This is a genomic window from Amycolatopsis alkalitolerans (assembly GCF_006152065.1).
GTDB classification, from domain to species: Bacteria; Actinomycetota; Actinomycetes; order Mycobacteriales; family Pseudonocardiaceae; genus Amycolatopsis_E; species Amycolatopsis_E alkalitolerans.
In genome coordinates, this window is the sequence record NZ_VDFW01000015.1 from 57,672 (window position 1) to 155,587 (window position 97,916).

At 69.8% G+C, this 97,916-nt stretch carries 105 protein-coding genes, 2 tRNA genes, 1 pseudogene and 1 riboswitch (1 of these 109 only partly in view); of the genes and pseudogenes, 62 read left to right on the top strand and 46 right to left on the bottom strand.

Translation table 11 applies throughout. The annotated features are described in order from the left end of the window. A protein-coding gene (locus FG385_RS18045; protein ID WP_139097928.1) for a hypothetical protein crosses the window boundary here: on the bottom strand, window positions 1-604 show its 5' portion. Its footprint begins 176 nt before the window's first position; 604 of the gene's 780 nt are visible here — the first part of the coding sequence; its start codon is at window positions 602-604; the stop codon falls past the left edge of the window. A 99-nt stretch (window positions 605-703) separates the two neighbouring features. Between FG385_RS18045 and FG385_RS18050 the strand changes: the two genes are divergently transcribed. Both FG385_RS18050 and FG385_RS18055 read left to right on the top strand, forming a co-directional pair. Beyond that, on the top strand, window positions 704-1,573 hold the full coding sequence (locus FG385_RS18050; RefSeq protein WP_139097929.1) for a TIGR03619 family F420-dependent LLM class oxidoreductase: 870 nt from the start codon (window positions 704-706) through the stop codon (window positions 1,571-1,573). Between the two features lie 5 nt (window positions 1,574-1,578). Continuing rightward, a complete protein-coding gene (locus FG385_RS18055) occupies window positions 1,579-2,022 on the top strand; it encodes a nuclear transport factor 2 family protein (RefSeq protein ID WP_139097930.1) in 444 nt (147 codons plus the stop codon). A gap of 294 nt (window positions 2,023-2,316) precedes the next feature. On the opposite strand, the gene FG385_RS18060 is transcribed toward FG385_RS18055, so the two are convergent. The 3 genes from FG385_RS18060 to FG385_RS18070 form a co-directional block, all read right to left on the bottom strand. Further along, window positions 2,317-2,796: a VOC family protein gene (locus FG385_RS18060; protein WP_139097931.1), complete on the bottom strand. Its 480-nt coding sequence runs from the start codon at window positions 2,794-2,796 to the stop codon at window positions 2,317-2,319. 54 nt (window positions 2,797-2,850) lie between these two features. Then, entirely contained in the window at window positions 2,851-3,327 is a 477-nt protein-coding gene (locus tag FG385_RS18065; RefSeq protein WP_139097932.1) for a GNAT family N-acetyltransferase, read from the bottom strand. 67 nt (window positions 3,328-3,394) lie between these two features. After that, window positions 3,395-3,468: transfer RNA gene (locus FG385_RS18070), tRNA-Gly, on the bottom strand. 80 nt (window positions 3,469-3,548) lie between these two features. On the opposite strand from FG385_RS18070, the gene FG385_RS18075 reads away from it, so the two are divergent. After that, window positions 3,549-3,622, top strand: a tRNA-Pro gene (locus tag FG385_RS18075). Between the two features lie 88 nt (window positions 3,623-3,710). On the opposite strand, the gene FG385_RS18080 is transcribed toward FG385_RS18075, so the two are convergent. Both FG385_RS18080 and FG385_RS18085 read right to left on the bottom strand, forming a co-directional pair. Next, window positions 3,711-3,980, bottom strand: a complete 270-nt coding sequence (locus FG385_RS18080; protein WP_139097933.1) for a hypothetical protein — start codon at window positions 3,978-3,980, stop codon at window positions 3,711-3,713. Beyond that, window positions 3,961-4,245 (bottom strand): winged helix-turn-helix domain-containing protein, encoded by a 285-nt coding sequence (locus FG385_RS18085; protein WP_139097934.1) that lies wholly within the window; start codon window positions 4,243-4,245, stop codon window positions 3,961-3,963. The genes FG385_RS18080 and FG385_RS18085 overlap by 20 nt, the downstream gene beginning before the upstream one ends. Before the next feature lie 150 nt (window positions 4,246-4,395). Between FG385_RS18085 and FG385_RS18090 the strand changes: the two genes are divergently transcribed. Together FG385_RS18090 and FG385_RS18095 are read left to right on the top strand one after the other, a co-directional pair. Continuing rightward, window positions 4,396-4,575, top strand: coding sequence for a helix-turn-helix domain-containing protein (locus tag FG385_RS18090; RefSeq protein WP_139097935.1), 180 nt, complete (start codon window positions 4,396-4,398; stop codon window positions 4,573-4,575). Window positions 4,576-4,614: 39 nt separating this feature from the next. Beyond that, window positions 4,615-4,794: a hypothetical protein gene (locus tag FG385_RS18095; RefSeq protein ID WP_139097936.1), complete on the top strand. Its 180-nt coding sequence runs from the start codon at window positions 4,615-4,617 to the stop codon at window positions 4,792-4,794. A gap of 7 nt (window positions 4,795-4,801) precedes the next feature. On the opposite strand, the gene FG385_RS18100 is transcribed toward FG385_RS18095, so the two are convergent. The 12 genes from FG385_RS18100 to FG385_RS18155 form a co-directional block, all read right to left on the bottom strand. After that, window positions 4,802-5,770 carry a hypothetical protein gene (locus tag FG385_RS18100; RefSeq protein ID WP_139097937.1) on the bottom strand — a complete coding sequence of 323 codons (969 nt, stop codon included), beginning with the start codon at window positions 5,768-5,770 and terminating at the stop codon, window positions 4,802-4,804. A gap of 187 nt (window positions 5,771-5,957) precedes the next feature. Continuing rightward, a complete protein-coding gene (gene fahA, locus FG385_RS18105) occupies window positions 5,958-7,142 on the bottom strand; it encodes a fumarylacetoacetase (RefSeq protein ID WP_139097938.1) in 1,185 nt (394 codons plus the stop codon). Further along, window positions 7,139-7,960, bottom strand: a complete 822-nt coding sequence (locus FG385_RS18110) for a hypothetical protein (RefSeq protein ID WP_200834521.1) — start codon at window positions 7,958-7,960, stop codon at window positions 7,139-7,141. The genes fahA and FG385_RS18110 overlap by 4 nt, the downstream gene beginning before the upstream one ends. Before the next feature lie 33 nt (window positions 7,961-7,993). Then, window positions 7,994-8,515 (bottom strand): MarR family winged helix-turn-helix transcriptional regulator, encoded by a 522-nt coding sequence (locus FG385_RS18115; RefSeq protein ID WP_139097940.1) that lies wholly within the window; start codon window positions 8,513-8,515, stop codon window positions 7,994-7,996. A gap of 60 nt (window positions 8,516-8,575) precedes the next feature. Then, window positions 8,576-9,187: a GTP-binding protein gene (locus tag FG385_RS18120; protein ID WP_139097941.1), complete on the bottom strand. Its 612-nt coding sequence runs from the start codon at window positions 9,185-9,187 to the stop codon at window positions 8,576-8,578. Continuing rightward, a complete protein-coding gene (locus FG385_RS18125; protein ID WP_139097942.1) occupies window positions 9,168-9,515 on the bottom strand; it encodes a DUF742 domain-containing protein in 348 nt (115 codons plus the stop codon). Before FG385_RS18125 ends, FG385_RS18120 begins: the two co-directional genes overlap by 20 nt. Window positions 9,516-9,520: 5 nt before the next feature. Continuing rightward, window positions 9,521-9,952 (bottom strand): roadblock/LC7 domain-containing protein, encoded by a 432-nt coding sequence (locus tag FG385_RS18130; RefSeq protein ID WP_139097943.1) that lies wholly within the window; start codon window positions 9,950-9,952, stop codon window positions 9,521-9,523. Between the two features lie 12 nt (window positions 9,953-9,964). Further along, a complete protein-coding gene (locus tag FG385_RS18135; RefSeq protein WP_139097944.1) occupies window positions 9,965-12,307 on the bottom strand; it encodes a sensor histidine kinase in 2,343 nt (780 codons plus the stop codon). Window positions 12,308-12,622: 315 nt separating this feature from the next. Then, window positions 12,623-13,210: a response regulator transcription factor gene (locus FG385_RS18140; RefSeq protein ID WP_235022637.1), complete on the bottom strand. Its 588-nt coding sequence runs from the start codon at window positions 13,208-13,210 to the stop codon at window positions 12,623-12,625. Between the two features lie 84 nt (window positions 13,211-13,294). Next, complete coding sequence (locus FG385_RS18145; RefSeq protein ID WP_139097946.1) at window positions 13,295-13,537, bottom strand: DUF2630 family protein; 243 nt, start codon at window positions 13,535-13,537, stop codon at window positions 13,295-13,297. A 26-nt stretch (window positions 13,538-13,563) separates the two neighbouring features. Beyond that, entirely contained in the window at window positions 13,564-14,244 is a 681-nt protein-coding gene (locus FG385_RS18150; RefSeq protein ID WP_139097947.1) for a hypothetical protein, read from the bottom strand. Between the two features lie 104 nt (window positions 14,245-14,348). Beyond that, the gene (locus FG385_RS18155; RefSeq protein ID WP_139097948.1) at window positions 14,349-15,410 is read right to left on the bottom strand and encodes a LacI family DNA-binding transcriptional regulator; all 1,062 of its coding nucleotides are present in this window, start codon (window positions 15,408-15,410) and stop codon (window positions 14,349-14,351) included. Window positions 15,411-15,506: 96 nt separating this feature from the next. On the opposite strand from FG385_RS18155, the gene FG385_RS18160 reads away from it, so the two are divergent. Genes FG385_RS18160 through FG385_RS18175 form a run of 4 tightly spaced genes read left to right on the top strand, consistent with a single transcriptional unit; the run spans window position 15,507 to window position 19,987 of the window. Further along, window positions 15,507-16,793, top strand: coding sequence for an ABC transporter substrate-binding protein (locus FG385_RS18160; protein ID WP_139097949.1), 1,287 nt, complete (start codon window positions 15,507-15,509; stop codon window positions 16,791-16,793). A gap of 19 nt (window positions 16,794-16,812) precedes the next feature. Next, on the top strand, window positions 16,813-17,784 hold the full coding sequence (locus FG385_RS18165; RefSeq protein WP_139097950.1) for a carbohydrate ABC transporter permease: 972 nt from the start codon (window positions 16,813-16,815) through the stop codon (window positions 17,782-17,784). Beyond that, window positions 17,781-18,608: a carbohydrate ABC transporter permease gene (locus tag FG385_RS18170; RefSeq protein WP_139097951.1), complete on the top strand. Its 828-nt coding sequence runs from the start codon at window positions 17,781-17,783 to the stop codon at window positions 18,606-18,608. The genes FG385_RS18165 and FG385_RS18170 overlap by 4 nt, the downstream gene beginning before the upstream one ends. A 2-nt stretch (window positions 18,609-18,610) precedes the next feature. Then, on the top strand, window positions 18,611-19,987 hold the full coding sequence (locus FG385_RS18175) for a GH1 family beta-glucosidase (RefSeq protein ID WP_139097952.1): 1,377 nt from the start codon (window positions 18,611-18,613) through the stop codon (window positions 19,985-19,987). Between the two features lie 67 nt (window positions 19,988-20,054). Here FG385_RS18175 and FG385_RS18180 read toward each other — a convergent pair whose 3' ends face one another. The 3 genes from FG385_RS18180 to FG385_RS18190 all read right to left on the bottom strand — a co-directional run bounded on the left by FG385_RS18180 (window position 20,055) and on the right by FG385_RS18190 (window position 24,232). Beyond that, the gene (locus tag FG385_RS18180; RefSeq protein WP_139097953.1) at window positions 20,055-20,792 is read right to left on the bottom strand and encodes a PP2C family protein-serine/threonine phosphatase; all 738 of its coding nucleotides are present in this window, start codon (window positions 20,790-20,792) and stop codon (window positions 20,055-20,057) included. Between the two features lie 78 nt (window positions 20,793-20,870). Next, window positions 20,871-22,736, bottom strand: coding sequence for an ArnT family glycosyltransferase (locus FG385_RS18185; protein ID WP_139097954.1), 1,866 nt, complete (start codon window positions 22,734-22,736; stop codon window positions 20,871-20,873). Beyond that, window positions 22,733-24,232 carry a HAMP domain-containing sensor histidine kinase gene (locus tag FG385_RS18190; protein WP_235022638.1) on the bottom strand — a complete coding sequence of 500 codons (1,500 nt, stop codon included), beginning with the start codon at window positions 24,230-24,232 and terminating at the stop codon, window positions 22,733-22,735. The genes FG385_RS18185 and FG385_RS18190 overlap by 4 nt, the downstream gene beginning before the upstream one ends. A 151-nt stretch (window positions 24,233-24,383) precedes the next feature. Between FG385_RS18190 and FG385_RS18195 the strand changes: the two genes are divergently transcribed. The 5 genes from FG385_RS18195 to FG385_RS35630 are packed head-to-tail and all read left to right on the top strand — an operon-like array spanning window position 24,384 to window position 27,577. Next, entirely contained in the window at window positions 24,384-24,638 is a 255-nt protein-coding gene (locus FG385_RS18195; protein ID WP_139097956.1) for a hypothetical protein, read from the top strand. Next, window positions 24,638-25,651 carry an FAD:protein FMN transferase gene (locus FG385_RS18200; RefSeq protein WP_139097957.1) on the top strand — a complete coding sequence of 338 codons (1,014 nt, stop codon included), beginning with the start codon at window positions 24,638-24,640 and terminating at the stop codon, window positions 25,649-25,651. Before FG385_RS18195 ends, FG385_RS18200 begins: the two co-directional genes overlap by 1 nt. Further along, the gene (locus FG385_RS18205; protein WP_200834512.1) at window positions 25,648-26,196 is read left to right on the top strand and encodes a ferric reductase-like transmembrane domain-containing protein; all 549 of its coding nucleotides are present in this window, start codon (window positions 25,648-25,650) and stop codon (window positions 26,194-26,196) included. The genes FG385_RS18200 and FG385_RS18205 overlap by 4 nt, the downstream gene beginning before the upstream one ends. Continuing rightward, window positions 26,193-27,377 carry an NADH-ubiquinone oxidoreductase-F iron-sulfur binding region domain-containing protein gene (locus FG385_RS18210; protein WP_139097958.1) on the top strand — a complete coding sequence of 395 codons (1,185 nt, stop codon included), beginning with the start codon at window positions 26,193-26,195 and terminating at the stop codon, window positions 27,375-27,377. The genes FG385_RS18205 and FG385_RS18210 overlap by 4 nt, the downstream gene beginning before the upstream one ends. Continuing rightward, window positions 27,374-27,577: a ferredoxin gene (locus tag FG385_RS35630; protein ID WP_139097959.1), complete on the top strand. Its 204-nt coding sequence runs from the start codon at window positions 27,374-27,376 to the stop codon at window positions 27,575-27,577. Before FG385_RS18210 ends, FG385_RS35630 begins: the two co-directional genes overlap by 4 nt. Here FG385_RS35630 and FG385_RS18220 read toward each other — a convergent pair. Beyond that, entirely contained in the window at window positions 27,485-29,128 is a 1,644-nt protein-coding gene (locus FG385_RS18220; protein WP_235022639.1) for an FAD-binding oxidoreductase, read from the bottom strand. The genes FG385_RS35630 and FG385_RS18220 overlap by 93 nt on opposite strands. Before the next feature lie 193 nt (window positions 29,129-29,321). On the opposite strand from FG385_RS18220, the gene tig reads away from it, so the two are divergent. From tig to FG385_RS33975, 6 genes are all read left to right on the top strand, one after another. Further along, window positions 29,322-30,728 carry a trigger factor gene (gene tig, locus FG385_RS18225; protein ID WP_139097960.1) on the top strand — a complete coding sequence of 469 codons (1,407 nt, stop codon included), beginning with the start codon at window positions 29,322-29,324 and terminating at the stop codon, window positions 30,726-30,728. Window positions 30,729-30,868: 140 nt separating this feature from the next. Continuing rightward, window positions 30,869-31,483: a ClpP family protease gene (locus FG385_RS18230; protein ID WP_139097961.1), complete on the top strand. Its 615-nt coding sequence runs from the start codon at window positions 30,869-30,871 to the stop codon at window positions 31,481-31,483. Between the two features lie 27 nt (window positions 31,484-31,510). After that, window positions 31,511-32,137: an ATP-dependent Clp protease proteolytic subunit gene (locus FG385_RS18235; protein ID WP_139097962.1), complete on the top strand. Its 627-nt coding sequence runs from the start codon at window positions 31,511-31,513 to the stop codon at window positions 32,135-32,137. A 189-nt stretch (window positions 32,138-32,326) separates the two neighbouring features. Continuing rightward, on the top strand, window positions 32,327-33,622 hold the full coding sequence (gene clpX, locus FG385_RS18240) for an ATP-dependent Clp protease ATP-binding subunit ClpX (protein ID WP_139097963.1): 1,296 nt from the start codon (window positions 32,327-32,329) through the stop codon (window positions 33,620-33,622). 65 nt (window positions 33,623-33,687) lie between these two features. Continuing rightward, the gene (locus tag FG385_RS18245) at window positions 33,688-34,083 is read left to right on the top strand and encodes a hypothetical protein (RefSeq protein WP_139097964.1); all 396 of its coding nucleotides are present in this window, start codon (window positions 33,688-33,690) and stop codon (window positions 34,081-34,083) included. A gap of 62 nt (window positions 34,084-34,145) precedes the next feature. Further along, on the top strand, window positions 34,146-34,283 hold the full coding sequence (locus FG385_RS33975; RefSeq protein ID WP_160148839.1) for a hypothetical protein: 138 nt from the start codon (window positions 34,146-34,148) through the stop codon (window positions 34,281-34,283). Here the strand turns inward: FG385_RS33975 and FG385_RS18250 are convergent. Together FG385_RS18250 and fdhD are read right to left on the bottom strand one after the other, a co-directional pair. Next, window positions 34,280-35,125 (bottom strand): alpha/beta hydrolase, encoded by an 846-nt coding sequence (locus FG385_RS18250; RefSeq protein WP_139097965.1) that lies wholly within the window; start codon window positions 35,123-35,125, stop codon window positions 34,280-34,282. The two genes, FG385_RS33975 and FG385_RS18250, sit on opposite strands and share 4 nt — an antisense overlap. 25 nt (window positions 35,126-35,150) lie before the next feature. After that, on the bottom strand, window positions 35,151-35,987 hold the full coding sequence (gene fdhD / locus FG385_RS18255; RefSeq protein WP_139097966.1) for a formate dehydrogenase accessory sulfurtransferase FdhD: 837 nt from the start codon (window positions 35,985-35,987) through the stop codon (window positions 35,151-35,153). A gap of 109 nt (window positions 35,988-36,096) precedes the next feature. On the opposite strand from fdhD, the gene FG385_RS18260 reads away from it, so the two are divergent. Together FG385_RS18260 and FG385_RS35805 are read left to right on the top strand one after the other, a co-directional pair. Further along, a complete protein-coding gene (locus tag FG385_RS18260) occupies window positions 36,097-37,464 on the top strand; it encodes an L-lactate MFS transporter (protein WP_139097967.1) in 1,368 nt (455 codons plus the stop codon). After that, entirely contained in the window at window positions 37,461-37,577 is a 117-nt protein-coding gene (locus FG385_RS35805; RefSeq protein WP_456061879.1) for an MFS transporter small subunit, read from the top strand. The genes FG385_RS18260 and FG385_RS35805 overlap by 4 nt, the downstream gene beginning before the upstream one ends. Here the strand turns inward: FG385_RS35805 and FG385_RS18265 are convergent. Continuing rightward, window positions 37,559-38,218 (bottom strand): GntR family transcriptional regulator, encoded by a 660-nt coding sequence (locus FG385_RS18265; protein WP_139097968.1) that lies wholly within the window; start codon window positions 38,216-38,218, stop codon window positions 37,559-37,561. The genes FG385_RS35805 and FG385_RS18265 overlap by 19 nt on opposite strands. Window positions 38,219-38,286: 68 nt before the next feature. Here FG385_RS18265 and FG385_RS18270 point away from each other — a divergent pair, with 68 nt between their 5' ends. Together FG385_RS18270 and FG385_RS18275 are read left to right on the top strand one after the other, a co-directional pair. After that, window positions 38,287-38,706, top strand: coding sequence for a VOC family protein (locus tag FG385_RS18270; protein ID WP_139097969.1), 420 nt, complete (start codon window positions 38,287-38,289; stop codon window positions 38,704-38,706). Window positions 38,707-38,750: 44 nt separating this feature from the next. Then, the gene (locus tag FG385_RS18275) at window positions 38,751-39,536 is read left to right on the top strand and encodes an SDR family NAD(P)-dependent oxidoreductase (RefSeq protein ID WP_235022640.1); all 786 of its coding nucleotides are present in this window, start codon (window positions 38,751-38,753) and stop codon (window positions 39,534-39,536) included. A 4-nt stretch (window positions 39,537-39,540) separates the two neighbouring features. Here FG385_RS18275 and FG385_RS18280 read toward each other — a convergent pair whose 3' ends face one another. From FG385_RS18280 to FG385_RS18310, 7 genes are all read right to left on the bottom strand, one after another. Then, window positions 39,541-41,844, bottom strand: coding sequence for an FdhF/YdeP family oxidoreductase (locus FG385_RS18280; RefSeq protein ID WP_139097971.1), 2,304 nt, complete (start codon window positions 41,842-41,844; stop codon window positions 39,541-39,543). Between the two features lie 4 nt (window positions 41,845-41,848). After that, on the bottom strand, window positions 41,849-43,180 hold the full coding sequence (locus FG385_RS18285) for an MFS transporter (protein WP_139098031.1): 1,332 nt from the start codon (window positions 43,178-43,180) through the stop codon (window positions 41,849-41,851). Window positions 43,181-43,239: 59 nt separating this feature from the next. Then, window positions 43,240-43,683, bottom strand: coding sequence for a MarR family winged helix-turn-helix transcriptional regulator (locus FG385_RS18290; RefSeq protein WP_139097972.1), 444 nt, complete (start codon window positions 43,681-43,683; stop codon window positions 43,240-43,242). Window positions 43,684-43,721: 38 nt separating this feature from the next. Next, window positions 43,722-44,654: a hypothetical protein gene (locus FG385_RS18295; RefSeq protein WP_139097973.1), complete on the bottom strand. Its 933-nt coding sequence runs from the start codon at window positions 44,652-44,654 to the stop codon at window positions 43,722-43,724. A 190-nt stretch (window positions 44,655-44,844) separates the two neighbouring features. Next, window positions 44,845-45,714, bottom strand: coding sequence for an SGNH/GDSL hydrolase family protein (locus tag FG385_RS18300; RefSeq protein WP_139097974.1), 870 nt, complete (start codon window positions 45,712-45,714; stop codon window positions 44,845-44,847). Between the two features lie 62 nt (window positions 45,715-45,776). After that, window positions 45,777-46,901, bottom strand: coding sequence for an amidase (locus tag FG385_RS18305; protein WP_139097975.1), 1,125 nt, complete (start codon window positions 46,899-46,901; stop codon window positions 45,777-45,779). Next, the gene (locus FG385_RS18310; protein ID WP_139097976.1) at window positions 46,898-47,506 is read right to left on the bottom strand and encodes a class I SAM-dependent methyltransferase; all 609 of its coding nucleotides are present in this window, start codon (window positions 47,504-47,506) and stop codon (window positions 46,898-46,900) included. The genes FG385_RS18305 and FG385_RS18310 overlap by 4 nt, the downstream gene beginning before the upstream one ends. 73 nt (window positions 47,507-47,579) lie before the next feature. Here FG385_RS18310 and folC point away from each other — a divergent pair, with 73 nt between their 5' ends. Together folC and FG385_RS18320 are read left to right on the top strand one after the other, a co-directional pair. Continuing rightward, the gene (gene folC / locus FG385_RS18315; RefSeq protein WP_407645506.1) at window positions 47,580-49,040 is read left to right on the top strand and encodes a bifunctional tetrahydrofolate synthase/dihydrofolate synthase; all 1,461 of its coding nucleotides are present in this window, start codon (window positions 47,580-47,582) and stop codon (window positions 49,038-49,040) included. Then, complete coding sequence (locus tag FG385_RS18320; protein WP_139097978.1) at window positions 49,037-49,435, top strand: DUF4233 domain-containing protein; 399 nt, start codon at window positions 49,037-49,039, stop codon at window positions 49,433-49,435. Before folC ends, FG385_RS18320 begins: the two co-directional genes overlap by 4 nt. A 3-nt stretch (window positions 49,436-49,438) precedes the next feature. Here FG385_RS18320 and FG385_RS18325 read toward each other — a convergent pair whose 3' ends face one another. Then, window positions 49,439-50,905: an FAD-dependent monooxygenase gene (locus tag FG385_RS18325; protein WP_139097979.1), complete on the bottom strand. Its 1,467-nt coding sequence runs from the start codon at window positions 50,903-50,905 to the stop codon at window positions 49,439-49,441. Then, complete coding sequence (locus FG385_RS18330; protein WP_139097980.1) at window positions 50,902-51,492, bottom strand: acyl-CoA-like ligand-binding transcription factor; 591 nt, start codon at window positions 51,490-51,492, stop codon at window positions 50,902-50,904. Before FG385_RS18330 ends, FG385_RS18325 begins: the two co-directional genes overlap by 4 nt. 146 nt (window positions 51,493-51,638) lie before the next feature. Between FG385_RS18330 and FG385_RS18335 the strand changes: the two genes are divergently transcribed. The 7 genes and pseudogenes from FG385_RS18335 (at window position 51,639) to FG385_RS18365 (ending at window position 56,079) form a co-directional block, all read left to right on the top strand. Beyond that, on the top strand, window positions 51,639-52,028 hold the full coding sequence (locus FG385_RS18335) for a DUF4260 family protein (protein ID WP_139097981.1): 390 nt from the start codon (window positions 51,639-51,641) through the stop codon (window positions 52,026-52,028). Further along, window positions 52,009-52,203: pseudogene (locus tag FG385_RS18340) on the top strand (hypothetical protein); the annotation flags it as partial. The gene FG385_RS18335 and the pseudogene FG385_RS18340, both read left to right, overlap by 20 nt. Window positions 52,204-52,256: 53 nt before the next feature. Further along, window positions 52,257-52,667 (top strand): nucleoside-diphosphate kinase, encoded by a 411-nt coding sequence (gene ndk / locus FG385_RS18345; RefSeq protein ID WP_139097983.1) that lies wholly within the window; start codon window positions 52,257-52,259, stop codon window positions 52,665-52,667. 63 nt (window positions 52,668-52,730) lie between these two features. After that, window positions 52,731-53,483 (top strand): IclR family transcriptional regulator, encoded by a 753-nt coding sequence (locus FG385_RS18350; RefSeq protein WP_139097984.1) that lies wholly within the window; start codon window positions 52,731-52,733, stop codon window positions 53,481-53,483. 60 nt (window positions 53,484-53,543) lie between these two features. Continuing rightward, window positions 53,544-54,455 (top strand): ABC transporter ATP-binding protein, encoded by a 912-nt coding sequence (locus tag FG385_RS18355; protein WP_139098032.1) that lies wholly within the window; start codon window positions 53,544-53,546, stop codon window positions 54,453-54,455. Beyond that, on the top strand, window positions 54,455-55,255 hold the full coding sequence (locus FG385_RS18360) for an ABC transporter permease (RefSeq protein WP_200834514.1): 801 nt from the start codon (window positions 54,455-54,457) through the stop codon (window positions 55,253-55,255). Before FG385_RS18355 ends, FG385_RS18360 begins: the two co-directional genes overlap by 1 nt. Further along, a complete protein-coding gene (locus FG385_RS18365; protein WP_139097986.1) occupies window positions 55,255-56,079 on the top strand; it encodes an ABC transporter permease in 825 nt (274 codons plus the stop codon). Before FG385_RS18360 ends, FG385_RS18365 begins: the two co-directional genes overlap by 1 nt. On the opposite strand, the gene FG385_RS18370 is transcribed toward FG385_RS18365, so the two are convergent. Then, window positions 56,057-57,421, bottom strand: a complete 1,365-nt coding sequence (locus FG385_RS18370) for a S8 family peptidase (protein WP_139097987.1) — start codon at window positions 57,419-57,421, stop codon at window positions 56,057-56,059. The two genes, FG385_RS18365 and FG385_RS18370, sit on opposite strands and share 23 nt — an antisense overlap. A 462-nt stretch (window positions 57,422-57,883) precedes the next feature. On the opposite strand from FG385_RS18370, the gene FG385_RS18375 reads away from it, so the two are divergent. The 5 genes from FG385_RS18375 to proB all read left to right on the top strand — a co-directional run bounded on the left by FG385_RS18375 (window position 57,884) and on the right by proB (window position 64,345). Then, complete coding sequence (locus FG385_RS18375) at window positions 57,884-60,940, top strand: translation initiation factor IF-2 N-terminal domain-containing protein (protein ID WP_139097988.1); 3,057 nt, start codon at window positions 57,884-57,886, stop codon at window positions 60,938-60,940. A 152-nt stretch (window positions 60,941-61,092) separates the two neighbouring features. Then, complete coding sequence (rplU, locus tag FG385_RS18380) at window positions 61,093-61,407, top strand: 50S ribosomal protein L21 (protein WP_139097989.1); 315 nt, start codon at window positions 61,093-61,095, stop codon at window positions 61,405-61,407. 14 nt (window positions 61,408-61,421) lie between these two features. Further along, window positions 61,422-61,679 (top strand): 50S ribosomal protein L27, encoded by a 258-nt coding sequence (rpmA, locus tag FG385_RS18385; protein ID WP_139097990.1) that lies wholly within the window; start codon window positions 61,422-61,424, stop codon window positions 61,677-61,679. A 111-nt stretch (window positions 61,680-61,790) separates the two neighbouring features. Then, entirely contained in the window at window positions 61,791-63,239 is a 1,449-nt protein-coding gene (gene obgE / locus FG385_RS18390) for a GTPase ObgE (RefSeq protein ID WP_139097991.1), read from the top strand. After that, window positions 63,236-64,345 carry a glutamate 5-kinase gene (proB, locus tag FG385_RS18395; protein WP_139097992.1) on the top strand — a complete coding sequence of 370 codons (1,110 nt, stop codon included), beginning with the start codon at window positions 63,236-63,238 and terminating at the stop codon, window positions 64,343-64,345. Before obgE ends, proB begins: the two co-directional genes overlap by 4 nt. A 4-nt stretch (window positions 64,346-64,349) precedes the next feature. Here proB and FG385_RS18400 read toward each other — a convergent pair whose 3' ends face one another. Together FG385_RS18400 and FG385_RS18405 are read right to left on the bottom strand one after the other, a co-directional pair. Next, complete coding sequence (locus FG385_RS18400; RefSeq protein ID WP_139097993.1) at window positions 64,350-65,639, bottom strand: MFS transporter; 1,290 nt, start codon at window positions 65,637-65,639, stop codon at window positions 64,350-64,352. A 124-nt stretch (window positions 65,640-65,763) separates the two neighbouring features. Then, window positions 65,764-67,869 carry a RecQ family ATP-dependent DNA helicase gene (locus tag FG385_RS18405; RefSeq protein WP_139097994.1) on the bottom strand — a complete coding sequence of 702 codons (2,106 nt, stop codon included), beginning with the start codon at window positions 67,867-67,869 and terminating at the stop codon, window positions 65,764-65,766. Window positions 67,870-68,099: 230 nt separating this feature from the next. Here FG385_RS18405 and nadD point away from each other — a divergent pair, with 230 nt between their 5' ends. The 7 genes from nadD to FG385_RS18440 all read left to right on the top strand — a co-directional run bounded on the left by nadD (window position 68,100) and on the right by FG385_RS18440 (window position 74,648). After that, window positions 68,100-68,693 carry a nicotinate-nucleotide adenylyltransferase gene (gene nadD / locus FG385_RS18410; RefSeq protein ID WP_139097995.1) on the top strand — a complete coding sequence of 198 codons (594 nt, stop codon included), beginning with the start codon at window positions 68,100-68,102 and terminating at the stop codon, window positions 68,691-68,693. A 132-nt stretch (window positions 68,694-68,825) separates the two neighbouring features. Beyond that, window positions 68,826-69,206: a ribosome silencing factor gene (rsfS, locus tag FG385_RS18415; protein ID WP_139097996.1), complete on the top strand. Its 381-nt coding sequence runs from the start codon at window positions 68,826-68,828 to the stop codon at window positions 69,204-69,206. Continuing rightward, window positions 69,203-69,814 carry a histidine phosphatase family protein gene (locus FG385_RS18420; RefSeq protein ID WP_139097997.1) on the top strand — a complete coding sequence of 204 codons (612 nt, stop codon included), beginning with the start codon at window positions 69,203-69,205 and terminating at the stop codon, window positions 69,812-69,814. The genes rsfS and FG385_RS18420 overlap by 4 nt, the downstream gene beginning before the upstream one ends. 2 nt (window positions 69,815-69,816) lie before the next feature. Continuing rightward, window positions 69,817-70,551: a diglucosylglycerate octanoyltransferase gene (gene octT, locus FG385_RS18425; protein WP_139097998.1), complete on the top strand. Its 735-nt coding sequence runs from the start codon at window positions 69,817-69,819 to the stop codon at window positions 70,549-70,551. Between the two features lie 9 nt (window positions 70,552-70,560). Then, window positions 70,561-71,430, top strand: a complete 870-nt coding sequence (locus tag FG385_RS18430) for a DegV family protein (RefSeq protein WP_139097999.1) — start codon at window positions 70,561-70,563, stop codon at window positions 71,428-71,430. Window positions 71,431-71,550: 120 nt separating this feature from the next. Next, window positions 71,551-72,285: a ComEA family DNA-binding protein gene (locus FG385_RS18435; protein WP_139098000.1), complete on the top strand. Its 735-nt coding sequence runs from the start codon at window positions 71,551-71,553 to the stop codon at window positions 72,283-72,285. After that, window positions 72,285-74,648, top strand: coding sequence for a ComEC/Rec2 family competence protein (locus FG385_RS18440; protein ID WP_139098001.1), 2,364 nt, complete (start codon window positions 72,285-72,287; stop codon window positions 74,646-74,648). The genes FG385_RS18435 and FG385_RS18440 overlap by 1 nt, the downstream gene beginning before the upstream one ends. A gap of 2 nt (window positions 74,649-74,650) precedes the next feature. On the opposite strand, the gene thrC is transcribed toward FG385_RS18440, so the two are convergent. Beyond that, the gene (gene thrC / locus FG385_RS18445) at window positions 74,651-75,910 is read right to left on the bottom strand and encodes a threonine synthase (RefSeq protein ID WP_139098002.1); all 1,260 of its coding nucleotides are present in this window, start codon (window positions 75,908-75,910) and stop codon (window positions 74,651-74,653) included. 12 nt (window positions 75,911-75,922) lie between these two features. Continuing rightward, a riboswitch (SAM riboswitch) is annotated at window positions 75,923-76,055 on the bottom strand. A gap of 115 nt (window positions 76,056-76,170) precedes the next feature. Between thrC and holA the strand changes: the two genes are divergently transcribed. Continuing rightward, entirely contained in the window at window positions 76,171-77,151 is a 981-nt protein-coding gene (gene holA / locus FG385_RS18450; protein ID WP_139098003.1) for a DNA polymerase III subunit delta, read from the top strand. 557 nt (window positions 77,152-77,708) lie between these two features. Here holA and rpsT read toward each other — a convergent pair. Then, window positions 77,709-77,969, bottom strand: a complete 261-nt coding sequence (gene rpsT, locus FG385_RS18455; RefSeq protein ID WP_139098004.1) for a 30S ribosomal protein S20 — start codon at window positions 77,967-77,969, stop codon at window positions 77,709-77,711. Window positions 77,970-78,275: 306 nt separating this feature from the next. Here rpsT and FG385_RS18460 point away from each other — a divergent pair, with 306 nt between their 5' ends. Together FG385_RS18460 and FG385_RS18465 are read left to right on the top strand one after the other, a co-directional pair. Then, entirely contained in the window at window positions 78,276-79,136 is an 861-nt protein-coding gene (locus FG385_RS18460) for an EamA family transporter (protein WP_139098005.1), read from the top strand. A 21-nt stretch (window positions 79,137-79,157) separates the two neighbouring features. Further along, the gene (locus tag FG385_RS18465) at window positions 79,158-79,544 is read left to right on the top strand and encodes a VOC family protein (protein ID WP_139098006.1); all 387 of its coding nucleotides are present in this window, start codon (window positions 79,158-79,160) and stop codon (window positions 79,542-79,544) included. Here the strand turns inward: FG385_RS18465 and FG385_RS18470 are convergent. Beyond that, window positions 79,541-80,116 (bottom strand): class I SAM-dependent methyltransferase, encoded by a 576-nt coding sequence (locus FG385_RS18470; RefSeq protein WP_139098007.1) that lies wholly within the window; start codon window positions 80,114-80,116, stop codon window positions 79,541-79,543. The genes FG385_RS18465 and FG385_RS18470 overlap by 4 nt on opposite strands. A 41-nt stretch (window positions 80,117-80,157) precedes the next feature. On the opposite strand from FG385_RS18470, the gene lepA reads away from it, so the two are divergent. Next, on the top strand, window positions 80,158-82,074 hold the full coding sequence (gene lepA / locus FG385_RS18475) for a translation elongation factor 4 (RefSeq protein WP_235022641.1): 1,917 nt from the start codon (window positions 80,158-80,160) through the stop codon (window positions 82,072-82,074). A 3-nt stretch (window positions 82,075-82,077) separates the two neighbouring features. On the opposite strand, the gene FG385_RS18480 is transcribed toward lepA, so the two are convergent. After that, window positions 82,078-82,521, bottom strand: a complete 444-nt coding sequence (locus FG385_RS18480; protein ID WP_139098009.1) for a pyridoxamine 5'-phosphate oxidase family protein — start codon at window positions 82,519-82,521, stop codon at window positions 82,078-82,080. Window positions 82,522-82,554: 33 nt separating this feature from the next. On the opposite strand from FG385_RS18480, the gene FG385_RS18485 reads away from it, so the two are divergent. Further along, window positions 82,555-83,598: a nitronate monooxygenase gene (locus tag FG385_RS18485; RefSeq protein ID WP_139098010.1), complete on the top strand. Its 1,044-nt coding sequence runs from the start codon at window positions 82,555-82,557 to the stop codon at window positions 83,596-83,598. Here FG385_RS18485 and FG385_RS18490 read toward each other — a convergent pair. After that, on the bottom strand, window positions 83,595-84,557 hold the full coding sequence (locus FG385_RS18490; protein ID WP_139098011.1) for an alpha/beta fold hydrolase: 963 nt from the start codon (window positions 84,555-84,557) through the stop codon (window positions 83,595-83,597). The two genes, FG385_RS18485 and FG385_RS18490, sit on opposite strands and share 4 nt — an antisense overlap. 114 nt (window positions 84,558-84,671) lie before the next feature. Further along, complete coding sequence (locus tag FG385_RS18495) at window positions 84,672-85,637, bottom strand: quinone oxidoreductase family protein (RefSeq protein ID WP_139098012.1); 966 nt, start codon at window positions 85,635-85,637, stop codon at window positions 84,672-84,674. A gap of 43 nt (window positions 85,638-85,680) precedes the next feature. Between FG385_RS18495 and FG385_RS18500 the strand changes: the two genes are divergently transcribed. From FG385_RS18500 to FG385_RS18510, 3 genes are read left to right on the top strand one after another with little or no spacing between them, the layout of a single operon-like run. Then, on the top strand, window positions 85,681-85,881 hold the full coding sequence (locus tag FG385_RS18500) for a hypothetical protein (protein ID WP_139098013.1): 201 nt from the start codon (window positions 85,681-85,683) through the stop codon (window positions 85,879-85,881). Window positions 85,882-85,891: 10 nt separating this feature from the next. Beyond that, on the top strand, window positions 85,892-86,278 hold the full coding sequence (locus tag FG385_RS18505) for a ribonuclease domain-containing protein (protein ID WP_139098014.1): 387 nt from the start codon (window positions 85,892-85,894) through the stop codon (window positions 86,276-86,278). A 13-nt stretch (window positions 86,279-86,291) separates the two neighbouring features. Then, on the top strand, window positions 86,292-86,654 hold the full coding sequence (locus tag FG385_RS18510; RefSeq protein ID WP_139098015.1) for a barstar family protein: 363 nt from the start codon (window positions 86,292-86,294) through the stop codon (window positions 86,652-86,654). A gap of 25 nt (window positions 86,655-86,679) precedes the next feature. On the opposite strand, the gene FG385_RS18515 is transcribed toward FG385_RS18510, so the two are convergent. Together FG385_RS18515 and FG385_RS18520 are read right to left on the bottom strand one after the other, a co-directional pair. Beyond that, window positions 86,680-87,453, bottom strand: coding sequence for an enoyl-CoA hydratase family protein (locus FG385_RS18515; RefSeq protein WP_139098016.1), 774 nt, complete (start codon window positions 87,451-87,453; stop codon window positions 86,680-86,682). A gap of 10 nt (window positions 87,454-87,463) precedes the next feature. Then, complete coding sequence (locus FG385_RS18520) at window positions 87,464-88,543, bottom strand: substrate-binding domain-containing protein (protein WP_139098017.1); 1,080 nt, start codon at window positions 88,541-88,543, stop codon at window positions 87,464-87,466. Window positions 88,544-88,623: 80 nt separating this feature from the next. On the opposite strand from FG385_RS18520, the gene FG385_RS18525 reads away from it, so the two are divergent. The 9 genes from FG385_RS18525 (at window position 88,624) to FG385_RS18565 (ending at window position 97,220) form a co-directional block, all read left to right on the top strand. Then, window positions 88,624-89,058: a MarR family winged helix-turn-helix transcriptional regulator gene (locus tag FG385_RS18525; RefSeq protein WP_139098018.1), complete on the top strand. Its 435-nt coding sequence runs from the start codon at window positions 88,624-88,626 to the stop codon at window positions 89,056-89,058. A gap of 181 nt (window positions 89,059-89,239) precedes the next feature. Beyond that, on the top strand, window positions 89,240-90,832 hold the full coding sequence (locus tag FG385_RS18530; protein ID WP_235022642.1) for an ABC transporter substrate-binding protein: 1,593 nt from the start codon (window positions 89,240-89,242) through the stop codon (window positions 90,830-90,832). Beyond that, the gene (locus tag FG385_RS18535) at window positions 90,820-91,782 is read left to right on the top strand and encodes an ABC transporter permease (RefSeq protein WP_200834516.1); all 963 of its coding nucleotides are present in this window, start codon (window positions 90,820-90,822) and stop codon (window positions 91,780-91,782) included. Before FG385_RS18530 ends, FG385_RS18535 begins: the two co-directional genes overlap by 13 nt. Beyond that, window positions 91,782-92,681 carry an ABC transporter permease gene (locus FG385_RS18540; protein ID WP_139098019.1) on the top strand — a complete coding sequence of 300 codons (900 nt, stop codon included), beginning with the start codon at window positions 91,782-91,784 and terminating at the stop codon, window positions 92,679-92,681. Before FG385_RS18535 ends, FG385_RS18540 begins: the two co-directional genes overlap by 1 nt. Then, window positions 92,678-93,493, top strand: a complete 816-nt coding sequence (locus FG385_RS18545; RefSeq protein ID WP_139098020.1) for an ABC transporter ATP-binding protein — start codon at window positions 92,678-92,680, stop codon at window positions 93,491-93,493. The genes FG385_RS18540 and FG385_RS18545 overlap by 4 nt, the downstream gene beginning before the upstream one ends. Further along, window positions 93,480-94,277, top strand: coding sequence for an ATP-binding cassette domain-containing protein (locus FG385_RS18550; RefSeq protein WP_200834517.1), 798 nt, complete (start codon window positions 93,480-93,482; stop codon window positions 94,275-94,277). Before FG385_RS18545 ends, FG385_RS18550 begins: the two co-directional genes overlap by 14 nt. Next, window positions 94,274-95,632 (top strand): amidase, encoded by a 1,359-nt coding sequence (locus FG385_RS18555; protein WP_139098021.1) that lies wholly within the window; start codon window positions 94,274-94,276, stop codon window positions 95,630-95,632. Before FG385_RS18550 ends, FG385_RS18555 begins: the two co-directional genes overlap by 4 nt. An 11-nt stretch (window positions 95,633-95,643) precedes the next feature. Further along, on the top strand, window positions 95,644-95,832 hold the full coding sequence (locus FG385_RS18560) for a hypothetical protein (RefSeq protein WP_139098022.1): 189 nt from the start codon (window positions 95,644-95,646) through the stop codon (window positions 95,830-95,832). 2 nt (window positions 95,833-95,834) lie between these two features. Beyond that, window positions 95,835-97,220: an amidase gene (locus FG385_RS18565; protein ID WP_139098023.1), complete on the top strand. Its 1,386-nt coding sequence runs from the start codon at window positions 95,835-95,837 to the stop codon at window positions 97,218-97,220. A 6-nt stretch (window positions 97,221-97,226) separates the two neighbouring features. On the opposite strand, the gene FG385_RS18570 is transcribed toward FG385_RS18565, so the two are convergent. Beyond that, on the bottom strand, window positions 97,227-97,820 hold the full coding sequence (locus FG385_RS18570) for a Uma2 family endonuclease (RefSeq protein WP_139098024.1): 594 nt from the start codon (window positions 97,818-97,820) through the stop codon (window positions 97,227-97,229). Window positions 97,821-97,916: the final 96 nt, after the last annotated feature.

Genomic DNA, 97,916 nt, shown 5'->3' on the forward strand with positions numbered 1-97,916 from the left:
CGCTCATCCCGGAGAACATCGTGCTGAACAGCAGCATCGAGCCCAGCCCCCAGGCACCGGCGACCAGCGCCGGCTTCCACCACGGCTCGCTGTACCAGCCCTGCGGGACCGGCCTGCCCGCGACGCGGCCGCCGGGGTAGTAGTACGGCGTGTTCGAGCCCGGGTCGGGGGAGGCCTCGTAGCTATGGCCCTCGACGTCGACCGTGCGGTGCTCGGTGACCTTGCCGGCGCGCTCGCGCTCCAGTTCCTCCGGCAGCTTCGGGCCCGGGTCGATGCCCATGGCCGTCCTCGCCGCGCGGACGTAGTAGAGGCCCTCGAGCGCGGTCTCCTTCACCAGCTTCGCCTGCTCGGCCGTGCGCGCCTGCTCTATCTGCGAGCCGGCCGCGTTGTAGCGCTCGGCCGCGTCCGCCAGCGCCTGCTGGGACGCGGTGTCGGTGCCGGTCAGGTTCAGGACCTGTCCGCCGAGCCGTTCGACGAGGCGGCGCGCGTCCGCCTTGGCGTCGTCCAGTTCCCGCTGCCGCCTGGCCGCCTGTGACCTGGCGAAATACGCCACGGCGGCGATGATGATCAGGAGGAGCACGATCAACGTGACCGCGGTGCCCATCGGTTACTCCCGGAGGTTCGGTGTCTTGAACCGGACAACGCGGACACTACGCCGAGAGTTCCCTCGACGAAAACTAGAACACGTTATAGTCTCGCGGGTATGAAGTTCAGCCTCTCGGTCGCGATGAACCCCCTGGACCAGTTCGCGGAACTCGCTCGCACGGCCGAGGAGTGCGGCTTCTCCTCGATCGTGCTGCCGGACTCGCTGTTCTATTCGGAGTCCGTCTCGGCGGAGTACCCGTACACCCCCGACGGCAGCCGCTTCTGGAACGCCGAAACCCCGTGGGCGGATCCTCTCGTCGCCGTCGCCTCGATGGGCGCGGTGACCAGCGGAATCGAGTTCTACACGTCGGTGATCAAACTCGGCTCGCGTAACCCGGTCCTGCTCGCGCGGCAGGTCGGTTCGGTCGCGGTACTGACCGGCAACCGGTTCGGGCTCGGCCTCGGCGTCGGCTGGTCGCCCGAGGAGTTCGAGTGGTGCGGCGCGCCGTACGCGAACCGCGGCAAGCGCGTCGACGAGGCGATCGATGTGCTGCGGCTGATCCTCGACGGCGGGATGGTCGAGTATCACGGCAAGTTCTTCGATTTCGACAAGCTGCAGATGAGCCCGGCGCCGTCGAAACGGGTGCCGTTCTACATCGGCGGGCACACGGAGGTCGCCCTGCGCCGGGCCGCGCGGGCCGCGGACGGCTGGTCGAGCGCGATGATGAAACTCGACGACCTCCGTACCACGATCGACCGGCTGGCGACGTTGCGCGCGGAGTACGGGCGGGCCGACGTGCCGTTCGAGATCCAGGCGGTGTGCATCGACAGCTTCGGGGTAGACGGGTATCGCCGCCAGGGTGAGATCGGGGTGACCGACATCGTGACCCAGCCCTGGGTGTTCGACGGGATCGGGTTCGGGGCCCCGGTCGGGCCGAAGAAGGACGCGATCAGGAAGTTCGCCGACGAGATCATCGCGAAGGTGTGATAGCCGTGAGCGTCGAGGTTTGCTGGGACACCGAAGCGGAGCAGCCGCCGGCGCGGCTGGCGGCGTGGCGGTCGATGAACGCCGTGGTCCGGGGTGAGAAGGAGGAATGGCTGGGCCTGTTCGCATCCGACGGCGTCATCGAGGATCCGGTGGGGCCCTCGATGTTCGATCCCGATGGCAAGGGACACCACGGGCGTGCGGGCATCAGCGCGTTCTGGGAGTTGACGATCGGGAAGGTCGAGCGGTTCGAGTTCACGATCCGGGACTCGTTCGTGGCGGGCAGCGAGGTCGCCAACTACGGCACGATCACGACGTTCCTGCCGGGCGGGTACCGGGTCGACACGGAAGGCGTTTACGTCTACCGGGTGAACGAGGCCGGGCTGGTGACCTCGATGCGGGCATTCTGGGAGACCGAGCGCGCGATGGCGACCGCTCGTCAGGTCGGGTAAACATCGCGCGCTCGTTCGTAAGCGGTGTGTTACCACCGGAGCGTCTCGGGGATGCGAGGCGGTGCGCGGCCGGACCATGCCGCGCATGCATGGTGATCTCCTCGCGTGCTGGGGATGGCTACCCGACAGCGACGCGGCGGCGACGCACTGGGTGCCGCCGGCGCGCGACTACCACCCGCGCGTCGGGTTGCGGTCGCGCTGCGGCCGGCGGTGCATCCCGTCGGAGCCCACGCACCACTGGCGGAAGCTGCCGCGGTGCGCGGACTGCGTGGGAGCGCTCCATCGGCCGCGGGCTCAGCCGGCGTGAGCTTTCTCGATCGCGGCGATGTCGAGTTTCTTCATGGCGTACATGGCCTCGGTCGCGCGCGCGGCCTTGACGGTGTCGGCGTCGCCGATCAGTTCGATGACGCGGTTGGGGACGACCTGCCAGGACAGGCCGAACTTGTCCTTGAGCCAGCCACAGGGGCCTTCCTCGCCACCGTCGGCGGTGAGTTTCGCCCAGTAGTAGTCGACTTCTTCCTGGTTCTCGCACGGGATCTGGAACGAGACGGCCTCGTTGAACTTGAACTGCGGGCCGCCGTTGAGGGCGATGAACTTCTGCCCGTTGAGTTCGAACTCGACCACCATGACCGCGCCGGGCGTGCCGTGTTCCCCTTCGACGTACCGCCCGATCCGGCCGATCTTGGCGTCGTCGAAGACGCTCGCGTAGAAGTTCGCGGCCTCCTCCCCGTTGCCGTCGAACCAGAGGCAGGTGGTGAGCGCCTTGTCGGTCATTGTTCCTCCTTCGAGATGGGTGATCTCAGTGCTGACCGGGCGGGGCGCGAAAACTCATCGGTGGGTCGCGGCGAGGGCGGCGACATAGATGGCGGCGGGGTTGCCCGGCGGCCAGCCCGGCAGGGGATCGATCGTGTCGAGGTGGACGAAGCCGCGTCGTTCCCAGAACGCCCGCGTGGCGACGTAGGGCTCGTAGCCGGCGCTGGCGTCCTGGGTTTTGACCTCCACGACCTGAACCCCGCTCTCGGCAAGGTCGCGGAAGACGTGTTCGAGTAGCAGCGTGCCGACGCCACCGCCCCGCCGCGAGGCGGTGACGGCCATCCACAGGACCTCCGCGCCCCGCGCCGCCCGGCGGTCCACGATCGCGAACCCGGCGAGGTCGTCATCGGTCGTGGCCACCCACGCCGGATGGATTTCCAGGTCCGCGCCGACCTTCCCGGGCACATCACTGGTGAAGAAGTCAGGCGAGTCCCGCACGATCGCCACACACCCACTGACATCGGCGGGCGTCGCCCTGCGGATGACAAGCATGCCGTGATGCTCGCAGCTGTTGGCCGGCGTCACCAACTCGTTTACCGGCGGGCTGGTGGTTTCGTACTGGAGCGGGCGACGGGAATCGAACCCGCGTAGCCAGTTTGGAAGACTGGGGCTCTACCATTGAGCTACGCCCGCACGCGGCCGGTTGAGGCTGGGGCCGCGCGTCCAGTTTAGCGGGTCGGGTTAGAGTGATCGCAGCGCCCCGCCGGGGCGACCGGGATGTGGCGCAGCTTGGTAGCGCATCCGCTTTGGGAGCGGAGGGTCGCAGGTTCAAATCCTGTCATCCCGACCGGCTGGACCTTTTTGACCGATGGAAGCGCGGAGGGCGGCGCCCTCCGCGTCCCAGTCTCTAGTGGCGGTGCCGTTTCCGGCGTGGTCTAGTCCGGCCGCTTCGGCGTTCCCACAAGCCTGAGAGTGGCGCCGGTCAGCCGGGTGTCGACGTCGTCGACCTTGCCATGGAGGAGATCGAGCAGCACGGCCCCATGATGGCGAGGACAGGTGTCCCAAGCTGTGCCGAGCAGATCAACGGCGTAGAGGCTCGCCGGCACGCCGCAGCGGACGCACTCTCTCCCGTCCGGGTGCTCCGGATCGACGAGCCCGCTGCCGAGTTCCCGCAGCAGCGCGGGTTCAACGGGGTCCTCGGGCATGGGCGATCTCCTCGCGTGCCGGCCGCTCGGCGACGTACGTGCCTTTCGACCGGACAGTAACGACCAGCCCGCGATACCGCAGGAGCCGGGTCGCGTGGCGCGCCGAGCCGAGCGACACACCGTACTCGTGGGCGAGCCGCCGCTCGGATGGCAACGGCTCGTCCGGCTTCAGCTCACCGGTCTCGATACGGGCCGCGATGTGCTGCGCCACCGCCTCGTAGACCAGTTCGGTGGGTTTCGGTTGGAAGTCAGGATGCATGCTCATATGCCCCTCCACCGGCTCGATCCTGGACTCAAACGCGACATTTGGCGACAAGAGTATATGAGCGCGTCTGATCGCGATAAGCCGCTCTGTTTGCGGTGAATCGCGTCACCCGGGTGGACTAACGCGACATTCGCAGGCAACAGTACGTAAGTGCCCAGCGATCTTGTTCCCACCGCTGACGCGGCGAAGGCCATCGGTGTGGACCGCCGCACCCTGCAGCGGTGGGTCAAAGAGGGCCGAGTGAAGCCCACGCTGACTACTGCGGGTGGTCATCACCGCTGGGACGTCGAGGACCTCAAACGTCAGCTCCGCGAGATGAAGCGCCGGTAGGGCGAGGCGTGGCCACGTGACGTCCCCTACCATGACCCGATGACCCGTTACCGGTTCCTCGACGGCATGGGCGACGTCATGGACGAGCGTGACTTTCCCGACAACGCCGCGGCCCTGTCTTGGGCTCAGGACGAGGAGGAACTCGACGACGAGGTGCAACGCGTGGAGTACCTGGGGCCCGAGGGCGACTGGCGCTGGGCCGGCGCCCTCGAAGGCTGACGCAGGCTCACGCCGGCCAGGCGACACCCTCGCAATCGTCGATGCCATGCAGTGCGTAGTCGTGCCCGCCGCACAGTTTGAAGCCCAGCGTCGCCGAAGAATGCATGAGGTGCGAGAACTGCAGGCTCGCCTCGAATTCCTTGATCTTGAAGCCGACGCTGTACTTCTTGATATCTTCCTGTTCGTAGGTGTACTCGTACTCCGAAATCGCTCCAGGTGAATCTCCGGCCAGCGAGTACGTTTCCTTGAGGGCGCCGATGTGAGGGCTGTAATCGGAGTCGAGAAGGAGTGAACCCGGCGCGGAATAGTGAAGGCCGCGGGTGGAGGGGTCTACCCGGTAACCGCGCCCGATCTCGCGCCCGCCTTCCGTGATCCTTACTCTTTCGATGCCGACGGTCACTGGCAGAAAGATGAGCTTGTTCTCGCCGTTACTCGCCGAAAACGACGAGGTCACCGTGGCCATGACGGCGCGCCCCCCGCCGATGCCGCTGCCCAGAATCTTCACCTCCCACTCGACCTTGCGGGCCCGCTGTTCCGCGATCTTCACGGACGCTGCGCACGTCTCGATCTTGGGTGCCGACAGCACGAACAGCGGTATGCGGACAGCGACGTCCTGCCTCGCCTCGACGAGAATCTTGCGGGCATCCCACCAGTCGCGCAACCGTTGCCCGAACGTGACCGCTGCGGCGCCGCCGCTCACGTGCCCGCCCACAGAATCGGCGTAATCGATATGCGAAAACCTCGTTGGCGACGAGAATTCCTTCAAATCCTTTTCGGCCTCGTCGCGAAGCCGCAGCCCTTGTCTCACCACGCCGTGGTCGAGTCCCAGCAGCCGCAAGTCTTTCGCGAACTTGGCGCGATCGTCGAGCGCGGTCCTTACCCAATCCTGACTCGACAGGTCCGCCGAGTGCCCCTCCAGGCTTTCTTCCTCGCCCCGCACCCACTCGAGCCCGGAAATCACGACCGAGTTCCCCATCTCGTCCTCCAGGTGATGCGATTGATCCCGCAGGCTTCCAGGGCAACTCGCCGCGGACCAAACGCACAGAGGCGATAGTCACCAGTGCGCGGGCCGATCTGCTCGCGCCCGGCATCGCGACCTGCGCTGATCATCCCCGCGTGACCGGGGGCAGGTCGTGCAGGACTCGCTGTTCGGGGTCGGCGAACTATTCGCCTTCGTGAGCTGAGGGCCGGACACGGCCCCGTACCTCACCGAAGCCGAGGCGGGTGCGGTCGGCCGCGGGTGCCGTCGCGGTGATCACGACTTCGTCGCCGTCGAGGAGGAAGCTGCGGGGCTCGCCGTTGACTTCGACCGGATCCTGGCCACCCCAGGTCAGTTCGATGAACGCGCCCCGCTGGTCCTTCGCCGGGCCGGAGATGGTGCCCGAGGCGTACAGGTCGCCGGTGCGGCTCGTCGCGCCGTTGACCGTCATATGCGCCAGCATCTGCGCCGGCGACCAGTACATCTCGCGGTAGGGCGGCCGAGTCACCTCCTGGCCGTTCCACGAGACGGCCAAGTCGATGTCCAGCCCCCACGGTTCGCTCTCCCGCAGGTACGGCAGCGGCGCCGGATCCTGGACCGGGGTCGGCACGCGTGCTGCTTCCAGCGCGGCCAGCGGCACGACCCACGGGGAGATCGAGGTCGCGAAGCTCTTGCCGAGGAACGGGCCCAGCGGCACGTACTCCCACGCCTGGATGTCACGCGCGGACCAGTCGTTGACCAGCACGGCACCGAAGACGTGGTGCCGGAAGTCCGAAGTGGACACTCCTGCGCCGAGGCGGGAACCGGCGCCGACGATGAATCCCAGCTCCGCCTCGATGTCCAGCCGCCGGCACGCACCGAACGTCGGCGCGGGCTCGTCCGGTGCCTTCCGCTGACCGCATGGGCGCACGATGTCCGTGCCCGAGACCACGACCGTGCCCGCGCGCCCGTGATACCCGATCGGCAGATGCTTCCAGTTCGGCGTGAGTGGTTGCGGAGCGTCCGGCCGGAACAGCCTGCCGAGGTTCGCCGCATGGTGTTCCGAGGCGTAGAAATCGACGTAGTCGGCGACTTCGACCGGCAGGTGCAGGGTCACCGCGTCGATCGCGTGCACCGCCTCGCCGGGCACCTCGCCGGACACCAGGTCGGTCACCTGCCGCCGCACCTGCGCCCAGCGCTCGTATCCCTGCGCCATGAACGGGTTCAGGCTCGGCTGGGCGAACACCTCGTCGTCGAGCGCGCGGGCGAGGTCGACGACGGAGTCACCGAGGCGGACCCCGGCCCGTGGCGGGGTGCCGGGTGCCGAGAACACGCCGTAGGGCAAGTTCGCGAGACCGAACAGGGATCCTTCGGGGATCTCGATCCTCACGCGGTTACTCCTTCCGGGACCAGGCCCAGTGCCACTAGTTCGGTCAGTGGCTCGAGGATGCTGCAGGTGCCGAACGAGCGGAACGCCGATCGTACCGTGGTGTCCAAAGTGGATACCCGGGCGGTCAGCGCGCCGGGATCGCGCAGCGCCAGCAGGTCCGCCAGTTCGCGCGGCCCGGCCCCGCCCATCGCGGCACCGGCCGCGGCGAGCAGGTTGAGGTAGCCGTGCTGTTCGAAGCCGGTGGCCGGATCGGTGTTGCGGACCGCGTGATGCAGCCCGGCGGTGGCCTTGAACGGCACTCCCGCGTCGACGACGCGACGGACCGCGTGGGCCAGTTCGGCCTCGTCCGGATACCGGTCCGCGGTCACGCCGCCGGTGCGGAATTTCGCCGCGCGCCCGGTCTTCGCGCAGATCGCGATGACTTCCGCGCGGCGCTCGTCCCGCGGGATCTCGACGAAGACGGGCACGTCCACCGGTTCGAGCGCGGTGAAGAACTCGGCGGGCTTCATCGCCGCCGGGATCGCGACGTCCAGTGCGGTGAGCCGGTTTCCCGCCAGGGCGAGCACGCCGGGCACCTGCGCGGGCCCGCCCGGCGCGGTCACGGCGAGCGCCACGTCGGCGTCCCCGAGTTCGGCCAGCATGGGAGCGGCGAGCACGAAGGGTCCGACGATGTCCGCGTACGGCGCGGCGAGATGCCGCGCGTGCGCGGGCACAGCGTCGGCCAGTGGCATCGAACCCGGCGGGAAGACCGCGGCGTCGTCGAGCAGTCCCTTGAACAGTGCCGGGATCACGCGTCCGCCTCCTCGCCTCGCTTTAATCAATGTATTGACTAAATCGGCCGGGCACAAGGGTCAGTTCCGGCCGCGCACCTCGAACCGCTTGTTGGTGATCAGCTTGTCCAGCAGCAGCACGAGGATCCGCTGCTCGGCCTCGGTGAGCACGCTCACCCATTCGTACTCGCGCTCGTTCTGCGCGCGGAAGACCTCGACCATCTCGCGCTGCCCCGCTTCGGTGAGCGACAGCAGGACGGAACGGCCGTCGTGCTCGCCCGGCGTGCGCGCGAGCAACCCGTCCGCGACGAGGGTCTTGGTCAGGTTCGACACCGCGGCGCGGCTCATCCCGGTCAGCTCGGCGGCCTTCTTCGCTTCGAGCGGGCCGGCGAGCCAGGTGACGAACAGCAGCCGGAACCCCGACCACGACCGCCCGCGCGGCCGGTGCACGCTCGCCTCGAGGTCGTAGGTGACGATGCTCGAGGCGCGGTTGAGCCGCAGCAGCACCTGGGTGGCCAGCTGGTGGGAGAAGCCGAACTCGCCGGAGAGGCGCTTGTTGGCCAGCTCGACGAAAGACCAGAAATCGAGCTCCTCGGCCGCCATACCCGCCCTTCGCGTAGAACTGGTCAACTTGTGAACTAATTCTACGCCCGGTATCCGGTATCAGCGCACGCCCGGCTGGTACCCCGCCCACTGCCGGTCGCCGAGTCGCATCAGGTATTCGAGCAAGGTCGCGAGCACCTTCTTGCCCAGCTCGCGGCGGCGGGCGTCGCACAGCACCACGGGGGTATCGGGGTCCAGGTCGAGGGCGTCACGCACTTCTTCGGCGCGGTAGACCGGCGCCTGGTCGAAGCAGTTGACGCCCACCACGAACGGCACTCCTCGGCGTTCGAAGAAGTCCACGGCGGCGAAGCTGCCGTCGAGGCGCCGGGTGTCGGCCAGCACGACCGCGCCGAGCGAGCCGCGGGCCAGTTCGTCCCACATGAACCAGAACCGTTGCTGGCCCGGGGTGCCGAACAGGTACAGCACCAGATCGGGACTGATCGTGATGCGGCCGAAGTCGATCGCGACGGTCGTGGTGGTCTTGGCGTCGAGACCGGACACGTCATCCACCCCGACCCCGGCGTCGCTCAGGACCTCTTCGGTGCGCAGCGGCCGGATCTCGCTGACCGCGCCGACCATCGTCGTCTTGCCGACCCCGAACCCGCCGGCCACGAGGATCTTCACCGCCGTGGCCAGCGACGGGGTGGTGCGCTCAGAGCCTTCGGATGCCATCAAGGACCGCCTGGAGTAGTTCTTGGCTCGGGATCTCGGTGGCCGGCGGGGACCGGTGGATCAGGTACCCGCGGTCGATCAGGTCGCTCAGCAGCACCTTCACCACCATCAACGGCAGGTTGGTCAGCGCCGAGACCTCCGCGACCGAGCACGGCCGCGCGCAGATGCGCACGATCTCCGCGTGTTCGGGACTGACCCGTTCGCGGATCTCGTCGGTCACCGAAACCACCAACGTGATCATCTCCAGGTCGGCGCGCGCGGGGCGGCTGCGGCCGCCGGCCAGAAAGTACGGCCGGACCATCGGCCCGTCGTATCCGGTGCCTTCCATCGAACTCACCGCCGGTCATCGAGCCTGCCGTTCGCGGCCTCCACCGGACGCGGCGGCGCGGACATGCTCACACCGACTCGCGCGACGAGGCGGTTCATTTCGTAAGCGACGAGCCCCAGGTCGGCGTCGCGGGCGGCGAGGGTGGCCAGGCACGCTCCCCGTCCCGCCGCCATCACGAACAGGAAGGCGTTGTCCATCTCGACCATCGTTTGCCGCACGCCGCCGCCGTCGAAATGTCGTGCGGCGCCGCGGGAAAGGCTCTGGAACGCCGACGCCATCGCGGACAGGTGTTCACCGTCCTCTTCGGACAATCCGCGCGACCGGCCCATGAGCAGCCCGTCGGCGGATAGCAGAACCGCCCTGTCGACGGTCACCACCCGCTCGACGAAATCCTCGAGCAGCCAGTTCAGGTCCGTTTTCCGTGTTGTGTGTTCCACAGGATCCTCGTCTCAGCCGTGCCATGTCTCGTCTTCGGCACGGCCACGGCGCGTACCGTCCTGGAAGGCCGCCATCAGATTCCGCGCTCCCATGGCGGTCGCCTCCTCGTCGGCCGCGGCGGGGGCGGGCGCCGCCGCTTCGGGCATCTCGTGCAGGCCGGGCGCGAGGCTCGCCTGGCGCCGTCGTTTCGGCAGCCGCGGCCGGTCATCCGTCGGAGAGGGTGCCGGCCACGCCGGGGTGGCCTCGGGCAGCATCATCACCGTGGCTCGGTGCTTGTTCGCCTTCCCGTTGGCAGGCGGGCTTTCCGGCGCCGGACCGGTCTGCGCGGGCACGGCGTTGAACCAGTCCGTGTGGTCCGGGTCTGCGGGTTCGATGCGCTTGGCCGCCACGAGCGCGTCGTTGGGAATGACCACCACGGCGCGGATGCCACCATAGGACGATTCCAAAAGGGACACCCGGATACCTTGGTGGCGCGCCAGCCTCGCCACGACGAAGAAACCGATCCGCGAGTCACCGGTCAGGGCCAGCACGCCGGAGTCGGCCGGATCCTCGAACATGGCATTGACCCGCTCGCGCTCCTCGTCCGGCATGCCGAGACCCTGGTCTTCGATTTCGATCACCGCACCCCTGCCGACGGGGTTGCCGCGCACCTCGATGCGGGATTCCGGTGGGGAGAAGGCGATCGCGTTGTCGACCAGTTCGGCGAGCAGGTGCATCAGGTCGGCCACCGCGCGCTCGGTGACCTGCACCTGCGGGATGCGCCCGAAGGTGACCCGGTTGTACTGCTCGGTTTCGGCGACCGCGCTGCGGACGATGTCGAGCAGGTTCACCGGGGCCCGCCACTGGCGGGTCAGCCGCCCGCCGCCGAGCACGATCAGGTTCTCCGCGTTGCGGCGTTCGCGGGTGCTCAGGTGGTCCAGCTGGTAGAGCAGGTCGACCTGGTCCGGATCGTCGGCCGAGCGCTCGGCGCGGTCGAGCACCTGCAGCTGCCGGTGCACGACGGCCTGGCTGCGCCGGGCGATGTTGAGGAACACGGTGTTCATGCCCTCGCGAAGCTCGGCCTCCTGCACCGCCGCGGCGACGGCCGCCTGCTGTGCCTTGGAAAACGCGTCGGCCACTTCGCCGATTTCGTCGCTTCCGTAGTCCAGCGCGGGTACTTCGCGGCCGACGTCGACCCGCTCACCCTGCCGGACGCGGTTTACCACGTCGGGCAGCCGCTGATCGGCTTCAAGGGTGTCGGCCCGCAGCCGGTGCAGGCGGCGGACCAGATCGTTGCCCATGCGCAGCGCCAGAAACAGGACGATGACGGCCAGTACGAGGCTCGCGGCCGCGATGATGATCGAGCGGCTCAGGGTGTCGTCGGCGGACTGTTTCTCCGCCGCGGCCGCCGCACTGCCCAGATCGCCGAGGCCCAGGCTGCTGATCGTGCCCGAAACCTGTCGCACGGCGTCCTGCCACTGCTGTACCGTGACCGGCAGGGACGGCACGGCGCCGCGGGAGAGCGGGCGCGGGTCGTAACCCTGGCGCACCACGGCGTCCTCCACCGTGCCGAGCAGGTTCCAGTCCGGAGAGGACTCGAGCTGGTCGATTTTCTGTTGCTGGGCCGAGGGAAGCTGTGGCTGGAGACCTGTCAGGTCGGCCCGGTAGGCACGGGCCAGCGAGTCGAAGGCGGCCAGTTCGTCGCCGGTCAGCCCGCCGTTCTGGTAGGCGGCGAGCGCGAGCGCGTTGCCGCGGTCGACCCAGTCCGACACGCGCATGAGGTCCGCGGCCCGGGAACGCAGCAGTGCCACGTCCTTGTCGGTGGAGTCACGTCCGATGGCGCCGGCCGCGACGATCATCGCGTCGGCGATCGAGTTGTAGGTGTCGTAGACGGCGAGGGGGCGGGCCTGGCCGTTGTCGATCTGCTGGCGAATGCCCGGCAGCTGCCCCATCGACTGGACGAAGTGGTTGATCGCGGCGCGGGAGTCGGGCGGCATCGCGGCGGCTACCTGCCCCGAAACGGCGCCGAACTCGCCGAGCAGCTGGTTGAACCCGGCGCGGGCCTGCTCGAGGTCCGCCTTGTTGGCCGGTGACGGATCGGCGGCGACCGCGATGCTCGCACGGCGTTCTTGCGTCATCGCCGGCATGAACGGCACTGCCAGGCCGTAGCCCCGGGTCAGCAGGACCGCGGTGTCGCGTTTCTGGACCGCGGCCGTGATCAAGTACGTGTTGATCCCCACCCCGGCCGCGAGCAGCACGGAACTCGGAATCAGGGCGATCGCGAGCACGCGGGTGCGCAGCGAAATCTTCGAACCGCGCGGCGCGTGGTTCGAAGATCCTGTTGGCGTAACTGTTTTTCTGAGTAGCTTGGGCACTTGTTGCCTTCCGACAAGAGCGCTATCCGCGGTGGTGCTCTCGTGCGATCGGAGGGGTACGACGACTGGACGGGTACACAATTAACCCAAGAAGGTGCCCGCGTCTAGACCGTTCCGATGTTTCAGGCAACTACGTTGAGCGACCGGGACTCAGCCGTTCGGAGTATTCCCGGCTAGGCGGATCTGCCCTAGATTTCACCTGCCGCCAGCCGACCACCGAGCCACGGTGGATCTTGCGACCGGGCGGGGACCAGGAGATGTGGTGTCTGAAATCGGTCGGACGATCGAATCGAGCGAGTGGCCCGGAAATCGCCCTTACCGGGCGTCGTTTCGTGGAACGCGCAGCTGGTACCCGATCCCGCGTACCGTGCGTAGCAGGCGCGGTTCGGTCGTGTCGATCTTGCGCCGGAGGTAGGACACGTAGGACTCGAGCACGCTGTCGCGCCCGCCGAAGTCGCACTCCCACACGTCCTCGAGCAGCCGCTTCTTCGACAGCACACGACCGGCGTTGAGCAGGAAATACCGCAGCAGCCGGAATTCCGTCGGCGACAGATCGACAATGCGGCCCGCCTTGAACACCTCGTGCGTGCTTTCGTCGAGTTCGATATCCGCGACCGACAGCCTGCCCCGGCGCAGCGTCACGTCGATCTCGCTGACCAGGGCATCCAGTGTGCACGGCGCGCCGACGGCGAGGACGGGCACATGCAGCCCGCCGGCGCGCAGCCGCCGCGCCAGACCGGGCATCGAGCCGCCGAGCACGACCAGATCCGGCCGGCGCACCCGGGCGCCCGTCACGGCTGACGCGGATTCCGCCGTGCTCACGTCGAACCCGGCGAAGCGCAGGCTGCCCGCGAGAAGCTCGACCGTGCCCGGCTCGTCACCGACGACCAGCAACCGCACCACGTTCCGGCTCCTTCCGTTCGGCACCGTAAGCGTGAACGGGGAAGGTCACAACCGGATGAGCGCGAGCTGTGAGCTGGCTGTGAACTACTGCTGGTAGTGCTCGACCTCGCTGGTGGGGCGGACCTCGGCCGCGCCCTCGTCCTCGCCGAACTCCCGGCGGGCGCGGCGCTGGCGCAGCAGGTCCCAGCACTGGTCGAGCTGCTCTTCGAGCTGGCGGATCCGGGTGCGGTCGGGCTCCTCGAGGCCGGCACCGGTGGCCTTCTCACGCAGCTTGTGCTCCTCGGCGATGAGCTCGTCGATGCTGCCGATGATGTCCTTGTCGGTCACCGCAACACCGTACCTCGCACCCCGGATCACGGCCGGAAACACCCGCCGCCGTCGTAGAGCGGGCCGGGGGCGACGGGCAGCCAGGGCGGGGGAGACACCAGGTAGGAGCGCGTCCCCTGCGCGCCGAGCCGCGCTTCACACGTCCGGATGCCGTCGTCGAGCGCCGAGCCCGTCCACAGCTCGATATGCGTGCCGCCGCACGAGGCGCACAGATCCTCGAGCACGAAGTAACGCCGCAGATCCGGTACGTAGATCCGGGTGCCGGGAGCGAACGCGCCCGGCGCCGCCGCGAAGGTCACCGGATCGTCGTAGGTGCCGCTGCCGCCCGCGAGCCCGTGCAGGATCGTCGGGAACGCGATCAGCAGGGTGCCCAGCGGGCTCTTGTCGACCGACGAGTAGAAGCTGACCGTGCCGGACATCTGTTCCGGCGCGGCAGGCGCCGACGTGGCCGGCGGCGCGGTCGTGCCGCCCGGCGGCGGGCTCACCGGTGCCGCGGTGACCGTCCTGGTCGTGACCGGGCGGCGCACGGTGATGGTCTTCGTCGGCGGGGGTGTCGTCGGCGGCCGGCTCGGCAGCACGTACCGGACGGTCGGCGGCGTCTCGGGGGTCAGTGCCACCACCGGCAGCACCCCGCCGCCGCTCGCACCACAGGCGGTCAGCAGGACGCCCGGAAGCAGCGCGAACACCACCCAGAATCGCGATCTCATCCTCGCCTTTCTCCGCCCGGCCGGAAAGGTAGCCGAACCGGGGAGCGAAGGCAAAGGGTGAACACTTGTTTTCCGGCGGCGCGTTATCCCGTCAGGAAATCATTTCACGCGGATTCACGGATCCGGAGAGAAACCGGCAGCACCCGCCTTCGCGGCCGGACGGCCTGCCCGGCCAGCAGGGCGGTCAGGGTCGCGACCATCTGCTGGACCTGCGCCGCCGGATCCTGGTGCACCGTCGTCAACGGCGGGTGCATCGCGGTGGCGAGCGCGGGATGGTCGTCGAACCCGATCACCGCCACGTCCTCGGGAACCCGGCGGCCCGCTTCGTGCAGGGCGCGCAGCGCGCCCGCGGCCATCAGGTCGCTCGCGACGAACACTCCGTCGAGATCGGGTGCCCGTTCCAGCAACCGGGCCATCGCGGCGTGGCCACCGTCCAAAGTGAAATCGGCCTCTTCGGACAGTCCCGTCGGGTCGAGCCCGGCACCGGTGACCCGCTGCCGCCAGCCGGACAGGCGGTGCACCGCCGCGGTCTGGTCCTGCGGGCCCGCGACCGTGGCTATCCGCCGCCTTCCCTTGGCCAGCAGGTGTTCCACGGCCTGCCGCGCGCCGTCGGAATTGTCGAAGTCCACGACGTGCACCCCGCGCGCGAGGTTACCGGCCTGCCCGCCGAACACGACGGGCAGCCGCAGCAGCCGCAGCGCCCGGGGGAGCGGGTCGGCCCGGTGCGGGGCGAACACGAGCGCACCGTCGACGTGCCCGCCGTCGAGGAAGTGAAGCGTGCGCGCGTGATCCTCCCGGCCGTCGTTGAACATCAACACCATCTGGCTGCCCGACGAGGCAAGCTCCCGGTATCCCGCGCGCATGACAGCGGTACGGTACGGATCGGCCAGCACGACCTCTTCAGGCTCCGAGAGCACGACGGCGACGGCCCCGGTGCGCCGGGTGACGAGTGAGCGCGCGGCCTGGTTGGGGGAGTAGCCGAGATCGCGCGCGGCCGCCAGGACGGCGTCTTTAGCCCGGTTGCTGACGTTCGCGTCGCCGTTGAGGGCGCGCGAGGCCGTCGAGCGGGACACCCCGGCGAAGGCCGCGACGTCCTCCAGAGTCGGCCTGTCGTCGTGGCTGTGGGTCACGGGAGGTGTCCTTCCTGTGGGAGCGCTCTCAACCATAACGCATCTTGACACCAACCGTGGCAAGGAACACACTCCTGTCATGTTCTGGGAGCGCTCCCAGTTTGGAACCCAGAACCCAGACAAGGGGTTGACGTGCGACACCTTCACAAGGGCGTGAGCTTCGCGATCGGACTGGCGGTGCTGGGCGCGAGCCTGGCGGCGTGTGGCGGTGGGGGCTCCTCGGGCGGGTCAGGTGGGCAGATCGAGCTCACCATCGGCACGTTCACCGAGTTCGGCTACGAGTCCCTGCTGCCCGAGTACGAGAAGCTGCACCCCGACATCAAGATCACTCATCACAAGACCGGAGAGGGCGGTCCGTACCACCAGAACCTCATCACCAAGCTCGCGGCGGGCTCCGGGCTCGAGGACGTCGTCGCGGTCGAGGAAGGCCACTTCTCCGACATCGTCGACAAGGGCGGCAAGTTCAACGACCTGACCGAGATCGGGCCGAAGGACGTCACGCCTGAGCGCTGGCTGAAGTGGAAGTACGACGCCGGAAAGGACTCCGACGGGCGCCTGATCGGCTACGGCACGGACATCGGTCCGCTCGCCATGTGCTACCGCAGGGACCTGCTGCAGCAGGCGGGCCTGCCCTCGGATCCCGAGGGCGTCAAGGCGTTGTTCTCGAGCTGGGACAGCTACTTCGCGGCCGGCCAGAGCTACACGCGGAAGACCGGCAAGCCCTGGTTCGACGCGTCTTCGCAGCTGTACAACTCGATGATCAACCAGTTGGACGTGGGCTACTTCGACCACGACAACAAGCTGACGGTCGAATCGAATCCAGGTGTCAAGGCGGCCTGGGACCGGGTGACCACCGCGATCGGCCAGGGGCAGTCGGCCAAGCTCGTCGCGTTCGGCAACGAGTGGAAGACCGGATTCGCCCAGGGTGCGTTCGCCACGACCGTGTGCCCGTCGTGGATGCTCGGGGTGATCAAGGAGGACGCCGGTCCCGGCAACGCGGGGAAGTGGGTGGTCAGCGACACCTTCCCGAACGGCGGCGGCAACTGGGGCGGTTCCTACCTGACGGTGCCCAAGCAGAGCCAGCACCCGAAGGAGGCCGCCGAACTGGCCGCCTGGCTCACGGCGCCCGAGCAGCAGCTGAAAGCGTTCCAGGCCAAGGGGAACTTCCCGAGCCAGACGCAGGCGCTGACCTCGCCGGAACTGCTGAACCAGACCGACCCGTACTTCGGGGACGTCAAGATCGGCCAGCTGTACGCGGAGCAGGCCCGCAAGGTGACCAAGGCGCAGTACAAGGGCCCGGGTGACGGCCAGATCCAGGAGAACGTCACGAGCCCGGCGCTGCAGGCCGTCGAACAGGGCAAGTCGCCGGCCGAGGCCTGGCAGCAGGTCGTTGACGGCGCCAAGAAGATCGCGAAGTAGGAGCAGGGGGAACAGGTCGATGACGACGACTACCGCGCGCCAACCGCGCCAGCGGTCTCCGCGCGGGCAACCGGTCAGGCCGACGCTGCGCGAACGGATCGCGAAGTGGGACGTGAAGGCGTCGCCCTATCTGTACATCGCGCCGTTCTTCGTGGTGTTCGGCATCGCCGGCCTGTTCCCCTTGCTGTACACGGCCTATGTGTCGTTGTTCGACTGGGAGGTCGGTGACGACCACCCGAAGTTCCTGGGGCTGAAGAACTACGTCGAACTCTTCGGCGACGGGCAGTTCTGGAACGCGCTGGTGAACACGTTGTCGATCTTCGTGCTCTCCAGCGGCCCCCAGATCGTGATCGCCGTGCTGCTCGCCGCGCTGCTCAACACGAGGCTGCGCGGGCCGACGGGCTGGCACGTCGGCGTCCTGCTGCCCTACGCCGCCAGCCTGGTGGCGATCGGGATCATCTTCTCGAACCTGTTCGGCCCCAACTACGGCCTGGTCAATTCGGTTTTCGAGACCCTCGGGCTCGACCGGATCAACTGGCAGGCCAACCGGTTCGCCAGCCATCTCGCGATCGCGGCGATGGTCAACTGGCGCTGGACGGGCTACAACGCGCTGATCGTGCTCGCGGCGATGCAGGCGTTGCCGAAGGACGTGATCGAGGCGGCGATCGTCGACGGGGCCGGGGCGGTGCGCCGGTTCGTCAGCGTCACGCTGCCCATGCTGCGGCCCACGCTGATATTCGTGGTGATCACCTCGACGATCGGCGGGCTGCAGATCTTCACCGAGCCCAAGCTGTTCGACGCGATGCCGGGGTCGAACAACGGCGGTTCCACCCACCAGTTCCAGACGGTGACGCTGTACCTGTACCAATCCGGGTTCGAAGGGTTCGACCTCGGCTACGCCTCGGCGATCGCCTGGGTGCTGTTCGTGCTCATCGTGCTCATCGCGGTGCTCAACTTCCTGCTCACCCGCCGGATGGGACGGGTCCGATGAACTCTCGCCTCGGCCGCCCGAACGTGTTCGTCTACGCGACGCTGATCGTGTTCGTGGTGGTGTCCTTCTTCCCGTTCTACTGGCAGTTCCTGGTGGCCAGCCGGGATTCGTCGATGCTGGCGGAGCACATCCCGCCGCTGTTGCCGGGCGGGAACTTCTTCCGCAACGCGGTGCGCGTGTTCGACGTGGTCGCGTTCTGGAAGGCGCTCGGCAACAGCGTCATCGTGTCCAGCACGGTCACGCTGACCACGGTGCTGTTCTCCTCGCTCGCCGGTTTCGCGTTCGCGAAGCTGCGGTTCCGCGGCAGCAACCCGCTGTTCCTGTTCATCGTGGTGACGCTCGCGGTACCCACCCAGCTCGGCATCATCCCGCTGTTCATCGCGATGGCGAAGTTCGGCTGGGCCGGGCACCTGCAGGCGGTGATCGTGCCGAACCTGGTGACGGCGTTCGGCGTGTTCTGGATGCGGCAGTACATTGTGGACGCGGTACCGTACGAGCTGATCGAGGCCGCCAGGGTGGACGGCTGCAGCGTGTTCCGCATCTTCCTCAACGTGTGCATGCCCGCCGTGCGGCCGGCGGCGGCGGTGCTCGCGATGTTCACGTTCATGATGTCCTGGAACGACTTCCTGTGGCCGCTGATCGTGCTCAACGCGGACAATCCGACCGTCCAGCTCGCGCTGGAGCGGCTGCAGAGCGGGTATTACGTCGACTATTCGCTGGTGCTGGCCGGCACGACACTGGCCACCATTCCCATTCTGATCGTCTTCCTGCTGCTCGGCCGCCAGATCGTGGCCGGGATCATGCAGGGCGCAGTGAAAGGCTGAGCATGTCCGTACTCGGTGAAGAGGTCGCCGCGGGGCTGGAATTCCCCACCGGTTTCCTGTGGGGAGCGAGCACCGCCGCATTCCAGATCGAGGGAGCGACCACAGTGGACGGTCGCGCCGATTCGATCTGGGACGCGTTCTGCCGGCGGCCCGGCGCGGTCGCCGGCGGGGACACCGGCGAACCCGCGGCCGATCACTACCACCGGTTTCGCGAGGATGTGGCGATCATGCGCGACCTCGGCTTCGGGGCCTACCGCTTCTCGATCGCCTGGTCACGCGTGCGTCCCGGCGGCGGCGCGGCGAATCCGGGCGGCCTGGACTTCTACGACCGGCTCGTCGACGAGTTGCTGGAGAACCGGATCCGGCCCTGGGCGACGCTGTACCATTTCGACCTGCCACAGGCGCTGGAGGAAAAGGGCGGCTGGGCGAACCGCGACACCGCGTACCGGTTCGCCGAATTCGCCGCGACGGCAGCGGAAGGGCTCGGTGACCGCATCCCTTTCTGGTCCACTTTGAACGAGCCGTGGTGCTCGGCCTTTCTCGGCTACGCCTCGGGGATCCACGCGCCGGGCCGGCAGGATCCGGTCGCCGCGGCGGCGGCCGCGCACCACCTGTTGCTGGCACACGGGCTCGCGATGCCGGAGTTGCGCCGGTTCGCGCCGTCGGCGCAGTCGGGCATCACGCTCAACCTGTATCCGGTGGAGGGGCCCGATCCCGAGGCGGTGCGCAAGATCGACGGCCTGCAGAACCGGCTGTTCCTGGATCCGGTGCTGCTCGGGCGGTACCCGGAGGACGTGCTCGAGGATCTGGCGCCGTTCGGGTTCCCGGTGCGCGATGGCGATCTGGAGGTCATCTCGGCCCCGATCGATCTGCTGGGGATCAACTACTACCGTGGTTATGTCGTGACCCGCTCGCCCTCGGTGGACGCCGAACCGGCCGGGCCCGAGTGGATCGGTGCCCGGGAGGTCCGGTTCGTCCCCGACCCGCACGCGGCGCGGACGGCGTCCGGCTGGCAGGTGGAACCGGAGAAGCTGACCGGGATGCTGCTGCGGGTACACGGAGAGTACCCGCATATCCCGTTGTATGTCACGGAAAACGGGGCCGCCTATCCGGATCCGGTGACCGCGGACGGGGCGATCGTCGACGGTGACCGGATCGAGTTCTTGGCCGCGCACCTGCGCGCGGCCCACGCGGCGCTGGCCCGGGGCGCGGACCTGCGGGGCTTCTTCTACTGGTCCCTTTTGGACAACTTCGAATGGGCCGAAGGCTACGCGAAACGCTTCGGCCTGGTCCACGTCGACTACGAGACCCAGCGCCGCACCCCCAAACACTCCGCCCACTGGTACGCCAAAGTCATCGCCTCCAACACCGTCCCCTAATCCCCACCTCCGCCCCCCACGAGATCTACGTTGAGGACGGTGAGTTGGGCTTTCGGCGAGGCCACAACTACAGGAAAGGGACCAAACCGGACCCGAGCGTCGAATTCGGTGTCTGGAAGGTAGCTCTCGGGGGTGTGGGGGTGAATTCGACGAAGGTGGCGGTGGCGTTGTCGGCGCCGCCTGCGGCGATGGCGGCTTCGGTGAGCGCGACGGCCGAGTTCACCGGGTGCCGCAGCAACTCCGCCATCGCGGCCATGGTCAGCACCTTGTGCACGCCGTCGCTGGTGAGCAGGAGACCGGCGGCGGAGCGGACCTCGGCGTGCCCGAACTCGGTCGCGCCGGCGGTGCGCACGCTCGTGGTCACCATGTGCTCCATATGGGGTCTGGGCGTGGCACCGTGGTCGCGGAAGTATTGAGCGAGCGTGTGGTCCGTGGTGAGCTGGGCCAGGCGATCGCCGCTCCAGGCGTAGGCACGCGCGTCGCCGACCCAGCCGACGCGGTAGCCGTCGCCGGACGGCATCGCCACGACGAGGACGCAGTCACCGGCCGTGGGCTCGGCGGCGACGGCGTCCTGCGCGGCCAGCAGCGCCCCGACCGTGCCTTCGCCGGCCGGGGCGCGCACCGCGGCCGCCGCCGCGAGCCGGGCCGCGTGGGCGGCGCTGGGGGTGTCGCCCACGCCGTCCGCCAGCGCGAACACGGCCTGCCCCGTGCCGGGGTCGCGATAGGCGTCCGTCGCGTCGGCGTTGACCGTGCGAGGACCCTGTGCGCTGGCGGTCTGCCAGACTGGAGTCAGCGTGGGGGTCACCGTTTCCCCTCCTTTGCCAGGTGCACTCCAGTCTGGCCCGTCCGGCTGTGATCCGGCTGAGGAACGGGTGAAACAGCGCTAAGCAGTCAGGTCGTAGACGGTCGTGCCGTCCACCGTGGTCGCGGTGAAGTGCTGCGCGACCCAGTCGGCGATCTGCTGCGCGTCGTCGCTGCCCGACGTGCCGCGCATCGACGAGCCGGTGCCGATGAAGTAGTGGATCTTCCCGCTCCGCACGTACGCCTGGAACTGGGCCAGCGTCGGCGCGGGGTCGGTGCCGTTGAATCCGCCGACAGCCATCACCGGCACGTCCGCCGCCAGCTGGTAGCTCGCCGCCGGGTTCGAGCCGACTGTCGCCACTGCCCAGGTATAGGCGTCACTGTCCGTTCGGAGCATGGAGACCAGGTCCTGACCGGGAGCAGAGGTGCCGAGCAGGCCGCCGATCCCACCGCGCATCCCGCCGCCGCCCGGGACGGTACCGCGCGGCATCCCGCCGCCGAAAGCGCTTCCCCGAGGCCCGGCCGACGGGATCGCCCCGGAATGCGGTGTCGCCGCGGTGGCCACCGTGTACGCGCCCGTCCCGATCATCGACGCGACCAGCGCGAGCGCCGCCACGCCACGCGCCGCGGGCCGGGGCAGCTGGTCGCCCACCAGCAGCAGAGCCGCCGCGCAAAGGCCCGACACGAGGACGACGTACTTGAGCCACGGCTGCCAGCTCGATTCCTGCTGCAGCACGAAGAACGCGGTCAGGGCGGTTAGCGCGACGCCGCTGGAGAGCAGCCCTGCCGCGACGGGATCGGCGCGCAGCCGCCACAGCCGGCTCGCGCCCATCCCCACCAGCGCGGCCACCGCGGGCGCCAGCGCGATCGTGTAGTACGGGTGGATGATCCCGCTCATGTAGCTGAACACGGCGCCCGTGACGAGCAGCCAGCCGCCCCACACGATCGCGGCCGCCCGCGTGCGGTCCGTGCGCGGCGCGCGCCAGGTCAGCCAGATCAGCGCGCCCAGCGCGAGCACGGCCGCGGGCAGCAGCCACGCGATCCCGCCGGCCATCTCGCTGCCGAACAGCCGCGCCCAGCTCCCGCTGCTCTGCGCCCCGCCGAGACTGCCCACCTCGTCGCCGGTGATACGGCCGAAACCGTTGTAGCCGAAGGCGAGTTCGAGGACGCTGTTGGTCTGCGAACCACCGATGTACGGGCGGCTGCTCGCCGGCCACAGTTGCACCACGGCGACGTACCAGCCGGCCGAGACGACCACCGCGGCGAGCGCGCCGAGCAGGTGGAGAAAGCGCTTCCCGAGCGACGTGGGCGCGGCGACCAGATAGGCGAGCGCGAATGCCGGCAGCACCAGGAACGCCTGCAACATCTTCGCCAGGAACCCGAATCCGATCGCGACACCGGCGAGTGCGATCCACAGTGGACTCGCTTTCTCCACCGCGCGGATGGTGCCGTAGGCACCGGCGATCAGCAGCAGCACCAGCAGCGCGTCCGGGTTGTTGAAGCGGAACATCAGCGCGGCAACCGGGGTCAGCGCGAGCGCCGCGCCGGCGAGCAGTCCGGCGCCGGGCCCGCTGACCCGCCGCACGGTGACGTACAGCAGCGCGACGGACCCGATACCGAGCAGCGCCTCCGGCACCAGGACGCTCCACGAGCTCAGCCCGAAGATCCGCACCGACAGGCTCATCAGCCACAGCGCGGCCGGCGTCTTGTCGACGGTGATCGCGTTCGCCGGATCACTCGAGCCGAAGAACAGGGCCTTCCAGCTCTCACCGCCCGCCTGCGCGGCGGCGGAGTAGAACGCGTTCGCCCAGCCGGACGCGCTCAGACCCCACAGGTAGAGCACCGCCGTCACGGCGAGGAGCCCGGCGAGCCCGGGCTTGACCCAACGCGGGTCACCGGAGCGGCGATCGGACCTGGGCACGCTGGCGGGCACGGCGGTGATCGTCATGAATTCACCTTCTCGGCCCGACCTTGGTCATTGTTGTGCCGTTCCTGTGAGAACCCTGTGCGCGGCAGGCGGACCTCGAACTCGGTCCGCCCCGGCCGGCTCCGGACGTCGACCTGCCCGTGGTGGGCGCTCACGACGGCGGCGACGATCGCCATGCCGAGTCCCGTGCTGCCGGCCGCGCGCGAACGCGACGAATCCCCGCGGGCGAAGCGCTCGAACACGTGGGGCACCAACTCGGGCGCCACGCCGGGACCGTTGTCGGCGACGGTCACCATCGCGTAGCCGCCGGACACGCCGAGCCGCGCGGTCACGGTGGTACCTGGGGGCGTGTGGGTGCGGCCGTTGGCCAGGAGGTTCGCGAGGACCTGGTGCAGCCGCTGCGCGTCGCCGGTCACGACGACCGGCTGGTCGGGGAGTTCGAGCCGCCACCGGTGCAGCGGGCCCGCGATATGCGCGTCGCCGACGGCGTCCGCGACCAGCCTGCTCAGGTCCACTTCGGACTGTTCGAGCGGGCGGCCCGCGTCGAGCCGCGCCAGCAGCAGGAGATCGTCGACGAGCGTGCCCATCCTGGCCGCCTCGGCCTCGACGCGGCTCATCGCGTGTGCGATGTCGGGGGGCACGCGCCCGCCGGAGCGCCGGGTCAATTCGGCGTATCCCCGGATCGCGGCCAGCGGCGTGCGCAGTTCGTGGCTCGCGTCCGCGACGAACCGGCGAACCCGCATCTCGCTCGCCTGGCGCGCGTCGAGCGCCTTGTCGATGTGGACGAGCATCTGGTTGAGCGCGTGCCCGACCTGCCCCACCTCGGTGGACGGATCGGTGTCGGGCATCGGAACACGTACGGACAGCGCGACGTCGCCGCGGTCCAGCGGCAGTTCGGTGACCTTCGAGGCCGCCGCCGCGACCCGGTCGAGCGGGCGCAGCGTGCGCCGCACGACGAGCGCGCCCACGATGCCCGCGCCGAGCACGGCGGCCGCCGCGACCCCACCGAGGATGAGCCCGACGGTCAGCAGTGTCGCGTTCGCCTGCGCCATGGGCAGCCCGAAGACTTCGACACCGTCGCCGGTGGTCACCGCGAGCACGCGGTACGAGCCGTACGACAGAGACACGGTCTCCGCAGCACCGGTGACCGGCACGGTCGCGAGCACGTCCAGGTCCCCGGCACTGAGCGGCTGGGGGACCGGCACATGCGAACCGGGCCCGGTGGCCAGGATCTCGCCATGCGGGTCCGCACCGGTGACCCACCCGTGCACCGTCCCGGTGGTGGTTCCCGAAGCCTCGAGCGGATCGCGAACGTCCCCACGGGAGAACATCTGCGAGCGCGTCGTGGTGTCGTGCAGTTGCTCGTCGACCTGCCGGGTCAGGAAGGCGCCGAGCGCCAGCTCGCTGATCACGCCGATCACCAGGCACACCACCGCGAGCAGGGCGACCAGCGCCGCGATCAGCTTGGTCCGCAGCGGGCGGACGCGGGGCCCGCGGACGGACTTCGGCAGGTTCACACCTCGACCATCGTCGCTATACGTGTGGCGTGCTTGTGTGCGTCCTGTGAAGCTGCTGTGCGATCCGGTTACCACAGCAAGACCCCATGCCTTCCACAGGAATCCCACAGCATGCGGTTGAAAACTGAACCGTACGACGAACGAAACCCTGATGGAAGGCAGCTGGGACATGGGCATCCGCGAAACGGGCCTGCGGCGGGTCACGCTGGTGACCACGGGCATCGCCGTGGCCGGAGTGGCGGGCGCGACGATCGTCGCCTACACCGTCACGGACACGGTGCAGACCACCACTGACAGTAGTAACATTCAATCGTCTACTTCGGACAATGCGACGGTGCCGGATTACAGCGGCGGCGGGCTGTTCCCCGGTGGGGGGCAGGCGCACGGCCACTCAGGAGGCTCCTGATGACCGCCTTGCTCACGGGTGACACCGTCGCGCAGTGGCCCGTGTGGAGCACGACGGCGCGCGTCGTGGTCACCGACCCGGTGGCGCTGGCCGACGCGCGAGCGCTCGTCGAGGCCGAGCTGGCTGCGGTGGACGCGGCGTGCAGCCGCTTCCGGCCGGATTCGGAGCTGGGCCGCGTCGAAGGTGCCGGCACGGTCGGGGTCAGCGAGCTCCTGGCCGGGCTGGTGGACGCCGCGCTCGTCGCCGCCCGCCGGACGGACGGCGACGTCGATCCGACGCTGGGCGACGCGCTCGCCCGGCTCGGCTACGACCGTGACCTGCCCCAGGTCACGCTCGACGGGCCCGCGATCCCCGTGCAGGTCCGGCCGGCGCCCGGCTGGTGGCGGGTCACCCTCGACGGCCGGCGGCTGACCGTGCCACCCGGCGTCCACCTGGACCTCGGCGCGACCGCGAAGGCGTGGACGGCCGACCGCTGCGCGCGGCGCGCCGCCGGTGCACTGGGCACAGGTGTGCTCGTCGAGCTGGGCGGTGACCTCGCGACGGCGGGCGCGGGGCCGGCCGGTGGCTGGCAGGTGCTCGTGGCCGATCAGCCGGGCGATCCCGCGTGCGTGGTCGCCGTGCCGAGCGGTACGGCGATGGCGACGTCGAGCACGAACAGCCGCACCTGGCGTCGTGGCGACCGGTTGCTCCACCACGTCCTCGACCCGCGCAGCTGCCAGCCCGTGCCGCGAGTGTGGCGCAGCGTCACGGTGGTCGCGGACCGGTGCGTCGACGCCAACACGCTCACGACGGCGTCTCTGGTGCGCGGCGAGGACGCGCTGCCGTGGCTGGCCGAGCGCGGCGTACCCGCCCGGCTGGTCGACTCGTCCGGCCGCGTGCACGCGCTCGGCGGCTGGCCGGAGGACTTACTGATCCGACCAGAAGTAGGCAGACCTCGAGCACTACGTAACCGTTGCTACACAAGCCGGACAGCCGTGGCTGTGGTCGGATCAGTAACGAACGGCACAGTGTGAGCACCGCGCTGTGGGACTTCGGTCGCGGCAGTGGCGTTGTCGCGCTTGTGCTGCTCACCGTGTCGACGGTGCTCGGCGTCGCGACACGGTCGGGCCGCCCGGCGCCGTGGCTACCGCGGTTCGCGGTCACCGAGGTGCATCGCAACGTCAGCCTGCTGGCCACCGTTTTCCTTGCCCTGCATGTGGGCCTGCTGCTGTTCGACCCGCACGCGATGCTGCGGCTGTTCGACCTGGTGGTGCCGTTCGTGGGCGACTACCGGCCGTTCTGGCAGGGCCTTGGCACCGTCGCGCTCGACCTGCTCCTCGCGCTCGTCGCGACGAGCCTGCTGCGACACCGCATCGGCCGGCGGAGCTGGCGCGCGATCCATTGGGCCGCCTACGGTCTCTGGCCGGTCGCACTGTTCCACGCGCTCGGCACCGGCACCGACAGCTTCACCCCCTGGTTCCTGACGCTTGCCGTGGTCTGCGCCGTGAGCGTGTGCGGCGCGCTGTGCTGGCGCCTGTCCGCCCGCTTCGCCCAGCCGCGCCTGGAGGCTCGCGTATGACCGCCACCGTCGACAAGGTCACCGGGCTGCTCGACGCGGCCGCCCCGGATCTGGCCACCCACCTCGCGCGCAACGGCCGGGTGCCGTGGCGCCGCCAGGCGGGAGCGCTCATCACCGACCTCCGTGCCGCCGGGCTCACCGGCCGTGGCGGTGCTGGATTTCCGGTCTGGCGCAAGCTCGCGACGGTCGCCGAAGGACGCTGGGCGGTCGTGATCGGTAACGGAGCCGAGGGGGAGCCCGCGAGCAGCAAGGACCACACGCTGCTGGTCCGCGCGCCACACCTCGTGCTCGACGGGTTGCAGCTAGCCGCCGAGACCGTGTGTGCCGCCGAGGCGTACTTGTACGTACCCGCCGGTGCCGCGGCCGATGCCGTCCGCGCCGCGCTCGCCGAACGCGCGGGATGGGACGCCCTGCCGGTGACCGTCGTGACCGCGCCCGGCTACTTCGTCGCGGGCCAGGAATCGGCCGTCGTCGCCGCGGTCGAAGGCCGTCCTGCCCTTCCGGCAGACCGGCTGGAGCTGACCGCGCGGGCCGGTGTGCACGGCCGCCCGACGCTCGTGCAGAACGTCGAAACCCTGGCGCATATCGCGCAGATCGCCCGGTACGGCCCCGGCTGGTTCCGGCAGCGCGGCACCGCTGGCGAGCCGGGCACCTTCCTCGCCACGGTCAGCGGCGCCGTGGGCGCGGGCGGCGTGCACGAGGTGCCGATCGGCGTCCCGCTCACCGAACTGCTCGATAAGGCGGGCCGCGTGCGGGAGCTGCGTGCGGTGCTGATCGGCGGCTATCACGGCACCTGGGTGTCGGACCTGTCGGTTCCCCTGTCCCGCAAGGGACTAGCGCCCGTAGGCGGTTCGGTCGGCGCGGGTGTCGTGATCGCGCTTGACACGGTCCACTGTGGATTGAAGACCGCCGCCGAGGTGATGAGGTACCTGGCCGGCCAGAGCGCGCGCCAGTGCGGGCCGTGCCTGAACGGCCTGCCCGCGATGGCGGCCGCGATGACCGCGATCGCCGGGACCGCGCCGCCGGAGGAGGCGTGGCAGCTGGTGAGCCTCGTCGAACGCCGTGGTGCCTGCAACCACCCGGACGGCGCGGCCCGGTTCGTGCGCAGCAGCCTCGCCATGTTCGAAGACGAGATCGCGCGGCACCGGCACGGCCGCTGTGTGGCAGGGAGGGCGCGATGAAACTGCACATCGACTGGACGGCGTGCCAGCGGCGTGGCCTGTGCACGGAGCTGGTGCCGGAGGTGCTCGACAGTGACCCGTGGGGCTTCCCGCTCGCCCGCGACGGCTCACGCGAACCGGCGATCCGTCCCGAACTGAAGGCGCATGCCGAACGCGCCGTCCGGCTCTGCCCAACGCTCGCCCTCCGGCTGCGGGGGTAGGTCGCAGAACCGCTCGCTGAGAATCCCGTCAGCGGGCACGCCGTGGTCGGCCAGCTGGGCGCGCACCAGGCCCGCGATGTCCACCGGCGCGCAGACGAGCCATTCGTCGATTTTCGCCGGATGCAGCCGGCAGTCCAACAGCGACCGGAGCCGCGCGGCGTCGAGGGGGCCGGAGTGATAGCGCTCGTCCGAGATCGCCAGCGCCGACGCGATGCGGTCGAACGGTGCGCGGCCCTGCCGCAGCTCGGGATCGCGTTCGTCGGTGCGGAAGTGCTCGACCCGCAGTCGCCCTTCGAACCGCCGCACCAGTGCGCTGAGCTCGCCGGCGTAGATCGTGTCGGCGCCGCTTCGGTTGACGTACAACAACGTCGCGCGAGCGCGAGGTGAGGTCGCGAGCGCATGGGAAAGCATCGGCAGCACGGGCGCGATCCCGACCCCGGCGGCAATCGCGACCACCGTCCGCGCCGGGCCCAGCGTGAACTGTCCCGAAGGCGGCAGCACGTCGAGCCGGTCGCTCGCGCGCACCCGCGTCGTCAAGAACGTCGACATCCGCCCGCCCGGTACCTGCTTGACCGCCACGCGAAGCTCCCCAGAGCAGGAGCTGACCGCGTACGCGCGCTGGACCTGTTCACCGTCGATCACCGCCCGCAGCACGACATGCTGTCCGGGCGTGAACTCGAACTCCTCGCGCAAATGCTCCGGCACGGCGAAGCCGACTTCGACGGCGTCGCCGGTCAGCGGTCGTAGGCGGGCGACAGGCAGCGAGTGGAACACGTCCGGCGAAGCCGGCGGGGACGCGCTGACGGGGCACGCCGAACGGTCGGCGCGACGGGCCTCCGTGTACCGGTAGAACGGCAGGCTCGGATACCGGCTGTGCACGCCGTGATAACTGAACGCGTCCTCGGGCAGATGCCGCGGGAACCAGTCGAACCACCACGCGCTCAGCGCGAGCATGAGCCGTTGCGGCAGCAGGTAGACGACGACCAGTTCCCAGCCGTGGCCCGTCGCGATCACCGCGGCGAGCGTGCCCGGCACGAGCACGAGCATGCCCAGCGCCTCGGCCACCTCCGCCTGCGGCCGCTCAGCGGTGCGCTTCAGGTACGTCCCGACGTGCCAGAGATCGTTGAACACCCAGCGCAGCGGGAGCTGCCAGGCAGGCCGTCGCAGGTTCCGCGGCGTCAGGTGGCTTTCGCCGGCGCGCCGATGCTGTTCCAGATGCAGGTAGCGTCCGGCGGGAAACGCGCACAACGCCGTCAGGAACGGGGTCGCGAGCCGGCCGAGCACGTCGTTGAACCAGGTCACCCGCCCCGCGGCGTGATGGCCGCAGTCATGCGCCACGACGAACATGCCGAACATCGCCGCGACGTGCAACGGGATCGTCACCAGTGGTGAGGCGAGGCGATCGAGCGCCAGCCAGGTGGCGAACCCGCCGAGCGCGAGCGAAGCGGCGAACAGCACGAGCGTCGGCACCACCACGGCCGGCACCCGTACCCGGAGCCTGGGCAGGACCGGCGACGCCGCGGGAGCCCGCACCGCCTGTACTCCAGCCACGACCGGCTCCTCGCCGAAAGGGGACCTGCTGCAGCAAGAAGGTAGACAAAACCAGTCTGAATGTAAACTTCGAGCCTGGTGAGCAGGCCCAGGACCGGCGTGTCAAGACGCTGGCCTAGACTCGGACATCGGGTATGCGCGCCCTGGTGGCGTGTGCCCGTCATCCACCCCTGTACGGCTCGAGGAGAACACGTTGAAGAGCACCGTCGAGCAGCTCAGCCCGACGCGAGTCAAGATCAATGTCGAGGTGCCGTTCGACGAACTCAAACCGAACTTCGACCGCGCCTACCGCAAGATCGCCCAGCAGGTGCGCATCCCGGGCTTCCGGCCCGGCAAGGCGCCCGCTCGCGTCCTGGAAAGCCGGATCGGCCGCGCGCCGGTGCTCGATGAGGTCGTCAACGAGGCCATCCCGGCCAAGTACCTGGAGGCGGTGCGCACCGGCGACGTGCGCACGCTCGGCCAGCCGGACTTCGAGGTCACCAAGCTCGAGGACCGCGAGGTGCTGGAGTTCACCGCCGAGGTGGACATCCGCCCGGAGATCGCGCTGCCCGAGCTGGACGGCCTGACGGTGAGCGTCGACGACGTCGAGGTGACCGACGAGGAGGTCACGACCGAACTCGACCAGCTGCGTGCCCGCTTCGGCACGCTCACCGGCGTCGAGCGGCCGGCCAAGGACGGCGACTTCGTGTCGATCGACCTGTCGGCCGCCGTCGACGGTGAGGAGGTCGAGGAGGCCTCCACCACGGGGCTGTCCTACGAGATCGGCTCCGGTCAGCTCGTCGACGGCATCGACGAAGCGATCATCGGCGCGAACGCGGGCGAGACCAAGACGTTCACCACGCAGCTGGTGGCCGGCGAGTACGCCGGGCGCGAAGCCGAGGTCTCGGTCACCCTGGAGAGCGTCAAGGAGCGTGAGCTGCCCGAGGCCGACGACGAGTTCGCCCAGCTGGCGAGCGAGTTCGACACCATCGAGGAGCTCGAGGCCGATCTGCGCGAGCGGCTCGGCAGGATGAAGAAGGTCCAGCAGGGTGTGCAGGCCAGGGACAAGATCCTGGACGAGCTGCTGGAGACCGTCGAGGTGCCGCTGCCGGAGAAGGTCGTCGAGGCCGAGGTGGAAAGCCGCAAGCACGACGCGGTCCACGACCTCGACCACAACGAAGAGGCGCTCGCGAAGGTGCTGGAGTCCCAGGGCACGACGCTCGAGGAGTTCAACACCGAGCTGCGGACCGACGCGGAGAAGGCGGTGCGCACCCAGCTGCTGCTGGACACCATCGCCGACGCGGAGCAGACCAGCGTCAGCGACGCGGAGCTCACCGAGCGGATCATCTACCAGGCGCAGCGGTTCGGGGTCAGCCCGGACGAGTACGTGCAGCGCGCCCAGCAGTCCGGCCAGCTCACGGCCATCTACGCGGACGTGCGCCGCGGCAAGGCGCTGGCTTCGGTCGTGCGCCGCGCGACGGTGACCGACGAGTCCGGCGCGGCCGTCGATCTGGACGAGCTGTTCGGTCCGGAGCAGGCCGAGGAGGCTCCGGCGGTGGTCGAGGCCGAGGCGACTGAGACCGAGGTCACCGAGGCGGCGGGCGCTTCCGGCGAAAAGTAAAGCTCTCAGCGAACTCGGGCGGTGTCAGGACTTCTGCGCCGCCCGCGTTCGTTAGGCTCGATTGCAAGATCTCAATCTTTTACGAGTCCACAGTGGATCTTCAGGGCAGGAGGTCCACGGCGGCGAAAAGGCAGGCAGACGTGACGCAGCACAAGCCCGAGGCGCGGACCACCACCGCGGGGCTCAACCTGACCGACTCGGTGTACGAGCGGCTGCTCCAGGAGCGCATCGTCGTGCTCGGTTCCGAGGTCAACGACGAGGTCGCGAACCGGATCACCGCGCAGCTGTTGCTGCTGGCCGCGGAGGACTCCGAGTCCGACATCCGCTTCTACATCAACTCGCCCGGCGGCTCGGTGACCTCGGGCTTCGCCATCTACGACACGATGCAGCTCATCGAGCCGGACGTGGCGACGTACGCGATGGGCCTGGCGGCCTCGATGGGGCAGTTCCTGCTGTCGTCGGGCACCCCGGGCAAGCGGTACGCGCTGCCGCACGCGCGGATCCTGATGCACCAGCCCTCCGCGGGCGTCGGGGGCACCGCGTCGGATATCGCGATCCAGGCCGAGGTGTTCGGCAAGTGGAAGCAGGAGCTGGCGCGGATCACCGCCGACCAGACCGGGCAGAGCATCGAGCAGATCATCGCCGACGGTGACCGGGACCGCTGGTTCACCGCCGAGGAAGCCCGTGAGTACGGCTTCGTCGACCACGTCCTCAGCCGGGAGAACCAGCTTCCCTCGCCCAACGGCAGCCGCTGACCGGGCGTGGACAAGGAGACAAGGACAATGAGCGAATTCCACCTTCCGCAGTCCCGGTACATCCTGCCCTCGTACGTCGAGCGCACGAGCTACGGGGTCAAGGAATCAAACCCGTACAACAAGCTCTACGAAGAGCGGCAGATCATGCTCGGCGTCCAGGTGGACGACGCGTCGGCGAACGACGTGATGGCGCAGCTGCTGCACCTCGAGCACGAGGACCCGGACCGCGACATCACGATCTACATCAACTCCCCGGGTGGCTCGTTCACCGCGCTGATGGCGATCTACGACACGATGCAGTTCGTCCGTCCCGAGATCCAGACCGTCGTGCTGGGCCAGGCCGCCTCCGCGGCGGCGGTCCTGCTCGCGGCCGGCACCAAGGGCAAGCGTCTCGCGCTCCCCAACGCCCGCGTGCTGATCCACCAGCCGGCCACCGAGGGCACCTACGGCCAGGTGTCGGACCTGGAGATCCAGGCGAACGAGATCCAGCGTGTCCGCCGCCTGATGGAGTCCACCCTGGCCAAGCACACCGGCAAGAGCGAGGAGGAGGTCCGCCGCGACGTCGAGCGCGACAAGATCCTCACCGCCGAGCAGGCCAAGGACTACGGGATCATCGACGAGGTGCTGCCGTACCGCAAGGGCTCCGGCAACTGAGACCCGGCCGGACCGGCGCGTGTCGGGCTGACGCGCGCCGGTCCAGCCGCACTACAGTCCGTTGGGCGTGCCTTGGTGGCCAAGGGTCCTCCCGCCGGGAGCCTGAGGCGGGTACCGTCAGGGGCGAGGTAGAGCAGGCTAGTCGGACAGGGCGCCAGCCGGCGTTCCGGAGGGGACAGGTCAACGGTCATGGCACGGATCGGCGACGGCGGGGACCTGCTGAAGTGCTCTTTCTGCGGGAAGAGCCAGAAACAGGTGAAGAAGCTCATTGCCGGCCCCGGCGTGTACATCTGCGATGAGTGCATCGACCTGTGCAACGAGATCATCGAAGAGGAGCTGGCCGAAGCCGGCGACGTGAAGCTCGACGAGCTGCCGAAGCCGTACGACATCCACGAGTTCCTCGACCAGTACGTCATCGGCCAGGGCGACGCCAAGCGCACGCTGGCCGTGGCCGTGTACAACCACTACAAGCGCATCCAGTCCGACGACAAGACCGGCCCCAAGGACGCGAAGGACGAGCCGGTCGAGCTCGCCAAGTCCAATATCCTGCTGCTCGGGCCCACCGGCTGCGGCAAGACCTACCTCGCGCAGACACTCGCGAAGATGCTGAACGTGCCGTTCGCCATCGCCGACGCGACGGCGCTGACCGAGGCCGGGTATGTCGGCGAGGACGTCGAGAACATCCTGCTCAAGCTGATCCAGGCCGCCGACTACGACGTCAAGCGCGCCGAGACGGGCATCATCTACATCGACGAGGTCGACAAGATCGCCCGCAAGTCGGAGAACCCGTCGATCACCCGTGACGTGTCCGGCGAGGGCGTGCAGCAGGCGTTGCTGAAGATCCTCGAGGGCACCACGGCGAGCGTGCCGCCGCAGGGCGGCCGCAAGCACCCGCACCAGGAGTTCATCCAGATCGACACGACGAACGTGCTGTTCATCGTGGCGGGCGCGTTCGCCGGCCTGGAGAAGATCATCAACGATCGGATCGGCAAGCGCGGGATCGGCTTCGGCTCGGACATCCGCACCCGCACCGAGATCGAGGAGAGCGACGTCTTCTCGGACACGATGCCGGAGGACCTGATCAAGTTCGGGCTGATCCCGGAGTTCATCGGCCGGCTCCCGATCGTCGCGAACGTGACCCATCTCGACAAGGACTCGCTCGTGCAGATCCTGACCGAGCCGCGGAACGCGCTGGTCAAGCAGTACAAGAAGCTGTTCGAGATGGACAACGTGGAGCTCGAGTTCACCAAGACCGCGCTCGAGGCCATCGCCGACCAGGCGGTGCTGCGCGGGACCGGTGCCCGTGGGCTGCGCGCCATCATGGAAGAGGTCCTGCAGCCGGTGATGTACGACATCCCGAGCCGCAACGACGTCGCCAAGGTGGTCATCACCGAGCAAACCGTGCGTGAGAACGTCAACCCCACGATCGTGTCGCGCCAGCCGTCCCGTCGCCGCAGCACCGAGCGGGGCGAAAAGACGGCTTGATTACGAGTTGGGCATGACGGCCCGTTGCCCGAAAGGGTTACGGCCGGGGTCGATAAGCTGTGCCCATGAGCGTCGAGGGGGCGGGCCCCGGTCAGGGTGCCGAAACCGCCACGGCCGCCACCGCGGACACGGTGGTTCCGGAAGGCCGCGGGGATGTGCGGGGGATCAGTGATCTCACCTACCGGATCCTCACGCCGTACCTGAGTCACACACTGGTGCACCGCGTCATGCGGATCGTGCTGATCACGCTCACCGTGATCTGTCTCGTCGCGACCGGCGTGCGCCTTTCGCCGCTGCCGCTGCTCCCGATCCCGCTGTTCGGGTTCGGCTACTACTGCCTGCGCCGCGTCCGCGCCGCGGGCGACGACGACCGCACCCTGCTCGTCTGGTTCTCGCTGCTGATGGCGGGCCTGCTGGTGGGGTTCTGGATCCTCTCCGTGGCGGGGAACCACGTCGGCTGACCAGCCTGTCGCTTTCCGTTAGCCGGTGGTTGCGGAGAGTGGCGACTTCGACATCTCGCACAATGCGAACCGGCCAGGGGCCACGCGCGATCCGGCCCAGGAGGTCTTCCACGCAGCGGCAGTACCACTTCTACGCCGCCCTCCTCGTCGCCGGGCTGATCGGTGGCCTGCTGCTGATCTGGCTGCTCGCCGCCCGCTAGACGTTCCGGCCCAGGAAGCCGATCACGCTCGGCACCACGGTCCGGTTGAACGAGTCCCCGTGCTTCCCGTGCGCGGTGTAGGCCACCGCCGGATGCGTCGCGGCCACGAACCGCTGCACACCACGGATGAACGGATCCTCGGTGCCGCACCAGACACCGGTCGGCACAGCCTCCGTCGCGGAGAGGTGCTTCAGCGGGTCCTGCGAGGCCCAGTCGGCCGCGTCGCGGAAAGCGTGCCGTGTCGCCATTTCTCCCCACGAAAGCATCAGCGCCGGTGCCAGCAGCGCCAGCGCGCGTACCGGCTGCCGCCGTTCGCCCCGCCGTCGCGCGTAGAGCAGCCCGCCGAACCCGCCCATCGACATCCCCAGCACCCCGAACGGCGGCTCACCGAGCCCGCGCTGCCGCAGCCACCGCGGCACCTCCTCCAGGAGCATCGCCATCGGGTTGTCACCGGGATGGGCCTCGTGCCAGTAGTTGTCGCCACCGTCGACCGCGACCAGCCCGAACGGCGGCACCGCGCGACGCGCTGTCTGGCGGGCCAGTTCGGCGAGCGTGCCGGTGGGCACGGCGGCCCGGGCACGGCCGTGCAACCCGTGCAGTACCAGCACCATCGGCAGGTTCGGGGCCGGTGAGGCCTCCGGCAGCAGAGTCACGAAATCGACCTGCCGGTTGCGCGCGGCCGACCACACCCGTTCGATGCTCGCGACACCGCGGTTGGCCACCCGGGTGACCCCAAGCGTATGCCGTGCTTCGGCCACCGCGCCCACGGCGAAAGCAGCCACGCTCAGCCCGGATGCGCCGGCGACGAGCATCGACCGGCGGCTGACACGGGGCCTGTTCATCGCCGTTCCCAGGCGGTCTCCGGGCTCAGACCGCGACGGGCTCGAGCACCCGCTGCTCTCCGGTGTAGAGGTTCATGCTCGCGCCCCGCAGGAACCCGACGAGCGTCATCCCGTTCTCTTCGGCCAGTTCGACCGCGAGCGAGGACGGCGCGGAAACCGCTGCCAGCAACGGGATCCCGGCCATCGCGGCCTTCTGGACGAGCTCGAACGACGCCCTCCCGGACACCAGCAGCCCGACGTCGCTCAGCGGCACCCGGCCCTCCAGCAGCGCCCAGCCGAGCACCTTGTCCACGGCGTTGTGCCGCCCGACGTCCTCCCGCACGGCCAGCAGCGTGCCGTCGGCGCGGAACAGGCCTGCCGCGTGCAGGCCGCCCGTGCTCGCGAACACCTTCTGCTTCTGCCGCAAGGTGTCCGGCAGCCCGGAAAGCACCTCGGGGGTGACCGAGAACCTCGACTGGCCGGGCGCGAACCGGGTCTTGAGTTTCACCGCGTCGAGCGCCGCCTTGCCGCACACCCCGCACGACGAAGTGGTGTAGAAGTTGCGTTCCACGCCGGTCTCCGGCGGCGCCACTCCTTCGGCGAGCGTCACGTCGAGCACGTTGTAGGTATTGCGGCCCTGATCGTCGACGCCGTCGCAGTAACGAGCGCCGTAGACGTCGGCCGCGGAGCCCACCACCCCTTCCGACAGCAGGAACCCGTGCGCGAGTTCGACGTCGTGCCCCGGGGTGCGCATCGTCACCACCAGCGCCTTCCCGCCGACCCGGATCTCCAGCGGTTCCTCGGCGGCGAGTGAGTCCGGGCGCCGCCGCTGCCCGCTCTCGGACAGCATCCGCACCGGTCGCCGCACGGTCACTCGGCCCATGATCCGCTCTCCCACCAACTCTGTCAGAAAGTTCCAAGGTTGGGTAATGCGCCGACAAACTTTCAGTAGTAGATTGCGCTCTCAACAACCAGCCTAGGGGAGCGCCACCGTGGCCGTCACCTTTCTCGACCGTTCCCGTACGGTCGCACCCGCGAACTGGAGCCGCTGGCTCATCCCACCTGCCGCACTGTCGGTGCACCTCGCCATCGGTCAAGTCTACGCGTGGAGCGTGTTCAAACCGCCGCTGGAAAAGGCGCTGCACCTGTCGGGCACGCTCAGCGCCCTGCCGTTCCAGCTCGGCATCGTGATGCTGGGCCTGTCCGCGGCGTTCGGCGGCACCCTGGTCGAGAAGAACGGCCCCCGCTGGGCGATGTTCGTCTCGATGAGCTGCTTCTCGGTCGGGTTCCTGGTCTCCGCGCTCGGCGCGACGACCTCGCAGTACTGGCTCGTCGTCCTCGGTTACGGCGTCATCGGCGGGGTCGGGCTCGGGATCGGGTACATCTCGCCGGTCTCGACGCTCATCAAGTGGTTCCCGGACCGGCCGGGGATGGCGACCGGTATCGCGATCATGGGCTTCGGCGGTGGCGCGCTCATCGCCTCGCCGTGGTCGAGCCAGATGCTGCAGTCCTTCGGCGCCACCCCGGGCGGGATCGGCGCGTCGTTCCTGATCCACGGCCTGGCCTATGCCGCGTTCATGTCGCTGGGCGTGCTCCTGATCCGGGTGCCCGCCGACGGCTGGCGCCCCAAGGGCTGGGAACCGCCGGCCGCGGGCGGCAACTCGATGATCACCGCCGCGCAGGTCTCGGCCGCGAACGCGCTGAAGACCCCGCAGTTCTGGTGCCTGTGGATCGTGCTGTGCTTCAACGTCACCGCGGGTATCGGCATCCTGGAGAAGGCTTCGCCGATGATCACGGACTTCTTCCGGAACACCGCGGTGCCGGTCGGCGCGGCGGCGGCCGCCGGGTTCGTGGGATTGCTGTCGCTGACGAACATGCTCGGCCGGTTCGTCTGGTCGTCCACTTCGGACTTCGTGGGGCGCAAGAACATCTACCGCGGCTACCTCGGTATCGGGGCGGTCCTGTACCTCGTCATCGCGCTCACCGGCAACTCGTCGAAGCTCGTCTTCATCCTCTGCGCGATGGTCATCCTTTCCTTCTACGGCGCGGGTTTCGCGACGCTGCCGGCGTACCTGAAGGACCTGTTCGGCACCTACCAGGTAGGCGCGATCCACGGCCGCCTGCTCACCGCGTGGTCCGCCGCCGGCGTGGCCGGCCCGCTGATCGTCAACGCGATCGCCGACAGCCAGAAGCAGGCGGGGAAGCAGGGCCCGGACCCGTACACGACGTCGTTCTACATCATGATCGCGTTGCTGCTCCTCGGCTTCATCGCCAACGAGTTCGTGCGCCCGGTCAAGGCGAAACACCATGAACCGGCCACCTCCCGGACCGGGGTGGCGGCCCGGAAGGAAGCGGCATGAACACCGGTCGGCGTCCCTGGCTGTTGACACTGGCCTGGCTGTGGGTCGGGCTGCCGTTCGCTTACGGCGTGTACGAACTGATCCTCAAGGTGATTCAGCTCTTCGGCGGCTGAGCGAGCCCTTCGAGCAGGGCCCGCCGCGCGGAGTGCACATGCTCTTCGGCGGCGGCCCCGAGCCGATCGGTCTCGCCGGCGCGGATGAGTGTGGCCAGCTCGTGGTGCTCGCCCCAGGCGCGCGCCCGGTAACGTTCGCGGCCGACGCGGATGCGGTGCGACTGGAAGAGCCGCACCTGGGACCGCACGGCGTACCAGGCGTCGAGCAGGCGCCGGTTGCCGGCCGCGCGGTAGATGGCCTCGTGGAACTCCAGATCCAGCGCGAGTACCCGCGTCCCGTCGGTCTCCTTGGCCATCCGGTCGACCAGGTGATCCAGTTCGTCGAGCTGGCCGGCGGACGCGCGTGCCGCCGCGCTTGTGGCGGCGAGCCGGTCGAGCGCGCCGCGGACGGCGTAGACCTCGTCGATGTCGGACTCGGTGAGCCCGATGACGTGCGTGCCCCGGTGCCACACGCTCTGCACGAGCCCTTCGCGTTCCAGCACCGCCAGCCCTTCGCGCACCGAGCCGCGGCTGACCTGCAGGGAGGCGGCGAGTTCGGCCTCGCGCAGCGCGCTGCCCGGGGCGAACCGCCCGGCGAAGATCTCGTCCCGGATCCGGTCGGCCGCTTCGTCGGCGAGGCCACGACGCTGCGCTGGCTGCATGTCCGAATGTTGACATTCGGAGGTTACGAAGGTCAAGCTTGGAAACGATGACCTCGAAGGAGTTGCCGATGACCCGCCCCGGTTTCCATCTCGCCATCCCGGTGGACGATCTGTCCCGTGCCCGCGAGTTCTACGGAGGAGTTCTCGGGTTGCCGGAGGGCCGGTCGGACACCCGCTGGGTCGACTGGAACTTCCACGGGCACCAGGTGGTGACGCATGTGGTTCCGGGTGCGCGCACCGAGTCCGGCCGCAACCCCGTTGACGGGCATGACGTGCCCGTCCCGCACTTCGGCCTGATCCTGTCCATTGAGGACTTCCACGAGCTGGCCGGGAAGCTGCGCGCCGCCGGGACGGAGTTCGTCATCGAGCCATACCAGCGGTTCGCGGGCGGGCCGGGGGAGCAGTGGACGATGTTCCTGCACGATCCCGCCGGAAACGCCCTGGAGTTCAAGGCTTTCCGCGACGAGTCGCAGCTGTTCGCCAAATGAGCCACGGGGAGGCCCCGCGCGGCGGGCGTGACGGGGGAGGGTTTGTGCGGCAGGACCGAGCGGATGCGGGTGTCTCGCGAAGGCGCGGCGTTCTCGTCACCGGTGCGGCGTCCGGGCTGGGGCGAGCGGTCGCGCTCGCGTTCGCCGAGTGGGGCGACCGCGTGGCGGTGCACTACAACTCGAACCGAACCGAGGCCGAGGCGACGTTGAAGTCCTTGCCGGGCAACGGGCATGCCCTCATCCAGGGTGACATCACCGTGGCCGCGCGCGAGATCGCGGACACGGCCGAACAGGTGCTCGGCGGCGTGGACGTGCTGGTGAACAACGCGGCGGTGGTGACCACGACCGCCACCGCGCACCCGCTCGCCGAGACGTCCTTCGAGCACTGGCAACAGATGTGGCGCGATTCGGTCGAGGTCAACCTGCTCGGTGCCGCCGACCTGACCTACTGGGTGGCGCGGCACATGATCGAGCGCGGCGCCGCGGGGCACGTCGTCAACGTCGGTTCGCGCGGGGCGTTCCGCGGTGAACCGGATCACCCGGCGTACGGCGCGACCAAGGCGGCGCTGCACTCGATGGGCCAGTCGCTCGCGGTTTCCCTCGCGCCGTACGGGATCTCGGTCGCCTCGGTGGCGCCGGGATTCATCGCCACCGAACGCGTGGCCGACTGGCTCACCGGCGAGCGCGGAGCGGAACTCAGGGCGCAGAGCCCGTTCGGCCGGGTGGCCGAACCCCGCGAGATCGCCGCCGCCATCGTGCATCTCGCGGGCTCGCAATGGGCTTCCGGCGCCATCCTCGACCTGAACGGCGCCTCGTACCTGAGGACCTGACCGCTCAGTCGCGGCGTGCCAGCCGCACGACGATCGCTTTGGACACCGGGGTGTTGGACTTCTTCGCCACGGAGTCCAGCGGTACCAAGGCGTTCGCCTCGGGGAAGTACGCCGCCGCGCAGCCGCGCGCCGTCGGGTACGCCACGATGCGGAAGCTCTCCGCGCGCCGGTCGCCGTCCTCCCACTCCGAGACCAGATCGACGATCTCGCCATCGGTGAAGCCGAGTTCGGCGATGTCCTTGGCGTGCACCAGAACCACGCGCCGCGCGTCCTCGATCCCGCGGTAGCGGTCGGAAAGGCCGTAGATCGTGGTGTTGTACTGGTCGTGGCTGCGCAGCGTCTGCAACAGCAGGCGCCCCGGGGGCACCTCCGGGAACTCCAGTTCGCTGGTGGTGAAGTTCGCCTTGCCCGTGCCGGTCTGGAACTCCCGCGAGTCACGCGGCGGGTGGGGAAGCACGAACCCGTCCGGCTGCCGCACCCGGGCGTTGTAGTCCTCGCATCCTGGCACCACGCGGGCGATCCGGTCGCGGATCAGGTCGTAGTTCCGCTCGAACTCCGCCCACGGCACCGCGTGCTCGTCGCCGAGCACCGCCCGGGCCAGGCGGCAGATGATCGCGACCTCCGAGAGCAGGTGCCGGCTCGCGGGCTGCAGCCGGCCGTGCGAAGAGTGTACGGAGGACATCGAATCCTCGACCGTGACGAACTGGTGCCCGCTCGCCTGCGTGTCGCGTTCCGTGCGGCCGAGGGTGGGCAGGATCAGCGCGGTCCTGCCGTGTACCACGTGCGAGCGGTTGAGCTTCGTGGACACGTGGACGGTCAGCTCACACGCGGACAGCGCGCGTTCGGTCAGTTCCGAATCGGGGCTGGCGGCGGCGAAGTTCCCGCCCATTCCGAGGAAGGCCTTGCCCTTGCCGGCCCGCATCGCGCGGATCGCGTCGACGGTGTCGAGCCCGTGCTTGCGCGGTACCGGGATGCCGAACTCCGACTCGAGGCGCGCCAGGAAGTCCTCGGGCATCTTTTCCCAGACGCCCATCGTCCGGTCGCCTTGCACGTTCGAGTGGCCGCGGACCGGGCACAGACCCGCGCCCGGCTTGCCGATCATGCCGCGCAGCAGCGCGACGTTGGTGATCTCCTGGATCGTGGCGACCGCGTGCCGGTGCTGGGTCACGCCCATCGCCCAGCAGTACACGGTGCGCTGCGAATCGCAGATCATCCGCGCGATCCGGACGATCTGCCGCCGCTCGAGTCCGGTCGCCTTGTCGATCGCGGCCCAGTCGATCTCGCGCAGGTTCTTCGCGAACTCCTCGAAACCGTGCGAGGAACCGTCGATGAAGTCATGGTCGAGCACGGTGCCCGGCGCGGCGTCCTCCCAGGACAGCAGCAGGTGCCCGATCGCCTGGAACAGCGCGAGGTCGCCGCCGAGGCGGACCTGGGCGAACTCGTCGGCCAGTGAGGTGCCCTTGCCGACCACGCCGCGCGGGGACTGCGGGTTCTTGAACCGCATCAACCCGGCCTCCGGCAACGGGTTCACGGCGATGATCTTGGCGCCGCCCGCCTTGGCCTCTTCGAGCGCGGAGAGCATGCGGGGATGATTCGTACCGGGGTTCTGCCCGACGACCACGATCAGATCGGCGTGGTGGACGTCGGCCAGGCTCACCGAACCCTTGCCGATGCCCGTCGCTTCCGACAGCGCGGCGCCGGAGGACTCGTGACACATGTTGGAACAGTCCGGCAGGTTGTTGGTGCCGAACGAGCGGACCAGCAACTGGTACAGGAATGCGGCCTCGTTGCTGGTGCGGCCCGAGGTGTAGAACACGGCTTCGTCCGGTGAGGACAGTGCGCCCAGCTTCTCGGCGACGAGGGAGAACGCGCCGTCCCAGCTGATCGGCTCGTAGTGGCTCGCGCCTTCGCGCAGCACCATCGGCTCGGTCAGCCGGCCCTGCTGGCCGAGCCAGTAGTCCGATTTGGCCGCAAGATCCGAAACCGGGTGCGCCGCGAAGAACTCCGGGCCCACGCGGCGTTTCGTGGCCTCCTCGGCGACCGCCTTCGCGCCGTTCTCGCAGAACTCCGCGAGTTTGCGGTGTTCACCGTCGGCCTGCTGCGGCTCCGGCCAGGCGCAGCCGGGACAGTCGAATCCTTGCTGCTGGTTCACCATCCGCAGCGCGCGGACGGTGCGGCCGGTGCCCATCTGCTCGACGCTTCGCAGCAGCGACACGGCAACGCCGGGCACTCCGGCGGCCCACTGCTTCGGTTTGTGGATCTCAAGCTTGGCCTCGTCGATGTCGGCCTTCGGCGCGTTACGTGTCACCTCGTCATTTTCCGGCCTCGAGCGGTTGCTGACGAACGTGGTCGCGTTTGAGGACCCGATCGGTGACCGTCAGGACGAACAGAATCGCCCCGACACCGAGCAGCGCCCACGCGAGGTGGTGCAGACCAGTGGACGTCGTCCGCTCGCCGAAACACAGCGCTATCAGGGTGGATGAGACGATCGCGCCGAGGTACTGGGCAGTACGGAACAGTCCGCTGGCGGTGCCCATCTGGTCCGCGGGGGCCTGGCCGTAAAGCGCTGTTTGATTGGTCACACTGGTCAGTCCCTGGCCGAGACCGAACACCGCGGCCATCGCGACGAGGGCGACGAGCCAGGTGTTCGAGCTCACGAAAGTCAGCAGCGCGGACCCGGCGAGCAGCGCGAGCGAGTTCGTGATCAGGCGGGCGCGCAGGCCGCTCGGCTTGGCGGAGGCGGCCGAGGCGACGACCGCCACCGCCGACATCGGCAACAGCAGCAAGCCCGCGTCCTCCTCGCTCAGCCCTCGTGCCGTTTCGAGCCACTGGACGTAACCGAACATGATCGAATACACGACGAGGAAGGCCAGCGCCTGGCGCAGGTAGGTGCGCACCAGCGGACCGTTGCCCGCGAGCATGCGCAGGTCGATGAACGGGCGCCGGGCGCGCAGTTCGAACCAGGTGAACCCGGCGCCCAGCACGGCGGCGACCCCGAGCAGGTACAGGTCGTCGAGCGCCGGTTCCATCACGAACAGCAGCACCGCGAGCAGGGTGACCGCGAACAGCGCGATGCCCGCGTAGTCGATGCGCTCGCGGGTGAGCGCCGCCGGATCGTCGCGCGGGACCCAGAACAGCGCCAGCAGCAGGGACGCGGCGCCGAGCGGGATGTTCACCGCGAAGATCGCCGGCCAGCCGAACAGCGCGATCAGCACGCCGCCGAGCGTCGGGCCGATCACCATGACCGTCTGGGAGGACATCGCGAGCACGGACAGGACTCGGCTCGGCACGCCCTGTCCCGCCGCGTCGGCGCGCTTTCGCAACACGGCCATCGCCGCCGGGAACCCCGCGCAGGTGCCGACCCCGAGCACCGCGCGGACCGCGATCAGCCAGTCGAGCGAGAAGGCCAGCAGCCCGCCGATCCCGGCGAGCATCACGATCAGGGCGCCGACCAGCAGCACCCGCCGCGCGCCGAACCGGTCGACGAACAGGCCGATGACCGGCTGCCCGACCGCGGTGGCCAGGTACAGCGAAGTGATGAGCCACGCGGTCTGTTCCGGCCGGGCGCCGAACGCCTGCCCGATGGGCACCAGCGCGACCGCGATGAGGGTGGAGTTGATCGGGTTGAGCACGGCGCTCGCGATCAGCGGGCTGACCAGTTTCGGGGTGAAGACGGACCGGGTCGCGGTCTGCGTACTCGTAGTCACCACTCCCCGCTCTGCGCGACCCGCTCGAGGAGCGGGAGTGCCTGCTCGATTCGCTCGCGTTCGGCGGGGGTGAACCGGGAAAGTGCCGTGGCGAGCCACTCCTCGCGGTGCTGGTGCACGCCCTGCACCGTCTTGCTGCCCAGACCGGACAGGGAGATCACGACGCGCCTGCCGTCGCGGGGGTCACGCGCGCGCTCGATATAGCCCAGTTCGTCCAGCGCGCCCAGGGTCGCCCCCATGGACTGCTGGCGGACGTGTTCGGCCGCCGCGAGCTGGGCCTGAGTCGCCGGACCTTTCCGGTGCAGCCGGGCGAGCACCGCGGACTGCGACGGGGTCAGCACGCCGGCGTTGTCCACCTGGCGCAACCGCCGGTGCAGGTGCCCGACCACCCCGCGCAGCGCGCCGGCCAGCCGAGCGGCTTCGTTCGGAACGCGAGTCATATGCACAGTCTAGACTGTGCAGTCCAGACTGTGCGACTTCAGTGGCAGTTGTCTCCGGTCGGCATGGGTTTGGCCGGGTCGAACCGGCCTGGTTCGGCGGAGAGCGACGCGGCGGTGACGTTCGTCTCACTGAACTCCGGTGCGACGAGGCCGTTCTTGCTGGCCGCGCACGCGACGTCGGTGTTGTAGAAGTCGAGGTTGTCCAGCCAGAGGCCGCGGCTGGTGCTCCTCCATCCCGATCCCGAACGCAGCACGTAGTCCGCCTGGACCCGGATGAAGGGTTCGAGGTCGGCCGGTCCGGTGATCAGGTGGCTGCCGGGGTCGAACGCGTAGGCGACGATGTAGTCCGCGTGGATGTCGAGTTCGCCCGCCTTCCCGGGGTGCACGGTGAGGCTGCCGTTCATCCGTGGTGGCACGGGAAGCAGGTGATAGCCGTCCGCGAAGCGCACCACGTAGCCGTCCGGGTGGGCATGCGCATCCGGTTGCTGGTCCGGAGCGAGTACGGCGACGTACTTGGCGGTGTCGTGCCGCTCGAGCACGTCGAGGTCCAGCGAGGAGAGCGCGATGGCCTGCTTGACCTGGTCCAGGGCGGAGCGCGTCTCCGCTGTCGCGGCCGATGGGAGGCGCAGGCCCGCGATGCCCTCGGCCCAGTTCTGGGCGGGAGTGTTGTCGAACGGGCGGGACAGGTCGACACGCGCGACGTCCGGCAGGTCCGTGGGTGCGGTCGTGGTCGGTGGGGCCGCATTCGCCGAGTCAGGCGCGTACTGCTCGGAGGCCGCCTTCCCCCATCGATACAGCCCGACGACGGCCGCGACGACCAGCACGGCGGCCACCCCGAAGAACGACAGCCGCCTGCGTCTGCTCGCCCGGCGCCGGTCGCGGCGGAAGTCGACCCAGGCCTCCTTCTCGGCGTGCCGCTGCCAGTCCGGATCCATCAGATCCGGATGGTTCTCGATCCCGTCGTCGTCCACCGTGTACCGCCTTGTCCGTTGATCTTGCATCCGGAGGTCGGCGGCTCCGGCAAGGCGTTACGGCGAAACCACATCCGCAACCAATTCGAGATGTGAGACGTGCGGGCAGCGGCCGCCGGGGATCTCGACCGCCTCGACCCCGCGCTCGCGCCGCCGCAACTCGCCGGTCAGCCTCCGGTCAGCGTGCGCCTCAGCGCAACTCCGCGTAGACGATTCTCGCCAGGCCCGTCTCTCCGGCGAGGTTCGGGTGGTAGGGCGCGGCGGTGAGCTTGACGTCCTTGCCGTTGATCCACGCGTCGTGCCCGGCGCACGCGTCGTGCCCGAGCGACGGCGTGAAGGTGTCCACATAGGACGTATCGCCGTCGGCGGCCGCGGCACCGGCGATCGCGCCGTTGAGCGCCTCCTCGACGCTGTTGAGCCACGCGTAGTCACCGTCGGCGAACGGCAGGATGTCCGGGCAGGTCCCGGTCGGGGGCGCGATCCGCGGGTAGCCGATGGCGAGCACCTTCGCCTTCGGTGCTCGCTCGTGGATTTCCGCGAGCACGGCGGTGATGTTGGCTTGCGTCCGCGTCAGTTGCTGCTTGATCACGTCGACGCCGTCGACGGTGAAATGCCGCTGGCACGGGTTCCCGGTCGGATCCGAGTCGCGCAGGCCGGGGCAGGTGCCGGTGAGCGTGCCGAACACGCCGTAGTCGTTGCCGCCGATACCGATCGTGACCAGGTCGGTGTTGTGCCGCAGCGCGTCGAGTTGCGGCGGGTTCGAACCGAGCGGCACCGCCTGCGCGCTCGTCATGTCGGTGGTGTCGGCGCCGCTGCAGCTCACGTCGACGTACGACTTCGGCAGCAGCCGCAGTGCCAGTTGCGCCGGGTAGTTCGAGGTCGACCGGAAGCAGCCGACCGGATCGAGCCGCTGCAGCGGGATCAGCGGCCCCGCGGTGTAGGAGTCACCGAGCGCCACATACCGCTCGTACCACCGCTCGCCGGCCGAGGCGGAGAACCCCGATACCAGCAGGGTGCAGACGGCGACCACGGCGATGATCAGACCCCGGCGAGCGCGCATGCTTCTTTCCTAGCTCGCGTCGCCCGGATGTGGCGCCGCCGTTCGGGTGGTGTCCGCGCAGTTCACCCGGTCTGGTGGAGCGCTTCACCCAATGAGCAGAGCAACGCCTCCTGGCCGCGCCGGGCGATGAGCTGGGCCCCGGCCGGCAACCCGGCCGCGGTGAGTCCGGCCGGGACGGTCAGGGCGGGATGCCCGCTGACCGCGGCGAGCGCGGTGAGCCGGTAGTAGGCGGTCTCGATCTGTTCGGTGCGCCCACCGACCTCGACGGTGTCTTCGTCTTGCCGGGCCGCGGTGACCGGCACGGTCGGCAGCAGCAGCGCGTCGACCGTTTCGAGTGTCGCGTCGACCTCGTCGCGGATCTTCCCGCTGAGCTCCAGCGCGCGCTCGTAGTCCGATGTGGACACTTCCGACCCGGCGCGCAGCTGGCCGATGGCGCGCCCGGAAAGCCCGTCCGGATGCCGCAGGTACTCGGCCCACCACTGCCGGGCGGACTCGAAGAGCATGATCGTGTACCCGGTTCCGCGCGCGTGGCGCTGGGACAGGGGCAGTTCCACGTCGACGATCCCGGCACCTGCGGCGCGGAGTGTCCCGGCCGCCTTTTCGACCAGCCCGAGCACTTGCGCGTCGATCCGGTCGCCCCAGAGCCCGCGCGGCCAGCCCAGGCGCAGACCCGGGACCGGCCTGATCTCGGCGGTCTGCCCGGTGAGCAAGCCGTGGATGGCCAGGCATTCCCGTGGCGTGCGCGTGATCGGGCCGACGGTGTCCATCGACGGGGCGATCGGGGTGATCCCGTCCATCGGCACCGAACCGTGCGTCGGGCGCAGGCCCACGACGCCGCACAGCGCGGCCGGAATCCGGATCGAGCCGCCGGTGTCCGTGCCGAGCGCGACCGGGGCCGCGCCGGTCGCGACCGCGACGGCCGAACCGCCGCTCGACCCGCCGGCGTCGCGTGCCGGGTCGTACGGGTTTCCGCAGCCGGGAGTGCGGACCGACCACGCCAGTTCGGGCACCGTCGTGCGTCCGGTCACGACGTAGCCGGCGGCGCGCAGCCGCGCCACGACCGTGGCGTCCTTCGCCGCGACGCGGTGCCCGAGCCCGGGCGTGCCGTTACGCACGGTCTGGCCCGCGACGTCGATGAGGTCCTTGACCGCGAGGCCCGGGTATGTCTCCACGAATGCGCCCGTCATGTCCTGTTCATAGCAGGCCCGCGGTAGAGGAGCAGGTATCGCCAGAACAACAGCGGGCGGACGGTGCTCCCCGGCAGCAGCCGGGCCGATTCGCGGCGGACCTCGGTCATCGTCATCGTTTCGCCGCGCACGCGCGGGGCGATCGTCTGATCCGGACCACCGTTGAGGCGTTCGCCCGCGGCGATGATCGCCCGGGCGGCGAGGTTCACCGGCGGTCCGAGCACGAGCCATTTGCCGAGGTCGGCGGCCGAACGGGGCTTTCCGAGGCCGAGCACGGCGAGCACCCCGCCCGGCGCGAGCGCCTGCCGGAGCTTGGTCACCGTGGCGAACGGGACGTGGTGGAGCGAGGCGAGGCAGGAGATGAAGTCGTAGTGCCCTTCGCGCAGGTCGGCGGTCGTGACGTCCGCCTGCCGGTAGCCGACGCCGCCGCCGAGCGCACGAGCGGCGGAGATGACCGCCGGATCCGGGTCGATACCGTCCACGGCCAGCCCGGTCGCCGCGAGGTGCCGGGCGAACCTGCCGGTACCGCAGCCGACGTCCAGCGCGGTGCGCGCGCCGCCGGGCACCTGGCGCAGGAGCAGGGGGTGGTAGTGGTTGAAGGGCATGAAGCCAAACCGCCAGCCCCTCTCCCGACCACCGCCCCCAGCGGAGCGCTTCGCGCCCAATATATTGGACTGTGTGGAAGAGGAGTATCCCGCCGAGCTGTCGACCGGCGACAACTTCGTGGCCGGGCCTCTGCCCGACGATCCCGAGGACGTCGAGCAGGTCGACGTCGCGGAGGTCGAGCGCCGGGCGCGCCAGGAACTGCTGAAGGTCGAGGCCGAGCTCAACACACGCTGGCCCGAGACGAAGATCGAGCCGTCGCTCGGCCGGATCGCCGCGCTGGTCAACGTCCTCGGCGAGCCGCAGAAGTCGTATCCGGTGATCCAGGTCGCGGGGACGAACGGCAAGGGCTCGACGGCCCGCATGATCGACGCCCTGCTGACCCGGATGGGCCTGCGCACCGGCCGCTACACGAGCCCTCACCTGCAGATCGTCACCGAGCGCATCGCGCTGGACGGCGTGCCGATCCCCGCGTCGAAGTACGTGGAGGTCTACCGCGACATCCGCCCGTACGTGGAGATGGTCGACAGCGCGGGCGGGCCGCCGATGAGCAAGTTCGAGGTGCTGACCGGGATGGCGTTCGCGGCGTTCGCGGACGCGCCGGTCGAGGTCGCGGTGGTCGAGGTCGGCCTCGGCGGCACCTGGGACGCGACGAACGTGGCGGACGCGCAGGTCGCCGTGGTCGCGCCGGTCGGGATCGACCACGTCGAGTTCCTCGGCGGGGATCTGGCGGGGATCGCGCGGGAGAAGGCCGGGATCATCAAGCCCGGGAGCGTCGCGGTGCTCGCCGAGCAGGATCCGGTCGCGCAGCGGGCGCTGCTGGAGCGCGCGGTGGAGGTCGACGCGACCGTGGCGCGCGCGGGCAGTGAGTTCGCGGTGCTGCGGCGCGAGGTCGCGGTCGGCGGGCAGTTGCTCACGCTGCAGGGGCTCGGCGGCGTGTACGACGAGATCTTCCTGCCCCTGCACGGTGCGCATCAGGCCGCGAACGCGGCACTCGCGCTGGCGGCGGTCGAGGCGTTCTTCGGCGCGGGCAAGGACAGGCAACTGGTGGTCGAGGCCGTGCGGGAGGCGTTCGCCGAGGTACAGACGCCCGGACGGCTCGAACGCGTGCGCGCGGCGCCGGTCGTCCTGCTCGACGCGGCGCACAACCCGCTCGGTGCCCGCGCCCTCGCCTCGGCGATCAACGAGGAGTTCGCGTTCCGGCGGCTCGTCGCGGTCGTCGGCGTGCTGGGGGACAAGGATTCGCGCGGCATTCTGGAGGAGCTGGAGCCGGTGGTTTCGGAGATCGTGGTGACGCGCAACAGTTCCCCGCGCGCGATGCCGCTGGACGAGCTGAACGATCTGGCGCTGTCGATCTTCGGTGAGGACAGGGTGGTGGCCGAGCCGAGCCTGGACGCCGCGATCGAGACCGCGGTCGCGCTCGCCGAGGAGAGTGACGAGCCGGGGGAGCCGCTGTCCGGCGGTGGCGTGCTGGTGACCGGCTCGGTCGTGACGGCCGGTGAGGCGCGCGCGCTGTTCGGGAAGGAGCCGGTATGAGTTCGCCCGAGCAGCCCGCCGTCAAGCCCCCGGCGAAGGATCCGATGAAGTCGTTCCGCGGTGTGATGGCGGGCGCGCTGATCCTGGAGGCGATCACCGTCGCGCTCGCGTTGCCGGTGATCGCGCGGCTCGGCGGGGGTGTGGGCTCCAGCAAGGGCTGGACGGTGATCGCCGTCGCGGTCGCACTCGTGCTGTGCTGCGGGGTGCTGCGGCGGTCGTGGACCGTGCCGGTGATCCTCGCGCTGCAGGTCGTGCTGATCGCGTTCCTGTTCTGGATCACCGCGATCGGCGTGATCGGCGTGCTGTTCCTGGCGTTCTGGCTGTGGGCGCTGTGGCTGCGCCGCGATGTCGCCCGCCGGATGGCCGCGGGCACGTTGCCGAGCCAGCAGCAGTAGCGCTCAGGCGGCCCACTTTCGCAGTGCCTCGTCGAGACCGCGGCCCCCGGCCCAGGCGACGTAACCGTCGGGCCGGATGAGCACGGCGGGCGCGGGCGGCTCGGGAGTCGTGGCGCGGACCGGCTCGTACTCGGGCGGGACCTCGCCGGTGAAGTCCACCAGCACCGGACGGCCCGCGCGCGTCAGTTCCCCTACTCGCGTGCCGGGTCGCAAGGGCAGGTCCGGCATCCACCGGCCCAGCAGTGGCCGCGGCTCGGCGGGCGCCATGTCGTAACGCACGTCGGCGCCGGCGAGCAGATCCGCGATCCGGCGCCGCACCGCGTCCTCGTCGAGCAAGCTGCCGAACAGTTCGCGCAGCGGGCCGACGTCCTCACCGGGGGAGAGCAGCGTGACCTGCGCGCGGGTATGCGACAGCACGCGCCGCCCCACCGGGTGCCGTTCGCTCTCGTAGGTGTCCAGCAGGCCTTCGGAAGCGCGGCCCTGGATCGTGGCGGCGAGCTTCCAGCCGAGGTTGGCCGCGTCCTGCAATCCCAGGTTGAGCCCCGGGCCGCCGAACGACGGGTGCACATGCGCGGCGTCACCCAGCAGCAGCACCCGGCCTTCGCGGTAGCGGTCGGCCTGCCGCGCGTTGGTGCCGATGTTCCGCCGTCCGGCGAAGTCGGGCGCGGCGTCCATCGGTACGTCTCGACCGGCCACCCGGCGAACGGCCGCGCGCAGTTCGTCCAGCGTCAACGGCTCCTCACCGGTGCCAGGCTGATCCCATTCGGCGGTGCTGAGCAGGAACGGCCCGGGCCCGAACCGCGCGAAGGCGATCACGCCGCGCGGTGTGCGGTTCCACCTGAACGGCCGCAGCCTGCCCTCACCGGGCACGTCGATCTCGCCGGTGCCGGGCACGAACGCCGGGTCCGGGATGAGGACACGCCCGGAGCGGGTCAGGAACCGGTTGTCGGTGGTGCCGGGGAACCCGATCCCGGCCTGCTTGCGCACGATGCTGTGCGCGCCGTCCGCGCCCACCAGGTACCCGGTGCGGATGCGCTGCCTGCCTTGTGCCCCTTCGACTTCCAGCGTGACCCCGGCTTCGTCCCGGTCGACCGAGACGACTTCGGACCCGCGCCGGATCTCGATGCCCAGTTCGAGGGCGTACTCGGTGAGCCGCGCCTCCAGGACCCGCTGGGGCAGCGGCAGCGTGTACAGCGGATGCTCGCCCACTCCGCGCAGATCGAGCCCGAACCCGGCGAACTGGTACGCCGGTGCCGGCCGCGGGGCGCCGTCGAGCCCGGAGAGCCGGTGGTAGAGGCCGCGATAGTCGAGCAACTGGACGACGCGGCCGACAAGCCCGTTCGCCTTCGGCTGCGTCGCCGGTTCCGGAAGCCGTTCCAGGACAAGGGGTTTCACCCCGGTGCGGCGAAGCTCACAAGCGAGGAACAAGCCGTTGGGACCGGCTCCGGCGATGACGACTTCGGGGTTCATGAAGGCTCCTCGGTCAGGCCGCGGCGAAGCTCGGCGAGCGCGCGGCGCAGATGCGTTTCGATGGGCAGCGGCGGATCGGCGCGCAGCCAGTGCTCGGTCGCCACCCGCTGCGCGAGACCAACCGCCCCGGCGACCAGACGCGGGAGCATCTCGTGCTCGCCGGCCCCGGTGCGTTCGGCGACGGCGGCGGCCAGCTCGAGCTCTGCGGAGTGGTGGCTCTTGAGTACTTCTCCTTGGAGCGCCGGGTTCTTCAGCAGTTGCCGAACACCGGCCAGCCAGGGTTCGCTCGGCGCTCCGGCGTCGAGGTAGGGCGCCAGGACGGCGTTGGTCATGGCCTCCCACAACGGTTCACCGGCCGGGCGAGCGCGCAGCCGGTCCGCGGCGCCCGCCGTCCGCTGGGCCGTGCGCCAGACGATCGCCTCCTGCTTGCTGGAGAAGTAGTTGTTGAAGGTGCGCGGCGAGACGTCGGCAGCCGCCGCGATGTCCTCCACCAGCACGTGCTCCAGCCCGCGGTCGACCGCCAGGCGCAGCGCCGCGTCGCTCAGCGCCTGGCGGGTCTGGTCCTTCTTCCGTTCGCGCAACCCCATGTCCGCGAGCGTACCCAAAGTTTGCGTAACGCGCAGTTTTTCTTCCTCTGCAATATGCGAGCACTGCTCTTGACAATGGGCACCGATCGATGGAAGCTGTAGTCACAAAAGAGAGCACTGCTCTCGACGTAGATCGGAGACGAGAAATGCGCGCCGCGACCCGGACCGCCAACGGCATCCTCGGCCTGTTCCTGCTGGCCTTCGCGATCTTCGAGGCGGTCAAGCACGGCGGCTGGGCCGTCCCGATGCTGCTCGCCGGGCTGATCGGGCCGGACCTGACCTTCCTGATCGGCATCGGCGCCCAGGCCGGGCACGGCGTCCTGCCCCGGCGGGTGGTGCCGTTCTACAACGTCGCGCACCTGTGGCCGTTGCCGGTGCTCGCCCTCGTCTTCTTCACCCTGCTGGTCGGCTCCGTCCCTGGCTTCACGCTCGGTCTCGCCTGGCTGGCCCACATCTGCCTCGATCGCGCGCTCGGCTACGGCCTCCGCGCCCGGGACGGCACCCAGCGCGCTGCGCGGCGTGCCCGTGGGGCGTGAGGCCGAACTCACCGTGGCCCATCACTATTCGCCGGATCGAGCCGCATTCCGCGATTTCGCGCAGTTCCGGGAATTCGTCACCGGCCCGCTGCATGCCGGTGCGCTCACCGTGGATCTGCGCGGCGGGAAGGGGGTTTCGCTCTGGTCGACGACCCTGCGGCCCGAGCGCCGGTGAGCCAAGTATTCTGCGCACACCGTCACTTGTTCATTTAGAGGAGTAACAGAGTCGTGACTGAACGCACGCTGGTTCTGGTGAAGCCCGATGGTGTGCAGCGCGGACTGATCGGCGAAGTCATTTCGCGGATCGAGCGCAAGGGCCTGAAGCTGATCGCACTGGAACTGCGCACGGTCCAGAACGTGGTCGCCGAGGAACACTACGCTGAGCACAAGGAAAAGCCGTTCTTCGGTGATCTGCTGGAGTTCATCACCTCCGGCCCGGTCGTGGCGATCGCGGTCGAGGGGCCGCGGGCGATCACGGCCTTCCGGCAGCTCGCGGGTGGTACCGACCCGGTCGAGAAGGCCACTCCGGGCACCCTGCGCGGCGACTTCGCGCTGGAGACCCAGTTCAACCTGGTGCACGGTTCGGACTCGCCCGAGTCCGCCGAGCGCGAGCTGAAGCTGTGGTTCCCGGACCTGTGAGCTGAGCACCCGGCCCGGGACGGATCTTGCGCCCCGGGCCGGTTCCGGTACACGATCAACCCCATGACAGCCGGTGTGGGCGAGGTGCCGAAATCCGTGCTGGCGCGTGGGCTGATGCTCCTCGACGCCTTCGCCACCGCCGACTCCGAACTCACGCTCGCCGAACTGGCGCACCGCACGGGGCTGCCCAAGGCGACCGCGCACCGGCTGGTCGCGGAACTGGTCCGCTGGGGCGGGCTGGAGCGCAGCGGGCACGCCTACCGGCTCGGCATCAAGCTCTTCGAGCTCGGGCAGCGGGCCCCGCGTCGGCGTGACCTGCGGGAAGCCGCCCTTCCGTACCTGCAGGACCTGTACGAGTCGACGCACGAGAACATCCATCTCGCCGTGCCGGACGGGGTCAGCACCCTGTTTCTGGAGAAGGTCACCGGTCACCGCTCGACGCCGATCCTGTCGCGGGTCGGCTCGCGGATGCCGATGCACTGCACGGCGACGGGCAAGATCTTCCTCGCACTGGGGCCGCCCGGGTACTTCCACCAGATCGCCGCGGCCGGTCTCGCCCGCCGGACCGCGCGCACGATCGTCGCGCCCGGCCTCCTCCGCAAGGAACTCGACCGCGCATTCGAGCAGGGCTACGGCGTGAACCGCGAGGAGTCCGAAGTCGGCGTGGCCGCGGTCGCCGCACCGGTCTACGACGCGCGGAAAAGGCTGCTCGCGGCGATCTCGATCACCGGCAGCGCGGAGCGGCTCGACCTCGCCCGGCTTGCGCCCGCGGTGCGCACGGCGGCTTTCGCGCTGTCGCGGTCGCTGGCGCGGTAAAGCGGTCGAAAACTGTCGGTGCCTCGTCCTAGTGTTCATGACGTGGACGACGAACCGACCATGGTCCAGGCCAAAGCGCTCACGAAGCGGTTCGGCGAGTTCGAGGCCGTCCGGGGGATCGACGTCGAGGTCCGCCGCGGTGAGGCTTTCGGCTTCCTCGGCCCCAACGGCGCCGGGAAGTCCTCGACCATGCGCATGATCGCGTGCGTCTCCCCGCGCACCGACGGCGATCTGAAGGTGCTGGGGCTGGATCCGGACAAGCAAGGCCCGCGCATCCGGGCGCGGCTGGGCGTGGTGCCCCAGCAGGACAACCTGGACAACGAGCTGACCGTCCGGCAGAACCTGCAGGTCTACGGCCGGTACTTCGGGCTGTCGCGGGCGCAGGTCCGGCGCAGGGCGGGGGAGTTGCTGGAGTTCGCGCAGCTGTCCGACCGCGCGGACGCCGAAGTGGAACCGCTGTCCGGCGGCATGAAACGCCGCCTGACGATCGCCCGCTCGCTGGTCAACGACCCGGAGCTGCTGCTGCTGGACGAACCGACCACGGGGCTCGATCCGCAGGCGCGGCATCTGTTGTGGGACAGGCTGTTCCGGCTCAAGGCCCAGGGCGTCACGCTGATCGTCACCACGCACTACATGGACGAGGCGGAGCAGCTGTGCGACAGGCTCGTGGTCATGGACGGCGGCCGCATCGTGGCGGAGGGCTCGCCGGCGGAGCTGATCACGCGCTACTCCACGCGGGAGGTGCTGGAGCTGCGATTCCCGCCGGGGCAGGTGATCCCGGCCGAACGGCTCGCCGATCTGGCCGAGCGGACAGAGGTGCTGCCGGACCGGATCCTGCTGTACGCGGGCGCGGGTGAGGCGGCGCTGGAACAGGTGCACGCGCGCGGGCTGCGGCCGCTGTCGAGCCTGGTCCGGCGCAGCACGCTGGAGGACGTGTTCCTCCGGCTGACCGGGCGGACGCTGGTGGACTGATGGTCGTTTCCACGGGACGGGTGGTCGGTTCCTGGCGCGCGGCCTGGTTGCGGGTCGAGGGCAGCTGGGCCTGGTACCGGCGGTACTGGAAATCCAATCTGTACTCCTCGGGCCTGCAACCCCTGCTGTTCCTCGTCGCGATGGGGCTGGGGTTCGGCTCCCAGGTCAAGGCGGGGCCGGCGACGGGCGGGTTGCCGTATCTGGAGTACATCGCGCCCGCGCTGCTGGTGTCGGCTTCGATGCAGAGCGCGGTGAGCGAGTCGACCTATCCGGTGCTGTCGGGATTCAAATGGCAGAAGGACTATCTCGCGGTGACGGCCACCCCGGTCACGCCGGGACAGTTGCTGGGCGGGCATTTCCTGTGGGTCTCCCTGCGGCTGCTGCTGTCCGGCGTGGTGTACGCCCTGATCGCACTGGCCTTCGGTGCCTGGCTCAACGCCGGGGCGATCCTGGTGGTGCTCGCGGCCGTGCTCACCGGGGTCGCGTGCGCCGCGCCGGTGACGGCGTTCGCGGCGACGACATATGACGAGGGCACCCGGTTCAACGGGCTGTTCCGGTTCGGGGTGATCCCGATGACCCTGTTCGCGGGTACGTTCTTCCCGATCGAGCAGATCCCGCTCGCGTTGCGGTGGCTGGCCTGGATCTCCCCGCTGTGGCACGGGAACCAGCTTGCGCGCGGGGTCACGCTCGGCGGGGTGAGCCCGCTCGCGATGCTCGGGCACCTCGGCGTTCTGGTGGCCTTGTTCGCGGTAGGGGTCTTCTTCGCCCGCAAGTACTTCTACCGGCGGCTGGTGATCTGATGGCGACGGTTCTCGATCGGCGGCCCGGGCTGCTGCTGCGCATCCTGCCCCCGGGGCTGTACGCGGGCCGGGCGAGCAAGCTCATCGAGCGCTCGATGCTCGCCTACTCCCGGATGTGGCTCGTGTTCCTCTCGGGCGCGTTCGAGCCGCTGTTCTACCTCCTCGCGTTCCAGGTCGGTTTCGGCAAGCTCGTCAGCGAGGTCGCCGGCCCCGGCGGCCGCCCGATGAGCTACGTCGCGTTCGTCGCGCCCGCGCTGCTGGCCTCGTCCGCGATGAACGGCGCGATCTTCGACAGCACGTTCAACGTGTTCTTCAAGTTCCGCTACGCCAAGACCTACGACGCGATGCTCGCCACCCCGATCGGCCCGCTGGACGTCGCGATCGGGGAGATCTCGTGGGCCGTGCTGCGCGGCGGCCTGTACTCCGTCGCGTTCTTCGGCGTGATGCTCGCGATGGGCCTGGTCGCCTCGCCGTGGGCGGTCCTGCTGATCCCGGTCGCGCTGCTCGTGGCGTTCGCGTTCGCCGCCATCGGCATGGCGTGCTCGACCTTCCTGCGGTCCCCGTCACAGTTCGACTTCATCCAGCTCGCCGTGATGCCGATGTTCCTGTTCTCCACGACGTTCTACCCGCTGTCGGTGTACCCGGACGCGCTGCGGATCGTGGTGCAGTGCTTCCCGCTGTACCACGGTGTCGAGCTGATGCGGGAGCTGTCCGTCGGCGCGCTGAACTGGGGCATGCTCGGCCACCTCGGGTATTTGGCCGCGCTCGCGGTCGTCGGGGTCTGGGGCGCCGCGCGGCGGCTCACGCACCTGCTGCTGCGGTGAGCGCGCCGTCGGCGTCCACCATGCCGTGGCCGTAGAAGCCGTTGTACCCGGTGTATCCGGCGCAGAACGCGTCCTGATGCCCGTCGCCGTCGAGGTCGTAGTCGTCTGGGCAGGGCATCGGCCGGGCGCCCTGGTAGAGCGCGGCTCGCAGCCCTCGAACGGAAATCCCCGGGTGCGCCGAGACGACCAGCGCGGCGACACCCGCAACATGCGACGCCGCCATCGAGGTCCCGCACATCGGCGCGTAGCCGCCCGGCACCGTCGAAACCACGCAGTCGCCCCGGTCGCCGCCCGGCGCGGCGAGGTCCACGACCCCGAGCCCGTAGGAGCTGTAGCCGGCCTTGACCTGGTCGGGCCCGACAGCGGACACCGTCACCGCGTCCCGTAGCGCCGCGGGCAGCTCCTCACAATCCGAGGAGCCCGGCGACACGCCCGAACGCGGCGAGGGAGTCAGATTCACCGCTTCGTTGGTCGCCGCGGCGACATCGAGCGTGCCGTGCGAGGTCGCATACTCGACGGCGCGGGCGATCGCCTCGTGCACGACCGCGTAACCCTCGCGCGGGGCGCACGACCCACCCCACGGGTTGACGTCGAAACTGGTGTTGACCACCGGCAGGTGCCGCGCCGCCGCCCACATCAGCCCACATACGGCGGCCTCGGGGGCCACATAGCCGTCGTCGTCGATGACCTTGACCGACGCCACCCGCACACCGGGCGCGACCCCGGTGGTCCCCTCGCCGTCGTCGGCCGCGGCGATGATTCCCGCCACATGCGTGCCATGGGCGGAGGCGGTGGCCCCCCACGCGTCCGCCGACCGGTCCGGTGCGCCGGTCAGGCAGCCCGCGGAATCCCTCGCGTCGATCGCTCCGGCCAGGTCCGGATGGGTGGCGTCGATCCCGGAGTCCAGCACTCCGACCACGACGCCGGCATCGCCGTGGAAGCCGCCCGCGCCGACCGCGTTCAGGCCCCACTGCTCACCGGCGAGGTTCGCGCCCGAAATCTGGTGCGCGGTGAGCCGCGCCGCGGGCAGCCGCGTCTTCCCGCGGCGAAGCTCTTGCGCGCTGAACGTGCGGCCGGGACCGAACTCCTCCGCGAAGTCGGGATCGGTCGAGGTCACGACGCCTACACTGAGCTGTGGGTAGTAGATGGCGGTCTGCCCGCATGCGGCGGTGACCTGGCCGTCGGCCTCCTGCTCGGGCGTACCCCGGTCGAGCACCACGAGGTAGCGCACGGTCCGCCCGTTGTCGCCGCAGCCCTGGTCGGCGTACGCGGCAGGGGCCGGCGCGGCGGCCAGCACCAGGGCACATGCGCCGAGTGCGAGTGACCGTCCGAGCCCGGACAATGCGGGAACCTCCAGGGGACCAGCGATACAGGCGAACGCTAGGACACGGCCGGACGCGCGACAAGCCGAGCGCCCAAGTTCGCCCGGGAGGGCAGTGCCGGACGGTGAGCGCGCGGCCGTCGGCGGCTCGTGTGGGATACTCGGGGTGGCCGCCGAGCCGGGACGCCCGTCAAGCGCGGTGCGAACCGGCGCCGATGGCCCGGTGACGTGCGGGAAGAGCGCCAGGTCGTCGCCGCCCGGAGCGGGTGGCTCGGACGATGTGGGAGGCGGTGCGGGAAGCCGCCGGCCCAGCCGGCACGTGATCGTGCGGACCTGCCGTCGACGGCTGCGCCGTCACGGTGAAGAGGCACAGGATTCCCGCTCGCGGTGACCACCGCGGCGGAACAGACAGGAAGGGGCCCCTGCGCGGCCGCGTCCTTCCGGCAGACAGCCGGCAGACGCGCCCGGGGGCGGAGGAGACAGATGACGAACGCGGAAACACCCGCCGAGAACACCGGCGGGGGCACCGCCGCACCCACCAGTCCGCTGGGCGAACTGCCGGACCGGGTCCGGGTGCACGCGTTGGCGAAGCTGCTCGGCTCGAACAGCAAGGACGTGCTCGCGAAGCTGACCGAGCTTGGTGAGGCGGCCCGCAGCCCGCAGTCGAGCGTGCCGCGGGAAGTGGCGATCAAGGTGGCCGAGGCTCTCGCGGGTCCGGCCGAATCCGCCGCGACCGAGGTCGCGGCGGTGCCCGAGCCTGAACCTGAACCCGAACCCGTGCGGCCGAGCGCCCACGTGCCGGTGTTCTCGGCTCCCTCACCGGTGTTCCTGCCGCCGGAGCCGGCGCCCAAGGCGCAGGAGGAGCCCGCCGAGCGTGAGCCGGAACCGGTCGCCCAGGCGCCCGAGCGTGACACGGATGAGGAAGGCGACGAGCTCGGCGGCCGGCGCCGCCGCCGTCGTGGCCGTCGTGGCCGTGGCCGGGGCAAGGGCGGCGACGAGGGCGCCGCCGACGAGAACGCCGAACAGGCCGACGAGGCCAAAGCGGAAGACGAGCGCAAAGCCGAAGCCGAGCCCGACGAGGACGACTCGGACGAGAGCGAAGGCGCCAGCCGTCGCCGCCGTCGCCGTCGCCGTCGCAAGGGCGGGGACGAGGAGCCGGGCGAGACGTCCACGGGCGACGACCCGCCGAACACCGTGGTGCACGTCCGCGAAGCCAAGGCCGAGGAGAAGAACGGCAAGGAAGCCAAGCCCGACAAGGGTGACGGGGTGCGCAGCGTGCGCGGCTCCACCCGGCTGGAGGCCAAGCGCCAGCGCCGCCGTGACGGCCGGGAAGCCGGCCGCCGCCGCGCCCCGATCCTGTCCGAGGCCGAGTTCCTGGCCCGCCGCGAAGCGGTCGAGCGCACCATGGTCGTGGCCGAGCGCGGTGACCACACGCAGATCGGCGTCCTCGAGGACGGTGTGCTGGTCGAGCACTTCGTGACCTCGGCGGGCACGGGCTCGATCGTCGGCAACGTCTACCTCGGCCGCGTGCAGAACGTGCTGCCCTCGATGGAGGCCGCGTTCGTCGACATCGGCCGCGGCCGCAACGCGGTGCTCTACGCCGGTGAGGTCGACTGGGACGCCGCCGGCCTGGAGGGCAAGTCCCGCAAGATCGAGCAGGCCCTGTCCACCGGCGACAACGTGCTCGTCCAGGTCACCAAGGACCCGGTCGGTCACAAGGGCGCCCGGCTGACCACGCAGATCTCGCTGCCCGGCCGGTTCCTGGTGTACGTGCCGGCCGGTGGCGCGACCGGGATCTCGCGCAAGCTGCCGGAGAACGAGCGCCGCCGGCTCAAGGACATCCTCAAGCGGATCGTGCCGGAGGACGCGGGCGTCATCATCCGCACCGCTTCGGAGGGCATCAGCGAGGAGGAGCTCGAGCGCGACGTCCGCCGCCTGAAGGCCCAATGGGAGGTCATCAAGGAGAAGGCGGGCACGGCGGCCGGCGGCAAGAAGTCCTCCGCGCCGACCATGCTGTACGAGGAGCCGGACCTGCTGGTGAAGGTCGTTCGCGACCTGTTCACCGAGGACTTCGCGAAGCTCGAGGTCCAGGGCGGCACCGCCTGGGAGACGATCAACGCCTACGTCGGGCACGTCGCGCCGGATCTCGCCGCCCGGCTCAAGCGCTACGTCGGCAACAGCGACGTGTTCACCGACTACCGCATCGACGAGCAGATCACCAAGGCGCTCGACCGGAAGGTGTGGCTGCCCTCGGGCGGGTACCTGGTCATCGACCGCACCGAGGCGATGACGGTCATCGACGTCAACACCGGCAAGTTCACCGGCTCCGGGGGCAACCTCGAGGAGACGGTGACCCGCAACAACCTCGAGTCCGCCGAGGAGATCGTGCGCCAGCTGCGGCTGCGCGACGTCGGCGGCATCATCGTGATCGACTTCATCGACATGGTGCTGGAGTCCAACCGCGAGCTGGTCCTGCGGCGGCTCACCGAATGCCTCGGGCGTGACCGCACCCGGCATCAGGTCGCCGAGGTGACCTCGCTGGGCCTGGTGCAGATGACCAGGAAGAAGGTCGGCACCGGTCTCCTGGAGGCGTTCTCCACGCCGTGCGAGCACTGCAAGGGCCGCGGGGTGGTCGTCTCGACCGAGCTGCCGAAGGCCTCGAACGGCTCGGGCTCCGGCTCCGCCAGCAACGGCGGGGGTTCCCGCCGGCGCGGGCGCGGCAAGGCGGAGGAGCCGCAGGAGTCCGGGCGCACGCCTGAGCAGCGCGAATCGGTGGTTTCGGCCGTCCAGGCGATGGCGAACGCCGCGAAGGTGGCTTCCTCAGGCAAGCCCGAGGCGGAGGCCGGGAAGCCCGCCGAGGCGGCGGCGCTCGAGGGCAGCCACAGGCCGGACACTCCGGCGGAGGGCGCCCCCGAGACCGCACCGGAGGCCGCTGCCGCGGTGGAGGCTGAGATCGCGCCGCCGACCGGGGCGTCGGAGTCCGCTGACGAAGCCTCGCGGGCCGCGCAGTCCTCGGCCGAGGCGCTGGAGACCGCTGGGGAAGCAGCCGCGTCTGGGCGGCTCGCCGCCGAGGCGCCGGAGTCTGGTAGGGACACTGCGCCGGCCGAGCCGGCCTCCCTCGACGCGCCGGAGACCGCTGGGGATGCCGCCGCACCCGCCGGGCAGCTCTCGGCTGAGGCGTCGGAGTCCGCCGCGGAAGCCGCACGCGCCGGGCAGCCGTCCGCCTACGCGGCAGAGCGCCTGGAGGAAGCCGCCTCGGCAGGGCACACGTCCGCCGGGCCCGCCTCCACCAGCACGTGGGCGGCCCAGCCCGAGCCCGCGGAGAGTAAGACCGAGCCCTCGCCCGCCGAGGCGCCGGTGGCGTCCGGCGGCGCGGAGCAGGCCCCGGCCGAGCCCGCCGCGGCGGCGCAGCAGGCTCCCGCAGAGCGCGAGAGCGGCGTCGACGTGCCGACCCCGGCCGTGCGCACCGCCCGGCGGCGACCCCGTCGCGCGGCGTCGCGGCCCGCGGGTCCGCCGGTGCACGCCTCGGACCAGAGCTGAGCAGCCAAGAGCACCCCGGTGTGCACCAGCACCGGGATGCCACGTAACCTATAGGACGGCCCGCGGGTGCGCGGGCCATGGCGCGACCCTCGGATCGCCCGGCGGTCCGGGTCGCAAGCCCTCACCCATTGTCGAGTAAGCAGGAGACTTCCGTGTCGGCGTACGCGATCGTCAAGACCGGCGGCAAGCAGTACAAGGTGGCTGTCGGCGACGTCGTCGAGGTCGAGAAGCTCGAGGGAGAGCCGGGCACCGAGCACACCTTCCCCGCCGTGCTGTACGTCGACGGCGGCGAGGTCACCACGGACGCCGACGCGTTGGCGAAGATCTCGGTCACCGGCAAGGTCGTCGAGCAGACCAAGGGTCCCAAGATCCAAATCCACAAGTTCAAGAACAAGACTGGCTACCACAAGCGCCAGGGTCACCGGCAGAAGCTGACCCGCGTCGAGGTCACCGGTATCAGCAAGTAAGGAGCTGAGCACTTATGGCACACAAGAAGGGTGCTTCCAGCTCCCGCAACGGGCGTGACTCGAACCCCCAGTACCTCGGCGTGAAGCGCTACGGCGGCCAGGTCGTCAAGGCGGGCGAGATCCTCATCCGCCAGCGGGGCACCAAGTTCCACCCCGGCGTCAACGTCGGCCGCGGCGGTGACGACACGCTGTTCGCGCTCGCCGCCGGTGCGGTCGAGTTCGGCGTCAAGCGTGGCCGCAAGACGGTCAACATCGTCCCGCGTGAGGCCTGAGAGGCCCGGCGAGACACGCAGCACCTCCGACGAGGGGCGGGCCCGGAACAGATCTGGGTCCGCCCCTCGTTTTCTTGTTCAGGTTGTCCTGAGTAGACAGAAAGGCCCGTCATGGCGTCCCGGTTCGTCGACCGCGCGGTGATCCAGGTGGCCGCCGGCAACGGCGGGAACGGCTGCGCCTCGGTCCATCGCGAGAAGTTCAAGCCCCTCGGCGGCCCCGACGGGGGCAACGGCGGCGACGGCGGCGACGTGCTGCTGGTCGTCGACCAGAACGTGCACACGCTGCTCGACTTCCACTTCCGTCCCCACGCGACCGCGGGCAACGGTAAGCAGGGCCAGGGGAGTCATCGCGCCGGCGCGGCGGGGGAGACGCTTGAGCTCAAGGTCCCGGCCGGCACCGTCGTGCTGGACGAGGACGGCGACGTGGTGGCCGATCTGACCGGCCCCGGCACAGCCTTCGTCGCCGCCCAAGGCGGCCGGGGCGGTCTCGGCAACGCGGCGCTCGCCTCGCGGGTGCGTAAGGCGCCCGGCTTCGCCTTGTTCGGGGAGCCGGGGGAGGCCCGCTCGCTTGTGCTGGAGCTTCGCTCGGTGGCGGATGTCGGGCTGGTCGGGTTCCCCTCGGCGGGCAAGTCCTCCCTGATCTCGGTGCTGTCGGCGGCGAAACCGAAGATCGCGGACTACCCGTTCACCACGCTCGTGCCGAATCTCGGCGTGGTGACCGCCGGGGAGACGGTGTTCACGATGGCCGACGTACCCGGCCTCATCCCGGGTGCCAGCGAGGGCAAGGGGCTGGGCCTGGACTTCCTGCGCCACATCGAACGGTGCGCCGTGCTGGTGCACGTCGTCGACTGCGCCACGTTCGAGCCCGGCCGCGACCCGGTGTCCGATGTGGACGCGCTGGAAGCGGAGCTCGCCCGCTACACGCCGGCGCTGGGCGGTGAACTCGCGGACCGGCCGCGGGTGATCGTGCTGAACAAGATCGACGTGCCCGACGCCGCCGAGCTCGCCGAGATGATCCGTCCGGAGTTCGAGGCGCGCGGGCTGCCGGTGTTCGAGATCTCGACGGCGACCAGGCAGGGCCTGCGGGAGCTGACCTACGCGCTCGGCGCCATCGTGGAGACGTTCCGCGCGGAGCAGCCGGCCCCGATCGCGGAGCGCATCGTGCTGCGACCGCAGGCGGTCGACGACGCGGGCTTCACCATCGAGGCCGACCCGGAGGAGCCCGGTGGCTTCATCATCCGGGGCGCCCGTCCGGAGCGCTGGATCCGGCAGACCGACTTCGGCAACGATGAGGCCGTCGGCTACCTCGCCGACCGGCTCAACCGGCTCGGGGTGGAGGAGCAGCTCGCCCGCATGGGCGCCGAGCCGGGCTGCCCGGTCACGATCGGCGGCGTCACGTTCGACTGGCAGCCGTCCACACCGGGCACGATCCAGCACCTTTCCGGGCGCGGCACCGACATCCGGCTTGAGGATCGCAGCCGCGTCAGCGCCGCGCAGCGCAAGGAGGCCCGCCGCATCCGCCGGGACGGCGTGCCCGAGTCCGAACCGGACGACCGGTGAGCGTCACTCGCAAGGCCGTCGCCGGTGCCGAGCGGCTGGTCGTCAAGGTCGGTTCGTCGGCGCTCACGACCGCCGGAAGCGGTCTGGACGCCGCCCGGCTCGACGCGCTGGTGGACGCCATCGTCGGCCGGATCGAGCAGGGCAGCCAGCTCGTCCTGGTGTCCTCGGGCGCGATCGGCGCCGGGCTGGCACCCCTGACGCTGGGCAAACGGCCTCGCGACCTGGCGACGCAGCAGGCCGCCGCGAGCGTCGGCCAGCTTCAGTTGGCCCACGCGTACGCGGAGTCGTTCGGCCGGTACTCGCTCACAGTCGGCCAGGTCCTGCTGACCTCGGACGATGTCGTCCGCCGTGCGCACTATCGCAACGCGCAGCGGACCTTTTCGCGATTGCTCACGCTGGGCGCGGTTCCGGTGGTGAACGAGAACGACACGGTCGCCACCGAAGAGATCCGCTTCGGCGACAACGACCGGTTGGCCACTCTCGTCGCCCATCTCATCGGTGCCGACGCGCTCGTTCTGCTGTCCGATGTGGACGGCCTGTACGACGGTGACCCGCGCGACGGTGCGACACGCAAGATCGCCGAGGTCACCAGCGACGCCGACATCGACGGCCTCGCCGTCGGCATGTCCAGTTCGGGCCTGGGCACCGGCGGCATGGTCTCGAAGCTCGCCGCGGCCCGCACGGCCGCGGCCGCCGGGATTCCGGTGCTGCTGGCGGCGGCCGCAGAAGCGTCACGCGCGCTGACCGCCGCCGACGTCGGCACCGCGTTCGCCGCCGCGGACTCGCGCTTGTCGGCCCGCCGGTTCTGGCTCGGTTACGCCGCCGGCACGACCGGTCGCCTGCAGCTCGACGACGGTGCCGTGGCGGCCGTCGTGCGGCGCCGCCGCTCGCTGCTGGCGGCCGGGATCACGGGGGTGAGCGGGGATTTCCAGGCAGGGGACGTCGTCGAACTGGTGGATGGCGCGCAGCGGGTGGTGGCACGCGGGGTGGTCGCGTTCGACGCCGGCGAGCTGCCCGAGCTGATCGGCCGGTCCAGCCACGAACTGCCCGCCGAGCAACGCCGGGAAGTCGTCCACGCCGACGATCTCGTGCCGCTTCGGCGCTGAGCCGTTACCGCAGTTCGCTCCCCCTGGTTTCGGGAAGGGTGAGGAGCACGACGAACGTGATCACCGCGGCGACCGCGACGTACCAGAAGAACGCGATCGACGCGTTCGCCGCCGCGAGCGCGCTGATCACCAGTGGCGCGGTGCCGCCGAACACGGCGACGGTCAGGTTGTACCAGGCGCCGATGCCGAGCCCGCGCAGCGACGTCGGGAACAGCTCGCTCATGATCGCCGGCGCGAGCGAGGACAACGCCGCGTACAGGCCGAGCCCGACACAGAACACCACCAGCAGCCCGCCCAGCCCCGGCTTGACCAACGTGGACAGCGGCACGATCAGGATCGCCATCGCCGCCGACCAGCCGTACAGCTGTGGCTTGCGGCCGACACGGTCGGACAGCATGCCGAACGGGTACTGCAGCGCGACGAACAACGCGGTGCCCACCGACAATGCCAGGAACACGTCCACATCGCTGACGTGCCGGGTCTTGACCGCGAACGGCGTCAGTGCGCTGAAGAACGTGTAATAGCACAGCGTCGAGAGCATGGTGATGCCGACGAGTTGCCCCACCGCCTTCGGATGGTGCCGCAGTGTCGAGAGCAACGGCCTGCGCACCTGCTGGGCCGACGTCTTGTTCTGGTGGAACTGTTCGGTCTCGCTCAGGCTCCGCCGCAGCCACAGCCCGATCACGCCGAGCACCCCGCCGAGCAGGAACGGGATCCGCCAGCCGTAGGCGTTCAGGGCCGCCTTGTCCATCGTCCGCGCCAGCACGAACCCGAGCACCGAGGCCAGCAACACCGCCGAACCCGTCGAGATGTAGAAGAACGACGAGTAGCGGCCCCGCCACTTCGGCGGCGCGATCTCCCCGAGATACGCCGACGCGTTCGACACCTCGCCACCCAGCGACAGCCCCTGCGCGATCCGGGCGAGCAGCAGCAGGATCGGCGCGAGCCACCCGACGAGGGAGAAGCTCGGCAGGATGCCGATCACCACTGAGCCTCCGGCCATCAGGCTGATGGTCAGGATCATCGCCGGCTTGCGCCCGCGGACGTCCGCGAACCGGCCGAGCAGGAACCCGCCCAGGGGCCGGAAGAAGAACGCGAGCGCGTAGGTGGCGAACGTGTTGATCTGCGCCAGTGTGTCGTTGCCCGAGGGGAAGAAGGCGGTCGCGAAGTAGATGCTGAACGTGGCGTAGATCGTCCAGTCGAACCACTCCAGCGCGTTGCCGATGCTCGCGGCGAACAGCGTGCGGACCGGCAACCGGTGGCGCGCCACGGACTCGATCTTCGGCTCGACCATGGCTGCCTCCACCCGATCCGGCGATTGGTGGAGATTGCCATACGAATGGCCGCTTCGGAAGGTCTCTCACGAAGATCGCGCGCGTAGCCGCCCAACGGACCAGTCGCTCTTCCATTCGGCGGAGCTACGTGGTGGCCGCGAGGGCGAATGGCAGGACCGCCGGTGCACCTCCTTTCCGGAGCAGCCGGGTGGCGAGTGTCATCGTCCACCCCGAGTCCACGAGATCGTCCACCAGCAGCACCGGACCATCCACCGTGGACAACTCGGCGGCCAGTTCCTCCGGCAGGACAAGGTGCCGCCACAGGTCCGCCACCCGCTGCGCGCTGTTGGCTCGCCGCGGCGCCGGGCTGGCGGCGCCCAGGGTGCCGAGCAGCCGCAAACGCCCGACCTCGGCGAACCGCGCCGCGAGACTGTGCACCAGCCGCGGGCGCGTACTCGACGGCATGGCCACCACGGCCACCGGGCGCCGCGCCCAATCCCAGGCCGTGAGGACCGACACGCAGGCCTGGAACACCGCGGCCGGCACCTCGGTGTCCTGCGCCGTCGCGCCGACCAGTTCGCGTAACCGGTTGCCCCAGCCCAGATCGGTGAGCCGGCCGAGCGTCCGGCCTGGCTCGGCCTGCTCGTCCTTCGCTATGCGGCCGGACAGCGGCACGTCGAGCGTGCCGAGCCCGGTCGGCCACTGACGCCGCGGGCTCAGCTCGACACCCGGGCGCTGCAGCCGGGTGCCGGTTTCCGCCACGACCTCGGCCGAGACCGTCGCGCTCCGGTGCTCGCCGGTGCAGTTGTCACACCTTCCGCACGGTTGCGCATAGGGATCATCGAGCTGGCGCAACAGGAACTCCATCCGGCAGCCCTCGGTCGCCTGGTACTCCAGCATCGCCCGCTGCTCCGCGCCGCGGGCCTCGTTCACCCTGCCGTAGCGCCCGGCGTCGTACTGCCAGGGCTGGCCCGTCGGCTCCCAGCCGCCGCGGACCCGCCGGACCGCGCCGTCCACGTCGAGCACCTTGAGCACCATCTCCAGCCTGGTGCGGGACAACTCCACCACCGGCTCCAGCGCCACTGTCGACAATGGACGGTCGGCCGTGGCGAGCGCGTCCAGCACCTGCGTCACCCGCCCCTCGTCGGGGAACGCCAGTGAGCTGAAGTAGTTCCAGATTTCCCGGTCTTCCTTGCCGGGCAAGAGGATCACCTCGGCCCGGCGAACCCCGCGCCCCGCGCGGCCGACATGCTGGTAGTACGCGATCGGGGAGGACGGCGCACCGAGATGCACGACGAAACCGAGATCGGGCTTGTCGAAGCCCATGCCCAGCGCCGACGTGGCGACGAGGGCTTTGACCCGGTTGGCCAGCAGATCGTCCTCCGCGGCCTCGCGCTCCGCGGGATCCGTCTTGCCCGTGTAAGCCGCGACCTGGTACCCGCGCTCGCGCAGCAACCCGGCCACGTCATGGGCCGCCGCGACGGTGAGCGTGTAGATGATGCCCGATCCCGGCAGTTCGGCGAGGTGCTCGGCCAGCCAGGCGATGCGCTCCTGCGGCGTGGGCAGTCCGGCCACCGACAGGTGCAGGCTCTCGCGGTCGAGCGGGCCACGCAGGACCAGCGTTCCTTCCGCGGCGCCGAGCCCGAGTTGCTCGGCCACGTCGGTCACCACGCGGTTGTTCGCGGTGGCCGTCGTGGCGAGCACCGGCACGCCTTCCGGCAGGTCCGCCAGCAGCGTGCGCAGCCGCCGGTAGTCGGGCCGGAAGTCGTGACCCCAGTCGGAGACACAATGCGCCTCGTCGACCACGAGCAGCCCGGCGCCCGCGGTCAGCTTGGGCAGCACGGTGTCCCGGAAATCGGGGTTGTTGAGCCTTTCCGGGCTCACGAGCAGCACGTCGATCTCGCCGGCCGCGATCCGTGCCTGTACCTCGTCCCACTCCTGCGGGTTCGCGGAGTTCATCGTCGCCGCCGCTATCCCGGCCCTGGCGGCGGCCGAGATCTGGTTGCGCATCAGCGCGAGCAGCGGCGAGATGATCACCGTGGGCCCCGCGCCGCGCTCCCGCAGCAGCGCGGTGGCCAGGAAGTACACCGCGGATTTGCCCCAGCCGGTGCGTTGCACGACAAGCGCTCGCCGGCGTTCGGCGACGAGCGCGTGGATCGCGGTCCACTGGTCTTCGCGCAGCGTCGCGCCCTCGCCGGCGAGGGCGCGCAGCAGCGAATCGGCACGTGCGCGGAGTTCCTGGATGTTCACGGGTCCACGTCTACCGCATGCCACCGACAGAAGCCCGCCGGAACCTCACGAGTGGGCCACTCGTGAGGTTTGTGGCGCCGAACACCCGGTGCGATCGCGTCAGCCGGCGGCTTCGGCGCGGTCTCCCCATCGTCACCGGAGGTTCCCCTCGGATCGCCGGCGGCGCGAAAAGTGTGTGGGCCGCCCCGCAGGCGGCCCATTCACTCGCGGTTGGTCTATACGCTGCTCGTATGTCACACCGGCGTATCGGGGTCATGGGCGGTACCTTCGATCCCATCCACCACGGGCACCTCGTCGCCGCCAGCGAGGTCCAGGCCCGGTTCGGGCTCGACGAGGTCATCTTCGTGCCGACCGGGCAGCCGTGGCAGAAGGTCGGCCGCGTGGTCACGCGCGCGGAGGACCGCTACCTGATGACCGTGATCGCGACGGCCTCCAACCCCGTGTTCTCCGTCAGCCGGGTCGACATCGACCGCGGCGGCGAGACCTACACCGTGGACACGCTGCGTGATCTGTACCGCGAGTACCCGGACGCCGACCTGTTCTTCATCACCGGCGCCGACGCGCTCGAACAGATCCTGACCTGGCACAACGCCGACGAACTGTTCACCTATGCACATTTCATCGGCGTCACGCGGCCCGGCTACCGGCTCAACGACCACCATCTGCCCAGCGGCAAGGTGAGCCTCGTCGAGGTCACCGCGATGGCGATCTCGTCGACCGCATGCCGGGAGCGGGTCGAAAACGCCGAGCCGATCTGGTACCTGGTGCCCGACGGTGTCGTGCGATACATCGACAAGCGCAAGCTGTACCGCAAGCCGGAGTGAGCGACCGCCGGGCCGCTGACCGGGACGACCTGGCCGATCTGGAACGTCCCGTGGAAGCCGTCGCGAACCGGACACCCGCCAGGCCAGGTACCCTCGGTGCGCCGGCAGATGCCCAGCCATGAGGGAGCAAGAGTGGCAGCAACGTCCCAGGCCCGTGAGATCGCGACCGTGGCCGCCCACGCGGCGGCCGACAAGAAGGCCACCGATGTCGTGGTGCTGGACGTCTCGGAACAGCTCGTGATCACCGACATCTTCGTGATCGCGTCCGCGCCGAACGAGCGCCAGGTCGGCGCCATCGTCGACGAGGTCGAGGAGAAGCTGAGGCTGGCCGGTCACAAGCCCGTCCGCCGCGAAGGCGCGCGCGAAGGTCGCTGGGTGCTGCTCGACTACGTCGATGTCGTGGTGCACGTCCAGCATGACGAGGAACGTTCGTTCTACGGCCTGGAGCGGCTGTGGAAGGACTGCCCGCGGATCGAGGTCCCCGAGCTGTCCGAAGCCGGAGATGCGCGGTGAGTTTGCGGCGCCTCGTGCTCTGGCGGCACGGGGAGACCGACTACAACGCGGCCGGCCGGATGCAGGGCCATCTCGACTCGTCGCTGACCGAGGTCGGCTGGAATCAGGCCCGCTTCGCGGTCCCGGCCCTCGCGAAGTTCGGTCCCGATCTGGTCATCGCCTCCGACCTGCGCCGCGCGACCGACACCGCGACGGTGTTCACCGAGGCCATGGGGGTGCCGCTCCGGATCGACAAACGGCTGCGCGAGACGCATCTCGGCGAATGGCAGGGGCGGACCGGGGCGGAGGTCGACGCGGGCTGGCCGGGCGAACGGGACCGCTGGCGGGTAGACGCGACGTGGGCCCCACCCGGCGGAGAATCCCGGGTCGAGGTCGCGGAGCGGGCCGGCGAGGTCGTCAACGACCTGCTATCGGAGACCGAGCGGCAGGAGACCGTCCTGCTGGCCGCGCACGGCGGCCTCATCACGGCGCTCACCGCGGGACTGCTCGGACTGCCGGTCGAGGTGTGGCCCCAGCTGGGTGGTATCCGCAACTGCCACTGGGTCGAGCTCGGCCGTCGCGACGGCGCGTGGCGGCTGGCCGCGTACAACGCGGGGATGTACGGCTGACCGTGCCCCGGCTGCTCGTCTTCGGTGATTCACTGAGTTTCCACGGCCCGGACGGCCCGTGCGCCGCCGATGAACCGCGCCTGTGGCTGAACGTCACCGCCGCGGCGCTGGGCGGCAACGCGGACCTGATCGCGGGCTTCGGGTGGACGGCGCGCGACCTGTGGTGGTCCCTCATCGGCGATCCCCGGGTCTGGGCGGATCTGCAGCATGTCGACGCGGTCGTGCTGGCGATCGGCAGTATGGACACCGTCCCCTCGCCGCTCCCGACGTATCTGCGCACGGGCCTGCGTTACCTGCGCCCCGACGGGCTCCGCCGAGCCGCCCGCAAGGCGTACCTCGCCGCACAGCCGCGTCTTGCTGTCGCGTTACGCGGCCGTCCCACCGCGCTCCCCGCGAAACTGACCGTCCACTACCTGGACACGGCCGTCCGGGCTCTGCGGATTCTCCGGCCGGAGCTGCCCATCGCCGGGGTCCTTCCGAGCGTGCATCGCGCCGACTCCTACGGGCGCGTGCACGCGGCTCGCCCCGGTGCCGCGGCGGCGATGGCAGCCTGGGCGCGGCGGACCGGCGTGCCGTTGCTGGACCTGCCGGCCATCGTCGGTGAGCACGTGCTCAGCGGCCGCGGGAATCCGGACGGGATGCACTGGGGGTGGGAAGGGCACGCGTCGGTGGGCAAGGCGATGGCCGCGCTGCTCGGTCCGCTGCTCGCCCCGGACGCGGGGCCCGGCGACCCGTAGGCTGGCGGCGTGCCGGTCGCCGTCATCACCGACTCCACCGCCCACCTGCCCGAGGGCTTCGCCGAGCGGTTCTCCATCCGGGTGGTCCCGCTGCACGTCCTGATCGACGGCGAAGCGGCGCTGGACGGCGTCGATGTCGGTCCGGCCGCGCTTGCGGAGGCATTGGCCCAGAAGCGGATTGTGACGACGTCGAGGCCCACACCGGGCGAGTTCGTGAAGACGTTCCGCGCGGCGCTGGCCGAGGGCGCCGACGCAGTGGTGTCGCTGCACTTGTCGAGCCAGATCTCAGGCACCTGGGAGTCCGCAGTGCTGGCTGCGCAGGAGGTCGGCCCGGATGTGGTGCGGGTGGTCGACTCGCGCGGCACCGCGATGGGGCTCGGCTTCGCCGCGTTGCACGCCGCGACGGCGGCTTCGGCCGGCGCCACGCCGGAGGAGGTCGAGAAGGCCGCGATGGCGGCCGTACGGTCGTCGAAGACGGTGTTCGTCGTGGAAACACTCGAGTACCTGCGCCGGGGCGGGCGCATCGGTGCCGCGGCCGCGCTGCTGGGGACCGCGCTGGCGGTGAAACCGTTGCTGCACATCGAAGACGGGCGTATCGAGCCGCTGGAGAAGGTCCGGACCATGCATCGCGCGATGGCGCGGCTGGTGGACGTGGCGGAGGAGGCGGCGAGAGGGGAGCCGGTGGAGGTCGCGGTGCACCATCTCGCCTCGGCGGAGCGTGCCGCCGAACTGGCCAACCGGCTGGAGGAGCGGCTGCGGATCCCGGAAGGCTGCCTGGTGTCCGAACTTGGCGCGGTGATCGGTGCGCATACCGGGCCCGGTGTCATCGGCGTGGTGGTTCAGCGGGATCCGAGCGAAAGCCGTGAACGCGGGCGGTGAAGTGGTTGCGCGGCACGGGATCCGCGTCTCGCGGCTGACTTGTCCACATACCCCCACTTGTCCACAGCGGCACCGATTCCCACTGTCCTACCCGTACCATCTCCCCGTACGGTCGATCGTGTGTTCGAGCAGAAATTTCCCCAGCCACCGGTCCTCCAGGCGCGCGAGCGGCTCCGCCAGCTTGCCGATCAGGCGCTGGCCGCCGGGCGCGAACCGCCGCTCGCGGGACGGCTCGTCGAACGGTGGGTGCCACCGGCGCTCACCCGAAGTCCGGCCCGTCGCCGGCTCACGGTGGTCCTCGCCGTGTTCGCCGTCGTGGCCGTCCTTGTCGGTGGCTCGGTCCTGCTGCTCGGTGGCGGTCCGCCGAAGGAACACGCCCCACTGCTGCCGGCCGCGCGGGAAAAGCCGGCGGCCCCGTCGAAGGCGGCCTCGAGTTCCTTGGTGGTCAGCGTCGTCGGCAAGGTGCGTTCGCCTGGCCTGGTAACCATCCCGGCCGGTGCCCGCGTGGCCGACGCGCTGGGCGCGGCGGGTGGGGCCCTGGACGGCACCGACCTCACCACGCTCAATCTGGCCAGGAAGCTGTCCGACGGCGAGCAGCTTTACGTCGGCGTTCCCGCGCCGCCGCAAGCCGTGCCCCAGCAGGCCGGCGGCGCTGCGGCGCCGGGGAAGGTCAACCTGAACACTGCGTCGGCCGAGCAACTCGACTCGCTGCCGGGTGTCGGCGAGGTCACCGCGAAACGAATCATCGACTGGCGGACGGAGCACGGTTCGTTCAGTTCGATCGACCAGCTTCAGGAGGTCGACGGCATCGGCGCGGCCAAGTTCGCGCGGCTGCGTGACGAGGTGACGGTCTGATGCGGATCGAGGTCAAACCGCCGGTATGGCAGGATTTCCGGCTCGTCCCGTCGGCGCTCGTGCTCTGGCTCGGCGTACTGACCGGGCTGCTGTGGAACTGGTGGGTCGCGCTGGCCGGCGGCCTGGCCGCATTCGCCGTCGCGGTGGTACTGGCGTGGCGGTGGCGGGCGAGCAATCGGCGGTGGTTCGCCGGCGCCGGTGCGCTGATGGTCGCGGGCCTGGTGCTCGCGGGCCCGCTCGCTGTCCGCCTGTGCCAGGCGCAGCACGATCCACTGTCCACATTGGCCGCTCGAAACATGACGGCCACGGTGCGCGCCACTGTGGACGAACGCCCGAAGCCCATCGAGTCAGCCGGTTACGCGGGCCAGCAGGCAGGGCCCCGGTCCGTCGTCGTCAAGGCGACGGTTCGCCTGGCCGAGTCGGCGGGTGAGCCCGTCGCGACGAGGGGCCGTGTCGTCCTGCTCGCGCCTTTCCAGTCGTGGTCGAAGCTGCTGCCGGGGCAGGACGTGACAGCCATGGGCTCGCTCGCCTTACCCCGTGACGCGGACCTGACGGTCGCCGCCGTCTACGTTCGTGGGCCGCCGGTCGCAGTGACGGATCCGTCCTGGTGGCAACGGGCGGCCGAGTCCACACGCGAAGCGCTCCGGCGGGCATGTTCGGTTCTGTCCGAGGACGCGGCAGGGTTGGTGCCAGGGCTCGTCGTCGGTGACACCAGCGGGGTGCCGGTGCAGGTCCAGCGCGAGTTCACCGATGCCGGGCTGTCCCACCTGATGGCGGTCAGTGGCAGCAACCTGGCGGTGGTGGCGGGCGCGGTGCTGCTGCTACTCCGCGCGTTGCGGGTGGGGCCGAGGCTGTCCGCGATGGTGGCAGGTCTCGTGGTTGTCGGCTTCGTCGTCCTCACCGGCGGTGAGCCCAGCGTCCTGCGGGCCGGTGCGATGGGCGTGGTCGGTCTGCTGGCCTTGGCACTAGGGCGGCGACGGTCGGCCTTGCCCGCGTTGGCCGCGGCGGTATGCGTGCTGGTGGTCTACGACCCGGCGATGGCGGTGAGCTTCGGCTTCGCGCTGTCGGTTGTCGCGACCTCAGGGCTCGTGCTGCTGGCGCCGCGCTGGGTCGACACGATGACCAGGCGCGGGATGCCGCCCGGGCTGGCGGAAGGGCTCGCCATCCCGCTGGCCGCCTTCCTGGTGACCGCACCGGTGATCGCGGGGATGGCGGGCCAGGTCAGCGTGGTGTCGATCGCGGCCAACGTGCTGGCCGCACCGGTGGTCGCCCCGGCAACGGTCCTGGGCGTGCTGACCGCACTGATCGCCACGTTCTGGCCGGCCGCCGCGACGCTGCCCGCCCTCGCCGCGGGCCCCGAGGCTCATTGGCTGCTGCTCGTGGCTCGCCATGCGTCCCGGGTTCCCGGTGCGGTCCTGCCTTGGCCCGGCGGCTGGTGGGGCGGGTTGCTGGCGCTCGTCGCCGTGGCGGTGCTGGTCGTCGTCCTCCGGCGGCCACGGTTTCGGGTCGGCCTGGCGCTGGCGCTGGTGTGCGTGCTGCTGATCGTCGTCCCGGTGCGGATGATCAGACCCGGTTGGCCGCCGGCGGGCTGGGCCATGGTCGCGTGCGACGTCGGCCAAGGCGACGCGGAAGTGCTCGCGACGGCCGAGCCCGGGCGGGCGATCGTCGTGGACACCGGGCCCGAGCCAGGGCCGGTGGACGAATGCCTGGCCCGGCTGGACGTCGACCGGGTGCCGCTGGTGGTGCTGAGCCACCTGCACGCCGACCACATCAGCGGGCTGGAATCGGTGTTCGACGGGCGTTCGGTCGGTGCGGTGGCCGTCGGCCCGGGACGGATGCCCGAATGGGCGTGGCGGCAGGTGAGGCAGGTCGCCGATCGGCACGGCGTGCCGTTGCTGGAACTCGAACTCGGTCAGCGACTCGACTGGCCCGGACTGTCCATGGAGGTGATCGGACCGCGGCACATCGGTTCCCAGCAGCACGATGACGCGGACGGAACGAACATCAACAACGCGTCGGTCGTGGTGCGCGCGCGGACGCCCGCCGGCCGCGTGCTGCTCACCGGTGACGTCGAACTGCTGGCGCAAGGCGATTTGCTCGACGGCGGCGCGGATCTCCACGCGGAGGTGCTGAAGGTTCCCCACCACGGAAGCCGCTTCTCCAATCCGCGGTTCCTCGCCGCCGTGGCTCCGAGGCTCGCGCTCATCAGCGTCGGCGCGGGCAACGACTACGGCCATCCGAGCAAGTCCACTGTGGACGCGCTTGTCACCGATGGCGCGCTGGTCACCCGTACCGACACCGACGGCGACACGGCGGTCGTCGCCGACAACGGAGAACCGGCGGTGGTGCGCAGGGGAAAGTGAGCTCAGCCTTCGAGGACGGCGCGCACCGCGTCCGTGGACGGTGGGACCGTCGCCTTCGGACCGATCCGGCCTTCCACCGCGTCGAGTGTCTTCAGCCCGTCACCGGTGATGAGCAGAACGGTCTCGGCCTCCGGATCGAGCTTGCCGGTCTCGATGAGCTTCTTCGTGGTCGCGACGGTGACGCCGCCGGCGGTCTCGGTGAAGATGCCCTCGGTGCGGGCCAGCAGCTGGATGCCCTCGACGATCTCCTCGTCGGAGACGTCCTCGATCGCGCCGCCGGTGCGGGTGACGGTGTCCAGGACGTACGGGCCGTCCGCGGGGTTGCCGATGGCGAGCGAACGCGCGATGGTGTCGGGCTTGACCGGCTGGACCACGTCGTGGCCGTTGCGGAAGGCGGTCGAGACGGGGGAGCAGCCGGTGGCCTGCGCGCCGAACACCTTGTACGGGGTCGGCTCGACCAGGCCGAGCTGACCGAACTCGCGGAAGCCCTTGTCCACCTTGGTCAGCTGCGAACCCGAGGCGATCGGCACCACGATCTGCTCCGGCAGGCGCCAGCCCAGCTGCTCGGCGACCTCGAAACCGAGTGTCTTCGAGCCCTCCGAGTAGTACGGGCGGACGTTGACGTTCACGAACGCCCAGGTCTCGTGCTCGGCAGCGAGTTCGGTCGCGAGGCGGTTCACGTCGTCGTAGTTGCCGTCGACGGCGATCAGGTTGCCGTCATATACGGCGGTGGTGAGGACCTTGGCACGTTCGAGAGAGGAGGGAATGAGCACGACCGACTGCCAGCCGGCGCGGGCCGCCGCGGCGGCGACGGCGTTGGCGAGGTTGCCCGTGGACGGGCAGGCGAGGGTGTCGAAGCCGAACTCGCGGGCCGCGGCGAGCGCGACCGCGACCACCCGGTCCTTGAACGAGTGGGTGGGGTTGCCGGTGTCGTCCTTGACCCAGACCCGCTTGAGGCCCAGGGCTTTGGCGAGGCGGTCGGCGCGCACCAGCCTGGTACAGCCCGGCTCGGTGTTCGGGATCTCCTCGACGTTCGAAGGGACCGGCAGCAGCTTCTTGTACCGCCAGATGCTCCGCGGCCCGGCTTCGATGTCTTCACGGCGGACTCGGCCGAAGTCGTAGGCGACCTCGAGCGGGGAGAAGTCCTCGATGCAGACGAACTCGGGGGCCAAGGGTTGGCGGTGCCCCTCCTCCTTGGAGACGAGCTCCACGGCGGGGCCGAGGTCCAGCGTGCGCTTGGTGGTACTCAGAGCTGCAGTCATCGCGAGGTCCTTTCCTCATCTGTCCCGCTCTCGCAGGCCGGAATTGGCACCGTGGTCGTCAGCTACCTCGCGGAATCGAGATGACAGGCTGACGCCGGTTGCCGGGGCTTCATCGGGCCGTTCCCTCTGCCCCTCTGGATGAGCTGTATTCGGTTGTCGGCGCGCCACCGAGGGCAACGCGGCCGTAACAAACATACGACATGGACCGCGGTCCACGCCATGCCCCCTTGCTGGCAGCGGCACCGTGGCAGGATCGAGGGGTGACCGCGCCAGCCACCACCACGTCGCCGCTGCACCTCGTCCTGGGCGAGGAAGAACTGCTCGTCGAGCGGGCCGTGCGCGCCGCGCTGGACTCCGCGCGGCTGGTCGACCCTGCCGCCGAGATGACCAGGGTGCGCGTGTCCGATCTCACCGCGCCGGCGCTCGCCGAGCTCGTGAGCCCGTCGCTGTTCAGTGAGGGGCGCGTCATCGTGCTCGACTCCGCACAGGACATCGCGCAGGAGCTGGCCGACGCCGTGCTGGCGTACCTGAAGTCGCCGGCCGACGGTGTCGTCCTGGTCGTCGTGCACAGCGGTGGTGGCCGGAGCAAGGCCGCCAAGGCGCTGCCGGCGGCGTTGCGCAAGGCCGGTGCCCAGATCGCGGACTGCCCGAAGATCACCAAGCCTGCAGAGCGGGAAGCGTTCGTACGCAACGAGATCCGGCAGGCGGGCGGCCGGATCGACGCGGCGGCCGTCGCCGCGCTCATCGACGCGGTCGGCTCCAACCTGCGGGAACTCGCGTCCGCCGCGGCGCAGCTCGTCGCCGACTCGGGTGGCAAGGTCGATCAGGACGCGGTGCGCCGCTACCACCGCGGCCGCGCCGACGTGACCGGCTTCGTGGTGGCCGAGAACGCCGTCGCCGGGGCCCGGTCCGCCGCGCTCGAGTCGCTGCGGTGGGCCGAGCAGATCGGTGTGCCGCACGTCCTGGTGGCCGACGCGCTCGCCGACGCGGTCCGGACCATTGCGCGCGTTTCCGCCGCCGGCCGCGGCAACCCGAACCAGATGGCGGGCGAGCTGGGCATGCCGCCCTGGAAGATCCGCAAGGCGCAGGGACAGTCACGAGGCTGGGGCGCGGCCGGGCTCAACCAGGCCATGGCGATCGTCGCCCGGGTGAACGCCGAGGTCAAAGGCGCCGCCGCCGATCCGGCCTACGCGCTGGAACGGGCGATCCTCGACCTCGCCAACGCCCGCGACCTGCGCTGACCGCGTCCCGCATTGGCCGCGGCCTCGTCAATGCCTGTGGCCTGCGCTGGTCGCGACTTGCGCCAAGTGTGGGCTCGCCAGCACCCGCGACCTGCGCCAACGCCCGCGGCCTGCGCTGATCGCGACGTGCGCCCAGTGCGGCATGCGCCAACTGCGACCTGCGTTGGCCGCGCCTCGTCAATGCCTGTCGCCTGCGCTGATCGCGACGTCCGCCAAGTGCGGGCTCGCTAACGCCCGCGACCTGCGCCAACGCCCCGGGGCTTCGCCAACGCCTGCGGCCTGCGCCAACTGCGGCGTCGCCAACACCCTGCGACCTCGGCAACGCCCGCGACCTGCGTCGATCGCCGTCTGCGCCAACGGCGGCCTGCGCCAACACCCCGGGGCTTCGCCAACGCTCGCGACTTGCGCCAACGGCGGCCTGCGTCGGCCGCGGCCTCGCCAACGCCCGCGGCCTGCGCCAACACCCCGCAGCCTCGCCGACGCCCGCGACCTCCGCTGGCCGCACAGCACGAGGCCCACCACGCTGGGCGCGGTGGGCCTCGGGAAGCGAAAGTGGATCAGAGTTCGTTCGCGCGCTTGGCCATCGCCGACTTCTTGTTGGCGGCCTGGTTGCGGTGGATGACGCCCTTGCTGGCGGCCTTGTCCAGCTGCCGGGACGCGGCACGCTGCAGCTCGATCGCCTTCTCCTTGTCGCCCGAGTCAGCGGCCTCGCGGAACTTGCGGATCGCGGTCTTCACCGAGGACCTGACCGACTGGTTGCGCTGGCGCGCCTTCTCGTTGGTCGCGATGCGCTTGATCTGGGACTTGATGTTGGCCACGCGGGCGCTCCTTGATCGTTTCGGCTTGCTCGCCGCCGCGTTTTCGTGGCTCCGGCGAACCGGGCTTCCTCCCTGGCGGAATGCCACACGGCAACGACCGACAAGGTTACCAGCAGGTGTACCCTCGCCTGCGTAGTGCCTAGGGTTCCGCTGCCGCCCCGCGCTCACCCACCCACAACCAGGGGCGGCGGGCCTGGTCCGAGCGGCACCGGCCCGCCGGGGACGGCACCCGGCCGGTACACCTGACGGGACAAAAGCCTAGAGGGCCTGAACCTTCCGTGCCCGCGGAAAGGTGGAAAGGCCCCTGTGAACGGCACCGCCCTGTCCCTCGTCCTCACCGCCGCGGTCATCCACGCGGGGTGGAACCTCGCTGCCAAGCGGGTTCCCGGTGGAGGCGCGCGATTCGTCTGTCTCTACTACACCGTCAGCGCCGTTGTGTGCCTTCCCGTCGCCGCCGTGGCGCTCACCGTCGAAGCGCAACGGCCACGGTGGACCTGGCTGCTCGCGGCCATCCTCACCGCGATTTTCCATGTCCTGTACGGAATCGTGCTGCAACGCGGGTACGCCGTCGGCGATCTGTCCGTGGTGTACCCGCTCGCACGGGGCAGCGGTCCGCTGCTGTCGGTCGTCGCGGCCGTCGTGCTTCTCGGTGAACGGCCGGGCCTGCTGGGACTCGCGGGGGCACTGCTCGTGATCGCCGGTGTCCTGGTGATCGGCTCGGGCCGATCCACGGCCCATCCGCGCGCTCGCCGGGCCGGCATCGCCTACGGCCTGCTCACCGGCGCGACCATCGCCGCCTACACGTTGTGGGACGACCATTCCGTTACCGCGCTCGCCGTCCCGCCACTGGTCTACTTCAGCACCGGTGCACTGCTGCAGAGCGCCCTGCTCGCCCCGGTCGCCGTGCGGCAGCGGGATCTCACGGCGCTCTGGCGCGGGCACTGGCGCGAAATCCTCCTCGTCGGGGTGCTCTCGCCCGTGGCGTACGTACTCGTCCTCTATGCGATGCGCCTCGCGCCGGTCAGCCTGGTCGCGCCATCCCGCGAAATCAGCATCGTCCTTGGCGGGATCGCCGCCTGGCGCGTGCTCGGCGAGGCCCACCCCGGCCGCCGCCTGTTCGGCTCGTGCGTGGTGCTCACCGGAATCGCCGCGATTGCCGTGTCGTGAGCGGTGCGGTACGGAGGAGACATGGAGGTGCTGAGCAGCCGGATCCTGATCCGGCCCACCGACCCGGACGCATCGACCGCGTTCTACCGCGACGTGCTCGGGCTCGCGATCTACCGGACCTTCCCCGGCGGCACGGTCTTCTTCCTCGGCCAGGGCCTGCTCGAAGTCTCCGCTCGCGGCGACGGCACCGCTTCGCCGAACGTCGCCGTGTGGATGCAGGTGCGCGACCTGGCCGCGGCCGTCGAGGAACTCGCCGGGGCCGGGGTCACCCCCGAGCGCGGTCCCCAACTCGAACCGTGGGGCCTGCGGGAAGCCTGGATCCGCGACCCCGACGGGCTCCCGATCGTGCTCGTCGAGGTGCCCGAGGACCACCCGATACGCACCGACGTCCGGGACCAGCGGCACTAGGCAACCCGGGCGCGTAGCTGCGCGGCCATCGCACCGAAACCGGGCGGCTCCCAGGTCCAGGTCTGCAGATCGGTGAACCCGGCGGCGGTGACCTCGCCGGCCAGCACGTGGCGCGGCACGGGAAGCCATCTCTCGTGTGCCGAAAGCACGAGACGGCCGCCGGGGCGCAGCACGCGGCGCAGTTCGGCGAACGCCGCGTCCCGGTCTTCCCACAGTTGCACGTTGTTGACGCTCAGCACGACGTCGACGGACTCATCCGGCTGCCCGGTCCGCTCGGCTGTGCCGAGCCGTAGCTCGGCCTCCGGGCACCGGCCCCGCGAGAGCGCCAGCATCCCTTCCGACGGATCGACACCGATGATCGTGCGCCCTTCTCCGGCGGCGGCACGCAGCCCGACCCCGGGGCCGGGTCCGATGACGAGGACCGTCTCACCGGGCGTGAGTCTCGCCACGCTCACCACATGGCGCTCGGTCGCGGCATTGCCACACGCCATCACCGCGCCGCCGATCCTGCCCAGCAGGCCGCGTGGATGGCCGAAGGCCCGGTCCAGCACCTGGGTGTATGTACCGCTCATACCTCCAGGTCAGCACGTGCGCCTCGCGGACGGCATCGGGGATGACCCGGAAATCCCCCGCCACCGGGCATGGGACACTGGTAGGGCACCCGACGACCGAGCCGAGGAATTCAGTGACGTTCGCCGACACCACGTTCACGCCACCGGAGCTGATCCGGAACTTCTGCATCATCGCGCATATCGACCACGGCAAGTCCACCCTGGCCGACCGGATGCTGCAGCTCACCGGCGTGGTCGAGGAACGGGCCATGCGCGCCCAGTACCTCGACCGGATGGACATCGAGCGCGAGCGCGGCATCACGATCAAGGCGCAGAACGTGCGCCTGCCGTGGCAGGTCGAGGGGCGCGACCATGTGCTGCACCTGATCGACACGCCGGGGCACGTCGACTTCACCTACGAGGTCTCGCGGGCGCTGGAGGCGTGCGAGGGCGCGATCCTGCTGGTCGACGCCGCGCAGGGGATCGAGGCGCAGACCCTGGCGAACCTCTACCTCGCGCTCGAGAAGGACCTGCACATCATCCCGGTGCTCAACAAGATCGACCTGCCCGCGGCCGAGCCGGACAAGTACGCCGCCGAACTCGCGCACATCATCGGCTGCGAACCCTCGGACGTGCTGCGCGTCTCGGCCAAGACCGGTGAAGGCGTCCGCGAACTGCTCGACGAGGTGGTCCGCCAGGTGCCGCCGCCGGAGGGCGACGCGGACGCGCCGGCCCGCGCGATGATCTTCGACTCCGTGTACGACACCTACCGCGGCGTGGTGACCTACATCCGCGTGGTGGACGGGCAGATCACCCCGCGCGAGCGCATCCGGATGATGTCCACCGGCGCCACCCACGAGCTGCTGGAGGTCGGCATCATCTCGCCGGAACCCAAGCCCAGCAAGGGACTCGGCGTCGGCGAGGTGGGCTACCTGATCACCGGGGTGAAGGACGTCCGCCAGTCCCGCGTCGGTGACACGGTGACGTCCGAGCGCAAGGGCGCGACGAAGCCGTTGACCGGGTACCGCGAGCCGAAGCCGATGGTCTACTCGGGTCTGTACCCGCTGGACGGTTCGGACTATCCCGAGCTGCGTGAGGCGCTCGACAAGCTCCAGCTCAACGACGCGGCCCTGACCTTCGAGCCGGAGACGTCGGTCGCGCTGGGTTTCGGGTTCCGCTGTGGCTTCCTCGGGCTGCTGCATCTGGAGATCACCCGCGACCGGCTCGAGCGCGAGTTCGGGCTGGACCTGATCTCGACCGCGCCGAACGTGGTGTACCAGGTGGTGCTCGAGGACGGCAGCGAGCACACCGTGACCAACCCGTCGGACTGGCCGACCGGGTACAAGATCGCCGAGGTGCACGAGCCGCTGTCGAAGGTCACCGTGATCGCGCCGGCCGAGTTCATCGGGGCGATCATGGAGCTGTGCCAGGGCAAGCGCGGGCAGCTGCTCGGCATGGACTACCTGTCCGAGGACCGCGTCGAGCTGCGCTACCACCTGCCGCTCGCGGAGATCATCTTCGATTTCTTCGACTCGCTGAAGTCCCGCACCCGCGGCTACGCCTCGCTGGACTACGAGGAGGCCGGGACCCAGGTCGCCGACCTGGTCAAGGTGGACATCCTGCTGCAGGGCGAACCGGTGGACGCCTTCTCCGCGATCGTGCACAAGGACGCGGCCTTCTCCTACGGCAACAAGATGGCCACCCGGCTGCGCGAGCTGATCCCGCGGCAGCAGTTCGAGGTGCCCATCCAGGCCGCCGTCGGCTCCCGCATCATCGCGCGCGAAACGATCCGCGCGATCCGCAAGGACGTGCTCGCCAAATGCTACGGCGGTGACATCTCGCGGAAGCGGAAACTGCTGGAGAAGCAGAAGGAAGGCAAGAAGCGGATGAAGAACATCGGGCGGGTCGAGGTCCCGCAGGAGGCCTTCGTCGCGGCGCTGTCGACCACCGAACCCGCGGAAAAGGGCAAGAAGAAGTAGCTGTCACAGGCTGCCGAAGATCCGCTCCGCGGCGATGAAGACCGCGCAGCGGCGTTCGGCGGCCATGACCCGGTCGTACTCGTCCCAGTCGTCGTGGGAGCCGGTCGCGGCGATGAACACGTCGCGCAGCAGGCGCGGGAGCGCGGCCGGGTCGAAGGCGGAGTCGGGGTCGTCCGGCCCGATCAGCCGCACCGGGCCCTGTACCGAAGCCCAGGACCAGCCGCGGCGGAACGTGATCGTCCCGTTTGCCCGCTCGCGCAGCAGGGCGAGCTTGCGCGTGCCGCCGCGGGCGACGAAGCCGACGCTCGCCTGGGCGGAGACCGGGTCGTCGATGAGGCCGGCGTTCACCACCGACGAGTGCACCGTCCCGTTCGAGCGGGCGACGGAGATGGTGGCGAGGCCGTGCTCGTCGAGCGCGAGTTCGCGGACGCGTGACAAATCAGCCATGCCGTGACCGTAGCCGGTTTCTACCCTGAAGACATGTTCGAAGACTTGTGCTTCCCGGTCCTCGTCGCGCCGATGGCCGGCGGGCCGACCACCCCCGAACTCGTCGCCGCGGTGGTGGAGGCCGGCGGGTCCGGCTTCCTCGCGGCCGGGTATCTGAAGGCCGGCGCGCTGGACGATCGCATCGAGAGAACGCGCGCGCTCACGAACGGCCGGTTCGGCGTCAACCTGTTCGTGCCGGGTGCGGAGTCCACCGAGGACTTGAGCGGCTACGTGCGCCGGATCGAGGCGGAGGCCGAGCGGTACGGCACCGAACCCGGCCACCCGCACTGGGATGACGACGACTATCGGGCGAAGCTGGACCTCGTCGCCTCACAGCGGTTGCCGTTCGTCTCGTTCACCTTCGACCTGCCCTCACCTCACGACGTGGCGCGGCTGCACGAGGCCGGGAGCAAGGTGATCGTCACCGTGACGAACCCGGTGGAAGCGGTCCAGGCGGCCGTCGCCGGAGCGGATGCCTTGTGCGTACAGGGTTTCGAGGCCGGGGCACATCGTGGGCTGTTCGCCGACGATCCGCGCGACCCGGCCGGCGGCGCGACCTTCGGCCTGCTTGCCTTGCTGCGGCTGGTGTCCGCCGAGGTGGACCTGCCGTTGATCGCGGCGGGCGGGCTCGTGCACGGCGCGGACATCGCCGCGGTGCTGACCGCCGGAGCGGTCGCGGCGCAACTCGGCACGGCGTTCCTGCGCGCGGACGAGGCCGGTACCCAGCCCGTGCACCGGCAGGCCCTGGCGGACGCCGGTCGCGCGACCGAGTTCACCAGGGCGTTCAGCGGCCGCCCGGCGCGCGGGCTGGTGAACCGGTTCCTCACCGAGAACTCGGGCTTCGCCCCGGCCGCCTACCCGCAGATCCACCACCTGACCCGGCCGGTGCGGGCGGCGGCGAGCACGGCGGGGGATCCCGAGGCGATGAACCTATGGGCCGGGCAGACCTATCCGCTGGCGACCTCGGGCCCGGCGGCCGGGATCATCGCGCGGCTGCGCGAACAGGCGCGAGCCGCGGCCGGACAGGTGAAGTTCTAACCCGCTTCGGCGAGCGGCTCGGACTTCACGCCGCGACGTCTGCGCTTGCGGGTCGCGCCCGCGGTGAAGTAGGCCATGAGCTCGGCGAGCGTCGCCGGGTCGTCCAGCTGCGGGCAGTGACCCCAGTCCTCGCGGACGAGCAGGCGGCTGTGCGGGACGAGCGAGTGCAGCCGCCGCCCCGAAGCGGCCGTGACCAGCCGATCCTTACCGCAGGCGATGACCAGGAGCGGTGTCGCGAGCTGATCGAGACCGTCGTAGGCCTCGGCGAGCTCTTCGACCAGCTGACGTGCTTGGTCGAGCCGGGTCGTGGCGGCGCGGTAGTCGGGGAACAGGCTGGTGAAACGGCGGACATGCTCGTCCGCGGCGACATCGTGGTCGGCGTACAGCAGTCGCGGTACGACGTACTCCGCCACGCCGCGCACCACGAACTTCGGGACCGGCAGCGGCAGCGCGGCCCACAGCCGCAACGGATAGGTGCCGACCGCGCGGACCAGCCACGAGTCGACGAACCCCGGCGCCGCGATCGAGATGACACCCGCGACACGGCGCCGTGAACCGTAGGCGGCGCGCAGGCCCATGGTGCCGCCGAGCGAGTTGCCGGCCAGTACGACCTTGCCGTGCTTCGTCTGTTCTTCGAGTATCGCGTCGACGAACTGGTCGAGCTGGGGAAGCATGGCGCCGGGCCGCAGCGGATCCGCTTCGCCGAAACCGGGCAGATCGACCGCGACGGCGGAGATGCCCGCCTCCGCGAGCTGTTCGAGGACGGGGCGCCAGGTGTCGGCGCTGTCGCAGTAACCGTGCAGGAGGACGATTCTGGGCGCGCCGCGCGTCAACCGCCTGGGACCGACTTCCAGGACCCGCGTGCGGACCCCGGCGTAGCTGCGTTCGCCGGCCCGGATCCACTCCGGGCCGGCGAGTGACGCCGGGGTCTCAGGCTGCACCCGCTCCATTGCGGTCATGTGTACAGGTTAGCGAGGAAATCTCACTTTTCCCCGTTGAGTCGTGGGTCACAAACGCGTGTCGGCCTGGTGTCGGCATTGCTTCTACGCAGGTCAGCGGATGAATTCGGGGTGTTAACGAGTGAAAACGATTTTGCCGGCGGTGTTCCCGGCCAGCATGTCCCGGAAGCCCTTCTCGGCGTCGGCGAGCGGCAGTTCGGCCCCGATCTGCGGTTTGATCCCGGCGAGATGGACGTAGGACAGCAGGCTCTCGAGCTCGTCGCGCGTGCCCATCGTGGAGCCGGCGACCCGCAGCTGCAGGAAGAAGACGCGCTGCAGGTCGGCGCTCGGGTCCGGGCCGCTGGTCGAGCCCGAGACGACGACGATTCCGCCTGGTTTGAGCGATTTCAGCGAGTGTGCCCAGGTCGCCTTGCCCACCGTCTCGAACACCGCGTCCACCCGCTCGGGCAGCCGGGCGCCGGATTCGAAGGCCTGGTGCGCGCCCAGTTGCTCGGCCAGCGCCCTCTTCTCCTCGCTCCGCCCGGTCACCCACACGCGGAATCCGGCCGCGCGCCCCAGTTGCACGAGCGCGGTCGACACGCCGCCGGAGGCGCCCTGGACGAGCATCGTCTGCCCCGGCCGCAGCCCTGACTTCACGAACAGCATCCGGTACGCGGTCAGCCACGCGGTGCCCATCGTCGCGGCTTCGCCGAAGGACAGGCCGGCCGGCTTGGGAACGGCGTTGCGGGCGGGCACGACGACGTGGTCGGCGAAGGTTCCCTGGTGCTTCTCGGTGAGCAGCGTGCGCTTCGGGTCGAGGGTGTCGTCGCCCTGCCAGCCCGGTGCGTTGACCACCGAGTGCAGCACTACCTCGGTGCCGTCCTCGAGCACGCCGGCCCCGTCGCAGCCGAGGATCATCGGGAACTGCTCGGCCTTGATGCCGACGCCGCGCAGCGTCCAAAGGTCGTGCATGTTCAAGCTGGCTGCCCGGACCGCGACCTTGACCCAGCCTTCGGGCACCTCGGGCTCGGGACGCTCGCCCGCGACGAGGGAATCGAGCGGGCTGTCGTAATTGGCTTCCTTGGCATACACGGCGAACATGCCAGCAAACTACCTCTCCGGACCCACGCGTACGCTGTGATGCGTGTTCGCAGGGCTGGCCAACTGGTGGGACAAGGCTGAGCTGTGGCTCACACAGCTGTGGTTCCCGCTGCAGTTCGTGCTGGTCATCGCGGTGCTGGGGCCGCTGTGTCTCGGCGTGGCGTGGCTGATCGACCGGATCGTGGACCGGGTCGCCGCCTGGTTGCGACCGTCCCGTGACGAGGACTGCCCACCGCGGCCTTAAGGTACGACGGGTGTCCAGTCGAAGGCGCATCACCGTTGCCCTGGTCGGGCTCATCGTGCTCGTCCTGGGTGGGTGGCTGGTCAAGGATCTCGGCAGCGGCGCCGATACCGGTATGCAGACGGAGGCTCTGTCGGCCCTGCCGCCCCAGGCGAGCCAGACCTGGCGGCTCATTCAGCGCGATGGTCCGTTCCCCTACCCGCACAATGACGGGGTCGTGTTCGCCAACCGGGAGAAACTCCTGCCGGAGAAGCCGGGTGGTTACTACCATGAGTACACGGTGCCCACACCGGGGAGCGCGGACCGCGGACCGCGGCGCCTGATCACCGGCGGGCCACGGGAGCTGTACTACACAGGTGACCACTACGCGTCGTTCGTCATCGTAGATCCCTCCAGATAGCAAGTTGAAGGCCATGGAGCACATCAGCAGCAAGACGATCGCGGACCAGGCGCGCGCCCGCGGCGCCCATTCGCATGTGATAGCGGGCCATCCCACGGACAAACTGTCCACATTGGATGCCATCGCGGCCGCGCTGTCGTTCCCGGAGTGGTTCGGTCGCAACCTGGACGCCCTCTACGACTGCCTCACCGACCTGTCCTGGCTGCCCACGGGGGAGCATGTGCTCATCTGGTGCGGCTCGGATGAGCTGATGGCGGCGGACCCGCGGGCATACCTGGCGATCCGCAGCGTCTTGTCGGACGCCGAACGCGCGCTCGCGCCGGGCGGGGACCGGGTGGACAGCCGCCGCCTGACGCTCGCGCTCTCTGACGAGTGAGCGGCGAAAGCCGGACTCGCGCGGGCTAGGGGGCGGCGACCCAGTTGGGTTGGCGCTTCTGGGCGAAGGCCGTGATGCCCTCCTGGCCCTCTTCGCTCGCGAAGAAGCTCGCGGACAGGGCGTTCATCGCCTTGAAGCCCGCCGCCGGGTTGGGCGGCTTCGGGCTCGCCAGCAGTTCCTTCGTGGCCGCGAGCGCTTGCGGGCCGCCGAGGGTGAGCGAGCGGACGTAGCGGGCGACTTCGTCGTCGAGCTTTTCGGCGTCGGCCGCCGCGGTGATGAGACCGATGCTGGCCGCGCGCTCCGCGCCGAACACCTCTCCGGTGAGGAACAGTTCCTGCGCGGCGCGCGGCGCGATGCGGGGGAGCACGACGAGTGAGATGACGGCCGGTACGACACCGATCCGCACCTCCGAGAACGCGAAAGTCGCCTCCTTCGCCGCGACGACGATGTCACAGGCGGCGACCATGCCGACCCCGCCCGCGCGGGCCGGCCCGGCCAGCCGCGCGACCACGGGCTTCGGACTGTGCCAGATCTGCTGCAGGATCTCGGGGAACTCGTTGACGCCCTGGTCGTCCGTGCCCGCTCCGCGCGCTTCCTTCAGGTCCATGCCCGCGCAGAACACCGGGCCGGTGTGCGTCAGCACGATCACCCGCACCGCTTCCTCGCCCTGCGCCTTGGCCAGCGACGCGCGTAGCTCGCGGCGAAGCTGGGCAGAGAGGGCGTTGCGGTTGTACGGCGAGTCCAATGTGATCGTCGCAACACCACTCTTCATCGAGTAGTGGACCAGTTCATCAGCCATAGCCGACACCTTAACGGCGGGACGTCAGCTCGGCGACGACCGAAAGCTCCAGCGCCTCCGCTTCGGCGAGGTAGACCCGTTGCGCCGTATGGCGACCGCGCAGGTGCAGCACGCCACGGGCACCTTCGTAGGAAACCGTGTCCGCGATCGCCGCGATCGCCTTCACCTCCGGCGAGCGGGCCCGGTGCATGAGTGCTTCCAGCAAGCGGACGCCTTCGTAGCACGATTCGCCGAGATTGCCGACCATCGGTGCGTCCACCCCGAACCGGCGGGCGTACCGGCCGGCGAAGTCCAGGCGCTCGGGAGTGGCCAGGCTCTCGAAGTACCCGGCTGCGGCGAACAGGCCGATGGTGGCCTCGGCACCGGTGGCCAGCAGCATGTTCTCGTCCATCAGCGGGGTGAGCCGGACCGCCACGTGGTGCAGCCCGCGCCGGGCGAACGCGCGATGGAAGTGCACCGCGTCCTCACCGACCAGCAGCACCAGCACACCGTCGATCGCGGCCCGTTCGAGCCGGTCGATGACGGCGGCGAAATCGGTGGTGCCCAAGGGAACGTACGCCTCGCCGACGATCGCGCCGCCCGAGCGGTGCGCGTACCCGCGCGCCATCGCCGCCGTCGTTCGCGGCCACACGTAGTCGTCGCCGACGACGTACCAGCGCCGGACCTGCCTTTCCTGAGCCAGCAAGCGCATTCCCGGCAGCAGTTGCAGGCCCGGGGTCTCACCGGTGAGGAAGACGCCGGGATTGCGTTCCCCGCCTTCATACAACGAGGTGTAGATGTAGGGCACGCGATCCGCGACCCGCGGCGCGATGGCCCGCCGCACGGCCGAAGTGTGCGCGCCGATCACCGCGTCGGCCCGGCCTTGCGAGACCAGCGAACGGACCTCCGCCGCGATCGTCTCCGGATCACCGCCGCCGTCGACGGTGTGCAACCGTACTTCGCGGCCCAGGATCCCGCCCGCCTCGTTGATCTCTTCGGCGGCGAGTTGCGCGCACAGCTCACTGGAGGGGCCGATGAGACCGAGTGGCCCCTGCAAGGGGATCACCAGCGCGACGTTGAGCTCCGGGTCAGCCGAGTTCGTCCGGGCCACGGCGCCACCTCCGGTGGGGCTGATCGGCCGAGATGGTGATTAGAGTGGAATGACGGTAACCGACGAAAGATGGCCAGGCAATGAACGATGCACGGCGGCCCCGTGACCTTGCCCACCTTTTGAGCCGGCTCGAACGTCAGGTGGTCGAGCGACAGCGCGCCGCGCTCGCCGCCGAGAACTGTGGCGTCGAGGAATGGCGGGTGATCGACTTCCTCGCCGGCGGTGGCCACGTCATGAACGAGGTGGCCGAACACGCGGGTATCACGTCGCCGTTGCTGACCAAGCTCGTCGACCGGCTTGTCGCGAACAACATCGTCTACCGCCGTATCGGTCTCGAGGACCGCCGCAAGGTGCGGATATTCCTGACCACGCGCGGCAAGGCGCTGCACCGGCGGCTCGCCGCGATCGTCGAAGCGAGCCAGGCCGAGTTGCTCGCCGACCGCGACCGGATCGGCGGGCTGCTCGAGGACCTCCGCGCGACAATAGTTCCGGAAGGAATAGTTCCCGCCAACTGAAAACCGCAGGTCAGCGGAAGCCCGTTAACGAACCGGAAACATGGGGCCCCGACCTGTTACAAGGTTGAGCGTTGCCGCACACCGTCCGAAACATGGCCTGCCTAGCGTTCTGCCCGATCGCTTCAGGATTCGAAGATCGGCGGTGCGCATGGTGTTCTCCGGCAGAAGGTTCCGGCGCCTGGTGGTGGCTCTGCTCGCCACCGGCCTGGTCGCCGCGTGTGGCGGGCCGAGCGCGGGTTCCGGCGCGTCGGGCCCGCCCCGCAGCGGCGGCACGCTGGCCATCGGTATCGAGTCCGAAGTGGACGTTCTCGACCCGCAGCGGGCGGGCGGCTGGGTTTCCTGGCGCGTCAACCGGCAGATCTTCGAACCGCTCGTGGACGAGGACCTGTCGAAACCTTCGGCGCAGGCGCCGGTGCCGCCGCTGCGGCCGGGATTGGCTTCGTCGTGGGAGATCTCGCCCGACGGCACGGTCTACACCTTCCACATCCGGGAAGGCGTCAAGTTCCACGACGGCACCCCGCTCGACGCGGCCGCGGTCGAATTCAACATCCGGCGGATGTGGGACAAGGCGTTCCCGTACTACGACGCGAAGGCCGCCGGGCAGACGACCTTCGTCTGGCAGCAGTTGGCCTCGATCGCGACGCCGGACCCGATGACCGTCCAGCTCACCATGAAGCAGGCCTTCCAGCCGTTCCTGCGGCTGCTCGCGCAGGGCGGCAGCGGATCGACCGGCATCATGAGCCCCGCCTCGGTCAAGCAGTACGGCAACGACAACGTGGGTGAGCATCCGGTGGGCACCGGGCCGTTCAAGTTCGTCGATCGCGTGCGCGGCCAGCGGATCACCTTGGCGCGCAACGACGACTACTGGGGTACGAAACCCTATCTGGACAAGGTCGTGTTCCGGCCGCTGCCCGATCCCTCGGCGCGCGTGGCGTCGCTGCGGGCCGACGAGGTGGACATGATCGCCGTGCCGCCGCCGGACAGCGTGGCGAGCCTGCAGCAGTCCGGGTTCCAGCTGTCCGAAGGCGCCCCGCCGCACGTGTGGTACCTGTCGTTCAACTTCAACGATCCGATCCTGAAGAACAAGCTGGTGCGCCAGGCGATCAACCTCGCGATCGACCGGCAGGGCATGGCGACGAACCTGTTGAAGGACACCGTCAAACCGGCCTACGACGTGCAGGCCCCGGCGAACGCGGCGTACGTCGAGAACACCGACGCGTACGGCTACAACCCGGACAAGGCCAAGCAGTTGCTCGCGGAAGCCGGATACCCCAACGGGTTCTCCACCCAGATGATGACGTCCGTGGACGGGTCCGGGCAGATCATCCCGGTGCCGATGGCCGAGTACATCCAGCAGAACCTGGCGAAGGTTGGTATCCAGATCAAGCTGCAGACCTCGGAATGGATCTCGTACCTGTCGAAATGGGCGGAGGGCACGCCGGCCGGGGTCGGCTGGGCACAGCAGTCGTGGGGTATGACCACGCCGTACTGGCTCTACATCGCCACTTCCTCGTCGCTCAAGGCGCCCAACGGGCCCAACGTCGGCGGCTACGACAACCCGCAGCTGGACCAGGTGATGCAGCAGGCGATCACGGCCACCTCGGAGAGCGCCGCGGTCGAGAAATGGAAGCAGGCCAACAGGATCGTCACCGACGACGCGGCGATCGCGCCGATCGTCAACGACAAGGCGCCCTACATCCTGAGCCCGAAGGTGCACGGGTTCGTCTCGCCGAGTGAGGAGTGGTACGACCTGGGCACGGTGTGGCTGTCGTGATCGGGTTCCTGCTGCGGCGGCTGATCGCCACCGTGCTGGTACTGATCGGCGTGTCGATCCTGGTGTTCCTGATCATGCAGCTGGTGCCGGGCGATCCGGTGCGCACGATGCTCGGCCAGGCGGCCACCGCGCAGCGGGTCGCCGAGGTCCGGCACCAGCTCGGGCTCGACCGTTCGCTCGTCGTGCAGTACCTCGACTACGTCGGCGGCGTGCTGCACGGCGACCTCGGGCAGTCGCTGACGCTGAGCCAGCCGGTGTCGAGCATCCTGTTCCCCAAACTGGGCAACACGATGATCCTCACCGCGGGCAGCCTGGTGATCTGCCTCGCGATCGGGATCCCGCTGGGGATCCTGGCCGGCACCCGCCAGTATTCGGTGCTCGACCGCGGTTCGATGTTCGTGGCACTGGCCGGGGCGAGCGTCCCGGTGTACTGGGCGGGGCTGGTGATCATCAACGTGTTCGCGTTGCAGCTGGGCTGGTTCCCGACCTCGGGGATGCACGACACCCGCGATCCCGGCGGGTTCGGCGACGTCCTGACGCATCTGGTGCTGCCGGCGGTGGCCGCGGCCGTGGTGCCGACGGCGGTGGTCGCCCGGATGGCGCGCGGGTCGATGGTCGAGGCGCTGCACGGTGAGCACGTGCGGATGCTGCGGGCCAGCGGCGTGCCGGAACGGCTGGTGATCTGGAAACACACGCTGCGCAACGTCCTGCCGCCCGTGGTGAACATCGTCGGGCTGCAGATCGGCTACCTGCTCGGCGGCGTGATCTTCGTCGAGGTGGTGTTCAACTGGCCGGGTCTCGGCGGCCAGCTCTACACGTCGATCACCTCGGGGGACATGCCGATGATCCAGGCCGGAGTGCTGTTCATCGCGCTCGTGTTCGTCGTCGTCAACCTCGTCACCGATATCGCGGTGGCACTGCTGGATCCGCGCACCAGGAAGGCGGCGTGATGACCGCGACCACAATGGACAGTCCGCCGACCTGGGCGCGCAGGTCCCAGTTCCGGCTGGCGACGCGCGCGCTCGGCCGGGACAAGGTGGCCGTCGTCGCGCTGGTCGTGCTGGTGCTGGTGGTGCTGGCAGCGATCTTCGCACCGCTCATCAGCCCGTACGACCCGCTGGTCGGTGATCCGGCGCAACGGCTGCTGCCGCCCGGCACGCCCGGCCATCTGCTGGGCCTGGACGGGCAGGGGCGCGACATCCTGTCCCGGCTCATCTGGGGCGGGCGCTACTCGCTGTCGGTCGCGATCGTGCCCGTGCTGTGCGCGGGTGTGGTGGCACTCGTGATCGGGATGACCGCCGGGTACTCCGGCGGGCGTCTTGGCGAGGCCGTGATGCGGGTGCTCGACATCGTGTTCGCGTTCCCGATCGTGCTGTTCGCCATCGCGATCGCCGCCGTACTCGGACCGGGCCTGCTCAACAGCATGCTCGCGATCGGTATCACCCTCGTGCCGTACATGGCGCGCGTCGTGTTCACCGCGACCGTGCAGGAGGCCGGGAAGGACTATGTCGAGGCCGCCCGTGCCGCGGGGGCCACGCGGCTGGAGATTCTCGGGAAACAGTTGCTGCCCAACGTGCTTTCCCCGCTCGTGGTCTACGGGACCACGCTGGCCGGCCTGGTCATCGTGCTCGCCGCGGGCCTGAGCTTCCTCGGGGTCGGCATCACCCCGCCCGCGCCGGACTGGGGTGTGATGACCTCAGACGGACGGCAGGTGCTGCTCGAGGGGTATGCGCATGTGGCGACGATCCCCGGGCTCGTGATCCTCGTCGTCGCGCTCGCGTTCAACCTGCTCGGTGACGGGATCCGGGACGCGCTCGACCCGCACAAGCAAACGGGAGGCGGGTCATGAACCCGGTACTCGAAGTCGCCGGCCTGCACACGGAGTTCGCCGTCGAGCACGGCACGGTGAAGGCCGTCGACGGGGTCGACTTCACGATCGAGCAGGGCGGGATCCTCGGTATGGTCGGGGAATCCGGTTCCGGCAAGTCCGTGACCGGGCTGTCGATCTTGCGGCTGCTCGCTCGCAACGCGCGGATCGCCGAGGGCAAGATCCTCTTCCACGGCGAGGATCTGCTCACCAAGAGCGACCGGGAGATGCGGGAGATCCGCGGCCGGCGGATCAGCATGGTGTTCCAGAACGCGATGACCGCGCTCGACCCGTTCTTCCGCGTCGGGGACCAGCTGGTCGAAGTCATCCGGCTGCACCAGCGCGTCGGCAGGCGCGAGGCGCGGCTGAAGGCGCTCGAAGCCATGGAACTCGTGCGGATCCCGGACGCGGCGCGGCGGATGTCTAGCTACCCGCACCAGCTTTCCGGCGGGCAGCGGCAGCGCGTGATGATCGCGCTCGCCCTGGCCTGCGGGCCGGACCTGCTGATCGCGGACGAGCCGACCACGGCGCTGGACGCGACCGTGCAGAAGCAGATCATCGACCTGCTGGCCGAGGTCAACCGCGAGCTCGGCACCGCGATCCTGATGATCACCCACGATTTCGGCGTGGTCGCGCGGCTGTGCCGGACCGTCGCGGTGATGTACGCCGGCAAGATAGTCGAGTCCGGCAGCGTCCGGAAGGTGCTCGAGACGCCCGAACATCCTTACACCCAGCGGCTGCTGGGTTCCGTGCTTCGCCTGCGCCCACCGGAGGTGCGCCGTGTCAGCGCATGACATGCTCGTCAACGTCCAGGATCTGCGGAAGGTCTACCGCGCGCCCGGCACCTTCGGTCCCGGCGCGGAATTCGTCGCTGTGCAAGGAGCTTCGTTCACCGTCGGCAGGGGCGAGAGTTTCGGCCTGATCGGTGAGTCCGGCTCGGGCAAGACGACGATCGGGCGGATGTTGTTGCGACTGCTCGAACCCACGAGCGGATACGTCGAGTTCGACGGGTACGACGTGCTGAGCCTCGCCAAACCGCAGCTGCGGGCGCTGCGGCGGCGGATGCAGATCGTGTTCCAGGACTCGGGCTCGGCGTTCAACCCGCGGCTTTCGGTGGGGGACCAGGTCGCCTACCCGATGCGCCGGTTCGGCCTGCACCCGCGTGGCGAGATCAAGGCGCGGGTGATCGAACTGCTGGAGAAGGTGGGCCTGCGGCCGGAGCAGGCACAGCGCTATCCGCACGAGTTCTCCGGCGGGCAGCGGCAACGGCTGGGCATCGCGCGGGCGCTCGCGGCGCAGCCGGACTTCGTCGTGCTCGACGAGCCGACCTCAGCGCTCGACGTGTCGGTGCAGGGCCAGATCCTGGCCCTGCTCAAGGAGATCCAGGCCGAACGGGGGCTCACGCTCGTGCTCATCAGCCACAACCTCGCGGTCATCCAGCATATGTGCGACCGGGCGGCGGTCCTGCATCACGGTGAGATCGCCGAGCAGGGGCCGGTCGGCGAACTGTTCGGCGCACCGCGTTCGGAGATCACCCGCCAGCTGCTCGACGCCGTACTGGAACCGGTGCTGTCATGAAGACCATTTCCGAGGCGTCGTCCCTAATCCGTGCCGGTGAGCTGTCCCCGGTCGAACTGACGCGGTCCGTGCTCGCGCGGATCGAGCGCTTCGACGGCAAGCTGGAGTCCTATGTGGACGTCTATGAGGAGGAAGCGCTTTCCCAGGCGCGCGCGGCGGAGGCGGCCGTGACGCGAGGCGACCGGCTCGGCTTGTTGCACGGGATTCCCTTGGCACTCAAAGATCTCTACGACGTCGCGGGTAAACCGACACTCGCCGGTTCGGCCGTGCGGGAAGGGCATGTCGCCGCCGAGGACTCGGCCGTGACGACCTTGCTGCGCGAGGCGGGCGCGGTGCTCGTCGGTAAGACCGTCACGCACGAATTCGCGTTCGGCGTGGTTTCCGCGCCGACGCGCAACCCGTGGAACCTCGACACGATTCCCGGCGGTTCGAGCGGCGGGTCCGCCGCCGCGGCCGCCGCGGGGCTGTGCCTTGGCGCGATGGGCACCGACACCGGCGGTTCGATCCGCATCCCGGCCGGGCTCACCGGGCTCGTCGGGCTCAAGCCGACGTTCGGCCGCGTGAGCAAGCGCGGCGTCGCGCCGCTGTCGTGGTCGCTGGACCATGCCGGTCCGCTCACTCGCACGGTCACCGACGCGGCGCTGATCTTCCAGAGCATCACCGGTTTCGATCCGGCGGACCCGGATTCGGTCGACGAGCCGGTGACGAACGTGCTGGCCGGGCTGGATTCCGGGATCGCCGGGCTGCGGATCGGAGTGCCCGCCAACTACTTCTTCGACGACCTCGCGCCCGGGGTCGCCGCCGCCGTCCAGGCGGCGCTCGACGTGCTCGCGGACGCCGGGGCGGAACTGGTCGAGGTCACCGTGCCGGACGTCGAGTGCTCGCGGGAGGTCGTCACCACGATCGTCGGCGTGGAGGCGGCGCTCATCCACCGCGAGGAGCTTCGCACCCGCCCGCACGACTACACCGAGGACACCCGCGAGCGGTTGACCGCCGGTGCCGCCATCCCCGGCACCGCCTACGTCGACGCGATGCACCGGCGCCGGCTGATCGTCGCCGGGTTCCGGTCCGCTCTGTCCGAAGTGGACGTCGTCGCCACGCCGACGCTCCCCGTCACCGCCCCGCCGTACGGCATCGCGCCACCCGAGGCGATGGCGGCGCTGACCCGGCTGACCTCGCCGCTCAACGCGGCCGGGCTGCCCGCGCTCGCCGTGCCGTGCGGGTTCGCCGACGGGCTGCCGGTCAGCCTCCAGCTGGCCGGGCGGCCGTTCGACGAGGCGACCGTCCTGCGCGCCGGTGCGGCCTACCAGCAGCGCACCGACTGGCATACGAAACACCCTCCGCTCACCGAATGATGGGAGATGCCGTGCCCCGACCGTTCCCCGGCGACGCGTTCGCGCACCTGCAGAACACCGCCCGCCTCGAAGTCCCGGACGAGCGCGCCGAACTCGTCCGCGCCACCGCCGAATCCGTCTACGCGCTGCTCGACGAGCTCGACTCGCTGGAACTCGGCGAAACCGCGCCCGCGACCGCCTTCAACGCACGCTGGGAGTGATCATGGAACCGTATCAGCTGACCCTCGCCGAGGCCGCGCGGAACATCGAGGCGAAAGAGCTTTCGCCCGTCGAGCTCACCGCGTCGGTGCTGTCCCGGATCGACGCGGTGGAGGACAAGATCACCGCGTTCGCCACGGTCACCGCGGAACTGGCGGCGAAGGCCGCGGCGGCGGCCGAAAGCGAGATCGCCGCGGGCGGGTACCGCGGGCCGCTGCACGGGATTCCCGTGGGCATCAAGGACCTTTACGAGACCGCGGGTGTCGAGACCACGTCGAGTTCGAAGGTGCGCGCGGATCACGTGCCGGAGCAGGACAGCGCGGTCGTGGAGAAGCTATTGGCCGCGGGCAGCGTGATGGTCGGCAAGACGCATACGCACGAGTTCGCCTACGGTGCGGTCACGCCGACGACCCGGAACCCGTGGGATCTGGACCGGATGCCCGGCGGTTCGAGCGGCGGGTCCGGGGCCGCCGTCGCCGCGGGCGAGTGCTTCGTCGGGATGGGCAGCGACACGGGCGGTTCGATCCGGATCCCGGCTTCGGTGTGCGGGACCGTGGGGCTGAAACCGACTTACGGCCGGGTCTCGCGGCGTGGTGTGGCTTCGCTGTCCTGGTCGCTCGACCACGTCGGGCCGCTCACCCGGACGGTGGCCGACGCCGCGCTGGTGATGAACGCGATCACCGGGTACGACCGTTCGGATCCGGCTTCGGTGGATGTGCCGGTGCCTGATTTCACGACCGGGCCGGAGGTCGACGGGCTGACCATCGGCGTGCCGGCGAACTACTACACCGAGCGGGTCGATCCCGAGGTGGCGGCCGCGGTGAGCGCGGCGATCGCGGTGCTCGTCGAGCGGGGCATGCGGGTGCGGGAGGTGGAAATCCCGCTCACGCCGTACATCCTGCCCACGGAGTGGGGGATCATGCTGCCCGAGGCGAGCGCGTACCACCAGAAGATGTTGCGGGACAAGGCGGACCTCTACACCGACGACGTACGGTTGTACCTGGAGGTCGGCGAGTTCGTGCTCGCGACCGACTATCTCAAGGCGCTGCGGGCGCGCACCGTCCTCCAGCAGGCGTGGCGGGAGATGTTCGTGGATATCGACGTGCTGATCGCGCCGACGCTCACCACACCGGCGCTGCGTGTCGATGATCCATCGGTGACCTGGCCCGACGGGAGCACCGAAGCGGCGACGGACACGTACGTGCGTTTCTCGGCTCCGGCCAACGTCACGGGGCTGCCTTCCCTTTCGGTGCCGTGTGGTTTCACCGGGGCCGGGCTGCCCATCGGGATGCAGATCATGGGCAAGCCGTTCACCGAGCCGGTACTGCTGGCGGTCGGCCAGGCCTACGAATCGGCGACGGACTGGGCGAAGCTCGCCCCGCTCCCGTGATACCGCTCAGCCGCGAAGGCGGTCGAGCTCAAGCTCGATCGGAAACGGCTCCTTGGTGGTAAACGTATGGGCGTCGGCCGGGGCGTCCTGATAGCCGAACTCACCCGCGAGATGGCACGCGACGAGGGAAACGGGAGGCTCCAGATCGACGATCCAGTAGTACCGGATACCGGAGTCCGCGTACTCGCCGTGCTTCACGACGGTGTCCATCCGATGCGAGCTGGGCGAGACGATCTCGATGACGATCAGCACGTCCTCGGCGCGGATCAGTGTCCCGTTTCGTTCCGCCCGATCGACGCCGTTCCGGTCGGCGACGATCAGGTCCGGCCGGCGGGAGAAACCCGGCTGGTCCGGCGGTACGAGCTGGAGATCGATGTCGATGGCTTGAATGACGCCGTACTTCTCGGGTATCTGGGTAGCGAGCTGGAACGCCAGCTGCAGGGATGCGATGTTATGTGCGGGGCGCGGGCTCGGCGACATCAACAGGTGGCCTTCCTGAAGCTCTGTGTAACCAGGCTCGATCTCGCCGAGCGCCGCATACTCCGCGACCGTCAGCAGATGGGGCTCTCCATCCACCTGGGGTTGGGGAAGCGCAGTCACTGGGTCTCCTTACGTCGCCACCTAGTGTTTCGTGATCTTGTTGTCTTTGCGCGCGGGTGTGTTTGTTTGCCAGGGTGCTGAGTTGGCCCTTGGCGT

Excerpts from the sequence above, each read along its gene's own strand:
- FG385_RS18050 (WP_139097929.1), top strand. The coding sequence starts at position 704 with ATGAAGTTCAGCCTCTCGGTCGCGATGAACCCCCTGGACCAGTTCGCG.
- FG385_RS18060 (WP_139097931.1), bottom strand. The coding sequence starts at position 2,796 with ATGACCGACAAGGCGCTCACCACCTGCCTCTGGTTCGACGGCAACGGG.
- FG385_RS18065 (WP_139097932.1), bottom strand. The coding sequence starts at position 3,327 with ATGCTTGTCATCCGCAGGGCGACGCCCGCCGATGTCAGTGGGTGTGTG.
- FG385_RS18080 (WP_139097933.1), bottom strand. The coding sequence starts at position 3,980 with ATGCCCGAGGACCCCGTTGAACCCGCGCTGCTGCGGGAACTCGGCAGC.
- FG385_RS18085 (WP_139097934.1), bottom strand. The coding sequence starts at position 4,245 with ATGAGCATGCATCCTGACTTCCAACCGAAACCCACCGAACTGGTCTAC.
- FG385_RS18095 (WP_139097936.1), top strand. The coding sequence starts at position 4,615 with ATGACCCGTTACCGGTTCCTCGACGGCATGGGCGACGTCATGGACGAG.
- FG385_RS18100 (WP_139097937.1), bottom strand. The coding sequence starts at position 5,770 with ATGGGGAACTCGGTCGTGATTTCCGGGCTCGAGTGGGTGCGGGGCGAG.
- FG385_RS18115 (WP_139097940.1), bottom strand. The coding sequence starts at position 8,515 with ATGGCGGCCGAGGAGCTCGATTTCTGGTCTTTCGTCGAGCTGGCCAAC.
- FG385_RS18120 (WP_139097941.1), bottom strand. The coding sequence starts at position 9,187 with ATGGCATCCGAAGGCTCTGAGCGCACCACCCCGTCGCTGGCCACGGCG.
- FG385_RS18125 (WP_139097942.1), bottom strand. The coding sequence starts at position 9,515 with ATGGAAGGCACCGGATACGACGGGCCGATGGTCCGGCCGTACTTTCTG.
- FG385_RS18150 (WP_139097947.1), bottom strand. The coding sequence starts at position 14,244 with ATGAGATCGCGATTCTGGGTGGTGTTCGCGCTGCTTCCGGGCGTCCTG.
- FG385_RS18155 (WP_139097948.1), bottom strand. The coding sequence starts at position 15,410 with ATGGTTGAGAGCGCTCCCACAGGAAGGACACCTCCCGTGACCCACAGC.
- FG385_RS18165 (WP_139097950.1), top strand. The coding sequence starts at position 16,813 with ATGACGACGACTACCGCGCGCCAACCGCGCCAGCGGTCTCCGCGCGGG.
- FG385_RS18170 (WP_139097951.1), top strand. The coding sequence starts at position 17,781 with ATGAACTCTCGCCTCGGCCGCCCGAACGTGTTCGTCTACGCGACGCTG.
- FG385_RS18175 (WP_139097952.1), top strand. The coding sequence starts at position 18,611 with ATGTCCGTACTCGGTGAAGAGGTCGCCGCGGGGCTGGAATTCCCCACC.
- FG385_RS18185 (WP_139097954.1), bottom strand. The coding sequence starts at position 22,736 with ATGACGATCACCGCCGTGCCCGCCAGCGTGCCCAGGTCCGATCGCCGC.
- FG385_RS18195 (WP_139097956.1), top strand. The coding sequence starts at position 24,384 with ATGGAAGGCAGCTGGGACATGGGCATCCGCGAAACGGGCCTGCGGCGG.
- FG385_RS18200 (WP_139097957.1), top strand. The coding sequence starts at position 24,638 with ATGACCGCCTTGCTCACGGGTGACACCGTCGCGCAGTGGCCCGTGTGG.
- FG385_RS18210 (WP_139097958.1), top strand. The coding sequence starts at position 26,193 with ATGACCGCCACCGTCGACAAGGTCACCGGGCTGCTCGACGCGGCCGCC.
- FG385_RS35630 (WP_139097959.1), top strand. The coding sequence starts at position 27,374 with ATGAAACTGCACATCGACTGGACGGCGTGCCAGCGGCGTGGCCTGTGC.
- FG385_RS18235 (WP_139097962.1), top strand. The coding sequence starts at position 31,511 with ATGAGCGAATTCCACCTTCCGCAGTCCCGGTACATCCTGCCCTCGTAC.
- clpX (WP_139097963.1), top strand. The coding sequence starts at position 32,327 with ATGGCACGGATCGGCGACGGCGGGGACCTGCTGAAGTGCTCTTTCTGC.
- FG385_RS18245 (WP_139097964.1), top strand. The coding sequence starts at position 33,688 with ATGAGCGTCGAGGGGGCGGGCCCCGGTCAGGGTGCCGAAACCGCCACG.
- FG385_RS33975 (WP_160148839.1), top strand. The coding sequence starts at position 34,146 with ATGCGAACCGGCCAGGGGCCACGCGCGATCCGGCCCAGGAGGTCTTCC.
- FG385_RS18250 (WP_139097965.1), bottom strand. The coding sequence starts at position 35,125 with ATGAACAGGCCCCGTGTCAGCCGCCGGTCGATGCTCGTCGCCGGCGCA.
- fdhD (WP_139097966.1), bottom strand. The coding sequence starts at position 35,987 with ATGGGCCGAGTGACCGTGCGGCGACCGGTGCGGATGCTGTCCGAGAGC.
- FG385_RS35805 (WP_456061879.1), top strand. The coding sequence starts at position 37,461 with ATGAACACCGGTCGGCGTCCCTGGCTGTTGACACTGGCCTGGCTGTGG.
- FG385_RS18265 (WP_139097968.1), bottom strand. The coding sequence starts at position 38,218 with ATGCAGCCAGCGCAGCGTCGTGGCCTCGCCGACGAAGCGGCCGACCGG.
- FG385_RS18270 (WP_139097969.1), top strand. The coding sequence starts at position 38,287 with ATGACCCGCCCCGGTTTCCATCTCGCCATCCCGGTGGACGATCTGTCC.
- FG385_RS18290 (WP_139097972.1), bottom strand. The coding sequence starts at position 43,683 with ATGACTCGCGTTCCGAACGAAGCCGCTCGGCTGGCCGGCGCGCTGCGC.
- FG385_RS18300 (WP_139097974.1), bottom strand. The coding sequence starts at position 45,714 with ATGCGCGCTCGCCGGGGTCTGATCATCGCCGTGGTCGCCGTCTGCACC.
- FG385_RS18305 (WP_139097975.1), bottom strand. The coding sequence starts at position 46,901 with ATGACGGGCGCATTCGTGGAGACATACCCGGGCCTCGCGGTCAAGGAC.
- FG385_RS18310 (WP_139097976.1), bottom strand. The coding sequence starts at position 47,506 with ATGCCCTTCAACCACTACCACCCCCTGCTCCTGCGCCAGGTGCCCGGC.
- FG385_RS18320 (WP_139097978.1), top strand. The coding sequence starts at position 49,037 with ATGAGTTCGCCCGAGCAGCCCGCCGTCAAGCCCCCGGCGAAGGATCCG.
- FG385_RS18325 (WP_139097979.1), bottom strand. The coding sequence starts at position 50,905 with ATGAACCCCGAAGTCGTCATCGCCGGAGCCGGTCCCAACGGCTTGTTC.
- FG385_RS18330 (WP_139097980.1), bottom strand. The coding sequence starts at position 51,492 with ATGGGGTTGCGCGAACGGAAGAAGGACCAGACCCGCCAGGCGCTGAGC.
- FG385_RS18335 (WP_139097981.1), top strand. The coding sequence starts at position 51,639 with ATGCGCGCCGCGACCCGGACCGCCAACGGCATCCTCGGCCTGTTCCTG.
- FG385_RS18350 (WP_139097984.1), top strand. The coding sequence starts at position 52,731 with ATGACAGCCGGTGTGGGCGAGGTGCCGAAATCCGTGCTGGCGCGTGGG.
- FG385_RS18355 (WP_139098032.1), top strand. The coding sequence starts at position 53,544 with ATGGTCCAGGCCAAAGCGCTCACGAAGCGGTTCGGCGAGTTCGAGGCC.
- FG385_RS18360 (WP_200834514.1), top strand. The coding sequence starts at position 54,455 with ATGGTCGTTTCCACGGGACGGGTGGTCGGTTCCTGGCGCGCGGCCTGG.
- FG385_RS18365 (WP_139097986.1), top strand. The coding sequence starts at position 55,255 with ATGGCGACGGTTCTCGATCGGCGGCCCGGGCTGCTGCTGCGCATCCTG.
- FG385_RS18375 (WP_139097988.1), top strand. The coding sequence starts at position 57,884 with ATGACGAACGCGGAAACACCCGCCGAGAACACCGGCGGGGGCACCGCC.
- rpmA (WP_139097990.1), top strand. The coding sequence starts at position 61,422 with ATGGCACACAAGAAGGGTGCTTCCAGCTCCCGCAACGGGCGTGACTCG.
- obgE (WP_139097991.1), top strand. The coding sequence starts at position 61,791 with ATGGCGTCCCGGTTCGTCGACCGCGCGGTGATCCAGGTGGCCGCCGGC.
- FG385_RS18400 (WP_139097993.1), bottom strand. The coding sequence starts at position 65,639 with ATGGTCGAGCCGAAGATCGAGTCCGTGGCGCGCCACCGGTTGCCGGTC.
- nadD (WP_139097995.1), top strand. The coding sequence starts at position 68,100 with ATGTCACACCGGCGTATCGGGGTCATGGGCGGTACCTTCGATCCCATC.
- FG385_RS18440 (WP_139098001.1), top strand. The coding sequence starts at position 72,285 with ATGCGGATCGAGGTCAAACCGCCGGTATGGCAGGATTTCCGGCTCGTC.
- thrC (WP_139098002.1), bottom strand. The coding sequence starts at position 75,910 with ATGACTGCAGCTCTGAGTACCACCAAGCGCACGCTGGACCTCGGCCCC.
- FG385_RS18465 (WP_139098006.1), top strand. The coding sequence starts at position 79,158 with ATGGAGGTGCTGAGCAGCCGGATCCTGATCCGGCCCACCGACCCGGAC.
- FG385_RS18470 (WP_139098007.1), bottom strand. The coding sequence starts at position 80,116 with ATGAGCGGTACATACACCCAGGTGCTGGACCGGGCCTTCGGCCATCCA.
- lepA (WP_235022641.1), top strand. The coding sequence starts at position 80,158 with ATGACCCGGAAATCCCCCGCCACCGGGCATGGGACACTGGTAGGGCAC.
- FG385_RS18480 (WP_139098009.1), bottom strand. The coding sequence starts at position 82,521 with ATGGCTGATTTGTCACGCGTCCGCGAACTCGCGCTCGACGAGCACGGC.
- FG385_RS18485 (WP_139098010.1), top strand. The coding sequence starts at position 82,555 with ATGTTCGAAGACTTGTGCTTCCCGGTCCTCGTCGCGCCGATGGCCGGC.
- FG385_RS18490 (WP_139098011.1), bottom strand. The coding sequence starts at position 84,557 with ATGACCGCAATGGAGCGGGTGCAGCCTGAGACCCCGGCGTCACTCGCC.
- FG385_RS18495 (WP_139098012.1), bottom strand. The coding sequence starts at position 85,637 with ATGTTCGCCGTGTATGCCAAGGAAGCCAATTACGACAGCCCGCTCGAT.
- FG385_RS18510 (WP_139098015.1), top strand. The coding sequence starts at position 86,292 with ATGGAGCACATCAGCAGCAAGACGATCGCGGACCAGGCGCGCGCCCGC.
- FG385_RS18515 (WP_139098016.1), bottom strand. The coding sequence starts at position 87,453 with ATGGCTGATGAACTGGTCCACTACTCGATGAAGAGTGGTGTTGCGACG.
- FG385_RS18525 (WP_139098018.1), top strand. The coding sequence starts at position 88,624 with ATGAACGATGCACGGCGGCCCCGTGACCTTGCCCACCTTTTGAGCCGG.
- FG385_RS18540 (WP_139098019.1), top strand. The coding sequence starts at position 91,782 with ATGACCGCGACCACAATGGACAGTCCGCCGACCTGGGCGCGCAGGTCC.
- FG385_RS18545 (WP_139098020.1), top strand. The coding sequence starts at position 92,678 with ATGAACCCGGTACTCGAAGTCGCCGGCCTGCACACGGAGTTCGCCGTC.
- FG385_RS18555 (WP_139098021.1), top strand. The coding sequence starts at position 94,274 with ATGAAGACCATTTCCGAGGCGTCGTCCCTAATCCGTGCCGGTGAGCTG.
- FG385_RS18565 (WP_139098023.1), top strand. The coding sequence starts at position 95,835 with ATGGAACCGTATCAGCTGACCCTCGCCGAGGCCGCGCGGAACATCGAG.